Genomic DNA, 115,343 nt, shown 5'->3' on the forward strand with positions numbered 1-115,343 from the left:
TGGTTATCCCGCTGGGGCTGGTGCACATCTTCCTGGTCATCAGCCAGCCTGTCATAGTGGGCGCCTGGTGCACCCTCTGCATTTTGGCTGCGGCCATCATGATACCCATGATTCCGCTGGAGGTGGATGAGGTGATTGCGATGATACAGTTCGTGAAAAAGAAAATGAACCAGGGTAAAGGCTTCTGGAAAGTGTTCTGGAAGGGCGGCGGTGTTGAGAGCGACGCAAAGGACGAGGCGCCTGAGATGATGAAGTTCCCGCAAAAGCCGGGGCAGGTATACGGCGCCTCTATATGGGGGGTGAGTTTTCCGTGGACGCTGAGTGTGGCGACGCTGTTGGGTGTGGCGCTGGTGTTTGCTCCAGGATTTTTTGGCGTAGGCATACAGGAAACGGTGGCCGATGTTTTCCACCTGAGCGGCTCGCTCATCGTGGTGGTGTCCGTTATCAGCATGGGAGAGCCGCTGCGCATCTGCCGCTACTTTAACATCCTGCTCGGCCTGGCTGTGGCGGTGGCGCCGTGGTTTTTGGGCAACAGCCCGATCGGTTTAAGTATAACAGGCGTGGTCTTGGGACTGGCAGTGGCAGCACTGGCTTTGCCACTGGGCCCCAAGACGCAGCGCTATGCTGGATGGGATGAGTACATCAGGTAAAGAAGCGCGGCACAATGAGAAGCAGGTGCTCTCAGACGGGGAGATAAAAGCGCAGGCACGGGAGGTGCTTTACAAGAACATGGTCAGCGGCCGGAACGCAGGCTTTGACTATCATTTTACGAAGCCCTCCCCGGGCACTTACCCTTTCCAGTACTTCTGGGACACCTGCTTCCACATTTTCACGCTCACGGCCCTTGGGGAGGTGGATATGGCAAAAAAGCACGTGCACAGCCTCTTTCAGATGCAGCGCCCGGACGGGTTCGTGGGCCACATGAACTACTGGAAGCGCCTGTGGCCAGCCCGCATCACGGACCTTCTGCAGCTCAGGCCTCGCGACGTGCCGCGGCTCTACAAGCCGCACATGTCTGCGCTGGTGCAGCCCCCTATTGCCGCGCAGGCCGTGCTCCGGATTTACCAGCACAGCCAGGATCTTTGTTTTGTGAAAAAGCTGTTGCCGAAACTGAAGAGGTATTATCGGTGGCTGGCGGAAAACCGTGACTTCGAGGGAGAGGGGCTGCTCTCCATCATCACACCATTCGAGTCCGGCATGGACTGGAAAGCAAGTTATGACCCGGTGCTGAAGTACGACAAGGGCCAGGCCGGGCCGCTGCTGTTCTGGAAGGTGCTGCAGGTAGACGCGCACAATTTCCTGAAGGGCTACGACCTTCAGGCCATTTACAAAAGCAACAGGTTTATTGTCAAGGACGCGGCCTTCAACACCGTCTATGCGCAGAACTTGGAGGCGCTCGCAGAACTATGTAGTGTGGCAGGAGATGAAGACGGGCAGCGTTTTCTGGACCTGGCCGAAATGACCGAAAAGAGCATCTTCCGGTACATGTATGACGAAGCGGATGCCGCTTTCTACGACCTCCACGGGCACCGGTTCAAAAAACTGAGAGTGCGCACCGGCACCATCTTCTTCCCTGTGGTGCTCAAAAGCGTTCCGGATGAGGTGTGCAGAAACGTGTTGGAGAGACACCTGCTGCACAAGGACGGTTTTCATGTGCCCTATCCTGTTCCCTCGCTGGCCGTGGACGAGCCTGCTTTCAACCCGGAAGAATCCCTCTACATCTGGCGCGGCCCCACCTGGGTGGTGTTCAACTGGTTTCTTCAGCAGTTCCTGCTGAAGAAAGAGCACAAGCAGGAGGCCAGCGACCTCGTGCTAAGTGTGAAACAGCTCATCACCCGGAGCGGCTTCAGGGAGTACTACAACCCTTTCACAGGCGAAGGACACGGAGCGGAGGATTTTACCTGGTCCGGTCTGGTGGTGGACATGATCAACAGCCAAAAAGAGGAGGATTCCTAACGGAGGAGACAACCTGGTTGTGCAGCGGCGTACGAGTAACAAACACAATCCTAAACTTGTGTCACACCTGCACTATAAGAGGGGCCTGTGATAATCACAGGCCCCTCTTATATTGCTTACCTTTTTCCGGTAGGGAGCATGCTGCAGATTGGTACAGGAGTTGGTTATGCGTTTACTCCCTGGTACTTTCTGCAGGCCTCCTCACACGCACGGCAGATTTTGGCGCAGTGCATCGTCTCCTGCTCTTCCTCTTTGTGATTCTCACAGATATCGGCGCACTTCTTGCAAACATCGGCGCATAGCTCGGTCATGCGCTTGGCGAAGTCAGAGCCGGAGGCCACAAAGCTTGCGGTTACGCGGCAGATTTTAGCACAGTCCCTGCACGCTCTCAGCGCCTGCACCAGCTGGTCTGTTCTGTTATCTTCCAGGCACATGTCAAAGCAGTGGTCGCACTCATCGGCGCACTGGGCCAGGATGTGCAGCAGGTCTTTGTGGGGACTGTTGTTGTGTTCGTGGTTGTGGTTCATAGCTTAAGTGGTTATGGGTTAATAATGGCTTTAGCCCAAGTAAGTGGCTTCTGTAAAGGAACGCTGGTGCTCAGCTTTTGTTCCGAAGGAACCGCGTCGCTCTGGCAGACCCAAAACTCAACAGAACCCACAAATGTCAATTTGGTTTTGCTGTCAATTCTGCCCTTAGAAATGGACCGCTACTGGCGAGGCACCATGATGGTGGGGAATACGCGCAAGTAAACCTGAGCACTTACGGGAAGCTCACCATAATAGGGATGTAGGTTACTGCTGCCCCTGAACACGCTTGCCTGCGCCCCCAGGTGCAGGTTTACTGTGCCCAGCTGCGCCAACTGCCTGTTTACCCCAACCGTCAGTGCCTGTATGCCAAAGAGGGCATCGTGCCCGAACGTGCCTTCCTCAAACCCCAGTTCCGCCGCCGACTTCTGCAGCCACTCATAACGCCCGTAAACGGCGAACCTGTCGTGCTGTAGGTTTGACTCCAGCAGCACCGAGTGCTCTTTATGGTGGGCATCAACATAATTGTAGCCCCAGTTCAGGGTTGCGGTCAGAAAGCGGTTGCTGCCCCCCAGCTGCTTTCCATAAAGCACGGAGGCAGTAGAGCGATACACATCCTCTTCCGGCTCTGCCACCTCCGGGCTTTTCACATAGGCAGTTGACGCCTGCAGGCTCCAGCTTGGACCCGGGTTGTACGTCAAACGTACTGCACGGGAGTCGAAGCGGGGCTTATCAAAGTCATAGCGCTCCTCATCCGGCTCACGTCCTGTAAAGGAGGAGCCTTCCAGTTTGAAATTGCGGTAACGGACGCCCAGTGTGGCCACCCCGAAGGTGATGTGGGTGGCATCCTGCCAGTGGTGGCCCAGCGGTGAGTCCGGGTTGTTCAGCGCCGACGGGCGGTGCATAAACGCCACGTTACTCAGGGCTGGCTCACCAGGGTACCCCAGATAGACAAACACATCAGCCTCCTCCGAAAGCATGTGCGTGTACCCTACAGATAACTCGCTGAAGAGGTCGTGCGGGTGCTGGCGGTCTATCAAGGGAGAGCCCTCGAAGGTTTCGCCGGTCTGGAAGAGCAGCGGGTAACCGTTGCCGCCTACCGTTAGCGGGTCCAGGGATATCATACCACTGACGCGGAAAAGCCCCCTGTCGCCAACAAACCGCTGCCCCATCAGCATGAGCCAATTGGGAGCATCGAACTGGCTGTCGCCCCGGTTGCCGGCCTCAAACACATCCTGGTTGTTGTAGCGCAGAAACAGGTTGTAGTGCAACATAAACATCCAGTCACCGCGGTGGTACATGTTACCGTACATCGGCGACTCGTCCGGGAGCCAGCCTGTGCCGGAGGCGTTGCGGTTCATGGGCAGATTACGGGAGAAGGCATGCGACATCGGCATCTGCATGTCTCCGTGTTGCATGCCCATGTGCTGCGAATGGTCCTGGTGCCCCATCTGATGAGTGGTATCCTGCGCCTGTTGCTGGTGCCCCTCGTGCTGTGCTGTAGCCGGAAGAGACAAAGCGGCTGTAGCCAGGCAGCATAGTAGATTTTTTAGTGTTTTCATAGCTTAGGTTAATACGATAACTGCACGTCTTCGTCTGTGGAGTTCCCGAGAGTGGCAGAAAAATTATCTCCTGTTCGTATTCATATGTTGCATCATCTGCTGCATGCATGCCTGGTCCACCATTCCGTTCTCCTGCATACGCTGCATCATGTTTTGCATCATGCCGCTGTGGCGCACCATCATCCGCGACATCATGTTACAGGCAGCCGTGTCTGTTTCGCATCGGGCCATCATCTGCTGCATCATCTCTTCCATTGCCTCCGGGCTCTGGTTCATCATCACGCCGTCAGAGCTCATCATTCCATCCATATGCCTCCTGTTCCCCATCATGCCACCCGCAGGGGCATCACGCATCATGGCCATCATTTCTGTACGGTATGTATCATTATTCAGGATGGTGGAGTACAGCTCCCTGCGTTGCGACTCATCTTCCGGCACCTCCTGTACACCCGCAGAGGGCTGGCAGCCTGTGAGCCAGACGGCTACGGCCAGAAGCACTGTTAACATCGTTCCTTTCATAGTTTCTGGTTTTTTCAAGGTTTACAATTAATAATGTATCATTCGAAAGCACGTGCCCAACAGTTACCTTATTTCAGCTGCCTTCTGAGCAGTTGCGCATTGATGGCCACTATCACGGTGCTTAGGCTCATCAGGGCGGCTCCAACGGCGGGCGATATCTTGATTCCCTGCTGGTAGAGCACCCCGGCAGCAAGCGGCAGGGCTATAATGTTATAGCCTGTGGCCCAGATAAGGTTCTGAATCATTTTACGGTAAGTAGCCTTCCCGAAGAGAATGAGAGAAGCGATGTCCTGCGGATTGCTGTTCACCAGGATAATGCCGAGCCAGTCCCGGCTCACGTGCCAGCTCACCCAGTTGGGCGTGCCCCGGTCCCGGCTGTAAGAGAGCGCGAACTGGGGCTTTGTCATCAGGTAGTTGTTGAAGTTGCTTTCGTCTGCGGTGGCTCCGCTGGGGTTGCCCAGCAAGCTTTGCTCCTCTTCCAGCATGAGCGTCTGCTGCGGTGCTACGTCAGTTTCCTGACAGCCCGAGAGGAAAAGAAAAACAAGCAGGATATATCTGAAGGTGTTTTTAAGCATCATCTTCAGGTTAAACAAGGTTCCCTGCCGTTGCCATTTGCAGTGGCATTTACTGCGAGAGCTGCAAGTTAGAGGGTTAAATGTTCTTAGAGTTGCATCTGTGCTAATGAAGTACGGGGAAGCTTCGGGATTGGCTTCACATTACAAGAGCGCAGGTTGATTTCTATAGGATTCGTCTTTCATCACCAGGTCCGGCACCTCTGCTACTCCTACCCTTCTTTCTTCCCTTCTGTAAGCAACGAGTAATCTTCTGGAATGGAAGGCAGATGATCTAAGAGTCACTTTCTGATGAGAAGCCAAGGACTACCTTGAATAGCAAGCATAGCGATGGAGCGGGCCAGTTGCAGCTGCTGGTCAGTCCCCACCCGCTAAGGAACGCCTCCCCGACAAGCTTTGCCCCCACCGGGAAGCTCTCCGCCAAATGCTGCTCATTCGCCGGAGAGCTTCCCGGTCGCTGGCCACCGTTCCGCCAGCCTCCTCATTTCGCTGCGCTCCATTCTTCCGCTACCGGAACAGTGGCTTTCCCTCCCTGAGCAAAGCAAGCGCCGCCCCTGGAGCTGAAACTCTATTATCTGCTACACTCTAGTCTGGGTAAAATCATAGTTTAAATACAAAAGGGGAAAGGAAATCATGAGGTTAATTAATCTCATTACCCTAATTAGCCTAATCAGAAGATGGATTATCAACGCCTTATGTTATGGCCTTATATGCAGCATAGTCCTCTGGCCCCATCAGCTCGCGCACCTAAGCCTGGCGGTAGATACGCTTTCAAAAGTTATCACGCTATAGCAGGACCTGGAGAGCACCACCACCCTTGAAGGCATTTTGCTTCCCTCTGTTTCTTTCCCTTTAACTCGTCTCGTATTTCAAAATCTATTTTTGATTTGTGAGACGGCAAACTGAGATTGATTAGAGGCTGTAGGGGCAGGTACCGCTGGAGGTTCCACGATCTTATTATTCCCACGTTTTCTGATAATAAAATTGAGCAGCAATCTGCAGCATTAGCCTGCTTCCGCAACCACAGCCTATATGCTAAAGCTAGTGCACTGAGCACACAGGTACTGTGCCCCCTGCAAGGCATATTGTTTCGACCCCGATGCAGAGAGCTAACACTTGGCATAGTGTGCAGCAGGAGCCTTTAGCAGAAATCATATTCCCCCTTTAGAACTTTTGGGTCACCGTTGCCTAAAACATTGTGTGGGAAGCGGGTATTATCGCAAAGTTTCTTTTATTGAATAAGAAAGATATGTGGAAGAAAACAAGTGTAATAGCCACTAAAACAACAAGTTTTGCCAAAGGAATAGAGCAGATGACTTCGGTACATAGTGCAGATAGGAGGAGTCGTACTCCTCCTATATAGTAGTACAATTAAAAAATAATCCTGTGAAAAATATAATGTTAATTCTTGTAGTCCTGACCCTGATTTCCTGTAAAAGTAAAGAAGGTGGATACGTATGTACACCCTGTGATTTACCCTGTGATGGAATAGCATTTTCAGAAGCAGGTATTTGTCCGCATTGTAATATGGCTCTGATCAAACAAAGTGATTTACAGAAAGAGAAAGAACTAAAAGTTAACAAAATAGATATTCAAGAAGGTTCAGGCGTATTTCTTATAGAGGGTGGAAACGGGAAAAAAGGCAACAGCATAAAAGTCTATTATCATAGGCCTAAAAATTTCAAATCAGATTCTAAAGTTTTACTTGTAATACCTGGAGCAGGCAGAAATGGGAATAGCTACAGAGATGCCTGGATAAAAGAATCTGAGGAATACGGAGTATTGATCCTTTCACCTATGTATGCCGAGGAGGATTACGCATTTGAAGACTATCACCTATGCGGCTTAATGTATGATCTGAACTTAAAAAACAGCATTGATAGAATTGAAGGGACCAATATTGTAAAACTAGATGAAACCAAATTAACTTATAAAGTGAATGAAAATCGAAAACAATGGATTTTTGAAGATTTTGACAGGATTTTTGACTTAACGGTAAAAGCCATTAATTCTGAACAAACCAAGTACGATATATTTGGGCATTCAGCCGGTGGTCAAATTTTACACCGTTTTGCATTATTCCAGCCTGACTCAAAAGCGGATAGAATTTTAGCCTCAAATTCTGGATTTTATACTTTACCAGATTTTAATACTGACCTTCCCTTTGGAATAAAAAATACGCCCTTAAATCAGCAGGATTTGAAGTCTTCTCTGAGTAAGAAACTTATTCTTTTTATTGGTGAACTTGACAATGCAAATGAAACGGGAGGAACTCTGTTACGTTCCGTCACTGCTGATAAACAAGGATTGCATCGGTTTGAAAGAGCTCTATATTTTTATAACCAAACAAAAGCTATTGCTGAAGAAAAGGAGTTTAACTTTAATTGGGATTTGAAAATCATTCCCAATGTAGGTCACAATCATATAAAAATGGGGGATGCCGCAGCAGAATATTTATATGCAAATAGAAACGAATAAAAGTGCTTAAAACTGTAAATGAAATCATAGCACACTTCGGGATGCTACGCTTAATTTCATCTTAAAATTCCCACGTTTTCTGGGATTGTGCTTCAAACGGAAAGCTACTTTACGATAGCTATTTTACAGCTTTTGGAATTAAAGAGTGTATTCGTTTGGTAGGTTCAGGCAGTGTGTCTTTGCAGGCATGTGAGCCTTGCTGCTAGGGCGGTGCAACGAACACGCCATTTGCTACAAATCACTATCAACAGTTGTTCAAGCGTGACGAATAACAATCGGCTCTAGTTTTAGTATAGACAAAAGTAATATTGATCAACAATGGTTCGGGGCTGGAGGTATGATGAATTCCGCCACAGCAGCAAGCCCTGAACATTGTGTATTCCTGGGAGATGCCGGGAGCACTCTTTTTTACTGCGCACTGGGGAGCAGGGCTTTCCCGCTAACAGCATACAACGAAACAATGAAAGGATTTGCATTTACAAAGGGCGATGTTTTCGGGGGACTTACAGCCGGTATTGTTGCACTACCGCTTGCACTTGCGTTTGGACTGCAGTCAGGTTTGGGCGCCGCTGCAGGTCTTTACGGCGCCATTATCCTGGGGTTTATATCGGCAATTCTTGGTGGAACCTATACACAGGTCAGCGGCCCTACCGGGCCGATGACTGTTGTAGCAACAGCCGCCGTTGCAGGGTTTGTTCAAATGGGCGGAAGCATCGAAGCGGTAGCTGGGGCTATTGTCGCCACTTTCCTGCTTACCGGTATTTTTCAGGCGCTCATGGGCGTTGTACGGCTTGGCGCACTGATCCGCTTTATTCCCTACCCGGTTATATCGGGCTTCATGAGTGGCATTGGCGTGATCATCATCCTTCTTCAGCTTTTTCCTGCTATAGGCCAGCCATCACCACCAACAACAATTGATGTGGTACGACAGATCGGGCCTGCATTTTCAAACATCAATGTATGGGCGCTGCTATATGCAGCCCTGACGGTAGTGATTGTTTACCTGTTTCCCCGTATTTCGAAAACCGTCCCTGGTACGCTTGTGGCACTCATTGGCGTGACAATTTTGTCCGTTGTGCTTCAAAAAGATGTAGAAGTGATCGGTTCCATTCCTACCGGGCTTCCCGAGATGCAGGTCGCCAGCCTTTTTACAATTGACTCGGCGCTATACGGGCAAATCATACGCGTGGCCATTACACTTGCTGCACTTGGTGCCATCGATTCCCTTCTTACTTCAGTAGTGGCAGACAACGTAACCAAAACGCGCCACGACAGCAACAGAGAGCTAATCGGGCAGGGCATAGGCAATTCAGTTGCCGGAATTTTTGGCGGGCTGCCTGGTGCAGGCGCAACCATGCGCACGCTCATCAATGTCAGGTCAGGGGGAACATCAAGATGGTCTGGCATTATCCATTCTGTCACGCTTGCAGTTATTCTTCTGGCTATAGGCTCTTATGCAGCTTTGATCCCAAAGGCAGTGCTGGCAGGCTTGCTGATAACAGTAGGTATTGGTATCCTCGATTTTCGTGGAATCAGGCACATCAGAGTAATTCCACGTGGCGATGCAGCCATTATGATTGTGGTGTTGCTGGTAACTGTTTTTCTCGATCTGCTCACGGCAGTAGGTGTAGGAATGGTGATGGCGGCACTCTTCTTTATGAAAAAAATGAGTGATGCTATTGGACACCGTACCCGGATAGAACCACTGTCTACCTATGAGGATGGGCAGCATTGGCAGGGCAGGGATCTGCCAGCTGAGTTGGAAGGAAATGTTTTGGTCAAGCATATTGAGGGGCCTTTGTTTTTTGGTTTTGCGTCCGGATTACAAAAGATGTCGGAAGGGGTTGTTGACGTAAGCCATGCCATTTACCGTATGGAGGAAGTTCCTTTTATTGACCAGACGGGGTTATACTCCCTGCAGGAAACACTACTGACCATGGAAGAAAGGGGAATAAAAGTTTTTCTGACGGGCCTTCTAAAACAGCCGGAGCACATGCTGCGGAAGGGAGGGATAATCCCGCAGTTGATTCCCGACAAGAATGTCTGCCCTACGTTTTCAGCGGCTGTCGACTGCGTTGTAGACGAACTCAAGAAAAAGGAACCGTCTTCAACTTCTGAGAACATGCACGGCCATTGATAAGATACTTCTCCTTCGCCACATGTGTAGAGGCAGCGAACACTGCGTTGCGTCTTGTTGCGGTTAGCATGCAGGCCGACGAAACAGGGGTGGACTTGACCAAGCAAGCTAACCTCAGACTTCCAGCTCAAAAATTCCACGTTTTCCGGGACATCATTTTACCTGACCTGTCTAAAAGATGTTGATAGAGGCAGATGATCAGCATAGTGGCTGCCAATTTCAGGACGGGACAGTGCCTCACAGCTGCGTCTGTCAGTGGAGCCTGTTCAGCAGCTTCCGGAGGCCAGCATATTCCGGCTCTTCCAGTACGTTCAATTCGCCACCGGTGGCAGGCTGTATCTGCTGATTGTAATAGTTGAATAGGTTATGAGCTGTTGACCTGTCGTTTCTAAGTCCGCTGATTACTGGGAACTTCTTTAGAAAGCTGCGAAGCCATTTTCCTTCAAAACACAAGCCAAGGAGTGGAAGGCTGCACTTAAGCACAGTAGACCTGCAGCTCGTCTTTTAGAACCGCACGTTTCATGCCCTCCTGGAGCTGGGCGTATCTTGGATGGAAGGGGTTGGCTAAATCCTTTTCAATGTCACCTATGGTGGCCAGCGTGTCGCCTTTGAAGAAGCGGAACCAAATGCCCTTACCAATAAACCCACCGGCTCTCTGTTGAGCAAGGGCCTCTATTTTCTTTAGCTCGCTTACCAGGGTCTCGGCATCGGCACCTTCATAGAGGTAATTGTAAAACAGCTCCATTATCTGGAGGCGGCGATGATTTGTGCTTTCCATTCTCATACCCAAAGATGTTACGTAAACCTTAAGGGTTATAGGCAGCAACAGCGCAGGGGGCCTTGTGCAACTGCCAGGCACTTGGTCTGGTGCACTTTCAACCTGAGCCGGCTAACCGCCACATCCTGAGAACAGCGGTTAGTAGGCTTCTTTCAGATGGTGAGATGTTTTGTCTGAATCCCAATGCACCTCATAATATACCCACTTATCCTCATCGGCAGCTGTATCTTCTCTCCCTGCCTCTTGCTCTTGGAGAACGATGAATTGATTTTCATTAAAGCTCCTCTTTATAAACCTGGGCTTCTCAACAGCATGGAAATAACTGTCTGCCCTGATAAAAACATACCCTGTCTGTGGTGCATGCTTCAGGTATTCTTCTTTGATTGCCTTTCTGTGCTTGCTCAGGAATCTGAGCTTAAGCAGCCTGTTAGGATTCTTAAACTCCATTGTAGACGGATATAGCTGCAACTCCTTTACTGCCGGCAAAGCGAGGCAGTAAAAGAATGCGCCTTACAAAAAACAGCCACACTACTGTATCGCATGCGACACAGTGGCTTTAACAGAATAAGCTTCTGTGCTGCTCCATCGAGGGTGCTGCACAGGAAGCAATGAGTAATTGGATGGGCTATGTACAGAAGATAGGAGTCAGCCCTACACAGGCAGAAGGCCCCTTGAACTCAAGGTGGAGTAGGATTGCTGTTTTTAAAAGAGAGTCTCATGTTCCAAGAGCTAATCTACAGAAATATTTATAGAAACAGAAATCTCTGTATAAACAGAAACAACACCAGGAAGGCGCTATCCTCCTGCTGTTGTATGCAGGTCATTTAGTCCTGATTTCACAGTAACGCATCTGGCAACCTATGGCCGGGATATGGCTTCTGCAGTAACCACTCCTTTGCCTGCTCCAAAACATTTTAACTCCTAAAAAAGTACAACTCCTATAGTCAAAAACAAATATATGAAGAGAAGCAAAGCGGATACTCCGTCCCTCTACAAAACAATCAGAAACAGGCTGTGCCTCTTTTTGATGCTAATCACAAGCCTGTCTGCCTGCGGAGGTGAAACCGAGACAGAAACGGTGGCGGATAAGCCGGTTGCAGTGGAAGCAGAATCTGAAACAGCGGGGGCAGCAGAGTGGGATTATGAAAATACCAACTGGGAGGAAATCTCAGGCGTCGAGTGTAGGGCCAATGTCCAGTCCCCTGTTAACATCAATACACAGGAGGCGATTGAGGCGGAGCTCGCAGACATCCGGTACGAGTACGAGCCCTTCCCCATGAAGATTGTAGACAACGGGCACACGGTGCAGGTGTACGGCACGGAGACCAGCTTTATCACAGTAGAGGGTAAGCGGTACCAGTTCAAGCAGTTCCACTACCATTATCCTTCCGAGCACACCATCGACGGGGAGCAGTACCCGCTGGAGATGCACCTGGTGCACCAGGAGGAGGGAACAAGCAACCTGGTTGTGCTGGCCGTTTTCATAGAAGAAGGAACTACTGTCAATCCTTTCCTGGAGAAAGTGTTCACACAGATACCGGCTCAAAAGGAAGAGGAAGTGCAGACAGAAGTGCAGTTAACGCTGTCTGACTACATCCCGCCAACCCAGACCCACTATACCTACATTGGCTCCCTGACCACGCCTCCCTGTACAGTGGGTGTGGACTGGATAGTCTTCAGGGAACCACTACAGGCATCAGAGGAGCAGATAGCTAAGTTCTCTGCCTTGTATGCCAATAACGCACGGCCTGTGCAGCCCCTTAACAACAGAAGGGTGTTGAAGACGGAAGAGTAATCTGACACAAGGGACAGGCTTTTATTTCATAAGAAATACAACTGTCCTTTGTTCATGCGGCTAACGATCAGCGGGATACCCCTGTCTCTCATGCGCATAAGGGAAAAGGTGACCGGCGGCAACACCGAAAGCACGAAACCTGACAAGGAGGAGCCAAACTCATGCCCGCCGCTGTGGAGCTCTGTAAAGATGCCACACAGACACCTGCGAGTAAAACCAAGGCCGTGGAAATAAGCATGGCATCAGGCCCTGCCGATGAGCGCCACTTCCTAAGAACGACTTGGTTTGTGCGCACGAGAACTACTGGATTAAGGTAAATGCCTGAGTGGCGTAGCAAAGCCGGTAAGGGCACAGTAGTAGCGCACTCCGTTCAGCGTAAAGGTAAATCAAGATAGATACTATTGGTTTAGCAGGGCGCCACATCGTGTAAATCTCGGGTGGTGAGCCTTCATTTGCTGCATTCCAACAAAGTCTCCTGACTTCAGGTATAGCAGGAATACCGGAAAGCCTTTGTGCTGTGAGCTAAAGCCTGCAGCGGGCGCTGTGTTTCATTCACCCAGTCTCAGACAGCATGACCTCAGAGAAAATTCAGAAAAAAAGATTCCGCATACTCTACAAGCTCGAGGCCTGGCTGGAGGGGCCCATGTTCTTGCTCTCTATCGTATGGCTGTACCTTTTTATCGTGGAACTGGCAAAAGGCCTGTCCCCCTTTCAGGAAAAGCTGGTGATTCTGATATGGCTTCTTTTTGTGCTGGAGCTTACGACAAAACTGGTGCTCTCCGCCGACAAAGTCAGCTACATGAAAAAAAACTGGCTGACAATACTGGCTCTTTTCATTCCTGCTTTCAGGGCATTCCGCCTGCTCAGGGCCATCAGGGTGTTGCAGTTGAGCCGGGTTGCCACGACGACTACCTTCGTCAGAGGGCTTACCTCCTCTAAGCGCTTTCTGAATGAGCTTAGGGATGCACAAGGGAAAACGCCACCTGCAGAAATGCATGTGGGGGTTCTGCTTGCCTACAGCCCTGCAGTCACGCCGGAGGTCATGCAGCCTTTTCTGAAGCAGCTGATGCTTGATGTGCAGCCGGAAATGAGTTTTGCCACGGAAATACCATGGTTATTCCACCTGGTGGAGCCGGTAGCCCTGACAACTGACAAAACAAGGGAACCCTCTGATTTCCTGGACGCGGCCACCATGCGGATGGCAGAGGGCCCTTACGACATTGTCTTGGTGGTGACCGATGTAACCCTGATCTCCCGTAAGGACCGGATAGAAGCAGGGCTGGCCTCCCCTGTTACCTATACTGCTGTTATCTCCACCCAGCGGCTGACCACAACCTCCAGGGGGAAACCGGTACGAACCCTGGACGATGCGGCAGTACGGGTGAATGCCGCAGCCCTCTTGCTGCACTTGCTGGGGCATATCAGCGGACTTCACCATACGGCAGGAGGAAAAGGAGGCGAAATGGCTCCCTTCGCCTTTCGGGAGAAAAGAAAGGCTCTGCCCCGGTTTAATGATTCCGAGCGCGTTCTGCTTAAAAAGAAAGTGAAGCATCTTCCGGAAAGGGAGCTTCACGGCGGCACCGGCCTGGAGGGTTTCATATTTCACCTGATCATGGCCGCCAAACATCCGAAGGAGGTTCTGAACCCACTGCTGCGCAATTGGGCAATCCTGCTCCCCTTGTCGCTGCCGGGGCTGGCCACAGCGGCGGTGGCCCCCAGCCTGCTGCTTATCTTTACGGCAGAGATTTGGGATGTGGGGCTCAACATGGGAAACAGGACCACGGCTTTCTTTGCGGTTGCCAGTATTTTAGGGGCTTCTTTTTACCTGATCAAAATCCAATCCCTGTTTCTGCCCAGAAAGGAGAAAAACGTGCTCACAGAGCATCAGGCAATAGCCAATGTGGTCATCTTCCTGAGCATCCTCTTGGCTTGCTTCGGGCTTTTCCTGATGGTAGGCGGGCTGATGATGGTCATAGAACTCTACGTTTTCCCGGAAGACCTGATTAGCACCTGGCCCACGCTGGATAAACCTAAGGTGGGGCTTTCTGACAAGTTGCGCCTGGCAGCCTTCATCAGCACGGTGGGCGTCACTACAGGCGCGTTGGCTGGAGGCCTGGAGAAGAAAACCGTCATCCAGCACCTGGCTTTGTTCCTTGACAAACCTTAGGACATGATTTTACTGTAGCTTGTAAAGGCAACAATAGCTTCTCTTGCATTTACTTGAATATCGCTTTACTTAGTTTGTCTTTTTTCTGTGCCGGTGCCGGAGCTATTCAACCGTTTGATGGACAGAAAGGAGCACATCGCGCTGGTGGTGGATAAGTTCGGCGGCACGGCTAGTCTCGTGACCATGGAGGACATCACCAAGACGCTGCTGGGCCTGGAGATCGCCGATGAGTTAGATGCGGTGGAGGACCTGCAGAAGTGGGCCCGCGAAAGATGGGAAGCGTGCGCAAAAGGACGCCGAATACAGGATAGTATACTACCTGAAACACCGTACTTACCAGACCGAAAATGAATCTCATCTAGCTGATAACCACTTTTATGTTACGTGTTGCTTCACTCCTTTCCTGTTGGAGCACTTCAACAAATGCGATTGTTGCCTCTGATGCAGGCGCAAGAATTCATAGTTCGCCCAACTGCACCCACCCTGCCTGAGCGGCAGATGAAACCTGCTGCCCTTGAAGCAGGTACCCTTCTACAGTTGCCGCTCTTGCCGCATGAAGGCCAGGGCGGGATAACCTGTGTTGCCTTTGGAGAATGAAGAAAAGCCGGAACATGATATGGAAGACTGTTGAGCTGCTGTTAATTTATGTTGCCGTACCGCTCTTCACCGCATACCAGCTGCACGGGATGTACAACCTGGTGCCTCTCCTGGGAATGGGCCTGCTCCTGCTTATCCTCCTGCTCAGGAGTAAGCGTTTCCACAACAGGCGATTCTTAAGACTGGTGCCCGTCAACTGGAAGTTTCTGGTCGGCAGGTTCGTGCTCGTCTCCGCCCTGGTCTACGGGTTTGTGCGCTTCTTTCACCCAGACCTGCTCTACTACCTGCCGCAGGAGAACTTCGACCGCTACCTACTGGCAGTGGCCCTGTACCCTTTCTGGTCTGTCATCCCGCAGGAGATAGTCTACAGGGCCTGGTACTACCACCGCTACAGCGACCTTTTCCCAAACAAAAAGATGTCCGTCCTTTTGAACAGCGTCTTTTTTGGCTTCTCCCACATCGTCTTCGGCAACTGGGTTGCCGTCATCGGCGCCTTCCTCATCAGCTTTGTCTTTAGCCACACCTACAGGAAGTACAACTCCCTGCTGATTGTGGTGATAGAGCACTTCTTTTACGGGGCGATGATATTCTCGCTGGGGATGGCCAGGTTCTTTAAGTAGGCAGGGCAACAGGTATAGACTATGGCTTTTATCTGCTGCTGTACCGGAACCGGGCCTCTATGAAAACAAAAAGGCTGTAACAGATCAGCCCGAGCGCCACTGCCCCCAGCAGGTAAGCCCCGTGGGCAGCGCTTTCCAGAAAGTGAAAGGCACTTTCGGCACCGCCTGACTTGGCGTTGAGGGTGGCTCGCAGGAGCAGATAGCTGAAGATACCCCACACCGTGCCCCGGGACACGTAGCCTATTTTCCCGGTCTTTATCATCGTCTCTTCCGCTTTGTGGCCTAACCCGGCCTCTTTTATCTTTTTCCTGTACCTCTCAGAGATACCTTCGTAAATGAAGTATACCCCGCCAAGGCCAATGAGCGCCGCACCAAAGAGGACAAGCCACTGGCCTAAGGGCTTTTGCAGTACCTCTGCGATGAACGACTGCCTGATGCCTTCGCTGTCACTGCCGCTGCTCACCGCCAGCTTGGCCGCCACAAACGTCAGGATCCCGTAGAAGGCGCCGCTGGCTCCGTAACGTGCCCTGTAGATAAGTCCTTTGATGTCGGCCCCTTTTCCCTCCGTGTCTGTAAGAGCCTGCAGCAGCCTCCAGACACAGTAGCACGCCAGGCCGACGGCGACGATTAGCAAGAGGGCTCTTCCCAGGAACAGCTCCTCAATAAAAAGGAAGACTTCCTTTCTGCTTATCTCCCGTGTGTCTCTGCCCAGCTCAAGAGCCGTCACCAGTGCCAATATGCCGAGCAGGCAGTAAACAATGCCTTTTGCAGTCAGCCCCACCTGGGCGACGTGCTTTACCCATTTGTGCGGAACAGAAGGGATATATTCAGCAGGATCTGGGAACTTCATCTTTATAGTACCGAAAGGTCAGGGCAGCGGCCGGAGCCGAATATATAGTCTGTACGGGCCTGAGAAAACCTCGTTATCTTGTCGACAGGCAGGCTGCTGAAACACGAAAGGCTTCCACAGAACGAAGTCAGGCAGGCCCCGTAGAATTCAGCGAGCGCCAACCCACTTTAACTACCCGATATATCTAAAGGAAATTCAAACCATGAAAGAGAGAAGAAGCCTGAAAGCGATAAGAAACGGACTCTGCTTTTTCCTTTTGGCCGCCATCACAGCATGCACCTATGGCGAAACAGAGGTAGCGGAGGATGATGTGGAGACCGATGATGTGGCTGTAACTGACACCCTGATTGAGGAGGAGATTGACACGACGCTAATGACATCTTACTATAAGGCCTGGGATGTGGACGGTGACGGGTTCCTGAGTGAGGAGGAGTTCACCTCAGGTTTCTATCAAATCTGGGACCTGAACAAAGACGGAAGAGTCTCAACAGGCGAGTGGACCACAGTGACATCGAACTACACCTATAATATAGACGCAAGAGACTGGCAACCATGGGACACCGACGGGGACGGTTTCATAGAGCGGGTGGAGTTTGACGCAGTCTTTCCCAGAACGGGCCTGTACGGCACCTGGGACACAGACGGTGACGGGCTGATAGAAGAGCGGGAATACATCTCCGGTTCCTTTAACTTATGGGACACCGACGGGGATGAAGTACTGGATAAAGCTGAGTATGTACAATAAAGCACCATGACCTCTCAAAACTACCTTCTTCGGACTCCGATAATATCAAAGCTCTAATAGCTGATTATGAACAAACAGGCAAAATTTACCTTCTTTATGATAATATTTTTAAATATCTGCCTCACTCGTTGAAAGCCTTAGGTGATAATCCATTCCAGTTGCTTTACAAGCACACTTCAGAGGGATTACATACTATGTCTGATGAAGAATGCATGGAAAAAGCCGAGGTTGTCAATCAAGTTCTGGAATTTGTGATAAAGAAGATTCATGAAGAAAAGTCTGAAATCTTATTAGTCAGAGACCGGATAAAGAAATTGAAAGCTAAGGAAGACACAGCTTCTTAGAGAGTTCTTTATCGAAACCGCTAACCTGTTATGATGATGAATTTTGCAGGAAGGCGTTTAAGCCTATGAAGAGATTGAAGTGCTACTATTAAAATTTCTTTTGCTGTTTTTTTATTTTCCAACATGGATTCGTTGTAACCATGATACCCTAATCCACTGAAGGAATCTGGTTGTAAAAATTCTTCAAGTTCAATCTCTTTTACCTTATTTAATTCTTTTGCATATGCGACTTTTTTTGAAGAGTATAGGTCGTTGTTAAAAGAATTGAAGTCGGGATAACTGTAGAGACGATATCTTGAGTTGAGGTAAATATAAATTTGATCTTTGAGCTTGTGATTGAGAAATTTATAAGTAAAAGGCTTGTAGTCAGGATTTGATCTTCTCTCATAATTTACAAAGATGTATTTCTTACCTTGCTTGCGGTACTCCCTTAATCTTTCTGCTCTTGCTGTGGGATCACTTTTCTTGATGAAGACAGATTTACTAAAGTCTTTGTATTCCTTGAGCTTTTCCTCTGTTCTTCTTATAGATTCCTTTTTGTTAATGTAGTCATATACACACCTATAGTAATAACTTATATAATTATAATACTTGTGAGAATGATCAGGGTCAAATATTAGTTTTTTTTCTAAGGCAAGGAGCTGTATCTTATCTTGCTCCAAAGAGGAATACAAAAATTTTATAAACTCCTTTCTACTTTCAAGAGGTAACTCAATTTTTGAATCTGACATAGTATTATTTTCTTTCAGTGCTAATAGATATGAGCAATTATCGGTTTATTGGAGGTAATGTATGCAAACAAAAAAGCACTTACCAGATTTATCTACATAAGTGCTTTATTTTCAAGTGGTCGCGAAGGGAGCCAATCCCTAACCCTCTGATTCGTAGTTAGAATAGCAAAAGGCCTATTTCAATAGCTACTCTTAACTTATCCCACAACGAGAATTTTCTTCACAGCAGCAACAATCTCCATTTTACTTCCGGATGCTAACTCTTTTCCATCAAAAGGCCCTGTACGGTTGCTCCGGTTGTAGAGGTAGAAAGGTTTGATAACTGAGAAGAAAGTGCCTGAAAAGTCGCCCCAGCCCTCTATCATTAGATTATGCTCCCTATTTATCCATAGCCAGCCCCTTCCCCGCTCTTCGAAGCCAAGTTCCCCAAAATGGTCTCTCTGTAACTCCCTTATTTCTTCATCCAATTGTCTTTGAGCCTCTTCATCCAGCTTACCGTGATAAAATTCGAGTTTTTCTGCTGTTGTCTTCATTGCCTCAAATTAGCCACTACATTCAGAAATTACAACCGAATAAAAAGCTACAGAGTGAATGCTTAATATAGGTTAGTTGTAGTCGATGCAGAAGGAATTGGTGAAGTTTATGGCACCTTATACCTGCTCCTAAAACAATGAAATACCCATCAATGTACTATATTTTTTTATAAAAATTTGAAGAATTTGACTGTGCAGCGCGTGTGCAGTAAAATACCTTATAGAAGACATCGTGTGCAGTAATTACTGCACACGGCATAAAAAAACCCTCTATACATACTGTAAAGAGGGTTTTTTGTTTACTTCCTGTGATCCCGTTTGGATTCGAACCAAAGACCTACTGCTTAGAAGGCAGTTGCTCTATCCAGCTGAGCTACGAGACCATCGTTCCTGAAAGGGTTTCCCCTTTCCCTTAAACGAAAAATTTCGGAATTGCTTCCGAAATTTTTTAGTCGGGGTGGCAGGATTCGAACCTACGACCTCCACATCCCAAATGTGGCGCGATACCGGGCTACGCTACACCCCGAACTGTTTTCACTTTTAATTTTAGCAGCGTTTGTGTCGCCGTTTCAACTAATTGTGGTGCAAATGTAAGTGAAGTTTTTAAAGTGTCAAAAACTTTTTCAACTTTTTTTATTCATCACTTGCGGAGAGGGGGGGATTCGAACCCCCGGTACCCTTACGAGTACGGCAGTTTAGCAAACTGCTGGTTTCAGCCACTCACCCACCTCTCCGGGCTCATTCTGCTAATGAGAATGCAAACATACTACATTACCTTTTACTCTGCAATAGCCGCTCTGAAAATTTAAGTTAACACCCCGCAATTTATCCCAACATCCCAGGCTAACTGATTGATTCCTTTCCGCTTGCTGTGGACATCTTTTTTTGAAAATATTTTGATTCCTCCACACCCAGAGCATAAAACAGGAATCTGTACGTTCTGATATGGCGCCTGACCTCAAAAAATTAAGCTTCTGCGGCCCTGCCGTGGAGGCTTATTGAGTATATTTGTAATGGCAGCCTCACTAAAAGGTGGGGCATACGGTTAAACTGCCGCTTTTTTAGAGATGACCTGGTACCAAACCATCACCCTGCTCGAGATACTATTCGGCGTCCTCTTCTTAGGGCTCTACATCGGCTATTTGCTGCGCGTACGCCGGGTGGCGCTTTTCTTTCGGCAGCGGCCGCACATTGTCTGGTTTAAGTTTGTGCTGCGCCACCTGTATGTGTTGCTCATTATCATCGCCATACTCGGCCCTTCTTTCGGAGCCATGAAGAAAGAGATACGGACCATTGGCAAAGACCTGTATATTGCCGTTGACCTTTCGCAGTCGATGAACGCCACCGATGTGCAGCCCTCGCGGCTGGAGAAAGCCAAGCATGAAACGCAGCGCCTGATTACCCGCTTTAACTCCGATCGTATCGGCCTGATGGTTTTTTCGGATGAGGCCTTTGTGCAGAGCCCGCTCACCTACGACCAGAAGGCACTGCAGCTCTACACCCAAACGCTCCGCACCAGCCTCCTGCCCCACTCCGGTACCGACTATGCACCCTTGTTGCAGCTAACCCTGGAAAAGCTGAAGCAGGACAAAAATCCTGAGGCAGAAGAGCAAAAAGCACGGGTACTGGTGCTGATCAGTGACGGGGAGGATTTCGGTGGAGAAGTAGAGCAACTGGCAGCGCAACTGCGCGAGCAGAACATCCGGGTATACACACTGGGCATCGGCACCACAGACGGCAGCCGCATTCCGGTTGGCCGGGGTTACCTGCAGGACAGTGAGAACCGCACTGTGACCACCTTCCTGAACCCTGAACCCCTTGTGCAACTGGCAGACTTAACAGGTGGGCAGTATTACGAGGTAAGCGACCGGGTAAGTGAAGTAAGCAGGCTTATCAGCGCCATCAACAACATTGAAGGGGAGCTTCGGGAAAGTAAAACCATTGATGTGACGGCCAACAAGTATATTTACCCGCTGGCGCTGGCGCTGGCGCTGATAGTGCTGGATGTCCTTATCACCATCAAACTGATTCGCATATGAAGCCGGTGATGTTCGTCTTCTTCCTGGTTTCCTTGCTGAGCGGTGGGTTTAACACCATCTCCCGCCTGAATGAGTATGCCAAAACTGCCGCCACGGCCTATGCTCAACAGGACTATGTAGAAGCCATCGCTGCTTACGAGTACCTGCTCCACGACCTGGAGGTGAAGGACGACCAGTTACAACTGAACCTAGCCCACGCTTACTACAAGGCAAACCTGCTGCCACAGGCAGCAGCAGAATACCGCCTGCTGGCAGACCACCCGTCCCTGCACCTGAAAGCCGTAGCGCACCTGCAGCTTGGCAACATCGCCACACAACAGAAAAAGTACCGCCAGGCGCTTGCGCTATATAAGAATGCGCTGATAGCAGAGCCTTTGAACGATGCCGCCCGCTACAATTATGAGCTGCTAAAAAAGTACCTCGCGCTGCACCCTGAAACACCAGAGGAAACCCCGGAAGATAACCTGCCAGCACCCGGAAAAAGCAACACCAACCCGGACAGCCTTGCCTCTCCTCCGCCTGCAGAAGAGGCTCTTGAGCCGCAGCCAAAGCAGAACCCAGATGCCAACGGAGATGCAGAAGAAGAGACCGAACAACCACAGCCTGATAATACAGGCCAGCAGCAGTCTCAAAACACCGGAGATGGTAGCCCGAGTAACAGGCAGGATAAACAGTCAGGAGACAGGGAAAGAGAGCAAAAGAGCGGCAGTGCACTCGGCGATACAGAGGGGCTGAACCCGAATGGGCAGGATGATAGGGAGCAGTTGCCCCGGAATAGCAGCCCCGAAGGTGTTTCAGCAGATGACCAAAGGGCACAGATGCGGCGTGCGCGGCTACAGCAAATGAACATGAGCCCCGAAAAGGCGCGCTTGCTGCTTGATGCGATGCGGAATGCGGAGTTACAGTATATTCAGCAGCTGCCTAAAAAGTCCACCAGAACCCCGGACGGCTCAAAGCCGAACTGGTAGTAAGGACGCTTTATGACTGCTGTTCCGGACATCTTTTTTCAAACCAAACTGCTAGTTCTGCTCTCCCGGTTCCAACCACCCCTACCCTTCCTAGAGATGCAGCCCCACCGTTAAAGTCTAAGGAGGGAAGCCGGCTGCATCAATTAGCCGAAGGCTGGTTTCATTGTGATGAGAGTTCATTCCTGCTTTTTTCAAAATCCAATTCCACTGTGCCGCCTCCTGATTCCGCTACAGAATGCGTATACTTGCCGGAAAACCAGGAGACATATTCAAACATGGAAGCAGCAGCACATTACCGCCGGCTGGAGCGGCTCTACCACAGGGCAAACGTACAGGAACTTTTCAATGGGAGCAGCATTCGTATAAGCCACTCTAAATCAGAACTGACACTGCCTGTTGCCTCAAAATACTTCCACGGGGCAAATGCCATACATGGCGCTGTTTACTTCAAGCTGCTCGACGATGCGGCCTATTTTGCAGTGGCCTCTGTTGTGCAGGATGTCTTTATCGTTACCTCATCTTTTCAGCTAAACCTGCTTCGGCCTGTTGCCGGGGGTACACTCAAAGCAGTGGGCACCCTCCGTTCAATCAGCAAGAGCCTCTTTGTTGCTGAGGCCACGCTCTATAATGAAAGAGGCAAAGAAGTGGCTTTCGGGACCGGGCAGTTTATGCGCACCACACAGCCGCTGGAAAGCCTGGAGGGGTATGCAGACTGATGAAAACGGAGCGGACAACAGGTGATGCCGAAGTAAAATTACCAAAGCAGCGATTAAACCTGCGATGACAGTTTAAAAGTGAACCAAGGGGAAGCTTCCTGCCTTGCCTAACGATCGTTTGGTTTTACGCCCGAAACATGGTAACTTCACATGACAAAAAAGCGAATATAAAACTATGCAAACGAAAGAAGTATATATTATTTCGGCTGTCAGGACCCCGATAGGAAGCTTCGGGGGCGCTTTGGCCAGCCTTACGGCAACCCAACTGGGTGCCGCCGCTATAAAAGGTGCTTTAGAAAAAGCCGGTGTAGACAAGAGTCTCGTACAGGAGGTAATCATGGGCAACGTGATATCTGCCAACGTAGGCCAGGCCCCTGCCCGTCAGGCTGCTGTCTTTGCCGGACTGGGACACGAGGTAGAGTGTACCACGGTAAACAAAGTATGCGCCTCTGGTGCGAAGGCCATTATGTTTGCTTCGCAGGCTATTATGCTGGGGCATAAAGACGTGATAGTGGCAGGTGGTATGGAGAGCATGTCGAATGTGCCTTATTACCTGGAGAAAGCCCGTTTCGGCGCTAAACTCGGACACGGCCAGATGACTGATGGTTTGTTGAAAGACGGTCTGTGGGATGTGTACAACGACTTCCATATGGGAAATGCTGCCGAAAACACCGCCCGTGAAATGAAGATTACACGTGAGATGCAGGATGAGTACGCCATCAACTCCTATAAAAAAGTAGCCGAGGCGAATGAGGCTGGCTTATTGAAGGATGAGATTGTGCCTGTGGAAATTCCGCAGCGTGGCAAAGACCCGATTGTGGTGTCAGAGGACGAAGAGTTCAGAAAAGTAAACTACGATAAAATACCAGGGCTGCGCCCGGTGTTCGATAAAGCAGGTTCTGTAACTGCTGCCAACGCCTCTACCCTGAACGATGGTGCCGCTGCCGTGGTGCTGATGAGCAAGGAGAAAGCAGAAGAGCTAGGCCTCAAGCCGATCGCTAAAATTCTGGGCTTTGCAGATGCGGAGCAGGACCCTATCTGGTTTACTACTACACCAGCGCTGGCAATACCAAAAGCTTTGAAGCACGCAGGTGTGGATGCCTCTGAAGTAGACTACTACGAAATTAACGAAGCGTTCTCTGTGGTATCCCTTGCCAACAACCAGAAACTAGGCCTGGAGGGCGGCAACGTAAACGTGTTTGGCGGTGCCGTATCGCTGGGTCACCCGCTTGGTGCCTCTGGTGCCCGCATCCTGGTTACTCTGTGCAATGTGATGGATAAGAAAGGTGGTAAAATCGGCGTGACAGGCATCTGCAACGGCGGTGGCGGTGCCTCTTCTATTGTCATTGAAAAGATGTAATACTTGCCTTCAGGTTAATATTTTTCAGGAAGCCCTACGTTTATCGCGTAGGGCTTCTTCTTTTTTACTCCTAAGCAGAGCGCTAACAAACCTTGCTTGTGAAAAGAATCTGCCCATTTTAAAATCTCCCAAAACTGTGGTACATAGGGGATGTTAACATTTTAATATAGTAGCAGCGAAAGCACGCATAACCATCACGATAATAATGGACCATCTTGAAAACACCAAACAACAACAGGAGGACAGCCATTTATGGCCTCATATTCCATTTATAAGCCAGTACCAGATAGTCAGCGTCAGAAAGGAAATGGGGATGCCAAAGCCGATCATCATGTTAGCCAGGCGGGGCTTCAGGCCGTAGGAGGCCGCTACAATGCTTGCGGTAATCATTGGGGCCATGGCGGCTTCCATGATGGAAATCTGCGCCAGTTCCCCCCTTACACCCAGCACCTGCACGTAGAGCAGGTAAATCAGCAGCGGCGCCAGAATAAGCTGAAAGAAAAGTCCCAGGGCCAGAAAGCGCCAGTGCTTGCTGCGCCGCTCGATGTGCAACTGCATGCCCACCGACACCAGCGCCAAAGGTGTAACCGTGCTGCCCAGGCGCTGAAATACATCCTTCAATTCTTCTGAAAGGCTGATGTGCAGCACATTGAGCAGCAAAGCCAGGAAAAACATGATGAACGGGGGAAATAAAAGTATCTTTTTCGAGATGGCTTTTATATCGGGTTGGCCTTTTGAAAAAACAGCGGCCAGTGCAATGCCCAGCGTGGAAAGCACCACAAACGTTCCCGGCTGATCGATAAGAATGGCCGTCTTCAACCCTTCTGAACCATATAGCGCCTCAATAACCGGAAACCCGATGAAGGAAGTATTGCCCAAGCCAGCAGTCAGGATGAGGCAACCAATCAGTTTGCGCGACCAGCCAAATATTTTGCCCAAGCTCCAGAAGAACAGCGCCGAAGCGGCAAAGCAAATCCATGCCACCCCTACCGGTAGCAGCACAGTGCTGTCCAGCTTCACGTCCGGAATGTAGTATAGGGCCAGCGCCGGCAATGAGATATAAATAATGAACTGATTGAGTACCAGCGGTGAATTGATCGGGAAATCACGTACTCTCTGCAACAGAATACCCAGCCCCAGGCTGCCGAATAACAATATCAAACTACTCATACATTTCTCAAGAACTGCTGCAACACCTCAGCTGCTTTCAAAGGTAAGCCTGCCTTACGAGAATTATTCTGCCACAGGCATAAAGCTTAGTGAATCTTTGTAAAGAAAAGGCTGACATACTGCCTGTGAAGCTACCTTACAGGTGGAGATACCTTGAATGACCGTAGCAACAGTCCCAGCGGGACGTCCTGTTGATAGCCTAAGGTTCCAAAAGCAGATTAGCTCCGCAGGAGCGGCCTGTACATTTATCCCAAACAGGCCGCTCCTACGGAGCTAATTATCGACAGATTTTTATTTCTATCAACAGGTCGTCCCGCTGGGACTTGAAGTTAAATCAATGGATGGTACGTTACATCCGTTACCTAAGCCTAAAACGGCCCAGCAACCGCACCAAAGCCGTCCGCTGATACCAGTCGTTGTAAACCAGTTCAAGCTCACGTACCTCAGTACTTCCAAAATCATACTCCCTGTATTCCTGCACTTTATCCAGAAATACTGAAGCATTTTGCAAAGGAGCCTTAAACCTTACAACAGTACTATGTGCGGTTTGTAAAACGTAGCGGGTATCAATCGTTTGCTGAAGCGTAGCGCTTCTAAAGTTTTTCCTTAGCTTATTCCTCAAGTGGTTGAGTTGATCCGCCACAGGGAAGCCTTGGATCAGGAGGCAGGAAGGAGAGGCTGTTATGCCCCGAAAGTGTAGCTGAAAGCTTCGGAAGTTCTGAATGGTTTTCTGAACCAGTTGAATATACTCTTCCACCCTGATAGTATCTAATGAGAAGCCAGCGTGACAGGAAATAACAGACATCACCGTTACATGTATATCTGGCTCCGGGTAATAATACTGCTCCGGCTCAATTTGCTGCAACTCCAGAAGGAACTGCTCTATCCTCTTCCGAACCTCCTGCCCGGGCCGAAACAACAGCGTGACGCCGAACCTGGAGTCATTCTCAGATGCAATTAACGGATCCAGTTCAAAAGCCCCTGCCGTAAGTTCCCTCAAGGTATCTTTCCACAGTTGGTTATAATGCTTCTCTAAGTCAAATATAGGAGCAGTTTCGTCAGCCATAGGCTCATAATACTTTACTCACTTTCATCTAACAGAATAACAGCATTAGCTAAACAGGGCATTGGTAAATTTAACCTTGACGTTCGTCTGGAAGTTGGAGATGGTTTTAAATATCTCCTTCAGGGTTACCTGCTCAATCTTTGTCAGGCTTCTGATATCGATGTAATTTTCCGGTTCTGATTTATCGTTGATAATTTGGACAGCCTGCTTCTTTAACCGCATACTCATCAGGTAGTAGTACGACTGCATCAGTTCCTGGTACTCCCTTTCCTTGAACACACCTATCTCCATGAGTGCCTCCAGGCGCTCCCCGGTGTTTGTCTTGAAGATCCTGTTCTGCAGCGCGTACACCCGTACCATGTCCACGATAGGCGTCATGGCTTTCTTGATGTTGAATACCTCCTGGCTTCCGACGGTAAAGGTTTTGATGTTTTTGAAGTACGTCAGCGGCGGCTCGTACTGCATCGCGTTGTTGGCCATGTGAAACAGGAAGCGGCCCAAAGGCTTTTGCAGTTCCTCATCCAGAAACACCTTCAGTTCATCCACAATGGAGGCCTCGCCATAGATGTAGCGGCAGTCGAAGAAAGCAGAGAACTTCATCACCTTATCAGGGTCCGGCTCCTTCATCCAACTCACGTAATTGCGCTTCCAGTGCGACAGCGAGTGGGTCCATTTTGTGTTTTTTGCCATGTAGCCACCGGTACAAAAGCTGAAGCCGATTTTATCAAGCCGCTCCGACACCTGGTCTGCAAAAGCCAGGAAATACTCCCTCACCAGCTCGCGCTGCTCATTGGCTTTGTCTTCGTATATGATGGCGTTGTCCTGGTCGGTTTTGAGGGTCTGCTCTTTGCGGCCCTCGCTGCCCAGTACAATAAAAGCAAACTTGGCTGGCGGTGTGCCCATCTCGTCAATCACACCCTCAATCACTTTCAGGGCAATAGTATCCGACACCGTGGTAATTACCTGGTTCACGATCTCCGGCTTTACTCCACGGCTCAGCAATTGGTACACAATTTCCGGCACCTTCTCCCATCTCCGCCGCAGTTCCACCACAGAGCGGGCCAGCCTTACCGACTGAATGAACATGAACGGCGACTGCGCCTGCTCACTCAATAGCTTATTCCGGCTGATAAAACCAAGGTAAGCCCCGTTTTCCTCTACCAGTAAATAGCGCGTCTGAGTGCGGAACATGAGCAGGATAGCCTCATACACATAAGCTTCTGTAGGAATAGACACAATGGGGTTGTCCATGATACTGCTGACAGGCTCATGCACCTGCACCTGCCGGGCCACCACGTTATCTCGCAGCGTGATGTCGGTCACGTAGCCGATGATGTTTTCCTGCGTGTCCTTTACAAAAAGGCAGCTGACTTTTTGCTCAGCCATCCATTTTGCTGCTTCATAGATGGGTGTATCCTGGGGGCAGGATACCATATCCCGGTACTCGATGCTTTCAATTCTCCGGGAGTACAGCTGGTCCGAAGCGATGTAGTTTTGCTCAAAGGTGGTCGGCTTCTTCACGAAGTGCGCGTACTCATCGTTTATCATCCGCTTGCCAAACTCACCGGTAAAGAACTGGAAGAACGCTTCGTTTGTCTGGCAAAGTGCCCTGAAGTCTCTGCGGTGAAGAAAGTATACCACCGTTCCTTTCTTAGCAATCACCGAACGCAGCGACCTTTTCCGATTGAGCAGCACGGAAACACCTCCATAGCAATAGCCCATGTGGTGGTGCTCTATCACTCTTTTGTTGTGCTCGCTGTCATAAAAGAAAGCCTCATACTCGCCTTCTGCTATGATGTCTACTCCTCGCATTTTGGTCACCTCCTGGTGATAGATAGGCGTATCCTTCGTATATTTTACTTCCTGTAGCAGCTCCGCCACACCATGCAACACATCTTCTGAGAGCACATTAAAGGGTCGCACTGTTTTTAGAAATTCTAACTGATTGTTCATATCCAGTAACTAAGCAACAGGGAAATTACAAACATAAATAAAACACTACCGCCACAACCGGTCTTCTTATCTGCAACAGGCGCCACGACAGAATCAGCTTGTTGCCTTGCTATCATCCCCTCGTCAATGTCTCCGCGTTTCACCAACTCAAAAAAGCATTTTGCCGTGGCCCTGGCATCTACTATGGCATTATGCTGATGCTCGAGGGGCACATTGAAGAGCCGCTCATACATCTGGCCCAATCGCAGGAAGCGCTGGTGCGGGTGGAGAACAAAATTGGAAGATGCCTGCATGGTACAGAAAAGCGGTAAATCCGGTAAAGGGTTATGCATGCCGGCCCTGTGAAAACAGACTCCAACCATGTGATAGTCCAGCTGCATAAAATGGGCGATCACCAGTGGCTGGTATTGGTTCAGGTCTGCAGAAAGTTGGGTTAGCACCTCTTCCCGCTGCACGCCTTGTTCCTGCAGAAATGCACTCGTTATGCCATGTATTTTGATTGATTCCGGAGAGATTTCAAAATCATCATCCCGCACATAAAAGTTTTCTGATTTTACCTCCTGTCCGTCTTTGGTATAGATGGCCCAGGCCACCTGCACAGAAAGTGGCCAGCTATCGTTGTCAGTATAAGGGGCGTTCCAGTCTTTGGGTATACCGGTCGTTTCGGTGTCAATAAACAGCAAATAATCTCTCACGGCCTCAAAGTAGGAATAAAATCAGCAAGTATAAAGTTGGCCGGGAATTATATGTAGGTACGCTCTTTTTGATGTGTGTCCATTAGGAACATAAATATGCTATGCCCTACCTACCTGCATGGTGTAGCAAGTAAGTAAGGGCATAGCAGGATGTAAAGCGGTAAAAGATACTTAAACACCTATTACCTGCGAAGCCAACAATTTAACAATCCAACAATTTAACAATTAAACAGCCTTCGCTTTCTCCTTCAGCCAGCTTAGCTCCTCCTCAGATAAATGCGGACCCAGCTGCTCCACTACCCGCTGGTTATATTCATTCAGCCACTTTACCTGGTGTGCCTCCAGCAGTTCTTTTTTAACCGGTGTGGTGTCAATTAAAGCCAGGGTGAGGTGTTCGAAGGTATAAAACTCGCCAAACTCGTTTTTCTCGTCCTGTACCGTGAGCACCAGGTTCTCGATGCGGATGCCGTGCTTGCCGGTTCGGTAAATACCGGGCTCCACCGAGGAAATCATCCCCAAAGAGATGGCAACAGGCGTTGGAGATGCATTCAGCACATGCGGCCCCTCATGCACATTCAGGAAGAACCCAACGCCGTGGCCCGTGCCGTGGCCGTAGTTGCGGGCATGGTCCCAGAGCGGTTTGCGCGTGATGGCATCTATCTGGTAACCGGGAGTGCCTTTCGGGAAGCGGGCAGTGGACCCGTCAATCATACCTTTTAGTACCAGTGTATAATCAGTGCTTTCCTCCTCTGTCAGGTTGCCCAGCGATACCACACGGGTGATGTCGGTGGTGCCGGTGGTGTACTGCCCGCCGGAATCCAGCAGGAACAGGCCGTCCGCCTGCAGTTCGGCATCGCTCTCTTCCGTCACCCTGTAATGCGGCAGGGCACCGTGTGCTTTGTAACCGGCAATGGTATCGAAGCTTTCGCCCACAAAGCCCTCCTGCTCTGCCCGGAACTCGCGCACTTTAGCAGCCACAGAGAGCTCCGTCACTTTGGTCTTACCTACATTCTCCTCCAGCCACTTAAAGAAGCGCGTCAGGGCCACGCCATCTTTTATCATGGTTTCGCGGGTGTTCTCTATTTCCACCTCGTTTTTCTGCGCTTTAAAGAAGGTCGTAGGGTTTGTGTCCTGTACCACGCGCACGGAGGCTGGCAACTGCTTGTACAGGGCATGGCAATTTCGTTTCGGGTCGATGAGGATGCTGGCGCCATTCGGCAGAAAAGCGATAGCCTTCTCAATCAGGTCATAAGACTCCAGCTCAACTCCCGCTGCGAGTAGTTTCTCCTGGTCCTCCTGGCTTAGTTTGGTGGTATTGATAAAAAGTATGGCGGCCTCTTGGCTGATGAGCGCAAAGCTCAGCACCACCGGGTTACATTTCACATCGGCGCCGCGAAGGTTAAAAAGCCAGGCCATGTCATCCAATGAAGAAATTACATGGTAGTCGGCTCTATGCTTCTTCAGGGCCGCACGCAGCCGCTCCAACTTGCTTTGCAGCGACTCCCCTACCGTTTCCTCTCCTACCAGAAAAGCCGGGGCCGTAGGCAATGCCGGTCTGTTTTGCCAGATGGGTTCCAGGTAGTCGCGGTCGCTGTTCAGGTTGATGCCGAGTGGCGACAGCTGCGACTCCAGCATCTGGGCCAGCCCTACAGAGATAAGCTTCGCATCGTAAGCTACTGTGGCCCCTGCTGGCAGGCGCTCATCCAGCCACTGGATATATTCCGGGGTGTTCTGTGCCTTTAGTGACACCAGTTCAAAGCCGGTATCGGCTAGCTGCTCTTTTGCCTGCACAAAGTAGCGGGCGTCGGTCCAGAGGCCCGCGAAATCTTCCGTTATCACCAAGGTGCCGGCCGAGCCGGTAAAGCCGGAGGCAAATTCAATGCACTTGTATCTGTCTGGTAAATATTCGCTGATGTGCGGGTCTGCCGAAGGAATGATGTAAGCGCTTACACCTTCGCCTTTCATCTGACTGCGAATGGCGGCTAATCTTTCTTTATATTTCATAGTTTTATCTATCGGTTTAAGGCAAATTAAGAAAAGATGAGCGGAAATGCTTGCCGTTCCGTACCCGTATGCTTCGAAGACTGGTTATCAGGAGTAAAACCTATAGAATTAATTTCAGCAGGAAAAGCCTCTTCATACTATAATTAACTATATTTAATCTTATGCCGTGAATTTCGATTCCCGGTTATGGATTTAACTATTCATCAACGCACAGCATACTTAAAAGGCCTGATTGCCTGAACCGGCGCAAACGGACCAGAACATTCTAACATCATCTATAAATACACCCGATTTTATGCGACAAAAACATTTATACGCCAAAGCACTCCTGATTGCCAGCGTATGCCTGGGCTCTGCCTGTAGCAGCAGTGAGAGAGCGCAGGTAAATGACCTGAATCCTACGCAAGAGGTGCTTACGCTTGCTGATTCAGCTTTCCAGGATGCCGCAGCGCAGTACAAGGTGCTGATGGCCCGGCTTCCGGAGGATAAATTGCCGAAAACATTTCATGAAGAAAGGGATTACCTGGAAACCAGCGACACAGAGTGGTGGACCAGCGGATTTTACCCGGGCACGCTGTTATACCTGTTTGAAGAAACCGGTGACCAGGTGCTTTATGAGGAGGCGATGCGCGTGCTGACCTTACTGGAAAAAGAACAGTACAATACCTCCACGCACGACCTGGGCTTCATGATGTACGACAGCTATGGCAATGCCAACCGCATTAACCCGTCCCCGGAGTACAAGCAGGTGCTGCTAAACAGTGCCCGTTCGCTGGCCACCCGTTTTAACCCGGCCGTAGGCGCTATCCGTTCCTGGGATTCTAAACCGGAAGATTTCATCGTGATCATCGACAATATGATGAACCTCGATCTGCTCTTCTGGGCAACAAAAGAAACCGGCGACTCCACCTATTATGACATTGCCGTGACGCATGCCAATACCACCATGCAAAACCACTTCCGGCCTGACAACAGCACCTACCACGTCATCAACTACAACCCCACCACCGGCGAAGTACAGGAAAAGAAAACCGCACAGGGAGCAGCTGATGAATCGGCCTGGGCAAGAGGGCAGGCATGGGGGCTTTACGGCTTTATTGACACCTACCGCGAAACAAAAGACGAAAAATACCTGCAACAGGCGCAGCGCATCGCCGAGTTTATGCTGAACCATGAGAACATGCCGGAAGATAAAATCCCATACTGGGATTTCCATGCCCCCGGCATCCCGGACGCGCTACGCGACGCCTCTGCCGCAGCCATCACCGCCTCTGCTCTTTTGGAGTTGAGCCAGTATGTGGATCAGGCAAAGGGACAGGAATACTTTAATACAGCAGAGACTATAATCAAGAACCTGTCTTCAGACGAATACAAAGCAGCGCCTGGCACCAATGGTGGTTTCATATTAAAACGCGGCGTTGGCCACATGCCGGCAGGTACCGAGGTAGATGTACCGCTTACGTATGGCGACTACTATTACATTGAGGCTTTGAAACGCTATAAAGAGCTAGCTGGGTAGATTTATCCCAAACAGTACTAAGCACCAGCGCCGGCTCTCTATCAGGAAAGCCGGCGCTGGTGCTTTATAGTGGCTGATATGTTCATAAATGTCCATCCTCCCAATCCTCCCAATCCTGAAAATCCTGCTTCTGACAGATTATACCACTTCAACTGAACTATGCGCCATAGCTTCTCAAGGAGTTTCTAAGCCAAGGGCCTCCGAGAATGATTGATGCTGTCTAAGCTACCGTTGCAACGGTTCATCCAGCGGCATCAGACCTAATGTCTCATTTCTAATGCTCTGTGCTCTCTAGGCCGAGAGGCCTCGTCTTCGGGCATCGCGCTGTGTATATTTCCTGCCTATCGGCTGCCACTGGCGTGGCACCGGAAATTTACAAGGCGCTCAACCCAAAGACTGGAAACAGATTCACTTCGTGCTGACTATTAGAAAACGCTGTTGCATAATGGAGGGAGCTTAACGTTTTTGGTATCATTTGTAACGATTAAACAGGTTATAGAAGTCCCTCCAAGGTATTACAGCCTCATTCTGTTTAGTTTCATCAACCCTATTTGCTTTTCCACCATCCTCTCCTCCCAAAACCGAACAAACTGTTCAATATTGAACACTTTTCAAAGAGCAAAAGACGCCTATCCAAACCACAAACAACTGATTTACAACATCTTGTATTACTGGCATATGAATTGGCTATATAGTTCAGAATCAGATTAGAAAACAAGATGGACCGTGAACTATCCGCCGCTACAAAACAAGCTCACAAGCGCAAGCGCTTCTGGCAAATCGGTGTCGCTATTGCGTTGGTGGCAGCAGCCATTTTTGGTTTCAGGACCCTTATTACACCAAGCATCGGGCGAAGCGAAATCAGAACGGCCACAGTGGAACATGGACCGGTGGTAGCCACCTTAACCGCTTCCGGCGTGGTGGTACCGGAGCATGAGCAGGCCATTACCAGTCCCATACAGGCCCGCATTGAGCAGGTGGTGCGCACATCCGGTGAAGAAGTTGAACCCGGTGACCAGGTGCTGCTGCTGGACAGGTCTTTCTCGCAACTGACTTACGACAAGCTCAAAGACGAGCAGGAAATGAACCAGCACAAGCGGGTGCAGCTCCGGCTACAGCTACAGAAAAAGCTGAATGCGCTGGAGTCGCAGCTGGCGATAAAGCGCATGAGTGTGAAAAGCCTGCAGGCCCGCCTCGAAGACGAGCAGTACCTGCTGAAGATTGGAGGCGGCACCCAGGAACAGGTAAAGCAGGCCGAACTCAATCTGAGAATTTCACAGCAGGAACTGGCTCAACTGGAGCGCGATATCGCCAGCGAGCGGGAGCTGCTGAAAGCAGACGAGCAGGAACTAGGCTTTACACTGGCCATGCAGGGACGAACTATTGAAGAGCTGGAGCGCAAAATGCAGCAGGCCGAAGTGCGGGCAACGCACCGCGGGGTGGTTACCTGGGTGAAGAACGAGATCGGCAGCAACGTGAATGCGGGGGATGTAATTGTTCGGCTCGCTGACCTGAGCAGCTTTAAAATAAAAGCGGCTGTATCAGATGCTTTTGCGGAGCAGCTACAGACAGGTGGTGAAGCTACGATACGTGTCAACGACACCGACCTGAATGGCACCATTGCCGCTATAGAGCCGACAGTCACAAACGGGACGGTCACCTTTTTTGTGGCGCTGCATGAAAATGCCCACAAGGTGCTGCGCCCTAACCTGCGCGTGGATGTGTACGTGACCACCGCCACAAAGCCCAATACCCTTCGGGTGAAGAACGGACCTTACTTCAACAGTGCCCACAACAACGACAGGCTATTTGTGGTGCGTGGCGATGAACTTGTACAAATACCAGCCAGCACCGGGGCAAGCAACACAGACTTTGTAGAAGTAGAAGGCAGCGTGCAGCCGGGAGATGAAGTAGTGATTTCTTCACTGGAAGACTACGAACACCTGAAGAAAATCAAACTAGATTAAGTTTTCCGAATCATGTAGCACGAATCAAGTATCACGATTTATTTTATCCGCCCCGCTTTTCTGAGCTATGAAAAAATACTTCATCAATCTCTTTACAATATTATAAACATTCTCTTTTGTCATGATACTTTATTCGTGCACCGTGCTACCCAAAACTAAAACTATAAAAAGCCATTTAATCTTCTGTTTGTGGTTTGTGTGCCTCCTGCTGCTATCTGACCTAACTTTCGCCCAACCTGCTACGCGCCAGCTGCGCCTGCAGGAGGTGATTGAGATGGCGCAGGAGCAGTCGGCGGTGGCACGACAGGTGGAAACGACGCGGGAAACCAGCTACTGGCAGTGGCGCAGCTTTAAGGCAGGCTATAAGCCCCAGCTAAGTATAGAAGGCATACTGCCCGACTTCCGCCGCACCATTAATCCGGTAACGCAACCAGACGGCACCCTGGAGTTTAAGCCCGTGTCCAATAACTACTCCGAGGTGGGCCTGACGCTGGAGCAGGTAATCAGCCCAACGGGCGGCAGCATTTTCGTGACGTCGCTGATGCAGCGCTTCGATGACTTTGAAAGAACCCAGACCCGCTACAATGGCAACCCGGCTATCATCGGCTTCGAACAGCCCCTGTTTGCTTATAACAGGCTGCGCTGGGAAAGGCGCATTGAGCCGCTACGGTATGAAGAATCGCAGAGGCAGTACTTAGAAGACCGGGAGAAAATCGCCGTAACAGCGACCACCCTTTATTTCGACCTGCTGCTGGCACAGGTAAACCAGGATATAGCGGCCAAAAACCTGGCGAACAACGACACACTGTACCAGGTGGCGCAGGAGAAGTATAAACTGGGTCGCCTCTCTAAAAACGACTTGCTCCAGCTGCGCCTTGCCGTGCTGAATGCAGGATTGGCGCAGGCACAGGCAACACTGGATGCACAAACTGCCCTGCTTGCCCTGCAAACCTATGTAGGCCTGCGCGACAGCCTGCAACTTCAGCTACAGGTGCCGGAAGATATCCCCTCAGCCGATGTGCAGGCCGCAATAGCTTTGTCAGAAGCCTACAAAAACAGGAAAGAAAACCTGAACTTCCAGCGCCGCTTGCTGGAGGCAGAAAGTGGCGTGGCCAAAGCAAAAGGTGACAACGGTTTCAATGCCAGCGTTTACGCAACCTTCGGCCTCACCAACCGCGGCGAGAACTGGAGAGACATTTACCAGCAGCCCGAGAACCAGCAGGGGGTGCAGATTGGGTTCAACATGCCGCTACTGGACTGGGGCCGCCAGCGCGCCAACTACAAAGTAGCGGCCCTGGACCGGAAACTGGTGCAGCACACGGTAGCGCAGGAAGAGGCAAGCTTTGAGCAGGCTGTTATCACGCAGGTAAACCAGTACAACATGCTCAAAAACCGCATAAAAGCCACCGCCGAAGCCGATGCCATTGCCCAGGAACGCTACGACATCGCCAAAAGCATTTACCTGATTGGCCGCATCAGCATCACAGATCTGGGCATTGCCCTGACAGAGAAAGACCAGGCGCGCCGGGCATACATTGCCTCGCTCAGTGAGTTCTGGGAAGCTTATTATAATCTCCGCCAGCTAACGCTCTTTGATTTTGAGAAGCAGGAAGTACTGACCATGAAAGAAGCAGAATAGATTTTAAAGCAATATATTAGAACTAAGAAATAAGACGATGATAACGCTAAAAAATATCGAGAAAGTCTACCAGACAAAGTCCATCGAAACGGTAGCCTTGCAAAACGTGAACCTGACGGTTCCACAGGGGGAGTTCCTCTCCATCATGGGCCCATCGGGTTGCGGCAAAAGTACGCTCCTCAACATCATGGGGCTGCTGGATGTGCCCAGCAGCGGCACCGTGGAAATTGGGGGGAAGCTTATTACCTCTTACAAAGACAAAGAACTGGCGCACCTCCGCAACGAGAAAATAGGCTTCGTTTTCCAGAGCTACCACCTGATCCAGGATTTGAGCGTGCTGGACAATGTGGAACTGCCCCTCCTCTACCGCCCCCATGTGTCAGCCGCTGATCGCCGGAAGCGGGCGCAGGTAGCGCTGGAGAAAGTGGGCCTCAGCTCCCGCACGGGCCACTACCCAAGCCAGCTATCGGGCGGGCAGCGCCAGCGGGTGGCCATTGCCCGCGCCCTTATTGGCATGCCGGAAATCATCCTGGCCGATGAGCCGACCGGTAACCTGGACTCCGTCATGGGCGAGGAAATCATGCAGATCCTCCTGGACCTGAACCGCCAGGAGTTTACCACCATCGTGATGGTGACACACGATGAGCAGATGGCCCAGAAAACAGAGCGCCTGGTGCGGTTCTTCGACGGGCAGCAGGTATCTGACGCTAAACTGTACGACTTCCAAAAAGCCTAAAGTCATGTTGAAGAACTATATAAAAATAGCCTGGAAGGTGCTCTTGCGGCGCAAGTTCTTTACTTTCATCAGCCTCTTCGGTATCAGCTTTACCCTGATGGTACTCATGGTGGTGACCGCCCTCTTCGACCATACCTTCGGACCGCAGATGCCGGAGCAGAAAACAGACGAACTGCTTTTCGTGAACATCATGCGCGAACAGCGGGATGGCGGCTTTATGAGCAGTGGCCCACCCAGTTACTACTTCCTCAACCGCTACGTGCACACTTTAGAGACTCCTGAGAACGTATCTATCAATTCCGTATTTGTTACTGTTAACAGTTATGTGAACAATAAAAAGCTGGCACTCGACATTAAATTTACGGATGCGCAGTTCTGGCAAATCCTGGATTTCAACTTCCTGGAAGGCAAGCCATTCGGGAAGCAGGAAGTAGCGTATGCCAGCCGCGTAGCCGTGATCAACGAAAACACACGACGGCAATACTTCGGCACAGGCGAGGCCATAGGGCAAGAGATTGAAGTAGACCAGGTGAATTACAAAGTAGTGGGAGTGGTAGAAGATGTACCCGTACTACGGTTGCATTCTTACGCTGACATATGGGTGCCGATTACCCTTCGTAGCCAGGAATTTAAGAACACCGGTCTGAGAGGCACTTATTTCGCCACGATAAAAGCACGGCAGGCAGCAGACATTCCGGGCATAAAGAACGAATATGCACATATGATGCAAGAGGTAGAGCGACAGAACCCGGAAAAAGGAACAGCACTTCACTCTTTCCCTGACTCTATTCTCGAAAGCTTTGCCCGTACCCTATTGGGAAAAGGCCGGGAAGGCAAGCTTGGGTTGCTCTACGTTATACTGACTGGCATCACGCTGCTTTTCATGCTGCTGCCCACCATCAACCTTATCAACATAAACATCAGCCGCATCATGGAACGGTCCTCTGAAATTGGGGTCCGGAAAGCTTTTGGTGCCTCGTCCAACACCATCATTGGGCAGTTTGTCGTCGAAAATGTCTTCCTGACGCTGATAGGCGGTTTGTTCGGCTTTGCGCTGTCAGCCCTGGTCCTTGAAATGATAAACGACAGCCGCCTCATCGCTTATGCAGACCTGAGCCTTAACCTGCGGGTATTTGCGTGGGGATTGCTGCTCTGCCTGATTTTTGGTCTTATCTCCGGGGTTTACCCGGCCTTTAAAATGTCACGTTTACACGCCGTAGAGGCACTGAAAGGAGGATCCAAATGATACGCCATCTGCTTAAACTAATGTGGAACCGGAAGAAGAGCAACTTCCTGCTGATAACTGAAATTTTCTTTTCCTTTCTGGTACTGTTCGGGGTGATGAGCCTGGTCATATACAATTACCTCAACTACACAAAGCCACTAGGCTACGATTATGAAAATGTGTGGCATATTTCGCTACGCCCTAATTCTGACTCTACCGCCCAGAACCGCCTGGTTCAGGAGCAACTGCTTCAGCGGATTCGTGGCTTCCAACAGGTAGAAGCTGCTTCCTACTCTAACAGTAATGTTCCCTTTGCCTTCAGCCAGATGGGAATGAGCCTTTCGTATGGCAACGCCAAAGATGTGCAGACGAATGCATTTGATGCGCAGGACGATTTAAAGGATGTGCTGCGGCTCCAGGTGCGGGAAGGCAGATGGTTCGGCCCTCAGGATGACGCCTCCACACACAAACCGGTTGTGATAAACGGGATGTTGAAACAGAAGCTGTTTGGGGAGGAGGACGCCTTAGGGAAGCTCATTCCCGTTGATGACTCTACCCATTACAAGGTTGTTGGGGTGATGGATTATTACCGGGCTTACAGTGAATACGATGCCGATGCGCCTGCCTACTTTTCCCGCATCAACCTCCAGGAAAACAACAACCATTTATGGGGCAGCCTTTTACTACGGGTAAAGCCGGGCACGGGCGTGGCCTTTGAGGAGAAGATGATGAAGGAGCTCTCCGGTATCGCCAAAGACTGGACCATGGAAGTAGCCACGCTGGAGACGATGCGCCAGAGCAAAGTCAGGCTCACGCTGGTTCCGATGATCGCGCTGGGACTGGTTTGCGGCTTTCTGATTTTCAATGTTGCCCTCGGCCTGTTTGGGGTGCTGTGGTACAACATCAACAAACGCACTTCTGAGATTGGTTTACGGCGTGCCATGGGTGCCACGGCTGGGCAGATCTATAAACAGTTTCTGGGAGAAATACTCGTCGTGACTACGTTTGGTCTTCTACTGGGTTGTTTCTTTGCCGGACAGTTCCCACTGTTGGGGGTATTTGAGCTGTCCCCGGAGGTATATGTGACCGCTATACTCATTGCCGTGGCACTTATCTACATCCTGGTTATCAGCTGCGCCCTCTATCCCAGCAGGCAGGCGGCAGCCATACACCCGGCTACCGCCTTGCACGAAGAGTAAAAAAAATTAAACCTGGGTGGCTTCAAAAGCCATCCAGGTTTACTCCTTTCTACAAAACACCTATATTTATATACTGTACCCTGACACCTCATGATCCTCATAATAGACGACGATATTGCCGTACGCGCCTCTCTAAACCTTTTGCTCAAGCAGAAAGGCTTTAAAACCAAAGAGGCAGCCTCACCGAAAGAGGCGTTGGAACTGGCGCAGCTCCACCAGTTCCAGCTCGTGATCATGGACATGAACTTCTCTATTGAAACCACCGGCCAAGATGGACTGCAGCTACTGGAACAGTTTAAGAAGCTGATGCCGGCGGTGCCGGTTATCCTCATCACGGGCTGGGGCTCCATCAACCTGGCAGTCGAAGGTATGCGTGCCGGTGCCGCCGATTTCATCACCAAACCCTGGAGCAACGATTACCTGCTGCAGTCGGTGCGCACAGCGCTCAGCCTGTCGGAGGAGGCTGCTGATGCAGATGATGCCCTGACACGCAAAAAGCTGGACCAGCAGTATGATTTAAGCTTTATTGTAGGCCAGGACCAGGAGTTGCTGAAGATACTGAAGAAGGTTGGCCAGATTGGCCCTACTGATGCTTCTGTCCTGATTGAAGGCGAAAGTGGCACCGGAAAAGAACTGATTGCAGAGGCCGTGCACCGCAACAGCCTCCGCAAAAGTCAGCCCTTTGTAAAAGTGAACCTAGGCGGCATATCCTCTTCCCTCTTCGAAAGTGAGATGTTCGGCCACAGGCGCGGTGCTTTCACCGATGCCAAGGCCGACCGTGTGGGCCGTTTTGAGATGGCCAACAAAGGCACCATTTTCCTGGATGAGATAGGGGAACTGGACCTGAGCAGCCAAGTAAAGCTGCTGCGTGTGCTGCAGGACCGGACCTATGAAGTACTGGGCGACAGCAAATCCCGGAAACTCGACATCCGGGTGGTGTGCGCCACCAACCGCAACCTGGAGCAACTGGTGGAAGAGGGCAAGTTCCGGGAAGACCTGTTCTACCGCATCAACCTGATAAAAGTACGGCTTCCCGCCTTGCGGGAGCGCTCTGATGACATACCGCTGCTGGTACAGTACTTTGTGGGCAACCTGAAAAAAGTATACCATCGCCCGGAGCTACAGGTGAGCACCCGTGCCCTGCAATGGCTGAAAGAACTGGCGCTGCCGGGAAATATCAGGGAGTTGAAGAACCTGGTGGAGCGCACGGTGCTGGTGGCTGAAAGTGATATGCTGGAGGCAGAGGATTTCCAGGCGCAGGCGCAACAGAGCCCTGCCAAACCGGGTGATAAAACGCTTCCTGCCGTGGGCACCATGACGCTGGAGCAGATGGAGGCTTCGATGATTAAGAAGTCGATGGACTTTTACCACAACAACATCAGCAAAGTAGCCAGGGCACTGGGCTTAAGCCGTGCCGCCCTGTACCGCCGCCTCGACAAATTCAAAATCCCCTATGACCCTGCGGACTAAATTTCTGCTGTTTGCCGCATTCGTGCACACCCTGCTGGGGATAATGGCCTGGTACCTCTTGCAGGAAAACAAATTCCTCTTCCTGGGGATGGAGCTGGTTATACTAATCTCGGTGCTGGTGACGGTGCAGTTATACTATGCATTCTTTAAGCCGCTAAAACTTATAAGAGCAGGGATAGAAGCTATCCGGGACAAGGACTTCTCTACAAAATTCATGGCAGTGGGCCAGCAGGACATGGACGAACTGGTAGTTGTGTACAACCGCATGATAGACCAGTTGCGAAAGGAACGTGTGGGGCAGGCAGAAAAACATTTCTTACTGGAGAAGCTGATACAGGCCTCCCCTGCCGGCATTATTCTGTTGGGCTTCGATAACCAGGTAGAAAGCGTGAACCCGGCGGCAGAGCGTTTTCTGCAGCACAAAGCACAGGTTCTGCTGGGGAAACACGTAAGCCAGTTGCCGCAGAACTGGGCAAAGGAGTTAGTGCACCTTTCTTCCGGCCAGTCCACCACCTTCCGCCTGCATGGCACCTGGACCTATCGCTGCCACCGCGCCCACTTCCTGGACCGTGGTTTTCAGCATTACTTTATCCTGATAGAGGAACTAACGGAGGCCATTCTCCAAAATGAGCGACAGGCTTACGAGAAGGTTATCCGGGTGATGTCGCATGAAGTAAACAACACCACCGGGGCCATCAACTCCATATTAGACTCTTTGCAGTACTATACGCCCCAGCTGGAGCCGGAGCACCAGCCTGATTTTGAGCATGTGCTGCAGGTAGCCATCGACCGTAACGCCAACCTGAGCCGTTTTATGGCCAACTTTGCGGAAGTTGTGCGCCTGCCTCAGCCAAAAAAGGCTCCCAAAGATTTACATACTCTCCTGCAGAGGCTGCAGCGCCTGCTGCAACCGCAACTGGAGAAGCGCCACATCAGCTGCACCTGGCAGCTAGCGTCACAGCCCCTTGTCATTCCGATAGATGAGCAGCAGATGGAGCAGGTAGTGCTTAATATTCTGAAGAACGCCATGGAGGCTATAGGAGAGGAAGGGGAAATCAGCATCCGGACGCAGCTCAACCCGCCACAGCTATCCATCACAGACAACGGCGAGGGAATCCCCCATGAGGTGCAGCAGCATCTTTTTACACCCTTTTACACAACCAAAAACAATGGCCAGGGCATTGGCCTTACAATGGTGCGCGATATCCTCGTTAACCACGGCTTTACCTTCTCCTTAAGCTCTGAGGCAGGCCTCACCAGCTTCACCGTTAAACTGCAGCCTTTAGCCTGAAGCGGGCTTTTTTCATCGAATCATTAACTATGACAATTTAGTGAAAAAGCACCATTTTTGTGCACTTTTCCGCTTCACACATAACAACCATTTATTTAACAACTCCACTTTTTTTTTATCATATACCTTCAAACCCTTTTAAACTATTGGCAAAAGTATAAATATTCAGACCAATACATGAAAATTTGCAAGTTTGTAAACTTTTTGTAAATTTTTCCGTAGCACGACCATACAAGTTATATTTTTATTCCTTACATTAGACCTATAGTTAGCACCCAAGGTCATGGAATATAACATCATAATCGCCCCGACATTAGAAATATTAGCATCAGAAGTAGCAGGTTTTATCCCGCAAGGCTGGAAATTAAAAGGAGCTATTCTGGAGCATATGAACGGTTACGCGCAACAAATTGTGCGTCACCCGAAAGACAGTATCCGCCTGTTGCAGCAACAGCACCAGCAGCAGACTGCTGTCAAACAGCGCCGCACCAGATGGATTGAATAGATAGCTGCTTCTCTTAGTTTTAAAACGTTTCATTTTATCCTTAAGAAAGGCCACCTTCATATACATGCACAAGTATATGAAGGTGGCCTTTCTTATGGATGAATAGGGTGAAGGGCTGTTCCTACTTCACATTCTCTTCTTATAGAGTATGAAGAAGGAACACGTATCTCTTTTATCTCAGAGTATTTTTAAGTATTGAACTCTATTCCTGCCTGATAAATCTGTAAATATACACCCCTTTCGCAGATGTTTCTTCTCCGGAACCATCATCGTAGCTGGCCCACTGGATCTCATTCATCCAAACCATCGAGTCTGCCGACATATGGAGGATATCATAGCCAACAGATGTTTTCCCGGTTTGCGAAAGGTATATGTAGTTTTCATTATCCTGTTTAGGAAACGTATATACCCATGTATCAACGCCTTCCACACCAGGATGGCTTATATCAACATTGTTTCCCTTAAAATTAAATCGTACATCTACATCGGCTGAATCGGCATACACCACATTGCCGTCTAAATCATAATATTCCTCTGAGGTAAAGTTGTTAGACCACTGTCCTTTAACTAACTGAGCTATGGCAGGCTCAGGAGTGGGCACAGCAGGATCGTCATCATCGTTACAGCCTGTTAAAAACAGAGCCATGAGACAGGGTACTAATAAGAGTTTTTTCATTGGTTAAAAAATGTGTTGAGTGAAAAATAATCTTTAAGACAGACAAAATCCCTAATTCGATTGGTGTGTACGAAGACTATTACATTAAAGATTCTACATCTTTGATATTTAATATTAAACCCTTCTTATATAGTTATAGTCATTCATTTTACACCACTCCTTTCAATCAGAATGTTTATTTTAATAAACACGTGCTTTCTTAAGCAGACCAGCCAGGTCCTGGAAGTAAAAGTGAAAGCCTCAAAAGAACTGGGAAGCCTATCTAAATTTTACATTAACACGTAAGAAGCTATCTCTTTCTCCTTAATACATTGACAGGTGATTATTATTTGATGGCATAACGAAGAGCATACACACAAAATGGCTTCATGGTTTCAATGTTTATAAGCATCAGACATCCCTTCAAAAGAAATGTCTTCTTTGTTACATTAACATCAGGAGCATATTTTTTCAGCCATCACACAAAGAATCATTACACATTAATTATCAGCCACATATACCAAAATAAACAAATTCAAACAGCAGAAGAACCGGCTTATCAAAATAACCTATTGCCGTCCGGAAGCAATGCATAAACAGTTCTATTGATAATAAAATCAGCGCCGCAGCCAAAACAAATAACTTTTTTGGTTACAAAGTATCTTTTTTGGCTATAATAAGTATATATGAATTAAGCAATTTATAACACTAAGCACATTGGTTTTTATTAGTGAAGTAAGAACCTTACTAAGAGCATGTTTAATTTTTTTGAAAGCGAAAATAAGTGATTACAGGTTCTGGCAAGGCTCATTTTGAGTGTAATAGCAGCAGTCAGGTTCTGTAAGCGCACATTTGTAGTCCGAAAGATAAATTTTAAACATGCTCTGAAGATGAAAAAATCTTCAGAGTCACGTAAGTCACCCTTAATAAATAAACATGAGAAATTACCTTTGCTTTCTCCTCCTTCTGGCGTTAGCTACATCTTGCATGACTAAAAGAGAGTTAGTTTACATGCAGAGTCAACAATTTAAAGAAAATTCCCCAACGTTAGTACCAACAGTACACAAACTGTACAAGCTGCAGTCCAATGATGTGTTATCTATCAAAGTCCTCAGCCTGCAGCCTGAGATGTCGGAGCTTTTCAACATCACCAATCCAACCAATGCCTTTGGAGTGGCGGACCAGGGTAGTATGTACCTTAGTGGATATTCTGTTGATGAAGAGGGCAATATTGAACTGCCTACCCTTGGCAAACTAAAAGTTTCAGGCCTAACCACTTCTGAAACTCAGGAACTCATTCAGCGTAACCTGAACAAATACATTACAAATTCAACTGTAGTAGTAAAGCTTATCAGCTTTAAAATAAGTGTACTGGGGGAAGTACGTAACCCTGGTTATTTTTATGTATACAATGAGCAGGCTAACCTTTTCGAGGGACTAAGCCTGGCAGGTGACTTGACACAGGGGGCGAACCGTCATAATGTAAAGCTGATCCGTCAGACCCCAGGTGGTTCCGAGGTGGTTCTATTGGACCTTACCGCTGCAGATGTCGTGCAGTCGCCATACTACTACTTAATGCCTAATGATGTAATTTACGTAGAACCAAGACAGACTCAGCTACGGCGCGACAACTTAATAGTACTTAATGCTGTATTTGGTGCGGTTTCTACCGCTGCTTTACTTTTAAACTTCCTGAGATAATCATCAGATGAAAAAAAACAATAAAGATCATGTCATAGATATCAGGAGCTGGCTCTTTAAGTTTCAAACAAGATGGTACGTTTTTGCAGCCTGTGTTCTGGTTTTTCTGGCTATAGCCTATGTCTTCGTACAAAAAACCCAACGTGTCTATAGCTTTAAGTCAACGCTTCTGTTAGGTGATCAGCAAACCGGCTCCAAAAAGGCCCAGGAGCTGCTGGCAATTCTGGATTCACAGAACAAGGGCATTAAGGTAGAAGACGAGATAGGTATTATTCAGTCTGCAGAGATGATAAGGCAGGCTCTAAAGAACCTTGATTATACTGTTTCCTATTATAAGGTAACCGATCACTGGCTTAACAGCATAACCGACCTTGTGGTAGAAGAGCAATACCAGGATGCCCCTTATGAAGTTGATCTTGACACATCAGCTTACCAACTGGTAGATATCCCTATAGTTGTAGAAGTATTACCGGACAACAAGTTTGAAATAACTGCTGAAGCTAAGGATGTAGCGCAGTATGATTTCAGCAACCATACAGTGGTAGATTTCATCCCTAAGGTTGACATTAAACAAGTGCTGGAGTTTGACCAGCCTTACAAGGACAAGTACATGAGCTTTAAGCTGTCAAGGATAATATACATGGATCCCCAGCCTGGAGAAAAGTACTACTTTGTAATCAACAGTATGGACAAACTGGTAGGCCAACAGCAGAAAAACCTTAAAATCAGACCAATTGAGCGGGAATCAAGGGTGCTGGAGCTAACTAGTGAAGGAAGTATTCCGGAAAAAGAAATCCGCTTCCTGAATGCACTGATGCAGGAGTATGTATTCAGGGACCTGGAAGATAAAAACATAACCGGCCGTAAAACACTCGACTTTATTGATAGCCAATTGGCTGTTCTGACAGATTCCCTCAGAAGAAGCAAGCAGGCTGTTTCCAGTTTCCGGTCTACTAATCGCCTGGCTAACATCAACGTGCAGTCTAACCAGAATTATGAAAAGCTGACAAGGCTGGAAAGTGACCGGGCTAAATTAGTCACGGATAAAATATACTTCCAGAATATTCTGGAACAGGTTCAGAATGGAGATGGTATAACGGAGTCTGTTTCTCCTGCTTCTGCCAGCTTACAAAACCCTAACCTGAACAACCTGTTTGCGGACCTGTCAGAGCTTTATAAACAAAAGGCGGGTTACAGGGTGAACTCCACAGAAGACAACCCTCTGCTAAAGGTGCTTGAAGGCAAGATAAACAACACACGTAGTGCTATCATTGCCAATTTAAAAAACATGGTACGGTCTGCTGATGTGTCTATCAATGATGTGAACCAACGTATTACAGGCATTGAATCCACGCTGGCGGCCTTACCCGAGAATGAGCGAAAGTTAATGGACCTGCAAAGCGAGGCCGAATTCGTAGATAAAAAGTATAGCTTTCTGCTCGAAAAACGGGCAGAGGCTGCCATAGCCTTAGCTACTAATGCTACAGACAAGAAAATAGTAGATAAAGCCTCCCTGGCAGGCAATGGCCCTGTAAATGTAAAGCCCAAGCTGATTTACATGCTGGCCTTGCTGATGGGCCTGGCAATACCCGCCGTAGTGATTGCGCTGATGGATAATGTGGACAACACAATACAAGGCAAGAATGACCTTTCTGCTATCACAAGAATCCCCTTTCTCGGCGTAATCGCGCATGGCACAGTAGACGACAAACTGGCCGTAAAAAACAACCCAAGGTCTGCTATAGCAGAATCCTTCAGGTCGATGCGGGTTAACCTGCAGTACCTGCTGGCAGGTGACAATTTAAAAGTGATAGGCGTAACATCGTCTGTATCGGGTGAAGGTAAAACGTTCTGTTCTGTTAACCTTGCTTCAGAACTTGCTTTATCAGGCAAAAAGGTAGTGCTGATAGAGTCGGATATGCGGAAGCCTACTTTCGAAAAATATTTCAATACGAAAAACGACAGTGGACTTTCCTCCTACCTGACAAACGGACTGCCGCTGGAAGGGGTTATTCAGCAAACTGAGGTAGAAAACCTGGATATCATACCATGTGGCCTGATTCCGGATAACGCCATACACCTGCTTGAGCTTCCGAGGATGCAGGAGCTTATAGACTCGCTGAAAGATATGTACGACTATGTCGTGATTGACACACCACCGATAGGCTTTGTTTCTGAGTTCTTTATCCTGATGCGGCACCTTGACACCAGCCTGTATGTAGTAAAGCACAAGTACACCAACAAAGACATGCTGGACCAGGTTAACGAACTGTATGCTGCAAAGAAGCTGAAGAACATATACATGGTCATTAATGACCTGGACTACAACAAAACCTACGAGTACGGCTACAAGCGCAAAGGGCACTATTATTACGCCTAAGCTTGTAAACTGCTAACATACACCGAACAGGGAGCGGCCTTTGGCATAAATGCTGCGCCCTGTTCGCTACCTTTATGAACTTGTAACACATGAGTAATAATTTAGCCTCCAAGGCTGTCAACGGTTTAAAGTGGGGATCAGCATCAACCATTGCCAATGCCGTGATGCAGATCGGCTATACTTCGGCAATGGCCAGATTATTGGCTCCCGAAGCTTTTGGCTTGGTGGCGATTTCCAGTGTGATCCTTCGCTTCGGTAGCTACTTTGCCAACATGGGCCTTACCAAGGCCCTGATCCAGAAGGAGGAACTGGAGCCACAGCATATCAGAGCGGCCTTTACAGCCTCTTTTCTACTGGGCCTGCTTTTTACGGCTGTTACCTGGCTGGCTGCCCCCCTTGCCGCTGATTTTTTCAAAAACCCTGATGTGGCCCCTATTGTGCGGGTGATGGCGCTGTCTTTTTTGGTAAATGGTATGTCTGTTACCTCTCTCAGCCTGCTGGAGCGCGAAATGCGCTTCAAGATTATCAGTGTTATAGAGATAATCTCTTACGTAATCTCCTACCTTGGCGCGGGTATCATACTGGCGTATCTCGGCTTTGGGGTCTGGAGTTTGATTTACGCTACTCTGCTGCAGGCAACGCTGACGGCCATCGGAACCTATGCCACGGTCCGTCATAGTGTGGCGCTTGAGTTTGGCTGGGCACATTACAAGCCGCTGTTCAGTTATGGCAGCCGCATGTCGTTAATCAGCTTTCTGGAGTTCCTGAGCCAGGAGTTTGGCACCATCCTGATTGGCCGTGTGCTTGGCTCCTATAAATTGGGTCTCTATAACCGCGCCTACATGCTCGTGAACCTGCCCATGTATATGCTCACGCGCACTTTCTCAAAGGTTGTCTTCCCCAGCTTCAGCAAAATCCAGAACGACATTCAGAAGCTGGGCAGAATCTACCTCTCCAGTATTACCCTCCTGGCAGCCATTGTTATTCCGGCCTGCCTGGGCATATCGGTGGCGGCGCCGGAGCTGGTGCGCATCCTCTTAGGTGAACAATGGGGAGAGTCGGTGCCGGTGCTGCAGGTGCTGAGCCTGGCCATAGCGCTTAGCTTTATCACCATGTTTGCCGGTATCGTTTGTGATGCCAAGGCCGTACTCAACGTGAAGATCGTGCTCAATATAGTCTTTGTACTCGTAATTGGAGGTTTGTTCTTCCTGCTCCGATCATATGGGCTGGTGGGCTTTGCCTTTGCTGTATTGATAGGTGAACTGGTGCGTGTAGCCTTGTACCAGCGCGTGATGCACCAGGTATTGCAGCTCTCTTACCTGCAGCAGATATCCATTTACCTACCCGGTGTGATAAATGGCGTGCTGGTGGCCCTGGGAATTTACCTGGTAAGCTCGCTGCTGCGAAGTGCCGGTGCGCCGGTAGTGGTCACCTTTACCGCTCAGCTGATAACAGGGGCTGTGCTGTTGCTGGTGCTCACGCTGCTCTTCCCGCATAGGCTGTTGCGCACGGAGCTGCAAATGATGCTCACTAAAATGGGGTTTGGCGGAGACGGCAACAGCCCGTACAGCCGCATCATCCACAAGTATAAATCACAAAATTTAAAGGAGGCTTAGCCACAGTGCCTGGCTTCCCGTTAGAAACAGAAACACATTATAAATGATGACAATAGGAGTTTGTGGGCCCGTGGACCTGAAAATGCTAAACTGGGACCACTCAGAAGCCGATATACCACACGGACATGCTGTTCCGCTAACAACTTATTTTGTTAATGGTTTACTGAAGCGTGGCTATAAGGTAATAGTTTATACTAACTCAACCGAGATAGAGGAGCCTCTTGTGCTGAAAACAGAACAAGTTACCGTTTGTGTGGGCCGTCAGAAGCCACAGCCCGGGCGCAGGTTCTTTCAGTATGAGGTAAAAGAGCTACAGCAGCTTATAAAAGAAAACCCCTGCGACTTTATCAGTGCCTTCTGGTCTTATGAATATGCCTGGGCGGCTTTGCGGAGCGGCATTCCTACAGTGGTCAGCCTGCACGATGTGGCCTTACAGATATTACTGCAACACAAAGACATGTTCCGGCTGGTACGCTGGGCCATCAACTACATCGTGGTAACAAAGGCTAAACACCTGATTGCTAACTCCAGCTACACTTATAACATGCTGGATAGGGGCACCCGCAAGAAAACCCGTATCATCAACAACTTCTTTACCTCGGAGATGGAGGAAATACTACCTCCACCTTCCCGCAAAGGGAACTATATCACCTCGGTGGCCATGGGCTTCTCTCACCGTAAGAATATTGAGACGGCACTGCAGGCCTTCGCTATCGTTCGGAAGCAGCACCCTGAACTGGAGTACCATCTGCTAGGAGCAGACATGGAACCCGGCGGGCTGGCTCAGCAATACGCTCGGCAGCACAACCTGGAAAAAGGCGTTAAGTTTATTGGCTTGCAGCCGTATAACACTGTATTGGAAACAATCGCTAACGCTAAACTACTGTTACATACTGCCCGGGAAGAGTCTTTTGGAATGGTGCTGTTAGAGGCAATGGTAGCAAAAACGCCTGTTATAGGTGGCAACAGCAGCGGATATATTCCTACGCTGCTGGATAACGGCAATGCTGGCCTGCTCTGTAACATCAATTCACCTCAAGCCGTGGCACAGTGTGTACTAAAGCTGGTAGAGGACGAACAACTGGGCCAGCAACTTGTAGAAACAGCATATTCGTTTGCCCATAATAATTACTCGGAGGATGTGGTAATACAGCAGCACTTAGCTTGTTACGCAGACATTCTGGGCAAACCGATTCACGCTATAACGCCTCCTGCAGCCGCAACCAAGCCTCATCCGGTGAAACTGTAAGTTTTAACAAGTTTGTACATGAAGCTGAACTATACCTTTCTGTTTGCTATACCGCTGGCCCTGATCCTGCTCATGGACGATATGTTTATGCAGATAGCTGTACCTAACGATGAAATAGGACAGGGTGCGCTGCTTAACATGCTCATGAAAGGAATGGCAGGGATATCTTTCATGTACTGTGTGCTGTACTTCAAAAGAATGTCGAAGTACATGAAGTTAGCTTTCTTCCTGCTGGTATTGTATGTAGCGGCGCTGGTGTTCGAGTCTAAGTATGTGTATGGTTCTTTTATGATCTATCCGCACGTGTTTGTGAAGGTCCTTATCTTCGCCTACAGCTTCTTCATCTATACGTACTACAAAGGCAACTATCACCTCAAAATGAAGCACGTTGTCTGGTTTATCCTTGGCGGCTTCTGGTTAAATGTACTGCTCATTAACCCCCACACCCTCAGCGTGTCTGCTTTTACAAGCCACGAGCGCGGCGTGTACTCTAATTCCGTATACATGCTGGTGGTGCCCTTTCTGTACTTTCTGAGCAACTACTTTTACAAGGGAAAATTCACAAGCCTTTTCTGGGCATTTTTTGTACTGTTTGCGATCTTCTTCTTCCAGCATCGCACCGTCTGGATTTCTACGGCCTTTGTACTGGTGGTCTACTACTTCCTCGTCCGGTTCAAAACCGATAAGCCCATCAACTTTATAGCCAAACTGCTGCCGGTTGGTACACTGGTTGGCATAATGAGTATAATCGCAAGCGGGTTTATACTTTCAGCGCATCCTGAGATTGTTGATAAGGTGCAGGAAAGTTTTTCAGATATAGAGAACTTCGAGAGCCAGGGCACAGGCGGCTGGCGTTACCAGCAGTGGATGTCGTACCTGCCCTTAATCCAGGAGAACTTCCTGCTGGGCATGCGCTTCGACGGCTTTGAACTTCCGATCCAGTTCTGGCGCGACGATATTGACGCGCCTGTGTTTGAGGATGGCAACGGGCACCACTTCCACAGCTTTTATGTAGAGATCTTCTTCTATACCGGCTTGGTTGGCTTTGCGTTGTACCTGCTCATAGCACTTTACCCGATTCTAAAGGCAATGAGGAAAAAGTCTCTTACCTCTAACCAGATCATACTGGTGTCGTTTGTGAGCAGCGGCTTCATATTCGGGATTTCTTATGTATTACCCGTTTTCTTCTATGGCATGCTGGGCTGGGCCATTGCCGCCATTGAGGAAGAAGACATCTCTCATCAGAGCTACATAAGAGCGTCGGGGCAGCGTATGAAAGCCCGCCGTATAGCGCGGCAACCCGTGCTGCAAACTACTTGAATAACACAACCTCTTCTCTTAAATAGAAGTACAAGTATATATACAAACCCTTATTATTAGTATGAGTGCTCCTATACCCCAAGAACCTTTGCACACCCCGGTGTTGTTCATTATATTCAACCGGGCACGAACGGCCCAAAAGGTCTTTGAACGCATCCGGCAGGTAAAGCCTAAAAAGCTTTATGTAGCTGCCGATGGCCCGCGCCAGCACGTCACAACAGATGCTGAACGCTGTGCCGAAACCCGCCGCATTGTAGAACAAGTGGACTGGGACTGTGAAGTAAAAACACTGTTCCAGGACCAGAACCTTGGCTGCGGCATAGCCCCCTCCCGTTCCATCTCCTGGCTTTTTGAACACGAAGAGACCGGCATCATATTAGAGGATGACTGTATACCCTCTATGAGCTTTTTCTGGTTTTGCCAGGAAATGCTGGAAAGGCATAAGCATGACACCCGCATCATGCACATCAGTGGCAACAACAACCTGGGTGGCTGGCGCCGCGACAATGACTATTCTTACTACTTCTCTGACAAGGTGAATGCCTGGGGCTGGGCCACCTGGCGCCGTGCGTGGCAGCTCTTTGATTTTAATTTAGGTACTTATCCGGAAGTAAAGCAGAAAGGCTACCTGAACGGGATTTTTCTGAACAAGTTTGAGGAAAAGTACCGCCTGGGCCAGTTGGAGAAAACTTTTTCTAACATCCAGAAAGGAGACGTATGGGACTATCAGTGGGAATTTGCAGTATATAGCAACGCAGGCCTTTGCATCGTGCCCGAGGTAAACCTTGTGCGTAATATTGGCTTCGATGAGGATGCCACGCATACCTTTCAGCTACATCATAAGAAAGAGGAGATTCCGGAGAAAGAGATGACGTTTCCGCTACGACACCCCCGCTTTGTGATTCGGGACATTGAGTCGGACAAGCGAAATTTTAATAACCTGATACGAAACAAGATGAGTGCAAAGCTTAAAAGCCTCTTCAGTTTCAGTCTATAACCTAAGTTGAAAAGTGAATATGGAGCCGATACACATTGTGATTCCTGTCTTTAACAGGAAAGAACATACAAAAGCATGTTTAGAGTCGCTTAGGGCACAGACCAACACCAACTATAAAGTAACGATAGTGGATGATGGATCAACGGACGGCACTGGGGAGATGCTTCAGTCGGATTACAAAGAAGTAGAAGTACTGAGGGCAGATGGGTCGTTGTTCTGGACAGCCGGGGTGAACCTGGGATTGCGGCATGCCATGAAAGCTGGCGCTAGCCTGCTCATGACCATGAACAATGACGTGATTGCCGATGAGCACCTGATAGAAAACATGTTCCGCTGGCATCAGAAGTACCCTGCAGCTATGCTGGGAGCATTGGAGATGGATGTACACACCAGGAAACCTATTTTTGGAGGAGAACGGCTAAACTGGTTGCTTAACAGGATAGACCATGTGCTGGATATTCTTCCGGAAGAAGAACAGCACGGGCTACACCCTGTTACTCACTTACCTGGCCGCGGCTTACTGATACCGAAAGCCATCTTCGAAAGAATAGGGCTTCTTGATCAGGACAGGCTCCCGCATTACCTTGCAGATTATGACTTCACTCACTCTGCAAGGCGTGCGGGCTTTCAGCTTTTCGTAAATTACGACGCCAGGTTATATACCTACCCCGATGAAAGCGGAGAGCGGGAGATCAGAAGGGAGAAAAGTCTAAAGAATTACTACAAGCACCTATTCGATATTAAAGGAGGCGGCAACTTACGGGACTTCACCCGATTTACACTTAAAAACTGCCCAACACCTTACGTCCCCTTTCACCTTGCCAATGGATATGTCCGTAGAATATTCGGATACATAATAAAGTAAATGCACTGCTACACGCACTTACATACCACCCCTTACTCTAAATCGCGAAGTAAGGGGTGGTTTTTTCTTTTTCTGCTGGCCGTGGCCCTTGCAGTGGCAGGTTACGCTATTTTGCATGAGCCCACTTACTCCTCGAGGTTAGCCTCTTCAAGCTACGACGGTCCACTGGTTATTACCAGAGGCGGCACCTATAGCGGCAACTGGGAATCGCGGGATTCAGATGTTCCTGCCGTGGATATTCGTACCGCTGAGCCCGTCGTAATCATCAACTCCAGCATACGCGGGGCCGGTGTCCTGATTCAGAGCCTGCTGTATGGCGCAGACATTACGGTGCTTCATACAGAGGGTTATGGGCTCCCTCCCACCCCCTATACCGATTATGAAAAGCCACGCCGCTTCCTGGCGGTAGATGAGTTTAAGAATGTGGTGGTGGAGCATTGCTATATGGAGGAGACAGCCGGCATTTACCTGGGCGTGCAGTACACCGGAAACAGTAGCCCGGAGCAAACCGTGAAAATACAGTACAACAAGGTCCGCGATATCAATGGCCAGATCCACGATGGAAAGTATAGGGTGCAGTTTGTGCAGTTCAACTACAGGGGTGAGCTTCCTTATGCAGAAATAGCGTGGAACGAGGTAATTAACAGGCCGGGGCTGTCTGCTGTAGAAGACAACATTAACATCTACAATTCCCGCGGAACGCCCTCCTCCCCCATCCGCATTCACAACAACTACATACAAGGGGCTTTCCCTTATCCCCTACACCTAAAGACGTATTCCGGAGGAGGCATTATAAGCGACTCCCCCGCTGCCGATTCACTTACAGCCACCGCATATCTGAAGGTATATGAAAACCACCTGGTAGGCCTGGGCAACTACTGCCTGGCCATAGCAGGCGGCAACAATATAGAGATGCATCATAATCGGGCCATAGTAGCCGCTACTTTTGATGATGGGGAGCCATATCATTTCTGGACGAGTGGCATATGGGCCAAGGATTACTATAAGATGCACACCACCTATAACAACAGCATCCATCATAACACGCTGGCTGTGCTTGGCGAAACCCGCACCTGGCGGAACGAGATAGCTGACAGCACGTTTGTTGCCGCCGCAGAGTATGACAACTTTGTGTTACCAGACAGTGTAACCAAGCAGCTGGAGCAACAGGAATACAGGCTATGGCAGGAAAAACTCCGCCGAAACCACATCAAAATTGGTCCGCAACGGGATCGATAAACCAGTACCTCTCCACACTTTGTAGAACCTCTCCCCTCCTTTTTAGCTCATAAAAGCTGCTTTTTTTAGCTATTCCACAATGTGTGGAAATACTCCCCACTTCACAAAGTACAAATACACGTTTTTGAAGTTATTGTTATATCTAAATAACAGGCTATAACAATATTGTTGTACTTTATCGTGTTACAATATTTCACCTCAAATATATTAATCTATTTACATACTGCACACTTACCACAAAATTCATCTAAATTTTGGCAATATTTGCAATATAAATTTTCGAATAATCCACAACAAAGTTAAATCAAATAAATAATCTATTAACAGCATCAATAGCATTATATATGATATTTTTATATTTCTAAAAATTTAACTTTAACAACAATATGCAATTTTATACAGAGATTAAGATTTAATATTAGGAAATGTAAAATTTTCCTTTCTATATTTGTAACGATTAATATATGACTTATTTAACAAGATTTTATCATCTTAAAAATAAGGTTAAAACAATAAAATAGTTCTGAAAAAGGTGCTTCAGTTAAAGGCTTCATCAGGATTTTTAAAATTGCAAAACAAGGAAAAATATAATTTTCAACTTCTAGCCCAAGTAATGCACACAACCATCTCTTCTCTCACCAAAGAAGCATGCCCGAGGGTGTTGATTCTTCTTTTAACTTATGCTCTCTTTGCCTTCCTCCCATCTAATGTTATAGCACAAAGCTATAGTGGCCCTATCGTAATAAAGAAGGGCGGTACCTACAAAGGCAACTGGGAGTCTAAAAATTCGGAAGTTGCAGCCGTGGAAATCCAAACCAGCGAGCCTGTAATTATTGAAAACTCAAACATCAAAGGTGCTGGTTACCTGATCAAGGCCTGGGGTTACTCTGTGAACCTGACCGTTCGCCACACAAACGGTTATGGCCTGACTCCAACACCTTACAAAGACTATAAGAAGCCTCGCCGATTCGTGACAGTGAATAATTTCAAGAACCTGGTAGTGGAGAACTGCTACATGGAAAGTACAGCCGGTATTTATGTGGGTGTACGCTATGAGGGGAATGGTTCTTCATCAGAAACTATAAGAATCCGTTATAACATAGCAAAAAATATTGACGGACGTGTATACGGCGGCGCTCGTGAGCACTCTCAGTTCACACAGTTCAACTTCAGAGGCAGCATAAGTAATGCTGAGATAGCCTGGAACCAGGTAGTCAATGAGCCTGATAAATCCTTAGTTGAAGATAATATCAACCTGTCAAACGCCCGTGGTACCTCAGGCTCTCCTATCAAAATCCATAATAACTATATACAAGGGGCACATCCTTACCCTGCCACTTCAAGCACATTCTCCGGTGGCGGCATCATTGCTGATTCCTGGTACCAGGACGGCATGGGCGATCCGAACGCTATAGCTACTGCATATGTAAAGATTTATAACAACCAGACAGTAAACCTGAGCAACTATAACTATGCTATTGCAGGCGGTAATAACATTGAAATCTATAATAACAGAGCAATAACTTCTGCTCTTTTAAGCGATGGAACGCCTGTAAACACCCATAACATCGGATTTTACGGCTACGACTACTATAAAAAGAAGGTAACTCACAATAACGCTGTACACGATAACTTGATCGGTGTTATGGCAACTGGTGCTCAGAACCTGTACAACCAGAACTACTTTCCGGATGGAACAGTAGGAAACTACAACAACACCTTCATGTCTGGCAAAGTAACTAAACAGCATGAGAAGGATGAGTACACAATGTGGCAGAACAAGCTTAGCAAAAATGGGATAGTACTTGGCCCTAATGGCGCTGCCAGTACTTCTCCAGCTAACCAGGCTCCATCAGTAGCTATTGCTTCACCATCTGCTGACTCTGGATTTGAAGAGGGTAGCGCAATAACGATACAGGCGAATGCAAATGATAATGATGGGTCTATCGCTAAAGTAGAGTTCTATGAGGGATCTACAAAAATTGGAGAGGACACCAGCGCACCATATAGCTTTAACTGGCAAAATGCTGCCCAAGGAGCCTACAGCCTGACTGCTAAGGCGCACGATAACGATGGTGCAACAAACGTATCTGCTGCTGTTCGTGTTTCTGTAGCAGGTAAATCCCAAGAGCCAACTACAACTACTCCAACTCTTACCGAAACCGGGACTACGAGCGGCACAGGCAAAATTACCCGCGAGTACTGGAATAATGTTCACGGAGATAATATAACCGTGATACCAGTGGCAAACACTCCGAAGAGTGTAACAGAACTTACTTCTTTCGAGGCTCCTGCTAACATAGGTGACAATTATGGTCAGCGAATCCGAGGCTACGTAACAGCCCCGGTAAGTGGTCAGTATACCTTCTGGATAGCAGCAGACGATATAGCTGAACTTTACCTGAGCACCGATGAGAGCTCTTCCAGAAAGAAGAAGATTGCCTATGTAAGCAACTGGACCAACTCTCGTGAATGGAACAAGCACAGCGGGCAGCAGTCAGCTAAAATCACCCTGGAGGCTGGAAAACGCTACTATATTGAGGCATTGCACCTGGAGGGTGGCGGCGGCGACAACCTTGCAGTAGGCTGGCAGCTACCGAGCGGCGCCAAGGAGATGCCAATCGCAGGCAACAGGCTCTCAACACCAGGAAGTACTGCTCCAACTACAATCATCACAACTCCGACTGCTGGCGCTACCAGCACAGGTAAGATTACCCGCGAATACTGGTCAAGCGTTGAAGGGAGCGATATAAGCAACGTGCCCGTGACAGACACACCCAATCGGATCACGGAACTGACTTCTTTCGAGGCCCCTGCCAATGAAGGTACCAATTCCGCCCAAAGGATACGAGGCTATGTTACGGCCCCATCAAGCGGACAGTATACTTTCTGGATTGCTGGCGACGACGATGCCGAACTGTGGCTGAGCACGGACGAGAACCCGGACAACAAGAAAAAGATTGCTTCTGTGAACGGCTGGACCAGTTCGCGTCAGTGGGATAAATTCTCATCTCAGAAATCAGCATCCGTTCGACTGGAAGCTGGCAAGCGTTACTACATCGAAGCGCTGCACAAGCAAGGCTGGGGCGGCAGCAATCTGGCAGTGGCATGGCAGCTATCTGGTGGAAAGATGGAGGCTCCAATCGCAGGAAAACATCTATCGCCGATAACTGAGAAACTGGCTTCTACTTCAACAAATGCTATAACCAAAGCAGCAACGTCAGAACCATTTTTCGAAAAAGCTACTGCTTACCCTAACCCGTTCCAGGATATCATCACCCTGAACCTGGGTGGCCAGGAAGTGGCGCTGCAGGAAGTCGTGCTGCTGAACCAGACAGGTAAAGTAGTTTACAGAGCAGAGCGCCTCGAGCTGACAAACAACAGCCTTGAGATAAACCTTTCGGGGGTAAGCTTACCAATTGGCTTATACATCCTGAAGTACACTGATACAGCGGGAAGCAGCAAGAGCATTAAAATAATCAAAAAATAAAGAGTTTAGCATCAAGAAAAAAGGGCCTGCAAATTTGCAGGCCCTTTTTTCTTGATGCTTTTTTGGAAGTAACACAGCTGCCAGCAGCATCCTGAGGCAGACAATGATTTCTGCTACGCAGGCAAAGCTGCAGACTTACCGCACCACCACCAGTTTGCGGCTAATCGTTTGCTTTTTAGTGATCATAGAGAGTTGGTATATACCGGACCTTATATTATCAGGCATTGGCAACACCATCTGAACAACTCCCACGGCATCAGTGGTAACATCCTCCTGAAGGAGCTTCTTACCTGAGAAGTCACTCATCATAAATATCACATTCTCCCCCTTAGGCAAGTTTGTAACCTTTATATTGACATCTCCGCCTGACAAGGGGTTCGGGTATACGAAAAAAGAGGAGGCATTAAATCCCGCTTTTTCTACAATAACAGTAGGTGAATACGTGAACAAGCCATTCTTCTTCATTATCTTCAGCCTATAATGATTCAGGCCATCCATGGGAAATTCATCTACGAAGCGATAGGCCGACTGCTGGTTTGTAGTACCCGTTGCTGTTACTCTCCCTATCTCAATGAAGTCGTCCTCGCCTGTCCCTCGTTCAACAACAAAGTAATCGTTGTTAAACTCTGCCGCTGTTTCCCAATCCAGATTCACCTCATTCACGACAAAGCGGCCTTCGAATGAGATAAGCTCTGTTATGGCATCAGATACCTTTGCGTAGCGCTCCTGAATTTCAGAAGCTGACAGTGCTCTGCCAAACAGCTTTACCTCGTCAAGGTCTCCTTTATAGTAGTAGCCATGGGAGCGGTTAAGGTAGCCAATATTTACTGGCGCCAATGTAGCAAACCCGTTCCGGTAGGTAAAACTTTTCTCTGCCACTTTCTTGCCGTCCACATACAGGCTGTTCAGGCTGCTATTACTGTTTCGAACAGCAACCACCTGGTGCCATGCGCCATCATTTAACTTAGGACCACTACTTCCTATATACCCCCCATCGTAATCACTATTCCGAAGCTGAAACCCTGCATACCCTTTATCGTCGGATCCCAGCCACCAATGCCCGTAAGTGTCTTTGGCATCTCTACCTATAAACACTTTATTATCAGGTGTAGTACCGGTGGTAGACCTCACCCAAAGCTCTATAGTAAAGTTATCAGTAGCATCCCAGTCGAAGTTCATACTTTGACTCACATCTACTTCGTCATCCACTCCATCAAAACTCTGCCCGCTGCCAATTACGCCAAACACAGGGCTTGGCCTGGTGGCCTGCTCACTGTGGGCATCGTAGGGGGTATAAAAGTCTTTATAGGTTAAACCTTGAGATTCGTTCAGCATCCAGTGATGCAGGATGCCGTTTTGCTCGTCCATCCCCTTTTTTACCGTGATCTCGTACTGCTGCTCGTCCTGCCCTGTGCTGTTTTCAGCCTTCACCACTACACTAAATTTGCCTGGCGTGGCTGGCACCCAATCCACAGCACCGGTGGAGGCGTTCACGGCCATGCCGGCGGGGCCAGATACCAGCCTGTAAGCAGGTGCAGGACTCCCGGTGGCTTTTATAGTGTAAGTATATGTCTGCCCTTCAACACCAAAGGTTTTCGGATCTGAGACAATCTGAGGGGCTATTTCTTTAGGACCACAGTAACTGCCGGCTCCGCTGTTGTACTGCTCGTTTATTTCGGTGTATTCGAGGGCCCGGTTATACACCATCAGCTCATCCAGGAGGCCGGTATAGTGATAGCCCTTGTCCAGGTTCAGGTATCCGATATTTACAGGAGCGGCGCTTTCGAACCCTTTTTTGTAGAAATACTCAAAGCCCTCTACCGCAAAACCATCTACGTAGAGTATGTTGAACTTCATATTATTGTCCCGCACCACGGCTATATGGTGCCATTCACCATCATTTACCTTTTTGCCCTCGTGCCTCATGGAAAACCCGTTTCTTTCTTTGTCCCAGAGCTCAAAAACAGCATACCCTTCCGTATCTACCCCAGCCCACCACATCATGCTGGATTCCGTGGCATTCCGCCCAATTACCACCATATTCTGAGACGGCCTAGCTGTGGTCTGTATCCAGAACTCAATGGTAAAGCTACCTTCCAGACCCCAGTTAAAATTATCTATATCGGTGAAGTTGATCTTATTCCCGTTGCCGAAAAGCTGGGCTCCCCCAAAAAGGCTGGCCGCAGTGGAAGGACAGCTTGGACAAAGTGCTTTGTTACCGCTCACGCCATCCACATAACCCCCATCCTGCTGCTCATCGAAACCAAAGTGATGCTGTAGCCCAGGAGGGCAAGTTTCAAAATCGGCCGTTCCGGCAGCTGTTGCCTTTCCGCACATAAGTAAGGCAAAAAAAAGAAAGAAAAGCGGCTTTAAAACGCAGGAACGATCCGAACCGAAAAGAGTGGCCGGATATGGTGTAGATAAAATGGTATGAACGGGGGGGTAAACATTTTTCATGCGCTGCTTCTACTAAAGTTTATATGGGTGACAGACAGCTGAGAAAACACATCCAAGGCATTTATCTGAATGGTATTTCGGGTAGTCCCTGCCTTTCCGACAACAACTTTACCCGCTGAAGAAAGGTGAAGCGAAATATCTATGTAGACTACGATTTTAAACCTTTCTGGTTCAGGGCAAATTGCTAAACCCAATTTCATTTGGCAATATTTCTCTCTTTCTACAGTACCAGCCAGGTAACAGTAAAGGCAAGCAGGCAAACTGAGTGCTCTGTTCCACCCTCCACTTTACCAAACAGAAAGTTGGTTGTTGCGCCTCCCCTTCTGCGGCATTAAGCTGTAACTAAGTGTAATTTCATTTGTTCCTTTGTCTATGCCGCGGGCGCTCTGAACAGGCGACTCGTATGCATAGCCCACATGAAACTGGTTAAAGCGCACACCTGCAGTTAGGTTATAGGCGAGATCATTCCGATAGCCACCGCCTACCCAGAACATATTCTGATAGACCGCCTTTACCTGGCCTTCTACCACAGATCCCCTCGTATTATCAAGAGAGTAAATACTGTTAACAGTGAAGCCCAGGTGATTGCTTATGTTCCTCCGGTAGCCAGCCTGTACTATGTGCCTGAGGGTGTAGGCATCCTCCATAAAATTGTCTCCGGAGGCTAGCATCCTGCCCTGTGTTATATCCTGCAAGGCATATCCCAGGTAATAATTCGGGCTCACCAACGACAGGCCAAGGTTTATGTCCCCTTTACTGCTGCGGTTTTGCCTGCCCAATACATTGTTGTACCGAGGATCATCTTTCTGATCTACCGTCAGGCTGTTGCCGTCCAGGCGCTGCGCCGCGTAAGTCAGCGCTACTCCCCATCTCAGACTCAAAGCCTCTGACAGCCTTACCCCTGAGCCGTAGCTTAAAGCAAACTGCGTTTCTTTCAGTGGCCCGAACTGATCGCTTAGCACTGTAAGCCCTAAAGCATGCTTCGCACTTATACTCTCTAAAGAACCGCCCCTGTCCTCTCTTCGGAAATGATTCCGCCGGTTGTCACGGCCAAACATACTTGTGCCAATCTCGGCTGACACCAGCCCGGTGTTGGGAGCGCCCTCAAAGCCTGTCCATTGGTTGCGGTATATACTTTTTATAACAGACCCATCAGACCCGGTAAGTGACGGGTTGAAGTAATGCTTGTACTGAGAAAAATTTGCGAACTGCTTCCCGCTTTGGGCCTGTAAATCCCACACGAGTGAGACAAGGCAGGTCAAAAGTAAAAGTTTCTTCATTGCTACTATTTTAGAATCGTTACCACTCCTTTTTGCACCAGGTTTATGTCCTTCACCTGTATAATATAGAAGTAGGAGCCTGCCGATATGCTGCCGTTTTCACCTCTTCCGTCCCAGCCTTCTTCCGGGTTACTGGAGTGGAAAAGCCGTACCCCCGCTCTGTTAAACACCTCAACTTCCACCTGATTATAATAATGAAGTTCAGGCACTATCCAGAAGTCGTTGATGCCATCTCCATCAGGAGAGAAGGCATTAACCAGTTTGATCTTGTCCTCGGGCTGGTATAGCGCCTTGGTAAGCGTGAAAGTCTGTTCTATGGCATTACCATAAGGATCTTCGCTTTTGATACGAATAGTGAAAGAGTCCATGCCCGACAGGCCCTGGTTGGTTTTCAGGTGCAGCTGGTGATTGTTATCAAGTTTAAAGAACTGGTTATGTGCATCTCCCTGTCCTGACACCAGGGTATAGGTAAACTCCTCGTCATCGGGGTCTTCGGTAGAGAAATAACCGATTGCCTCTCCCGGGTTAATGTCCGGCTCGAATGTGTGGTTACTTAAGTTGATTGCAGTAGGAACTTGATTGGCTTCTACCTCCACTGTGATCCGGGCCATCAAGTTATTCGTGTTCGACATCTTTTCCTTAAGTTGCAGTTGCCCGGTTAGCACATAGATAGCAGCTACTGTTTCATTATAGCTGCCTTCGTCCCACTTAACTTTGAGGTCTTCTTTATCTCCGTTCGTAAAAGTCACTTCAACTTTGTCAGGCAGGGGCACTTTGTTAAACTTTGTTTTAAAAGGCACTCTGATACCTGGCAAATCACTTACAGCGGCTATATTCTTGGTGAGTTTCTCCACCTGGCTTGTCACGCTTTCTCCTTTGTTCCCCTGTGCATCTATAAGGTGTAGGCGCACGGTTAACAGGCCATCTGCCAGACCAGATAAGTCCAGGTCAGGAATAGTAAAGGAGGAGGAGGACACAATTGCTGTTCCGGTTACTTCGCCACCTCCGTTATCGCTGTTTATACGGTAGGTATAGTTTGCTCCTACCTCAGCACCTGTTACCTCTAAGGATACATGTGTCTGGTTGCTTACGTTTACCTCACTCACAGTAAACCGGATTACGTAACCTCCAGGGGCTGTGGCATCATACAGACGCTCCAGCCTGTTAGAGGCTGTGTTTCCGTTCGAGGCGGCGTCCTGCACCTTGTTTTCAGGCACAGCTGTTACCACCATCCCATCCTGGGCAGGCCTGATGACCGCCGTATACTGCTGATCAGAAATCCGCGTCAGGTTCTCGGCTACTGCGTTTGTGAGTGCGATATCAGACAGCTCAAAGCCACTTACAGCCTCACTAAAATGGAAAACAACCGTAAAAGCTTCGTTTGTCTTTTCTGGTGCAGTTGTGCTTATGCTTACAGCAGGCAAACCTGCATCGTATACCAGCGTGAGTTCATTTGATGCCTCGTTACCGTTTGCTGCTAAGTCCTGTACCGCATTGGCTGCCACACGTGCCGCCACCGCTCCACCCTCGCCGGGCGTGATCAACACAGTATACGTCAGATCATCTACTTTATTCAGCTGAGAGGCAACACCATTTGTTACGCTTAGGTTGTCTTTCCCAAAACCCCTCACCTCTTCGCTAAACCTGATCCTAATAGTAAAGGCAGCGTTTGTTGGATCCGGAGCATCTGAATGCAGCACGACCGCTGGCCGCTGCACATCATATTTTCTGGTGAGAGTAGCAGATGTTTCATTTCCATTCTCCGCCCCGTCGAAGGCCTTGTCTGCTGGCACACGTACACTTACTTCTCCATCTGCTGATGGGGTTATGCTCACTTTATAAAGAGAGGCGTTTACCTTTGTAAAATCACTGGCAGTGCCATTGTCCAGGGTGATGTCTTCCAATTGTAAGCCTGTTACAGCTTCGCTAAAGGTAAAGCTTACAATAAACGGGGCATTTACTGTGGCCGGGGCATCAGAAGCTAATACTACTTTTGGCTGAGTAACATCATACTCAACCTCCAACACATCAGATGCTTCGTTTGTATTACCTGCTATATCCATTACTTTACCAGCTGCAAGGCTCACTCGCACAGCACCATCATTGGTCGGTGTGACTGTAGCAGTATAGGTTGATTTGTCTGATGAGGCCAGGTTACTCAGGGTACCATTCGTCACACTAAAACCATCCGCTGAAATACCATACACCTCTTCGCTGAACATGATGCTTATACTGAATGCTTCTTTTACAGTAGAATTACTGGTGGTTGAAAGACGCACAGTTGGGGCTGTAAGGTCTACCTGCACCACAAAGTCAGCGCTTACGGTTCCTGTGTTTCCGGCAGCATCGGTGGCAGCGGCAGTAAAGCGATAAGCACCTTGTGCAAGAGCCTCATTTGTATAGTTAAACTCCCAGCTACCTGTGCCGGTAACCTTCACTTTACCCACTATGATGCCTTTCTCGAAAAGGGTAAGGTCTGCATTGGCCTCCGCTTCACCAAATAGCTTTAGGGTGTTATCAGACGTTATATAATCATGCGCAAAAGGCCCTCTATCCTCGGTTATTCCGGTGATGGACGGTGCGGCAGGCGCCTGTGTATCAATAGTCCAGCTGTAGGTTGCGGGCGTTGCATCTGTGTTTCCGGCGGCATCTATGGCACGTACAGCTAATATTTGCGGGCCATCTGCAAGCCCCTGTAATGTATAGTGGCTAGCGGCCTCTGTAAAAGCAGCACCGTTCAGGCTTACAAGGAACTTAACCCCGGCTTCATTGCTCTTAAAGTTAAAGGTGGCCTCTCCGCTGCCTGAAGTTGCTGCAGGGCCGGAAGCGATTTCAGTTTCAGGAGCCTGTGTATCTATGGTAAAGGAGGTGGTGGTGCTGTTCGGGCTGCTGTTACCTGCGGCATCCGTGGCTTTGGCAGTAACCCGGTGTCTGCCTTCTGCAAGCGCTGCTGTCGGAATAAGCGACCAGGCTCCGTTGGAGGCAGCAGTAACTGTTCCGATGGCAGTACCGTTTACAGTGATGCTCACCTCGCTTCCAGCTTCGGCTGTACCGGAGATAACAGGTTTGGCAATATTTAAAAAAGCACCGGAAGCTGGACCTGCCACTACCGGGGCATCCGGTGCCTGCGTATCGATTGTCCAGGTAAAGGCAGCTGGCGTGGAATCAGTGTTTCCAGCCTCGTCTTTTGCCCTTACCTGCAAGGTATGGATCCCATCAGCAAGTTCAATGCTATACGGTGTAGAAGCAGCCGAAAACGCCGCACCATCTATACTAACCTCATACCCCGCCCCGCCCTCGTTACTTGAAAAACCAAAGGAGGCCACACTGTTGTTTGAAATTTCGAGTGGCTTGGCTGCAATGGATGTCTCAGGAGCCTGCGTGTCAGGAGCTGTTTCTGCCTGCATCTCCAACAGCTGCTGTAATACGCCAAACCACACCGGGGCCATTTTATCATAGCCTTCCTGCGCCGGGTGCAGGTAGTCTGCCATATCACCTCCATGGAACGTATACCTGTAATCGATACCGGCACCATCCTGCATGTCCACTAGTTCAAGCCTGTCGCCTGCGGCAATGCGCTCTTTCACATAGCCATCTAACATGCTGTTGTATTTCAGGGTGTTTTCTGTTTCTGTTGGGGTATTGCACTGTCTGTTCCCATCTGCATCGGTATAGCAGACGCGCCTGATTATCTTTGCCACAATAACGGTCACTTCTTTCCCTGCACGCGCTTCATACAAATCTACCTGGTCCAGTAAATTCTTCACATCGTTCATGGCGCTTTCACTGCCATCTACCCAGTTCGTGCCAATGTGCAGCAGGATAATATCCGGGCTATACTTGTCTAAATAAGGACCTCCGCCAGGCCCCCGCATAACACCAGTATTGTAAAAGTCAAACTCACCATCAGCCAAAAGCCGGACGATATCTTCATCTCTGGCCCCGCCAAAACCAGCATGGTCTATGTCCAGCTCAAAGCCGTTATTTAATCGGAATGCTTCAGCGTGAGCACCGCCCATGCGCTGGCTACCGACAAAATCAACGGCATAGCCTTCTGACCTCCCATCTAATACCAGTTGCCTGTACAGTTCCTTTCTGTACCCTATCCTTTCCACCTCAGGCAGTGCGCCACCGTCACCCTCTGTGTTGGAGTCGCCCAGGGGCATTATTATATAGGTGTAGCCCTGCTCGTGCGTGGTGGCACTCACCACCTGGCTATAAGCTGATTCCTCACCGTCAGCGACGGCTTTCATTCTGTAGTATACTTTTTGGCTATAGTACAGGCCAGTGTTCCGGAAGCTGTGGTCTGAAGCAGAAAAGGATTCCAGTTCTTTAAAACTTCCTGCCTCCCCTGTATTCGACTTCTCGAGAACATACCCCGTCGCATTCGCTACAGGCGACCAACTGATGGTAATGGCGCCAGCCAAAGACTGTTTGGCCTGTACCTGTGGAGCTGCCAAAGCATATGGATTGGATGCAAATATAGCCTTAGGAATAAGGGGAGCAGCTGCTGCATTTGTCATCAAAGCAAGGAAGAAAACAAAAAACAACCTGCTCGTTCGGATCTTCGGGGACATAGGGCAAAGTATATCTTATCTTTTAATATACCAATATATAACGATTAACCTATATATAGGTTACAAAAACTTACATAATTTTCACAATTACTTAAACATAACAAACACATCAGAATAGTTTTTTATGCTCTGCCTCCAACATCTGCGTTATAACACCGTAAAAGACATGACCCTGAAACTGCTCTGAATGAGCCCTTATGAAGATTTTTCAAGTATTAAAAAAAATATATACTTAAACAGGCAACTTTTTAGAGCAACTTCAATATATATACCCATATAAGCCACCTGAAGCACCATACAAAGTGTAGTAGCATATTCTACTCGAATGCTATTACATTACTAGTTACACCCTAAATAGCTCCCTTTATGCTTTTTAACTCTACTGAATTCTTTATATTCTTCCCGGTAGTAGTTACCCTGTACTTTCTAATGCCCTTTAACAGGCGCTGGATAGTACTGCTGCTGGCGAGCTATTACTTCTATATGTCGTGGAAGCCAGCCTATGCACTTATCCTGGTGGCTTCTACTCTTATAGATTATACCTGCGGCCTGATGATGGGGCGCTATGCCGATGAGGAAAAAGATAAACGGCGCCCATGGCTGTACCTGAGTCTGCTGGCCAACCTTGGCACTCTGCTGCTGTTCAAATACTACAACTTCTTTAACGAGAGTGCTCGTGATATTGCGCTCACCCTGAACGTGCCTTACGCAATGCCTGCCTTCGAGCTGCTGTTGCCCATGGGTATTTCCTTCTATACTTTTCAGACCATGAGCTATAGTATAGATGTTTATAACGGCCGGGTTAAGCCGGAGAAGCACCTGGGAATATTTGCACTGTTCGTCTCATTTTTCCCACAGCTGGTGGCTGGCCCTATTGAGCGTGCCGGCAACTTACTGGGGCAACTGCATGTAAGGCATGAATTCAAGTACGAGCGTGTGGTAGCAGGCCTGCGCCGCATGGCCTGGGGCTTTTTTAAGAAACTGGTGATTGCCGACAACCTGGCGCTTATGGTGAATGCGGTGTATAACAACCCGGCAGATTATGACGGCATCTCCCACATCATCGCCACCATTTTCTTTGCCTTCCAGATTTACTGCGATTTTTCAGGTTACTCTGATATTGCCATTGGCGCCGCACAGGTCATGGGTTTTTACCTGATGGAAAACTTCCGCAGCCCTTACTTTGCCAAAACAATCCCGGAGTTCTGGGGCCGCTGGCACATCTCCCTCTCCACATGGTTCCGCGATTACCTGTATATACCACTGGGGGGTAACCGTGTTGTGAAATGGCGCTGGTACTATAACCTGTTCATCGTATTCCTGGTGAGTGGCCTGTGGCACGGCGCCAGCTGGACCTTCGTAATCTGGGGGGCGCTGCATGGCATATACCAGATATTCGGCATGGCGACCCGGCCACAACGAAACGCTCTCGCTCAAAAAGCAGGGCTTACGCAGCATCCGCAGCTCTACAAGTGGGTACAGGTGTTCACAGTATTCGCTCTTGTGTGCTTCTCCTGGATCTTCTTCAGAGCCAACAGTATCAGCGATGCCTTTTACGTTGTGGGGCAATGCTTTTCAGTGCTCACCAATCCGGGCCAGGTTTTTGCTCTGAACTGGAGTCACGATGTGTTTATGGAGCAGGGAGTTAAAATTTTCCTGACTTCTGTGATAGCCATCGCCATTATGGAAACCGTACATTTAATACAACGCAATGGCAGTGTCTCTCAGCTCATTATGCGGCGTCCGGCCTTTGTTCGCTGGGGAGTTTACTACTTAGCCATTATCGCGGTATTGCTGTTCGGGCAGTTTGGGAATCAGGAGTTCATTTATTTTCAATTTTGATTGATAATGACGACAGTAAAAAAAGATAAAGAAGTAAAGCGGCTGTTGAAGAAGCTTACACTGTTGGCGCTCCCATTCATACTTTGGCCACTGATAGAAGTGTTCCTGCTGCCGATAAACTTTTTCACCTTCCGCATCTGGGAAACTATCTCAGTTAACAGCATGCAGGTTATGTCGGGGCCTTTTTACCCGAACATCCACATGAAAATGATGGAGGAGGGAGAATTAGCCCCCCGCACTCCTTATGCCCGGAAACGCCTGGTAGAATGGTACACCGATGTCTACGGGTACCGCAACCGCGATGTGAAGCATGATGTGTTGCTGATAGGGGACTCTAATATTACCGGCGCCAAGCTTACACAGGACGAAACACTGGCTGAAGTACTGGAAGAGCACCTGAACCGGCCCGTGTATTCTTTTGCCCCTGCCACCGTTAATCGCTTTCTGGCAACAGATCGGTTTGAGCAAGATCCGCCACACCTGGTCATCGTATCCAGTATTGAGCGGCGCGTGCCCGACTTGCCTGCCATTGGTGCAAACGGCTTCAATTCAGAGTTGCGTGATAAGACAGGAAACTTCATAGGCTCCTCTTCCATTCTCACTTCCCTGGCAGTTACCGCCGACCGTATTTCCAAGTTAGGGCTTTACCGCCGCACCCTGGCTGAAATGGAACGCAGCTTAGGCAGGAAAGAATACATCAGCTATAACAATGAGTTTTTTATAGAAGGTGAAATTGCCAACCGTGAGTTCAGCGAAGAAGAGGTTGACAGAGTTGCCGATGTGCTGGAAGGATACCAGCATGTGCTGCAGGAGCGTGGGATACAGTTCCTGTTCTTACCGATTCCGAACAAGGAGAACGTTTATTACCAGTTGTTGCCTTCACAGAAGCAAGCTACTTTCCTGCCGCGACTGTTTGCCAAACTACAAGAGCGTGGAGTGCCGTATGTAGATTTGCAGCCGAGCTTTAACAAATTATATCAGCAGGAGCAGGTACCACTCTACCCTGCCGATGATGCCCATTGGAACGAGGTTGCCGTAAAAGTAGCTGCCAGGCTTTTAACCAAGCATGCTACGGTGGCACAGTTAAAGATAGAACCTGAAGATAAAAACAAGCAGAGCTTGCTTGTGAATTTTAAATAAAAAACCAACTAAAACAGCCTTGGGCTGTTTATCGAATACAATAGTTAAACCTATATACCTATTTAGATGAAGGCTTATTATGACAAGGGAACGAGAAGGTTAAAAAGGATCTTAGGGAAGATTGTGCCTTACAATACACATTACAGGCCCAGTAACATTTGCAGGATAAATCTGGAGGACTTTTCTGCAAGTAACCCTCGTGAACTTTGCATACACCCGATATATCCTGCCTTAACCACCAGCTTAGACATTTCTGAAGACCTGTATGAGGCATGCTCCGAATACTGGAAGCCAAAGAAGGAGGTCCAGACGGACTATATGGTAGTAGAAGTACCTAACGGCCGCATTTATACCGACAATATAAGTAGTGTCGCAGTTGTTTCGCAGTACAACCACCTGGTTGAGAACGTATCGCTGAGCCTGATGAGCGGTAAAGTTTCAGTGCCAAACCTGAACAACATATTCGAGCAGCGCTATTTTAACCCACCTGTTAAATTACAGGGCACCGTATTCTCGCTGCTGACAGGTGGCGCGGGCATCAACAACATCAGCCATTGGTTTGTAGATGTGTTGCCACGACTGCACCTGCTGCGCGAAAGCGGCCTCTACGACAAAGTAGATTGGTTTTACGTGCCCAGCACCCGCTATAGCTACCAGACCGAAACGCTGGAGCTGTTAGGCATACCTGCCGATAAGATCATCTCAGGCGAAACGCACCCGCACATTGCCGCAGACTGCGTTATTGCTTCTACTGCCCCGCGAGGCAACCATACCCTGGTACCGCAGTGGCTGTGCGATTTTATACAGAGTTCATTTATGCCCTATGCTGAAAAAGAAAGCGACATGCTTGTACCGGAATCGCCTTACCTCTACATTAGCCGATCCGATTCCAAAATGCGCAACGTGCTGAACGAAAAAGAGCTGCTTCAAGTATTGGAGCCTTATGGCTTTAGATGCGTGGTTGCAAGCCAGCTGAGCATAAAAGAGAAAATAAAGCTGTTCTCAAAAGCAAAAGTTATCATGGGCGCTACTGGCGCAGGCCTGATCAGCATGTTCTTTTGCAAGCCCGGCACAAAAATGGTTGAGCTTTTTAACGAGGGTTTTGTAATAGAGCCTTTCTATGACATCGCCTCTAAAATAGGCCTTGACTACGAGTACATCATTTGCAAAGGAAGCAAACGTGTTCGCAATGCCAGCCAGGGCCAGCGTGAAAACCTGCAGGTGGAAATAGAGAAGGTGGTGGAGATACTGGAGATGATGAGGGCCAAGCAGGAAAAAAAGTATGAAGTAGCATAAGCTACTTCACATATTACTCTACAGCCTGCCTTTGAACTACTGTTTCAGGGGCAGGCTTTTGTTTTAGCCCGATAGCCTGCCGGTATATGCCCTGTAACTTAAGGTAATTTACCTCGGGCGTATAGTTATGCACATAACTGTTTCGGGCATTTTTACCTAAGCTGGAGGCGTATTCAGGGTTTTGCTCCAGGGCCTTTACCTTGCGGATCAAATCCGCTGCATTGCCTGGCTGATAGTGCAGGCCGTTGTGCCCGTCCTGTACCAAATGCTCGCCTCCCCCTATTTTTGCTGCTATTACGGGTGTACCTGTAGAAAAAGCCTCAATAATGGACATTCCGAACATCTCCGGCCACTCCGAGGGGAAGATCAGTCCCCTGGCAACCTTCAGTTCCTCTATCACCCTGTCCTGCTTCTGATAGCCCCTGTAGTCCAGGTTAGGATACTTTGCGGCGTGTGCTTCCACTGTTTCTCGAAGCGGGCCATCACCGATAACTTTCAGCTTAAAGCCGTGCTGTGCCTGCGCCCGCAGTAAGGTGTCTACTCCTTTTTCCGGGGATAGCCTGCCCACATACAGGAAGTAATCTTCTCTTTTTTCGGCACCTAAGCCCAGATCGGCCGTAAAGTTAGGCTTCACAACCAGCTGCTCGGGATGTGGCTTAAGAGAAGAATTCTGGAAAAGCGCTGCGGCACCCGGTGTAAGCGTGATAAACAGGTCAATTTTGTTTCGGAAGGTGCCTAACAACTTATGCACACCGGTTGTCAGCACCACAGAGGCAGTCTGAAAACGGGAATCCCGGTAGGCTTTGTCTTTGATTGCGGCGTATGGAAAAAGCTTGTGCACATTCTCCAGGTGCACCTTGCCGTGGTAATGCAGGTAAGAGCTCGGGCAAATCAACCTGTAGTTGTGCAGCGTCATCACCACCGGCACTTTAAGCTTTTTACAAACATAGAAGACAGCCGGCGATACCAGAGGAAAGAAATTGTGTACGTGCACAACATCCGGCTTAAACTGCTGTATCTTCTCCTCCACTGCACGTGCGCCCTTTGTATTATAGACTACTCCGAAGGCCGCCTGCAACTTTTCTGCTATACTGTTCACGTCGTTGTTCGTGAAGGTCAGCTTCTCTACTGTATGACCATGCGCCTCCAGCAAGGATGACTCCGCGAAGAAAACAGTGTCTTCGCCGCCGGTCTGTTTGTAGTGGTTATGAACGAGCAGTATACGCATGGATTAAGTGTTTCAGAAATTAGATTCTTATTTAGAAGCAGGTTTTCAGATAGTACTCAGCAACTTATACAGCTCCAGAGCAGGAACTACTGTATGATTGTGTGCGGCTTCATTATGGTGAGAGGTTAACAGCGACACAGGCCACGGATTATTAAAAGGAAAGCTGCCGGTTATACCAGCAGCTTTCCTTTTGACTCCGCCTGCTCATCCACAAAACCGGGATGCGCCTGGTCTTTTTCTGAGATAACTACCGGCTCAAGAGGCCATTGGATATTGAATGCAAGATCGTTCCAGCAGATGCCCTTTTCGGCACCGGGCGTATAAAACTCCGAAACCTGGTACGTGGCCTCGGTTTCATCTTCTAAGGTCATGTACCCATGCGCAAAGCCCTCCGGCACAAACAACATCTTGTAGTTGTCAGCTGACAGCTCCACTCCCAGCCACTGTTTGTAAGTTTCAGAATCAGGGCGTAAGTCTATGATCACATCGAAGATGGCTCCTCTGGTGCAGCGTACCAGTTTGCTCTCCTCATGCGGCTTTACCTGGTAGTGCATGCCACGGAGCGTGCCCTTCTTTGGGTTGAAAGAAACGTTTGTCTGCGATACTTTTGCCGTCAGTCCATGCGCCTCCATTTCGTGCTGGCACCAGGACCTTGCAAAGAAGCCGCGTTCGTCTTCTATCTTTTTAAGCTCCAGCACATACGCGCCCTTCAGTTTTGTTTCTGTGAATATCATATGTCAGTCGTGCTATAAGAAAACCACCTGAAGCAGTCTTAGAATTTTCTACGGTTATATATTCAATCGGTCCGGAAACGAAAGTTAGGCTATCGTCCTGTTGGTTCTAAAACCAGCAAGACGATAGCCTATCCCTGAGTCATGATTTAGTTCCTATTGCTAAACAGCCGCATCCCCCACCACAGCGGCAGGCAGTTCGGCCAGGGCATACCTGAAGTCGAACAGGCGTTTGCTTTGCAGCAGTTCTTTGTTCTGTTTAAACTCCGGCCATGCAGTCAGCAGCACCAGGTCATCAGCCTGATCAACCAGTTCTTGCAGGGTAGCGGTATACCTGATCGGAAAGTTGTACATCTTGTCAAACACCTCGTTGGCCATCGGGTCATAGGCTACAATATTCGTATACCCTTTTGCCAAAAGCTTTTCGATGATGTACTTGCTCGGTGTGAGTCGCACATCATCAGAGCCGCTTTTAAAAGCCAGCCCCAGTATACCGATGTTGCGTTCTTTGGGTACAGCGGCGGCAATTTTGTCTGCTACGAAATCCTTTATCTCATCATTTATTTTCAGGTTGCCATCCAGCACTTTGGGTTCAAAGCCATGCTCCTTCGCTATGCTGCTGAGGGCTGCCGTATCTTTTGGCAAACAATACCCGCCATAGCCACAGCCCGGGTACACATAGCTTGCCATGGCCGCAGGCTTACCATACCAGCGCTTGTCCTGGTGCAGGATCTTGAAAGCGGTTGGCACATCAATGTCCCCGATATGCTCTGCAATCATAGCCATCTCGTTTGAGAAGCTGATGAGCGTAGACAGGAGCGTATTTGACAGGTATTTGATGAACTCGGCCGAGTTAAAGCTCACATAATGCACCGGCGCATTGAAGGGGATGTAAATCTGGTTCAGAATCTCTTTGGAGCGTTCATCCTCCACCCCGATTACTACTCTGTCCGGGTTCATGAAGTCGTCCCAGGCATAGCCCTCACGGAGAAACTCAGGGTTGGAAGCCAGACCAATAGACTTATTGTAGGCCTTGTTCTTTTCCTCTACAAATGGTTTTACCTTTTTAGAAATGGTAGAAGGCGGAACGGTAGATTTGGTCACAATGACCTTGAAATCGCCTTCACTCGCTTCAAAAACGCCCTCCACGGCACTCAGCAAATAGGTAAGGTCTGCACTGCCATCTTCTTTACCGGGCGTTCCCACACATATAATCACCACCTTACTGTTGTTCACCGCTTCTTTAAGGGAGGCATCTACGATAAAGTTATTCCCTAACTCATCCCGCAGGGCATCGTCGAGGTGCGGCTCGTAGAAAGGCGTCTTATAGTTTTTTATACTTTCAACCTTTTGCTTGTCGAGGTCTATGCCGTACACCTTGAAGCCTTTCTTGCTGAAGCCCAGCGCAGTTGTCAGCCCGACAAAGCCTAGTCCGAGTACTGTTATCATAGTAGTTTCCCTTCGTTTATTTTCAAGAATTCCAAAAAGCGGCCGATACCTTTTTCTACACTTACAGTAGGGTTATAGCCCAATACCTCGCGCGCTTTGCTTATATCCGGACACCGTCTGTTCGGGTTGTCGGTCAGGTACTCTTTGTCTTCCGGCTCCTGGAATTTGATCTGCCCCTGATAGTCAAAGATCTCGCGACCGTGCTGGTTAAACAACTCAGCATACTCCCGCACCGATAGCTCCGGCTTGTCCATGCCAATGTTGAACACATCAAAACTGCCATGCAACATCACTTTCAAATACCCTGTGATAGCATCTGAAATGTAGCAGAAAGTACGGGTCGGGGTGCCGTCTGAGAAAATCTCCAGGTCACGGCCTTCCACTACCGCTTTGGCAAAGTCCGCTGGCAGGCGCTTGTCGTTGATGTTCATGCCCGGGCCATAGTTGTTGAATGGCCTGGCTACACCGATTGGCATATTGTGCTTTTGTGCGAACAGGTAACAAAGGGTCTCCCCGAAACGCTTCGCCTCGTCGTAGCAGGCACGCGGGCCGATGGTGGCGACATTGCCCCTGTAGTCTTCTTTTGTAGGAATAAACTCCGGGAAAGGATCGCCATATATCTCGCTGCTCGAGAAGAACAGGAAGGCTTTCACTGATTTCCCGGCATAAAAGTCGAGCAGACGACGAAGGCCTGTTATATTGGCATCCACTGTTTCTATTGGGTAAATACGATAGAACGTAGGGGACGCGATGGAAGCCAGGTGCATGATAACATCCGCGTCAGCAGCCTCCGGTATAGCCGCCACGTCGTCGGTGATCACGTTGAACTCATGCAGCGAGAAAACGTCAGGCTTGCTGTCGATTAGCTCTGCCAGCCAGTCTTTTGTACCAGTCAGGAAGTTTTCCAGCGCAATCACTTTCTTCAGTTGCAGCTCTTCAGCGAATGTCGCAAAGAAGTGCATGAAGTAGTAGCCTAAGAAGCCTCCACAACCTGTTATTAAGATAGTTGAGTTTCTGAGCTTGTCTTTTTCGGCAGCTGTGAGGTTCTGGAAGATATTCTGCATGTCTTCCTGCAGCACCCTGTTTGTCTTTTTAGCCACCGCTGTATTTTCCATCATTATGTTTGCTGAATCAGGTTAATTTGAAATGAGATAAGCTATGCCAGTTCGTTTTCCTTTATTTGCTCAGGGAAAAACATTTGCAACTGTTCTTTGTACAGGCGCTGCACCAGATTTTCGGCAGGCAGTTCCACATCATCAAACGTGATAACATGGTCACGCGGAAGGTCTTTCTTTAAGATGGCACCTTCGGCCAGACCTACCGGCAACAGGTTCTCCTGACGTGCCGTTTGCGCGTTTTCGCACTGCCCGTAATACGTATACCCCCCAAGGCCGTCGAGCTTCTGTCCGGCTTTGAGTTCTGTTTTCGCCATCGTGATTACCTCTACCACCGGCCCTGCAATGGGCGCCATGATGATATCGTTGAACAAAACCATGCGTGCAATAGAATGAGGAATCTCGAAGTAGATCAGGTGGTAAGGTGTATAGAAACTGTAAAGCGGACCCTCTCCCAGTTTGCCATAGTTGAGGTAATGCTTTGTCTTCGGATCATCGGTGGTGGCATACACAAACACGCCCGGGCCAGGCTTAGGCCCTACCACGTAATCTACTATACCGCCAAGCTTTTCCAGTTCATCCACATCGTACATCGTCACCATGTCATCGATGTGTCCGTTATGGTGGTAGCCCAGCATACCGCGTTTTGCCACGCCCATTCCGGTAGCATTTGCCACACAGGCCTGCTCGATAGATATTTTTGTACCGTCTGCAAACAAGGTCACCATTTCAGGTGTCAGGTGCCACTGTGCCGCAAAGCCTGCCTGTGTGGTGGGGTTGCGGTAGTAATCCTGCAGTCCTTTAATGTTGCCGCAGAGCAGCGGCTTTAAGCCGATACTTTTCACAAACCGGTAAAGGTTCATGATCACACCCGGTTGGTCGCCGTCGGAGCCGCTCAGCATCACGCCGGCTTTGTCGGCGTACACTTTCAGGATTGGGCCGAGGGTGGCATCCACTTCCGGGTTAAACATCAGCACATGCTTCCTGTTTTCGATCGCTTTCATGATCAGGTTTGCGGCGTACTCAATGGTACCTGTTGCCTCTACCAGTATATCAAGCCCGTTTACTTCGCAGAGCAGTTCAGCATTTGTAGTCACGGCATAGCCGCCCTTGTCCATGCAGCGCTGCAGCGACTCGAGGTCATCACATACTTCCGCCGTGGTTTCTGTGTATTCGTAAGCTTCCTGGGCTTTGCTTAGGGTCCGGTTGGCGATAACGGCTATCTCCATACCAGGAGTATAGCGCATTACCTGGTTCACCAGGCCCTTTGCCATTTCGCCGGCCCCAAACAGACCTACCCGAATAGGATTTCCCTCCTGCTCACGGACCTTCAAAAAATTATCAACAATGATCATAATCAGATTTAGTTTACAGACTTCGACAGCATTTTATGCCACACATTCCAGGGCGCTTTTCCGCTTTGCCACAGGTCATCGAGTACAGTCTTGTCGCGCAGGGTGTCCATCGGTTGCCAGAATCCGGCATGGCGGAAAGCAGAAAGCTCTCCTTCTTTGGCAAGCTTCTCCAGAGGGTCCCGCTCCCAGGTGGTGCTGTCATCGTCGATATAATCGATTACGCCCGGCTCGAGCACAAAAAAGCCCCCGTTTATCCAGGGCATGTCACCACCGTTTGGCTTTTCCTGAAACTGATTGACTTGTGAAACCCCGCCTGCCAGATTAAAGGCGCCGAAACGGCCTGGCTGCTGCACAGCAGTGAGGGTTGCCAGCCTGCCCTGTTCTTTGTGGAAGTTTATGAGCGATGTTATATCTACATCGCTTACACCGTCACCATAGGTCATACAGAAAGTCTCATCTCCTATATAATCTTTCACGCGCTTCAGGCGACCGCCCGTCATAGTTCCCTCCCCGGTGTCCACAAGCGTCACTCTCCAGGACTCTGTGTTATTCTGGTGCACTTTCATGCTGTTGTTACGCATATCGAATGTTACATCAGAATTATATAGGCAGTAATTTGAGAAGTACTCTTTGATTACATGGCCTTTATATCCACAGCAAATGATAAAATCATCAATACCATGATGGGAGTAGATTTTCATGATGTGCCATAAAATGGGCTTACCGCCTACCTCTACCATCGGTTTGGGGCGAATGCCGCTTTCTTCACTTATTCTTGTTCCATAGCCACCGGCAAGTATAACTGCTTTCATTTTTTAATAAGGGCTTATAATGCTCAAAACATCAGGACTAAATTTAGCAACACTTGCTAATGACCATCTATACGACAATCGCTATATTTTGATGTTTGGAAATAAAAAATATTTCATTCATTTGCTGTTTTAACACAGATTCTCGCTAATAACCAAGTGTTTAACATTTTAGACCGCTGGATATTTTTATATGAAAACATCAGTTATGCTGTAAAATGGCTCTAGATGAGAATTATACTGCCAGATAGTAGCGGGAGGAGGAAGGTGTTATTTGGCGTAATGCGATGTAAGTCTACTTCACCTGTCTTCCCTTCTTTCTACAGCTTTACATGTAATTATTTATGCCCGGTTTCCTTTCGCTGCTTTCTGCAGCATTGTTTTCAGGACAAGGAACATAAAAACACTATTTGTCAGGAGGTAGCGCTTCCACAGGCGTCGCGGCTCCAGCCATAACCTGTAGGTCCATTCAAGGGAGAAATCCCTTGCCCACTTAGGCAGTCTTTTCTCCAGGCCAGCAAAGGTCATGTATGCCTGCCCTACTCCTAACATGCAGGCGTTTACCTTTCCCTGATGCGCTGCCATCCAGCGTTCCTGCTTTGGGCAGCCCAACGCTACAAACAAGAGGTCAGGCTCCGTTTCATTTATCATGTTCACGATATCCGTATCCTCTTCTTCAGACAATTGAAGGAAAGGGGGCGAAAAATAACCGGCTATTTTTAATTCCGGATACTGATCTTTTGCCTTCGACACCACGGCGCTCAGCACTTCGTCTGTGGAGCCATAGAAGTAAACCGACTTGCCCCTGCGGGCTGCCTCCTGAAGCAGGCGGGGCAACAGGTCCATACCGGCCACCCTGTCCTGTGGTTGCTTATACAGGATCCGCATGAGCTTTGAGAGCGGTCCGCCATCTGGTGTCGCCAGGTCTGCCCGGTTTAATACCTGGTTAAAATCCGGGTCACGGTAGGCCTCTACCAGCATATGCACGTTGGCAAAGCACACATAAGAGGAAGGGCGGTTTTCAGTAAGCCAGAAAACGTGCTCCACAAATTCGTTAAACCTTCCCTTTGAGATGAAGGAGTTTAAAAGCTTACGTTTCTCTTGTAAGGGTGGTGCACTCGTAAACGGCTGTCTTGCTGCAATGGTATCAGTATGCATTCTTTTCACCTTTGATCATGTTCCAGATCGTCAAGAAAATAATTTTCATATCCATCATAAAGCTCCAGTTTTCCATGTAACGCACATCATACTCTATACGCTTTTCCATCAGCTTTAGCTCTTTGGTCTCTCCACGGAAACCACTTACCTGTGCATAACCTGTTATACCCGGTGTTACGAAGTGGCGCATTTTGTACTTTGAGATCACTTTGGAGTACTGGTCCAACTGAGACACAAGGTTCGGACGCGGCCCCACAACAGACATATCGCCTAACAGCACATTGAAGAACTGTGGCAGTTCATCCAGGTTTGTTTTCCTGAGAAACCTTCCTACTCTGGTTACACGAGGGTCATGTTTAGTGGCCTGCTGCTCCGTCTGGTTGTTCACGTGCATGGTCCGGAATTTGTAACACAGGAACAATCTGTTTTTCTTTCCCGGGCGAAGCTGCTTGAAAAAGACAGGTCCCTTTGATTCTAATTTAATAGCCAGCGCGATGATGGGCAGCACAATAGGGAACAGGAACAGGATAACTGTTAAGGAGAACGCGAAGTCAAAAGCACGCTTGATGATGCGGTTTGTCACATGCTCCAGCGGTTCTCTACGAATACTGATAATGGGTATGTTGTGATAGAAATACATGTTCACCTCCTTCTGCACGATACCGCTGAAATCCGGCACAATTCTGAAGTACATGAAATTATCATCTGCAAACTCAGTCAGGTCTTCGATCTGCTCTCTGTTATTTAGCGGCAGTGTATAGTACACTTCATCAATTCTATGCTGTAGGCAGTACTCTTTCAAGTCAGCCAGTGTGCCGCGCACCTGGCTGTTGTGCGGGTTAACTGCATCTGTATTATCATCGAAAAAGCCCATGAACTTTGTTCCCGGATGCTCCTCAGAACTAAAAGTATCCCGAAGAGACATAGCCGCCGGACCTGTGCCTATGATCACATAGCGCGAATAAGCCATGTCTGACTTGGAAAAATAGCGGTTGACCAGGAGTAGTATTATGCGGCTAATACCTATCAGCAGTGCTGTTAACAGGTACGTGTAAAGCAGCAACAAACGGGATAGGTCTTCCAGGTTAAAAACCACAATGCAGGTTGACAGCAGAAAGGCATGCAAGATAAACACGTTGATTAGTTCTGCTGTTTTCTTCTCAAAGGGTATGAACCCTTCTATCCGGAAAAAAAAGTATTTGAACCCTGACACAATCCACCAGAACAAAGCGAACAGCACGAAAAATATGCTGTACTGATGCTGCAGTGCTGTATCCCCATACCTGAACATGTGGGATAATTTAAAAGAGATAGCGATAAGGGCAATGTCTAACATCAACAGTCCGGCTCTGTTCATGCTATAGTGGTGGCGATTCTTATTCATGGTAAAATTATAGTAACATTTTAATCATACTATAGAGGTTTATTTTTCTCGTCCCGCAATGATTTGATAATATTTACATATATAATATCATATATTATATATGTAACTCGAAAGCAGGTATCAGCAAAACAGAGGTTGCTGACAATTGAATTACGGCCATACACAAATAATGTTTAGTATTTTCTATATATATTAAAACAATATATAGAATTACGTATCAATCCACCGCATTCAGAGAAAGCTCTAAAAAAATGCTTCCATTTTATTTTCCGGCACAAACAAACCGTAACAAACTGGCTCTGTTATACATCATATAAACTGAATATATAGAAATATTAATATAAAACAGGGTCAGTTTTGCAGGTGTATTAGCTCTTATGGTTTAGACGTTATTACCCAAATATTGGTTGTATGTATCTCTTTAATAGTTTCACTATATTTGTATTTACAGACAGAAAAGGAACATCTATAACAGCAAAGGGTAAATTCCACAATATGAGGTATTCCTAACCCTTTTGGCAAAGAAACCCTGCCTTCACATAAAAGGCATACCTATACCCCCATGGCTGGGTTAAGTTAAATAGCCATGTTAGGTTTCGATTTTTGCCTCAGAGTTGATTCAGTGTCTGTGTGGCAGGTTCAGGAGAAAAGAGGCTGCAGCTATTGCCCTCACATTTATTCACTTTGATTATGGAGCTGCATTAAAAATTCATTAATTTTCATCTTCTCTGTATGTTGGTTTATCTTTTCCACTCTGGAGCATGTTTGAAATTCATCCTTTGCGCTGCCAACCGCCCATAAAGGGTTCTGGTCAATTTTCGCTTACAAAAACGAAATGCAAACATGCTCTTAAGAAAAAAACACTGAAATGATCACATTCAAACGGACCCTGGGAGTAGTGTTAGGCCTCTGCTTCGTTGGTTTTGCAGTAGTGCAGTACAACGACCCGGACCCTGCGCTATGGATAACCATCTATGGCATAGCGGCTGCTCTGAGCATTGCAGCCGGATTTGGCAAAGTAAACAACACTGTACTGGCTGTTGCATGTGTTATATATGCAGTCGGTGTTATCTTTTGGTGGCCAGAGCAATTTGAGGGAGTGGGTGACAGCATGCGGGATGCCTCAACAGGTCTTCTTTTAAAGAATGTGGAAGAAGGACGTGAGTCGTTGGGGCTAGCCCTTTGCAGCATAGCCATGTTAAGCTTTATCCTTGTAAACAAGTTGAGCAATAGCAGCAAAACAGCCAATACAGCACCATAACAAAGGAGGGGCTAGCTGTATCATCGGCTAGCCCCTCCTTTGTTATGGTGCTTATTCTTCTAGATTTGCTCGGCTTTGAAACCTGCTTTTTCTACTGTGCTTTTTATCTGCTGCGCATCCAGGGAGTCTGACTTTACTTCCAATACTTTATCGGGGTTATCAGTATCTACTTTCCACTCCTCTACCCCCTCCAGCTTATTCAGGTGCGGGGTTACAGCCTTTACACAGCTGCCACAGTTTATAGTTGTTTTAAATTTGTACGTTTCCATATTTATCTTAATTAATTCGACTAACAATAATTTTCGATTACAATCTCTTGCCTCTTAAGCGAAGGCTGTTCCCCACCACCGAAACTGAGCTCAGCGCCATGGCTGCACCGGCCACCATCGGGCTCAGCAGGAAGCCTGTAAAAGGGTAAAGTAAACCTGCTGCCACCGGAATACAGATTACATTGTAGAAGAAGGCCCAGAACAGGTTTTGATGAATCGTCTGTACAGTAGCTCTTGAAAGCTTTACGGCACCGGCTACCTGCATCAGGTCAGAGCGCATGAGCGTGATATTCGCTACATCCATGGCAATGTCCGTACCCTGCCCCATGGCGATGCTGACATCGGCAGTGGCCAGGGCCTGCGCATCGTTTATACCATCTCCTACCATAGCCACGACTTTGCCTTCGGCCTGCAGCTTCTTCACAAAATCTGCTTTATCGTTTGGCAACAGCTCCGCCTTGTAATGCGCCACACCTACCTGCCGTGCCACAGCGGCGGCTGTCTGTTGGTTGTCGCCTGTGAGCATGTATACCTCCAGCCCTGCCTCCTGCATTGCTTTTATACCTTCCGCCGAAGCTGGTTTGATAGGGTCGCTCACGGCGAATACCGCCAGCGCCTGCGTCGCATCTGCAAAGAAGATAACAGTCCTGGCGTCTTCCTGCAGCTGCCTGGCAGCCTGCAGCAGGTGCTCCGGCACCTGAATGTGCTGTTGTTTAAGCAGCTTTTCGTTTCCGGAATAATAACGCGTGCCCTCAAAAACGGCCTCCACGCCTAAACCTGTCAGGCTATTGAAACTGGCTGGCTGCAGCGCCTGCAGGCCTTTTTCTCTATAGAATGTATAGATAGCCTGCGCGATGGGATGCTCTGACTGCGCCTCCATAGAGAAGAACAACTGCTCGAGACGCTCCTGCGCTACTGTTTCATCGGCCCACACCACATCAGTTACGGAAGGTTTCCCCAACGTAATGGTTCCTGTTTTATCCAGTATCACTACGTCCGCTTTATGCGCGCGCTCCAGGCTCACGGCGTCTTTTATCAGGATACCGTTCTCAGCGCCTCTTCCCACCCCCACCATAATGGCTGTCGGGGTGGCCAGCCCCAGCGCACAGGGGCAGGCAATCACCAGTACGGATATGGTGGAGAGCAGCGCCTCGGAAAGGTATGCCTCCCCGCCTACTATAAGCCATGCCACGAAAGTCAGCACTGCAATCACCAGCACAATCGGCACAAAGATGCCGGCAATTTTATCTACCAGCTTCTGCACGGGAGCTTTGCTGCCCTGCGCCTCCTGCACCAGTTTGATAATGTGCGCCAGCATGGTTTCACCACCTGTCTTGCGGGCCACCAATTGCAGGCTCCCCTTCTGGTTAATGGTTCCGGCAAAAAGCATGTCGCCGGCCTGCTTCTGCACCGGCAGCGGCTCGCCGCTCAGCATGCTTTCGTCTACGTACGTAGTGCCTGCTACCACCTCGCCATCCACAGGAACCCGTTCGCCGGGCAGCAGCAGCACCTTGTCCCCTACCTGCACCTCTTCTATCTTGATCTCCAGTTCACTCCCGTTCCGTATTACCCGCACCGTTTTCGGTTGCAGCCCCATCAGCTTTTTAATTGCGGAGGAGCTTCGGTCTTTGGCGTTTTCCTCGAGGTACTTACCCAAAAGGATAAAAGCGATAATCACCGCCACCGCCTCATAGTACACATGCGGCATCAGTCCACGGCTCAGGAAGAACTCGGGGTATACGGTATTAAAAAGGCTGAAAAGGAAGGCGATGCCGGTGCTAAGGGCCACCAGCGTATCCATGTTGGCGCGAAAGTGCTTTGCCTGCGCCCAGGCTCCCACAAAAAAGCGCTGCCCCGCCCACAGCAGGATGGGTGCGGTCAGGAGTAAACTCACCCAGTTGCCCCATGCAAAGGTATCATGGAAGAACATACCCAGGACAAACACCGGTAGCGCCAGCACGCCTGCCACAATCGTCTTACGCTTCAGTTTTGTGAGGGCAGCGGCTTGCCGCTCTTCCAGTTCCTCCTGTGTTTTCTTTTCAACCAGTATATCAAAACCAATCTCCTGCACCGTTTCACGCAACTGCTCGGGGCTGACTTTTTCCGGCTCGTAAGCGACCTGCAGTGTTTTGCCGGCAAAATTCACATTCGCCTCCTGCACGCCCTCCTGTGATCGCAGCATACTCTCGATACTACCGGCACAGGAAGCGCAGCTCATTCCTTCTACCGGAAAGGTGGTTTTGGTTAGTTTACTTTCTGTTGTAGTTGCCATTTCTTTCTCTGCTTTCATTCTTTTACAAAGGTAGGGCAGCGCCTTTGTCCTTCTGTTACACAATTCTGCCTTCGTGTTACAGATTTTTATACTCCGACTGAATTGAAAAGATACTCCGGCCGGATACAGACTATTGGCAGCTTCTTTGATCAAACTTTTCTAAGATCAAAAAAGCAAGGTCTTTACAAGCTCATAACTCTACTATTAACTGTGCATTCCTATAAACAATGCTGAGTAATACAAAACAAATCAGTATATAAACATTTAGTGTATAAACATACAATGTGGAGATTTTCAATTATAAAAAGCACTTTATATATTAGTATAGTTCAATAATTAGTTCCTGTTTTCTCTATTTATAAAACACTGGCTATACTTTTTGTCATTCTCATTCCTATATAGTACTTTTCACTTTCCAAAACTGCATCAGCAGTAACATGCCTAATTTTTCAGGTTTTTTATCTTGTATGCACCCCAAAGAATTTAACCAAAATAGCACCAGCACCTATGGCCGGACAATTCGTTTTATTGGGTTTGCTTTTGCCGGTTTGGCATTTGTGCTCGTGGCGGTTTGTACTATTTCCTTTATAGCAGCCAGGCAGGTGCAACAGAACTATACGTTAGTTGTTCTGAGCGCATTACATAAACTGCAACTGGTAAATGAACTCCATAACAATGATGATGAAGTACAGAATCTACTGGCCACATACATTAGTTTAGAGGATGCAAGTTTGAAAGAAGAAATCAGAAGAAGGATTAGGGTAGCGCATAACGAAAACACCGCTGCTATCCGCCAGCTTGACAGACTGCTACAGGATCAGGAAAGACAGGAGCTGCTTCATAACATTATCAGGGAGCGTAGAACGTATTATATTGTATCCGATAGTCTGCTGAACCTGAGCAACGAAAGTCCGGAGGAGGCACGGGCTTATGCCAAGGCCAAGCTTCAGCCTATTCACCAACGCCATCAACAATACCTGCAGGCCCTCAGCAAGCAGATCAAGGAGAATGCAGATATACGGGCCGACGAGGCTGTTGCCTCCATCAATTCCTCTGTAAACAAATACACCCTGCTGTTACTCCTTGCCCTGGCTTCCGCCGCCGGTGCCGGCTATATCATGCGATATGTGTTCAAGAAGCTGAAACAGGAAAACGAATACCTGAACACAGAGATTGAGGAGCGCAAAAAGCTGGAGTACGCGCTCGATGAGCAGCAGCGGGAGTATAAAATGCTGTTCAACCGCAACCCGATCCCGATGTGGATTTATGATCAGAAAACATTCATCATTCTGGAGGTAAACCGGGCAGCTGAGCAGGAATACGGGTACTCTGAAGCGGAATTCCTGAATATGACAGTGCTGGACCTTCGCCCTGAGGAGGATGTTGCTAAATTTAGAGATAGCCTTAGAGAAGCAGGTAAAACGAATGATGCCTTGTCTGCTAAGTCTGTACATAAGCGCAAGGACGGTTCAGTGTTTCAGGTAGAGGTACGTTCTCATTCCCTGCCTCTTAGGGCAGAGCTACAACCAAGGCTGGTAGTGGCGGTAAACATACAGGAACGGGAACAGGCGCTGGAACAGTTGAAGCAGAATGAGGAGCAACTTCGTGAAGTCAGTTCCAGTGTGCCAGGTGCTGTGTTTCAGTACCAGATGGAGCAGGATGGCAGCTTCAGCTTTCCGTACATCAGCGACGGAATCTATGATATCTGCGGTGTTAGGCCCGAAGAAGTTTACCGGGAACCAATGCTGCTTTACAAAAACCTGCATCCTGACGATATGGCCGGAGTAGAGCGCACAACTGCAGCCTCTTACAACAACCTGACCCCCTGGGAGCATGAGCTGCGGGTATGGCAGCCCGAAAGTAAAAAGTATATGTGGGTGCGGGGCCATAGTTTACCTTCCTGCAGAGGGAAAGGCACCGTTGTCTGGAATGGCACCTTTATCGACATCACCAATCAAAAAGAGACTCAGGAACAGTTAAAGCGGAACGAAGCAAACCTGCGGGCCCTGCTGGACAGCTCTTCGCAGGCTATATACCTGCTGGATGATGCGTTGAAAGTAATCTCCTTCAATAAAGAAGCGGCGGCCGACGTATGGAAGTATCTTCTAAAAAAGTTGGAGCCCGGGCAAAGTATGCTGGAGTATATCTCCAGCACAAAAGTGAACAGCACCAAAAAGTGCCACGCCAGGGCCATGCAGGGCGAGACAATCGTTTTTGAGGCCGGCCACGGGGAGTTCTGGCACGAGATAACCTACCAGCCTGTAACCAGCGAAGAAAACCATATACTGGCCGTTGCCCTTACTATCCGTAATATCTCGGAGCAGAAGATATCCATGGAGACAATCAGGCGAAACGAGCTACAGCTAGCACGGGCACAGCAGCTGGCGAAACTGGGAAGCTGGGAGTACCATGTAAGGCAGGGGATGCTGACATGGTCTGAGGGGACTTTTGCCGTTTACAGAAAAAAGAAAGATAGCTTTGCCCCTTCGCTTCACAACATGTTAGCCCTTATTCACCCCGAAGACAGGAATAAGGTGAAGGCAAACTACTTAAAGGCTATCGAAACGAAAAGCATGCTGAACTTTGAGCATCGCATTATTTTACCAGGCGGGAAAGAGGCGAATGTGATGGAGGTGGCTGAAGTAACCTGTGACGAGGACGGAGAAGTGATTAAACTATCTGGTACGGTGCAGGACATTACAGAACGAAAAAAGGCGGAGCAAGAGGTTACTGGAGCGAAGAACCTGCTGCAGACAACCATTGAAAACATACCGGAAATCATCTTTACTTTGAATCCTGCACTGAGCATTATTTATATAAGCCCCCAATGCAAGCAGATAACAGGCTACACGGAGGAGGCTTTTTTAGGGAAACCGGAAACGTGGCTCAAGGTAATACACCCCGAAGACCAGAAGCCTTTGATGCAGGAGGTGCTGCCCCTGATTCTCTCAGGACAACCGAAGGAGTATGAAATGCGCCTGGTAGACAGTTCCGGAAAGCTGCGCTGGCTTTTGCTCCGTATGTCGCCGGGCCTGGACCAGGAGGGCAAAGTGATACAAGTGTATGGCTCCGCCTCTGACATGACGGAATACAAGGAGGCGGAGGCAAAGCAGCAGGAGCTTTCCGAGCAGCTGATAAAGCAAAACCAGAACCTGCAGCAGTTCGCTTACATCGTATCACATAACCTGCGGGCGCCTATTGCCAACATGCTGGGCCTCACCTCTATTTACGACAGGAACAGGTTCGATGCCCCTATCAACCAGAAGGTGATAGACAACCTGATGAAGTCTGCACAGCTTCTGGATGCAACGATCCATGACCTGAACGACATCCTGACAATCCGCAGCCAGATTAGCAGCATCAAGGAAACCATCGCTTTCGATTGCCTGCTTCAAAATGTTTTAGAAATACTGGATGCCGAAATAACTGCATGTGAAGCCTCTGTAAGCGCTGACTTCAGTGATGCACCGGAGGTTAGCAGCATCAGAAGCTATGCACAGAGCATTCTGCTAAACCTGGTTTCCAATGCTATCAAATACAGGTTTCCGGGCAGAAAACTTAATATTAGCATTAGCACATTCAGGCTAAACAACTATATTTGCCTGCGTGTGCAAGACAATGGCTCTGGTATAGACCTGGAAAAGCAACAGGATAAAATCTTTGGGCTCTACAAACGATTTCACCAAGGTGTTGAGGGTAAAGGAATCGGATTACATCTGGTAAAGACCCAGGTAGAATTACTTGGAGGCAAAGTAGAGGTACATAGCACGCTGCATGAAGGCTCCACCTTCAGTGTCTACTTCAAAAGTTAGATTTTTTTACAATGAGTACTTTAAAGAAAGTAGTATTAGTAGATGATGACCAGGTAAACAACTTTGTTTGCGAGAGTATAATCCGCAACGAGAACTTTGCTGACGAAATTATCAGCTTCGATTGGGCGGAGGATGCTTTGAAATACTTACAGGAAGAATCGAATAAAGGAGTAGGCAGCTTCCCTGACCTTATTTTCCTGGATATTAATATGCCCGGCATGGATGGCTGGTCGTTTATACATGAATACAAAAAGCTCCCGGAGCAAGCTACTGCGCACTGCAGCCTGTTTATGCTCTCGTCTGCTGTAGACAGAAAGGACATTCTAACAGCAAAAAGTAACGAAGAAGTGAAGGAATTCTTCTCTAAGCCACTGTCGCCTGAAATTCTAAACATAATCCGGGAAGACTATATTCAGAACCGTTAGGCAAAATCTTGCTCTGCAGCCTGCAGCCGGATTCGGCACTTTAGAACGGGCTTAACTCCCGGCCCTGTTCTACCCTCTCCTCTTCCCTGAAGTACCTTCGTTATTGCAGAGGCATCAGCTCCTCTGCAAGCAAGGCAGGCAAAATCCCGCATTTCCATCCATCATCTGGTAAGTCAAAAGCACTATCAAAACATAGGATAAACTATATATTAAAGGCTTGTCTATTTCCAGCGTATAGGCAGCTAATCCTATCACAAAACCTTTGTTTTGTGCGTTTATCCCTGATTTGTCAGAAGCTCTGAATCAATAGAAGCATCTACTAATCCAGACTGCTATTATTTAGATTTGAATTACTTTATATATAGAAAATATAATATTAATTTATCTTACCATAAAAATAACTTAAATAATATATAAGAATACAACTATAATTTTCAGGGTTCGTATCACGTAGCATTCACTATATAAACATGTTAATATATAGTGGAATTAATCATACAAACAACCAAACCCCTATACACCCATGAAAAGGATTTTATCTTTCGTCGTATTCGCTTTACTTCTGACTGCTCCTGCATTCGCACAGGTTGGTATACTAGATGTATCCCCGGAGCTAGAGAAAAAATGCACCAGCATTACGCAAGCTATGACGCAAAAGCTTCAACTAAATGAACCTGTCTACATTCAGTTGAAGGCTTTAAACAGGAAGCGGATGGCTAAAACAGCGGAATTACTGCGCAGCTATACGAACAACGACAGCTTACTGCATGAGAAACTGCAAGAAGTTGAACTTGATTATGAGCAGCAGCTCATAAACTTTCTGTCACCGAAGCAGCTGGAAGCTTATGCTACTTACAGAAAAGATGCTTCCGAAACTATGTTTGCAGCAGCGAAAGAGAAAATGTAGACACCCCAAAAAAGACCACTATGCTGTAGCCTCATGAAAAGAGGCTACAGCATAAAAAGCAAGAGGGAGAGCTAAATGGCTCTCCCTCTTGCTTTTTATGCTGCCTTGCTAATTAGCGTCGGCTGTGATCTTCATCGTTTGGTGTTTCTTTATCTTCACCCAAAAGCTGATCTCCACTTCTGATACCGTTCACGCTATCGTCCATGGCGGTATCGCTGCCTTCAAACTCAAAACCTGGCCCTTGGGCACTCGACTCTACGTTTTCATCCGTGTTGGCTCCATAACCAGTCCTCTCGTTGCCACCAATGTGCAGGTTCTCCAGCTTGTCTTTCTGTCCCGGTCGTTCTGTAGTTCCGTCAGGTCCCATGTTACGCTTGGCAGAAGGGTCCGGATGGTTGCCCATACCTACACGTTGCTCGTAATCGTTATTTATATTGTCTTGTTCATTATGTGGATCTTCTTCTTTCTTGCTCATAACTAAGTTTGTTTTAATACCCTTGTGTATACGCTGCCTTATGCCACATGTTTGGGAAACAGCTCCATAGCAAACACAATAAAGCATTCATATAGCTTTACCTGTCGCTGCTATCATTTAGGTCCCAGTTGTATGTATAGTAGGCCAGCCGGTACCCTGGCGGCAAATTATTCTGGCGGTAACGGTTTATATAAGCCGCTATAGAAGGTGCTTCCTGCATAAAGTCCTGCTCATACCACTTGAATATCTCCGAAACCAGTACCTTCTTACTGCTATCCTGCACTTTTATGAACGTTGAGCTTTGCAGTGTCCGCTTTGCCTGGTCTTCCAGCTGTGCCTCCACCTGTGCAGGGGTGTAAGCCTTGTTCAGAAGCGGCGGACAAGACCTGGCGGCACATACTAAAGCGAAGTGAACGCGGGCGTCCCTATAAGGTGCCAGCAGCTTTTGCTTTTCCAACTCATTCAGGGTAAGGCGCTCTCCTGCCACGTTAAACTGCTGCTTATCAAAAAAACCGGGAACATCCATCACGGATTTCAGGGGGTAATGCGACAATACCTGCTGTAACACCAGCACATTATAGGCATTCATGTAAAAGGCTTTGCGTTCTGCAGCAGAGGCGCCTTTTACATTATAGCGGGCTATTTGCTGCACCAATCGCTGCAATTCGCCTTTGTCTTTTTGCAGGCTCCTATAATTTACCTGCCCCTCCACCACATGCTTCTGCAGGAGCTGTGACAAAGCTGTGTAAAAAGCATCATCAGGCACAGTGGCGCTGGTTTTAATCATTGCAGCCTGAGCTGCTGGTGTGTTGGTTATCAAAAGGCAGCACAGGAGAATCGAAATGCTGTACAGGAGGTTCTTCTTCATTAATAAAAAGGTGCACTACAGGCGTTGTTTTGCAAGACTATAACAACTACTGCGCCGTTCTGTTATCTTTGATGCGAAAAATAGCAGGTTATGGCACCACTGTTGCTAAATAATCGTTAGGCAGAAAACAGGAATAGAACAGCAGCTTATGAAGTTTACAAAAATATACGACCCTCGCGAGATGAACTCTTACCAGTTTGTGGCGGCAACCGGCTTAGTCATGACCCTGGTGGCGAATATTATCATGCTGCTCATCGGCAAAAGCATGCCTAACTTTGAGGCGCTTTACCTGTGCTGGGCGGTGTTTTTTGGACTGGGCACCATCGTAAACTTCAATAGCAATCCTGACGATCACGATCATCACCACCACCATTAACGTACTGCTGCTACTTCAGAAATGATAGCAGCGCCTCATGAAAACGCTGTGTGGCGGCTATATGCGGGATATGCCCCACTCCCTGCAACGCTACCAGTTTAGCTTTCGGAATAGCCTGGGCTGTTCTCTTTCCCAGCTCCGGATACTGCCCATGCTCCTGTAGCTTCTGCTTATCTTTTATATACCCTTTCCCCACAATGGTTCTGTCCTCCTGCCCTATTACCAGGAGTGTAGTCACCTGCAGCTGATCAAACTCATACACAACCGGCTGCTGATAAATCATGGCATACGTCAGGGCTGAGGCTTCGGCTACTTTCGGATAATCCGGGTGCCCAATCTGCGCCGCCGGCACCTTCACCCATTCGTCATAGGCAGGATTCCAGGATGTATAGTAGGATTGGTGGTAGTCGCGGATACTTTCCTCTGTGCGCTTCAACTCCGCCTGGTACAGCTCCTCCAGGTTCTTGTACGGCACAAACAGCCTGTAATCCTCCAGCCCTATCGGGTTTTCCAGCACCAGTTTCGACGTCATCTCCGGATACAGCAGCGCAAAGCGTGTAGCCAGCATGCCTCCCATTGAGTGCCCGACTACCGCCACCTGCTGCACACTTAAATGCTGTAAAAGCGCTTTTGTATTCTCCGCTAGCTGGTGAAAGTTATAGTATACCTCCGGCTTCTCCGACTTACCAAAACCTATCTGATCCGTCACGATAACGCGGTAGCCGTTGTCGGCCAGGAATTTTATGGTCTGTCCCCAGTAAGCCCCGAAAAAGTTCTTGCCGTGCAGCAGCATAACTGCCTGTGGGTTTTGCACCTGCCTAGCAGGAGGCACATCCATATAAGCCATTTCATACTGCTCGCCCTCCACGCTAACAGGCAGGTGTTTCACCTCATAGGGATAGTCATAGCCATCCATTGTCGCGTTAAGCGTGGCAGGCACCTGTGCCATTAGCGGCAGGCATAGCAGCCAGCACACACAAAGGGCACTTATACTTCTGATGGTCTTGTTCATTTTTTCCATTGTCTCGGGTTGTACAGCTATACTTTACTACTGAAACTTCAGATAGGTTTAAAACAAAAAAACCTGCTACCTGGGGTAGCAAGCTTTTCAGAACAAACAATTTTCACTAACCGATTTTACTGTACAAGTATTTTCTTTGTATGGTATTTTTTGCCCTGCGCAATCTGCAGGTAATAAATACCGCGCCCGAAGGGCGTCAGGTCTATCTGCCGGTTATACTCCCCCGACAGTTTCTCCACGGTATCTACAAACACCTCTTCTCCGTTTCTGTCCATCACGCTTACCCTTGTGGTGCCTATGTCTTCTAGGCTAAAGTTCAGGTTAAAGCGCCCATTGTTCGGGTTGGGGTAGAAGTTTATTTCTTCTACTGCCAAAACCTCTTTCTTTTTAGTTTCCACGGCAGCGCCGGCCTCTTTCAGCGTCTCCTTATCATCAGCGTTGATATCCTCCACGCTGGCTTTCATATGAATCACTACTCTTGAAATTCCATGCCCCAGTTTCAGGTATTCTGCCTTCACCTCTTCTTCTTTCCCATTTTCATCTATTCTATAAACTTTCTTTTCACCTGTCTTCTCGTCTTTTATTACTCTAAGCTGAATCTTGGTTTCTCCCGGAGAAAGTAAGGAATCAATACTGATGGCGTTGCTGCTTTTATGCACGACAATGCTTCTGATTTCACTGGGATCCAGGCCTAAAAGTGTTTCGCTGCCAGGACGCAGCCGGAATACGTTGCCTGCTGAATCTCTTACTGATTCAAATATAGCATTGGGATGCACGATCCTGAATTTTACCACATTCCCATCCTTTACAGACTCAAATCGGTGGAATTGCGTGGCGCTGTCTCCCCTGTGGTACAAGATCCTGCTTCCCTTTATCGAGCGGGCGAAGATGGTATCCATCTTATGGCTTCTGATACGTTCAAGCAGTGCTCTCCGATCTGCGCTGCCTACTTCACTATCCAACTTGTAGATTTTAAATTTGTCACCATTCAAGACATGAAATGCAGCGGTGGTGTCCATCCTCAGGCCCTCCGCATTAATGAATGCTTTTCTGAAGTCGGTGATGGCAACTGTTGTATCGAACTTAAATGTAGCAGAAAGTCCGGACTGTAACCGCCTGAGTGAAGCTGTATCAACCGTAATGCCTTTTATGGACTGAAGCAGCTGCGCATGATCTGCTGCCTGCACTGTAGTGTCCGTCAACTGCATTTTCCCGTTTACCTCTTTCTGTATCCTGATGCGCAGGGTCTTTGTTTTCTCCGCTTCTGCATCCTGTGCAGCTAGCTGGTGGAGAGGGAAAAAGGCCAGTAAAAAAACGATGGCCATCTTTACCACATGCAATAGAAGCGTAGTTACAGTATTCATCTTTTTGTCCTTTTAAGTTCTTGTTCAAACTTACGCTGTTTCGCTCCTCCTTTTAGTTAAGGCAAGGTTAAAGTCTGTTAAAGAAATGTTAAATAAGATGTAAGCTGGCTAGTGCTGTAAACATGTTGCGGTGGTTGACAATACCATCCGAAGTTCATACCTTATACTCAGCATTACCTATTTATTTATCAACTACTTAAGATTTTACTCATGCAAAGTTAAAGCACCGCTAAAAAGGTTAAAGAAAAGTTAAAGTCGAGCGCAGGGAGTTTCAAAAACGTACATTTGTTTTGTGAGCAAGCATACTATCATAGGCGTTATCGTGCTGATGAGCATCTCCCTGCTGGGTGTAGTAGGGCTGCAACTGTATTGGATTAACGATGCCATTAAAGTAAAGCAGGAGCAGTTTGACCGCAGCGTAAATACTGCGCTCACGAAAGTGGTGGAGAAACTCGAAACACATGAAGCCGTTTCGGTGGTGGCGCACCAGATGGCATCCCTTAATAAAGAGACACCAACTCCTTTGCCGGACACAGCGCATGCCTCAGCATTAGCATCAGCAGAGAGCCATGCTCATACACCTCCAAAACCTGCTAAAAAGGTCGCTAAGCCTGCTAATCAAGATCCAAAACCTCAGCCTGAAAAGCCAAAGACTACCGTCCTCTCAGTTCCTTCTAAAAAAGAAGCGGTAACAGCGCACAGGGTAACCTATGATGATATTCTGCAAAAGAGTGCACCGGCAGATTTCATCATTATATCTCCGGAGGGAAACATAAAATTTGACAATGGCAGAGTTACTCATCCGCCCGGGCGAAAGAACCTGAGAGATAATAAAGCAGCGGCATCCGCTCAGGCTATTGCCGCTTCTCCAGCTTTCGACTCCTACCTCAACCTGGCAGAAGGCTTGCCGGATACCATACATTTCAGGAATCCGGTTCATGGAAGAGCCTATTCTATAGACTCGGAATTTCAGTGGGAAAAGGTGCAGGAATACAGAAGACTAGCTGATTCAGCAGCTAGTCTGTTCCGGTCTCATCATACCGCACCCCTCCATATCTCTGTTGATACGCTGCGGTTTCTCGCAGCAGAAATGGGCAACCTGAAACATCAGAAAAGGATACCTATAACATTTGAGCCTGCTGCTATATCCTCCATAAATGTGCGCTACGATAGCATCTTTATTTACCATACAGACACGGCGAGGCAGGCATACTTTCGCCGTGGCACTACAACCCGATCAGGAAATGCGGCCCGCACCACCATATCGAGAGAAGCTACACAGCTAAAGGTGGCAACACCATTGAAGGGCACTGCAAAACTGCAGGAGACGAAGGTGGCCACACCAACAAGAGTGACGACCAAAGGTCAGGCCGCCGCTGTGAAACCCATCAGATTGCCACATGCCAGAACAGACGCCTCCAGTATTGAAAAAATAGAGATAAAGAAGGACAAGCTAAACGATGTGGTGCAGAAAATGGTGGTGGAGTATGCAGTAAAGGACGAGCCTTTGCAGGAGCGCCTGAACCTGCACGGCCTGCACCACTTGCTGAAGGCGGAGTTGCAGCAGCAGGGTATTCTGCTTGACTTTGGCTTTTGGGTTGTAGCGGGGCAAACTGACACAGTGGCCGCGCAGAACATTACCGCCATCAGGCACCAGGCCTTACCTAGTTATAAAGCTACCCTCTTCCCGAATGATATATTTGATAAGCCGGATTACCTGGGGCTTTACTTCCCCGACAGTAAAGCCTATGCCCTTAAATCGCTGTGGGGGATGCTGTCGCTTTCGGCCCTGTTCACGCTGGTAATCATCGCCACCTTCGGCACCACCATTCATATCATCTACAAGCAGAAGAAGCTTTCGGAGATGAAGAACGACTTCATCAACAACATGACGCATGAGTTTAAAACACCCATCGCTACCATTTCGCTGGCCACTGATTCCATTGCAAACCCGAAAGTATACGAGAACCCGGACAAGATACAGTATTATACCCGCATCATCAGGGAGGAGAACAAGCGGATGAATGCACAGGTGGAGAACGTGCTGCAGATAGCGTTGCTGGAGAAAAATGAGTTTAAAATGAACCTGCAGCCGATTGATGTACATGCACTTATCCATAAAGCCATTGAAGGAATACGCCTGCAGGTGGAGCAGCGCCTGGGGCAGGTAAACGTGCAACTGAATGCCCTGCAGCATGAGTTACTGTCTGATGAGGTGCACCTTTATAATGTGATCTGCAACCTCCTCGACAACGCAAACAAATATTCTCCTGCAACACCTGACATACAGCTTGTAACCAAAAACGTGAACGGAGGCATTCTGATCGCCGTGGAAGACAAAGGCATTGGCATGAGCAAGGATACGCAGCAGCGGGTGTTCGAGAAGTTTTACAGGGTACCAACAGGTAACCTGCACAATGTTAAAGGCTTTGGCCTTGGCCTGAGTTATGTAAAGGCCATTGTACAGGCGCACCACGGAGATATCAGCTTAAAAAGTGAATTAGGGAAAGGCAGCCGATTTGAGATTTTCCTGCCGATAGCTTGAATTTTGAATAACTGAATTTTGAATATTAGGGAACAGTTGGCAAGTGTTGTAGCTTCTATTCAGTTATTTTAAACTCAGATATTCAGAATTCTCCATTGCTTATTCAATTATGCAAAATTCTTTATTCAAAATTAAAAGCTATGGCAGAAACAGTGATAAAAATACTTTTGGCTGAAGATGACCCCAACTTCGGCATTGTGCTGCGCGACTACCTCGAACTGCACGATTACGAAGTTACCCTCTGCGTCGACGGTTGCAAAGGCCTCACTGCTTTCCGGAAAGGCACTTACGACCTTTGCATACTCGATGTGATGATGCCGGAGAAGGATGGCTTCACTCTTGCCCGGGATATAAAGAAACTCAACCCAAACGTGCCGCTTATCTTTTTAACCGCCAAAACCTTGAAAGAAGATATGCTGGAGGGTTTCAAGATAGGTGCCGATGATTACATCACCAAGCCGTTCGATTCTGAAGTATTGCTCTGCAAGATAAGAGCCATTCTTAACCGAAAAGCCGGAGCAGGAACGGCAAAACAAGAGCAGTCAGAGTTTGTGGTAGGGCAGTACGTTTTCCAGCCAAAGCTGCGCCTGCTTATCCGGAAAGGTCAGGAACAAAAGCTTTCTCCTAAAGAAGCTGACCTGCTGCGCATGCTGTGCCAGCACCTGAACGATGTACTACCCCGCGAAGAAGCCCTGCATCAAATCTGGCACGAAGACAGCTACTTTACCGCTAGAAGCATGGATGTTTACATTGCCAAGCTCCGAAAATTCCTGAAAGAGGATTCTACTGTTGAAATTATCAACATTCATGGGCAGGGTTACAGGTTGTGCGTTCACAACGGTGCCCTTCTCTAGTTTTGCTGCAGCTATAACATACGCTGCAGCCTAAGTCTCTTGTGTTGTCAGTTCCTTTCAATACACTTCAGGCAGTCGCTTTCTAACGCCCTGATGCGTAACTCATTTAAGAAATTCCCTTATAAGAACCAGAAATCTTAGTAAGGTCTTCAGATAGCAGGTAAAACAACAGCCCCTGCCTTTTGAAAAAGGCAGGGGCTGTTGTTTTAAAATGAGTTTGGGCTACCGCAAAGCAGTAGCCCAATACTAAACTAAAACACTAAACTCATTATTAAAATGTAAATCCGACAGAGGTTTTCACAACGCGGTTAAAGGTATCAAAGCTGCCGTTGTTATCTAGGCTATTGAGGCCGTAATCGTAGCCGGCGCTTAGGTTAAAGCCATTGGCAAATCTATAGCCAAGGCCACCTGTTATAGCCACATCGAATTCACGAAAGCTGCTTTTCACATCAAACTCCTGGTTCAGCGCTTTGATTCCTAAGGCACCTGCCTCTGCTTTTACCTTATTAGAGATGAGGTAAGAAACCTGCGGACCGGCAAAGATATGAAAGCCCTCTCCTACATAAACCTTAGCCAGCACGGGTAAATCCAGGTACTCACCCCTGTTTGTGATAGTAACGTTTGTATTCAGGAAGTCTAGCTGCTCTACTGGTACTTTGCCTGTCAGCACAGTACCTTTCTGCGAATACTGCAGCCCCGGCTCAATCTCAAAGCCCGGTAATATTGGAATGGCTACATAGCCACCTGCATGAAATCCTGTGCGCATTTGCTGCGAAAAAGAACCACCCGAGATATCAGCTAAATCCTGCACGCTCTGCATGGTTTCACCTTCCCAATCTGCCAGGTTTAAACCTGCTCTAATTCCGAAACGCACCGTTGATTGCTGCTTCTGCGTGTTGTACGGTTGTGATGGGTTTATATAACCCGGTCTTTTTTGTGCACTCGCATCGCTTACTGCAAAGCCTAACGCAACTGCCATCAGTAGAAATATCTTTTTCATGATTGTAGTCTTTTTAACATACCCTATAAATTTCTAAGCTGCGCTGCTTGATTGTGAAGAATGGAATAACCGTGCCAGAAAGGTTCCCTTGATACCTGCACCTTTTAATATAATTCGCAATTAGTTCATTATCAGGTTAATATTTTTGAATAAAAATATTAACCTGATAATGAACGGAGGTGTTAACGGTAACATTGGGGCCTCTTTAAGGCGGAGAAAGCAGACGAATGATAGAATTTCCAAAGAGCAGGTTCTAAAGCTGAATAGAAATTTGAGGTAAACTATACAAGTAACTCAAGTTGCGGTTTATTTTCGCATCTTAAATGAACCCACCCCTGCCCCTCCCAAGAGGGGAATCTTTCTTACAGGTCAAAATTCCCCTCTTGGGAGGGGCAGGGGTGGGTCTTCAACGGTAGTGAAACAGTGAAATGCTCATACCGCAACTTGAATTAGTATGAACATGTAATTAAATAACTGTTTAAGTTCTTGCCATCCAGAAAGGGAGTAGTTTAGCTTCAAAGTACTTCAGGAGAAGGAAAAGTCATTAAAAAACCGGGAATAGAGAGCGCAGCCAATGGCTTCAGTTGGTGAAGTGGTGGGAAAAAAGCTGCATCTGTTGCCATGTGCCTCAGAGAGGCCAGCCGCATATGGCCGGACGCAATAGGGCGCGTCAGCAGCAACTGGCCCTGATGCTGCTGCACGATGCGCGTACAGGGAATGAGCTTATTGGAAAAAGGAATGGCTGGGCTCCAGGGCTTCACATGCGCTTCACAGATGAGTTGCCCGTTCACCTCTACTTCATACACCCGCTCTCCATTGGGGCGCTTTACAGATGTAAAATCTGCCATTTCCTTCGGTATGCCCCAGTTCTCTCTCCCGTTCCAGACGCTGTCGTAGGTGGAGACAAATATCCTGGAAATAGAGAAGGTCAGTTTACCACCTATACAAAATATCCCCGGTATATATAGCAGCTCAAAATACGGACCCACATCTGCCGTTTTATACTCCACCAGCAGCACAGCCCCTAATCCGGCCTTGTACCCCTCGCGCTGATAGCTTTCCATAAAACCATATTGCTGGTTAAACTCCTTCGGAAAATGATACAGCAGCACAATGCCTTCTCCGGTTAACTTCCATGGCGGTGGCGCAATGATGTTTGGTTTCATAGGTTTGTGGTTTTGTTGTGTCTGTGAGCCTGCTACATGCATTGGGTTATAGAGTTTTGTCAGCAGTTGCGAAAAAAAATACCCATCCCTGCCCCTCCGATGAGGGGATTAAATCACAACTGTTTAAATTCCCCTCCTCGGAGGGGTAGGGGCAGGCTCATGTATTTTGAATTTGACTCGACTCAATGATTTTTACTTCAACAGAGAAGAACAGTTGCTCTGGCCGTGCAATTTTTCGTTCATCCAGGATTAAAATAGTAGCTTTGCAGCCGCAATAGAAGGACATAAGAGATGAACGAAAAAACGCAGGTACGCCTGAAGCAAGTAGCCGTGCACCGGGTAGGCAACAAAGCAAAAGACGAAGGTGTAGTGGCCTCAAAGGAAGTGGTGGATCTACGCGATAAGCAGCTGTCGGACCTGCTGCTGAACTACTTTCTGTCCCCTTTCAAGCAGGAGGAATTCTTCCGCTTTACACACACCTCCGACATCGCCCTGAATGAGATGTTCGCCTATTCCGCCCTGATATTCAATGAACCCGCCAAATTCTTTGAGTATTCTGTGCACATCCTGAACCACCTGTACGAGCAGTCGGACCACCCGAAGGTAAAAAGCGGCGAGCTATACGTGGTGCATTTTGCAGGTTGTTTGATGGAAGACGATTTTGTGGAGGCCGTTGGTATTTTTAAATCAGAGAACAAAGACACTTTCCTGACCTTTCAGGACAACAACGATGACCTGAATGTGGATTATCACTCCGGCGTTAACCTAAAAGGTGTAGACAAAGGCTGTATGATCTATAACATGGAGGCCGAGGATGGCTTCAGGGTGAAATTAGTAGATGCCAACAGTACCGATGCAGTATTCTGGAAGGAGGATTTCCTGAACGTGACGGAGCTAAAGGACACGAACTTTAATACAAAGGCTGCTCTGAACCTGTGCAAGGATTTTTCGGAAGAGGTATTCGCTAAAACTGAAAGCAAAAAAGCACAGGTTGATTTTATCAGCCGCTCAGTCGACTACTTTTCAAAAAGTGAAACATTTGACCTAGAGGAGTTCACCAGCAGCGTGATTGACGAACCGGAAACAAAAGAGCGCTTTAAAGATTATAGCCAGGCTTTTGCCGAAGAGCGCGACATAGAAGGCTTTGCTGACTTTGCCATCAACAAGAATACAGTGCGCAACATGAAGCGCAAGTTCCGCAACTTTATAAAGCTGGATACGCAGATAGAGATTAAGTTCAGCGGATATAACCCAGAGCAGAGTGAGCAGTATGTGGAACGCGGCTTTGACCAAGAACGCGGCATGCACTTTTATAAAGTATACTTCCACAGCGAAAGTTAACGTTAGCTGTAGAACTATCGCCAGAGCGGCTTTGTTAAAAAACCTTCAGTGACGTATAAAACGGAACGAAAATTGTTCTGCAACACCGGAAGATAAAAACCGAAAATATGAAGAGAATAGCCTTTGCTATATTTTTTGCACTTGCCACTACGGCCACTTTTGCACAAGGCCCGGCTGTTTCACAGCAGCAGGCTACAGCCGCACAGGCTGGTTCCAAATCACTTGAGCAGCGTGCGGATGAAATTACAGCAGGTATGGCCAAACACCTGCGCCTTACCCCGGATCAAACTCAGAAGATAAAAGCCATAAACCTCAAAAGCATGCAAGATGCGGAGGAGGCCAAAATTAAATTTCAGAAAGACCCCCGAAAGATTGTAAAGCAGATGGATGTTATCAGCCAATCAAGGCTTTCTCTTATAAAAGACGTGCTTACACCACTGCAGTTTCAGCAGTACCAGCAGCGCCGCGAAGAAAAAATGGGTGTGCCGCGTGAAGCGCAAACCAACCCTTCGTCGCGGCAGGAGAGCACATTAAACCAGGAAAGTTACTAAAAGAGAAAAAGCATGGCAACTGCCATGCTTTTTCTCTTTTAGATGCATTATTTTCAGGCGGCACCTGCCGTGTCTGCTGGCTGGAAAATTACTTTCTCTTTCTCCTTTTCGGCTGCTACCTCCTGCTCTGGCGGCGGCACCAGGCTCAATTGCTGATGGGCTGTTACAATTGTTCCGGGAGGGCTGAACAGCATGCGGAACACCTCCTTAACTGATTTGGTATGCTTCAGATCCTTCACCAGATCCACCCACTCATGAAATACCAGGTACACGGGGTTGAATGATGTTACGGGTTTGGTCAGGCCATAGACAGGCTTCTTCTCCTCCGGTACAAAGGTGCCAAACATCCTGTCCCATATAATAAAGGTGGAACCGTAGTTCTTGTCTATGTATTCCGGGTTAGTGCCATGGTGTGCGCGGTGGTGGGAAGGTGTCACGAAGATATACTCGATGGGCGCAGGCATTTTCTTTACCAGCTCAGTATGTACAAAGAACTGATACAATACCGCCACCTGGTGGCATATAAAGAACGTGAAAGGGTCTATACCGAGTAAGGGCACCGGTATAAAAAATATAAACTTGATATGCTGCGTCCAGCTGGTGCGGAACGACACAGAGAAATTCATTCTTTCGGAAGAGTGATGCGTGACATGGGTTGCCCACCAGAAGCGCTGCTCATGTGCGATACGGTGCGCCCAGTAACGGCAAAAGTCCACGGCTACAAAGCAGATGACAAATCCCCACCATTCTCTTGGCATGGCCCAGGGCACCATGTTGTAAACAACCAGGGCTACACTAAACAGCCAGATTTTAAGCACCCCACTGAGAATTGTGTTTACAGCCCCAATGGTTAAGGCCGAGACAAATTCTGTTTTATGATAGTAATTACGTTTTTTGTAAACGCCCACAATCCACTCCACCACCACCGACAGCACAATAACCGGCACGGCATAGTGCATAATGGTAAGGTCATCGAGTTGCTGTAGCTCATCAAACGTAAATATCTGTTTCTCCATAGCCTGTTTCTTTCTGTTTGTACCATCATTAGAACGTCCAAAAGGGTAAAGGGTTAAGCAGAAAGCGCTACATGTGGAGCTAACGGGAAGGCCGGATGAAGGGAAAGCACAAAGTCATTAATTAAACGACGGCAACAAAAGCCTTGCTTCTATTCCCACAAAATCCTGGACTTCGTACATTTGCAAAAAAACCTTACCATGCGCATCAGAAAGAAAGTAAAGGCTCCGGTACCCGCACAAGGCTCCCGCTTCACAGCGTTGGATACCTTTGTAAAAGCCGCTGAGAAGGAAAGCTGGACCGAACAGGAGATCCAGTTTGTGATAAACGAGGTAGTAGAAGCCCAAAGTGACAAAGAGGGGCTGGAGATACTGCAGGACTATATGATGTAACCTGTGAAGATTTAAATCTTTTACACCCCCAGCTTTCGCAGAGCCAGCAGGCAGAGGGCCACAGAACCGGAAACCTTTATTTTACCTTCCGATATCATATCGACTACCTCGTGAAGCGGCACTTTCAGTACTTCAATCGCCTCTGACTCATCCAGGTCCTGCGCTGCTACTCTTTTAACGTTGCGGGCCAGGTAGTAGTACATCCTGTTCGTGTCTTTGGTGGGGTTATCAGTTACCTCGAGCAGCAGTTCCACCTCATCAGATGTGAAGCCTGTCTCCTCCAGCATCTCCCGTTTGGCGGCTTCAGTGGGTTCTGTTTCGATTTCATCCACCACACCACCGGGTAATTCGATAAAGATGTCACCGGCCGCATGCTTATACTGCCGCACAAAGATGACGTGGTTGTCTTCGGTCAGCGGGAAAACGAGCACTACATTTGGCCGCACACTCACATAATAGTCATCCATCTCAAGGCCGTTCGGGAGCATGACGTGGTCACGGCGCAGCTTGTACCATTTCTCCTCTACTACCATTTCCGACTTTAGCACTTTCCAGGGTGCCAGGGTATTTACTTTGTTTTCCATTTCAAATAAAGCTTGCCGCAAGTTAAACCTTATCCCTTTTAAAACAGCAAAGCCCGCTGTAATAGCGGGCTTTGCTTATAATTTAATACAATTTTCCGGTTTACCTTTTGATAAGAGTTGTACTTGCTGGAATCATTTCCTGCCGTTCTGCCCCACCATATACTCATTTTTTCCCGCCACCTTCTGCTGTACCGCCTCCTGCCAGTCCTGGCCTGTAGCCGAAAGAAGTTCTGACTGGTTCCACTGCTGGGCTTTCCGGAGCGCCTCGTCCACCTCCAGGATGTAAATTTCGTGCCCGGGCTGTTCGGTTACCCGCAAGCCGCAGGAGCGCAGCATAGCTTTAATGGCAGCATGATTGGGTGCCCACCAGTTGGTAATATCTCCGGCCATTTTCTTTTCTATGAAAGCCATCTTTGGCCAGCTTTCCTCCAGCATGCGCTGGCGATCGTTTATTTCAAAATCATCTGGTGTTTCTGTGTCTCCCCCGCCTGGCATGGTTAATGTCTGGAACACCATCATGCGGCGGGTTTTCTGAGAAAGGATATCCAGCGAGAGCAGTGGGTAGCGCAGGTGGTACAATACACCCATATACCACACCAGGTCGAACTGCCGGTCCAGGCGGGCGACATCATACACCTGCATTTGCTTCAGTTCGATTTTATCTTCAAGGCCAAACTGTTTGGCGGCCCACTCGGCCTGCCGCAGGTAATGCGGGTCTACATCAATCCCCAACACATTCGCTCCACGTTTAGCTAGCTCTATAGAATAGAACCCGGCGTTGCAACCAATGTCCAGCACTTCCCAACCCGACAGATCAGTTGGAATATACGGCTCCAGCTCCTGCCACTTGAAAGCGGGGAAATCACCTAAAAAATGATCAGGCGCTGTATGCTCTCCGTTTGGCAAGTGCAAATTGTGAAACCATGGTCCTAACTGTTCTATTTCCTGCATATTAAACTATAAATGTATTAAACTATATAACTACGCCATAATCGTAGGCATCATGATCGCCATCCAGCGTCATCAGTTCTTCCGCATAGCTGACAAGCTCTTTTGCACGGTGGGCCGCCGTGTGATGCGACAGCACTTTCTTACGGGCACGCTCGCCTATCATTTTTCGCTCAGACTTACAGATTTCGCGCAGGTACCGGAGCGTGTCTGTGGCAGAGTAAGACACCAGGATTTCAGAATCGATTTTGAAGAAAGTATCCAGCCCGTCCCAGTAATCCGATATAATCGGGGTGCCGCAGGCCGCTGCCTCAAACAGGCGCACACTTGGAGCATATCCTGCCTGTATCATGTCGGCCCGGGTAATGTTCTGTGTAAAGCGCTGGCTGTTGTAAAACTTGCGGTGCTTCGCGGGCGGCAGGTGGGTAATATGCTGCGTGTTGGCAGGCCATTGCACGCTTTCCGGGTACTGCGGCCCGGCCACCACAAACCGGCCTCCCGGCCAGGCGCGTGCCGCATCCAGCATCAGCTTCTCTAAAGGAGGCTGGCGATCATCGGAGTAAGTGCCGAGGTAACCGAGATCCCAGATTGCTTCCTGAAATTCCGGGTAATACAATGTAGGGTCAACAGAGCAGTAGAGGGCACGCGCCATGGGGGAGCCATACTTTCCCTCCAGAAGGTCCAGGGTTGGGCCACCCGTAAACGACAGGTATAAATCGTACTTCGGTATCAGGTCTGGGTGCAGGTACTCGTAGTCTTTGCGCTCTAGTTTGGCCAGTGTTACAGGCGTATCAATGTCGTAGAAGGACTTAATGCCCTGCGCCGTCTTCACGACCCACTCTCCTACCTGCACACCGTCCGGCACATAAGAACCCACCATCACCAGATCAGCCTCGCGTACCTGTTCGGTAAAGCGCTGCTTTAAATCCTTTAGAGAGGTGTAGAGTTCTGTCTGGCAGTACTCCGGTTCAGGCAGGTCGCGGTGGCCTGCATACCAGGGCACATCTCGCTCCAGGAAAAGCACATTATGGTTCTGATTGTTTAGCTCACGCACCAATCCACGGAAAGTAGTGGCGTGGCCATTGCCCCAGCTAGAGGTGATAGATAGACCAAGGATAACTATGTTCATGCCCATGCTGCATTAGATTGTTTCACTTTTGTATACAGCAGCTTTTCCAGTTCCGCTGCCCTGTGGCTGTAGGTGTGTGCCGACAGTACTTTTCTATACGCAGCTTCTCCTATTTCCTTTGCATTTTCTTCTGATAAATTTGAAATAATTTCGTTTACTTCTGCGCCGCTTCTGGCTACTAAAATTTCTTTGCCTGGTTCAAAGAAGAAGTCAATGCCCTCCCAGTAGTCGGTAATGATGCAGGCACCGGCGCCGGCAGCCTCAAAAACACGCGTAGCAGGCGAAAACCCGTAGCGGGCCATGCTTTCGCGGCTGATGTTGAGCACCGCCTTTGGTGTGCAGTTAAAGGCATTGTGGTCTTTTGTATACACGTGGCCTATGTACGTAACATTATCGGCCATGGGTTTATCGCCCCAGCCGCTGCCTCCAATCATGAATCGTTTATCTGGTGTTGCCGCCGCAGGATTCAGGAAGAACTCCTCCACGCGTGCCTCCCTGTCGGGCAGCCGGTTGCCCAGAAAGGCAAGGTCGCAGGCAAACTTAGGATCTGGTGCTACCGGGTAATGTGTAGCGGTATCCAGGGCATTGTAAATCGGCACGCACTTTCTGGCACCTAAGGCCTCATAAGCATTCACCACAGGGTCACCGCCGCCATAGGTCAGGATCATGTCGTACTGCGGTATCAGCTGGTGGAACTGATCGTCAGGGTTGTTGTGCACACGGTCCAGTGTGGCAGGCGCATCTACATCCCAGAACACCACCAGGCGCTCTTCTGTCTGCAGTTGCAGCACCTCGCGCTCCAGCAGTTCATCAAACACACCTACGCCACTGGCTTTTACCACCATGTCGGCGCTGGCTGCCTCCTGCAGGCATTTCGCCACAGCTTCTTCTGTCGCCTCATACACTACCACCTTTGCCCAGTCCGGGTCATCCATATCGCGGTTTTTCTGACGGTCGTAGGCATCGGGCTCGTAAAAAGTGATTTCATGACCCCGCTCGCTCAGCGCCCGCACGATGCCTCTGTAATAGGTGGCGGCACCATTCCAATACGCCGATACCAGGCTTGAGCCGAAAAAGGCTATTTTCAGTTTCTTATTTTTCATGCAGGGCTTGTTCGGTTTGGGTGAGATATATTTTAGGTTTTCCGATACCCAACTCCTCACACACCTTCTCTAGTTCGTCTACACGGTGGGCACAGGTATGGCGGCTAAGTATCGTCTGCAGGCCGTGATCGGCCACTTCTTTTGCTTTGCCAGGCTGGTTGAGAATGGTTTGGAGCTGCTGCTTCATTTCCTCGCCGGTGCGGGCCACTAAAAAGTCTTTCCCCGGCGTAAAGAGGTTTTCGGCATCCTCCCATGGGGAGGATATCAAGGGTATACCACATGCCATGGCCTCAAAAGGCCGGATAGTCGGAATACCCGGCAGTGCCTCTACATACGGCCTGCGCGGCACGTGTACCGTTACCTTATACTTGGCGAACTCCTCTGCGGCTTTATAGTTAGGCAGCCAGCCTCCATATTCGATGCCAGCCTCTGCCAGCGCCAGGCGGGCATGCCCGGGATAGCGCACACCGTAAATCTTTGCCTTCAGCCCCAGTTCCTTCACCGGGTTTATCAGGAACTCGTGCAACTCAGCGGTGCGTTCTTCATCGCCCCAGTTACCAATCCAGATTAAGTCTCCCTCCTTCTCCTCTGTTTCGTGTGGATAGAAGACGGAGGTATCTGCCGCTTCGTGCCAGGTCCAGGCTTTGCTTGTCCAGCCTTCCTGCAGGTATAGGTCCCGGATCACCTGCCCGAATGCCAGCACCCCGTCATAATGCGTCAGGTCGTATTTACTCATGGCTTCACGCTCTGTTACGGCGCGATGGTGGGTATCGTGGAAAATCAGTTTATAATGATCTGTTCCGGCGCGGTGTTCGCTAATGCGTTTCACCAGGTCGTGCTCATTCCACTCATGCACCAGCACGAGATCGGTTTCACGTAATACATCATCCAGGTCCAGCGTTTCGAGGGTATAAAAATTTGTGCTGATACCGGGATAATACTGCTGCAGCTCTTCCAGCTTCTCTTCGCCATAGCCTTCCACAAGGTTCTGCAGACTCCAGCCATTTTCAGGTTCGTACACTTGCACCTGATGGCCCCGCTCCTCCAACTCCCGCACGATGCCGCGCAGGAAATGGGCGTTGCCGTGGTTCCAGTCAGAAAGTATAGAATGATAAAAAAGGGTTATCTTCATGTTGTTAATTTTGAATGACTGAATAACTGAATTTTGAATGCTCATTTATTCAGTTATTCTAAGTTTAAATTTTTACCGATGATCTCAGGAGTTGCCGGTATATGTGGTCATAATCCTGGCCCATCGGGTCTGCGGTGTAGCCGTGCGAGCGTTTTACCGCACGGCAGCCCATGATGTTGCGGCCAAATTCGTCCTCGATCAGATTGTTAAGGGTATCCCGCAGTTCATCGGCGTTTTGAGGGTCTACATACCTGGCGGCATTGCCCCATATTTCCATCAGGCTTTCTGTTTTACCAATCACAAGGGCGCAACCAGACATGGCGGCTTCCAGTATGGTCAGTCCAAATGGCTCGTACCTGGCTGGCAGCGCATAGATAGAAGCCCGTGAAAGCCAATCAACCACTTCTTTCTCTGACAGCTGCCCCAGGAAATGCACATTATCCAGTTCTACTGAATTGCCTGTGGCAGGGTGCTTTTCGTCTCCGGCTATGTACACGGGCCACTGCAAATCGGAGGCAATGTGCGCCAGCATCGAAATGTTCTTCGCTTCGTCCCATACACGGCCCATGCTGAAAATAAAAGGTTCTTTTTTCCCAAACTGGTACGTATTCTGGGCCCGTCCATTGTAGATGACAGTGCGGGCCTGAAACGGGCCGTAAAGTGCCTCTGCCTGGTTCATCATGGCTTGTGTCGGGGCTATTACCATGTTGGTCGCCTGTAAGCCACGTGTCACCATTTCTTTGTATTTGTCCCAATCTTTCGGCGCCTCCTCGTCCTTCACGGCTCTCCACCACGACATCACACAGGAATGCACCACCACCACCACCGGTACGCCCCATTCCAAAGCACCGTGCACCATGGCATTCAGGTGCACAATGTCCGGCTGCACTTCGTCCTTCAGCTGCAACAGCCATTCGCCTGCCTTTTCTACGTCCTCCCAGGGATCGTCCATCCACTCCAGCTTGTAGTCGCTCTCATGTAAGGTCAGGTTATTGAGTTCCTCCACCTGCCTTCGCTGATCGGCACTTAGAGGTCCACCCATCGTGGCCAATGCTACCTGCGTTCCGAATGGTGCCAGTGCGCCCACCAACTCTATTGTGTAATTCCAAACTCCTCCTACCGTATCTGTAGTCATCAGGATTTTTGAAGGATGACGTGCTTCCATCTTCTTATCTGCCGTAAATTTTATCTAATACTTCTGCTACCTTCACAAATTCTTCTGCCGCTTCATCAAAGCCTTCGCCATTGGCCAGCCGCTCTGCCCAGGCCACACCTGCCCTGCCCGACCACTCATCCGGCGGGGTGCATAGGGTTTCGGTTTTGGTGCCGTAGTAGCGCTCGGCCACGAAATCGTAGAAAGAACCGTTCACGTTTTTCATGGCTACACCACCCTCTGTACCGTAAAAGGTAGCACTGATAATGGCCTCCTGCCCAGCCGGGAGGTTCCAGGAACAGCTCAGCTGCATGTGGGTGTTTCCCGCTAATTCCATACTGGCGGAGGCATAGTCCTCTACCTTACCTTCTGCCATGCCTATTGGTTTGCCTTTTGAGAATAGCTGGCTCTGCACCTGCTTCACCTTCGGGAAATTCAGCGACCACAGGGCCAGGTCCACCAGGTGCACGCCCAGGTCAATGACGCAGCCGCCACCGGAAAGCTTGGGTTCATAGAACCAGGCTTTGTCGGGGCCATAGGCATTGTGGAACACCAGCTCAACAGCATAAATGTGTCCTAACTCACCGCTCTGCACCACCTTATACACCTCCTGCATGGCAGCGGTATGGCGGTACGACAAGTCCACGCCCAGTAGTTTGTTATTTTTCCGGGCAACCTCCACTACCCGTTTTGTTTCCTCTACGTTGCGGCCCAATGGCTTCTGGCAGAAAACAGACTTGCCAGCCTCCAAAGCCAGTTCACTTTGCTCAGCATGGAAAGCACTTGGGGTGGCGATGACTACGCCTTCTACCTCCGGCTCATGCAGCATAGCCTCCAGCGAAGGCACCTGCTTTGCTTTCGGTGCGCTCTTTAGCGCCTCCTCTGCATTGTGTGGCGCTGTATCAGAGATGTAGGCCACTTCACCGGCCTGGTGTTTGGCTATCATTTCCATGCGGTTTCGGCCAATCCATCCTACACCCAAAAAGCCAAGCTTAGGCTTAGCGTGGGTAGATGAAGAAGATGCTGAAATTCCCTGTTGTTTATCCTGTATCGTGTCTTGCATGGTTTAGTACGTTATAAGGGCTTTTACAAATCCGTCGGGGCGGGTTTTCAGGTTATCGAATGCTTTGCCGATGTTAGCTAAGGTATAGGTGTGTGTGTACAGCTTATCCGGGTTCAGGGTTCCGTCTGCCACCGCTTTTACCGCTGCTCTCATTCCTTTGATGTATTCCTGCGGGTCGCGCTCATGGGCATTGATGACGTCGATGCCGCGCCAGTTCCAGAGCTGGATGTTTACCTGTCGCATACCGTCCTGGTGAAACCCGGCAATGATAAGTTTTCCGCGCTCTGCCGTCAGTTCACCCGCCAGGTTCAGCGGCCACTCTTTTCCTGTGCACTCTATCACGCGCTCACAGAATTTCTCCCCGGTCAGTTCCTTTACCTTTTCGATGATTTTATAATGGTCATCCATCTGGATGGTTTCATCGGCTCCGCACTCCCTGGCTATCTCCAGTGAGAACTCCCGCTGCGAAATCGCAATTACCCTGGCACCAGCATTCTTTGCCAGCTGCACCAAAAGTGCACCTAAGAAACCAACACCTAGTATGGTCACTGTCTGTCCTGCTGAAATGTCGCTTCGCTTAAAGATATTCATGGCGCAGCCCAGCGGCTCGCCGGGGAAGGGTTTGCCAGCCAACGCTTCCGGCAGCTTCACCACCTTGTCGGCATCCGCGATATCATACTGGGCATAGGAGTTGTAGGAAAGAGCCGCCACACGGTCTCCTGGCTTTACGTTTTCCACACCTGCTCCAAGGGCATCCACAACACCCCAGCCTTCGTGCCCCGGGTTCCCGGCGGCAACAGGATAAGTAAACCACTCGCGGCCTTCCCAAACAGGAATATTAGAGGCGCAAAGGCCACAGCCTTCTAAACGCAAACGCACCTGACCCTCCTGTGGCTCCGGCAGGCTTGCCTCCTGTACTTCTACTTGTTCTGGTGCTGTAATCACAGCAGTTTTCATGCTTGTAGCGGGGGTGCTGGCTACAGCTTTGTCTTCTGTTGTCAGTGTTTCTTGCATTTTAAGCTACTGCTACTTTTTTGGCGGGTTCTTCTTTTGTTTTATTAGATGATAAAGTGAGTGGCACTTCTATTCCCCTGTTCTCGCAGAGCCACTGGTACAGCTTGGCTACCCCTTCCTGCACATTGTGCTTGGAGTACCAGCCGGTGGCTTCCTGAAACTTGCGTGTATCCGACACATAATAATGCTGGTCGCCTGGCCGCCAGTCGCCAAACTTAAGCTGTACCTCTTTGCCCCGGTACCTGCCGATGGTTTTCAGCAACTCCAGCAGGCTTACTGTATTCTCTGTGCCGCCTCCTATATTAAAGGCTTGCCCGGAGATACGATCGATGTGCTTGTTGGCCAGCAGGAAGGCGTCCACCAGGTCCTCTACAAAAAGGATATCACGCACCTGCTTTCCATCGCCGTATATGTTTATCGGCTGGCCTTCGATGGCCCGGATGGCAAAATGCGCTACCCAGCCCTGGTCTTCGTTACCATACTGATGTGGCCCGTAGATGCAGCTCATCCGGAACACCGCCATCGGCAGGTTATAGGTGCGGGCATAGTCTACCACATACTGGTCAGCGGCGCCTTTCGAGCAGCCGTAGGGACTGTGAAAGTCCAGCGGGCGCTTTTCGCTGATGCCGTTTTCTTTTATTTCTTTATCTGAAGGATAGTAGCGGGACCCGTTGGAGATAAACTCCACGTCTTCGAGGCCGCCATATACTTTGTTCGTGGAGGTAAACACCAGCGGTGGCGGATTATCCTGCTCCCGTATGGCCTCCAGTACATTCATGACACCGCGCGCATTAATCTCAAAGTCATTCATGGGCATGTCCAGCGAAGTAGTCACGGCCACCTGGGCGGCGAAGTGGTACACCGCCTCGGCGCGCTGCATGACATAGCGCACCGTCTGCAGGTTACGGATGTCTCCGACGTATATCTCCAGGTTTTCCGGGTAATTCTCGTGCAGCCACTGCAGGTTCTGCTCCACCCCATCGCGGGAAAGGCTGTCGAAAACCATCACGCGTTTTCCTTCAGAAAGCAGCCGCTTGGCCAGGTTGGTACCCACAAAGCCGGCGCCACCTGTTATGAGGGTATAAGGCGCGGTGTCTTCATGCAGTGTGCGCGTGATGTGGGATAGGTTCCCCAGTTGCTCCAGACCATGTTTGGCCCACAAACGGAACAGCAGTTTAGAGCTTCCGTCGGAGCGCTTGAGGCCAAAATGATACTCCCTGTCATCTAAATGAAAGCCTCCCACAGTGGGGTGTTTGGCATGCAGGTCGTATGCGCCGTACCAGTATACCCTTGTTGCGTCAGCCTTTAGCACCTCATTAAACTCCTGCACCTGCTTCAGTTCATCGTGCTGCCAGGTGGAAAAGCCAGCCTCCGTTATCCAGAGTTCGGCTTTGCTGTTGTTCTGGTCCATCACCTCACGCACTGCTCTGATATTTTCATCCCATCCGTCCCACATCTGGTCGAACACAAACGGGAAACCATGTATACCCACCGCATCGATATGCTCCATCACACCGCGCTCGAACATCATTTGCAGCCAGTTCGGATCTATAGGACTCATGCCGCCCAGCAGAGTCTTTTTTCCCAGTTGCCTGCACCAGTAGGCAGCGGCGCCCACCATCTCTGCGAACTTGTTCCAGCCGTAGTCCAGCGTAAAGTCATATTCGATCTGGTTGTTGGGCTCATTCCAAAGTTCCACCCACTCAAAATGCTCCCCCATGTCCGTAATAAACACATCCAGGAAATCAGCATAGGCCTTCTTGTCTCTTGGCGGGGAAGAGGTGCGTGGTTTCTCGCCCAGGGATGGCGGTGTATAAAGGAAGCATGGCAGCACGTTTACTTCTTTCGCGAGAGTAGGTATAAGCCAGTCGTACCACCCTTTGCCATCCGGTGTATAGTAATCAGCCCACGACACGCCTGTTCTGAGCTCTGTTACGCCCAGTTCCTTCAAGTCGGCGAGCACCTGCTTTACGCGCTCATGCTCTCCTACCCGGAACCATTCCACAATTCCGACTTTGGGGAGTGACTTTTCGTTTTTAGCGTTCTTTATTTTCATAGTGATGAGAATACTTTTTAATAAATCAGAAAATGGGGTCTACAGTTTTAGCTTAGACAGTTAATCCACGTGCTGCCAGTTCGGCACTTGCCTCATTCACCCTGTCATACGCAATCTGCCCTTCGAGCCAGTTGGCCAGCTCTTCCAGCCCATTGTTGAACTCTACCTGCGGATAAAAGCCAAGCACCGCGTTTGCCAGGGAGATGTCGGCATAGCAGTGGCGGATATCGCCTACCCTGTATTTGCCCGTTACCTCCGGCTTCAGGTGCGTCTTGTCCATAACCGTTGCCAGCCGCTCCGCTATCTCCTGAATAGTATAGTTGTTTCCGCTGCCCACGTTAAAGACTTTACCCGTGGCTTCTTCCTTCTCCATGGCCAAACGGCACGCCAGCGCCACATCGCGCACATGCACAAAGTCACGCTGTTGATATCCGTCTTCGAAAATCATGGGAGAATTGTTATTTAAAAGCCGGGAGGCGAAGATGGCAAGCACCCCGGTGTAGGGGTTAGAGAGTGCCTGGCGGGTACCATATACGTTAAAGAAACGCATGGCCACGGTTGGGATGTTGTAGGCCCTGCCCACCATCAGGCAAAGGCGCTCCTGGTCATATTTAGAAAGGGCGTATACCGAAGATAGTGAGGGGATTTTAGATTCCGGTGTAGGAATCGGCTGCAAAGGCTGGCCTTTGTCATACAACTCCCAATCGGCGGCTTTCAACTGCTCGAGCGGGCGCTCCTGCGCGGTTACCAGTTCTCCGTTCGGGCTTTTACAAAGGCCTTCGCCGTAAATGCTCATACTGCTGGCTACCACCAGCTTCTTCACAGGGTGCTTAATGAGCGCCTCCAGGAGCACGGCTGTGCCCATGTTATTTACATCGGTGTACTCTCTTATCTCATACATACTCTGGCCAACACCAACCATCGCGGCAAAGTGGAATACATAATCCACCCCTTCCAGCGCTTTGTCCACGTCCTCGCGGTTGCGCACATCACCTATCACCAACTCCACGTCCTCGTGCAGGTATTCGGGCCTTTTGCAGTCTTTGCCGTGCACCTGCTCGCTTAGGTTATCCAGCGCTCTTACCTCATACCCCTGGCCCAGCAACTCATCTGCCAGGTGTGATCCAATAAAACCAGCACCTCCTGTTATCAATACTTTGCTTTTCATAGTCTGTTGTTCTTTCATGGTATTTAATGAGACCAGGGCATCAGGACTGAAGACACCAGATCTAGTCGTTAGACATTTTGCTTATATAACCGCTGTATACTTATTTTTTACTTTCCGATGCCCAACACAAACAGCGTTAAAACATCATATATTTTTTAGCGCATTACCCCTCAAAATCAAAAGGGCTGAGCCGTTGGCCTTATTGTTATCTTATTTATTGAGACACCCGGAGGTTTGCTAAGGGCAAAAAGCACCGCATCTGCCACTTCATCTGCAGCAATAGACCCGTATCCGATATCTTCTGCCGTATGAAACCCGGAAACAGTATTTTCGAAGAAGGCGGTATCGGTCACTCCTGGCGCCACTACTGTTACCCTTACGGTCGGCAGCACCTCCTGTCGCAACGTTTCAGCCACCACCTCCAAAGCAGACTTGGTTGCGGCATATACACCACCATAAGGATAAGCCTGTCCCGCCGAAACCGACGACACCAGCACCACATCGCCATGCCCCGCCTCCAGCATACCCGGCACGAAGGCCCGGATCAGCCGAAGGGCTCCCATCAGGTTGGTATCTATGATTTGCCGCCATTTCTCCGGGTCACCTTCCGTCAGCTTCTCATGGATGCCGCGCCCTGCGCTGCAAATCAGGATATCGGGTGTGCCTAGCTTTTCCTGCACGCCGGCAAAGAGTGCATCCACAGCGTGTGCCGCTGTTACGTCGCAGGTAAAAGGGTAAACGTTTGATGACAGGTCAGCAGGCGGTTGCAGGTCAGCGACGGCAGTTACGATGTTAGCTAAAGACAGCCTTTCCACTATAGCCCGGCCTATGCCTGAACCACCTCCGCTTACTACTGCTTTTTTGCCTTTTAACTGCTGCACTCTGTTTATATGATTCTGCTCCCTATATAGAAATAATTGTATCCTTCGTTAGCTAGCTAAAACGTAGTTGAGGCAACTAGGGTTGTAGATGCTGCTTAAGGCATATATAAAAACACTCGTATTTTTTGCTAACTATCCAATTTTTAAGGTTTTGCTGCCTCCATAAAAATGTATCCTTTGGGCCTGTTTCTATAGCCGGATTCTTAAAAGTGGCGCACTTATACTACCTTGCTGTCTCCAACAATTATATATTACCACGATGAACTTTGAACAGGTACCCCTTCTGGAGGATGCACGCGTGCTGCTCCGCCCTTTTCAGCCCTCAGACAAAGCCGATCTGCGCATGATTGCCTTAGACGAAGAAATCTGGCGCTATATGATTACGCGCATCAGCAATGGGACGGAGCTGGAAGCCTGGATACACACTGCCACCAGTGGCTACCAACTGGGTACGCGCTATACCTTTATGATAGAAGACAAAGCCACCGGTAAGCTGGCAGGCAGCACCAGCTATGGCAGTATATCGGTGCCGGACAAGCGCCTGGAGATTGGCTGGACCTGGCTAAGCAGGGAATTCAGAGGTAGCGGCCTGAACAGGCACTGTAAGTTCCTGCTCCTACAGTATGCTTTTGAGGTATTACAGATGGAGCGGGTAGAGCTAAAAGGAGATGCGCTAAATATGCGTTCCCGTAAAGCCATGCTTAAAATAGGGGCTACCGAAGAAGGCATCCTGCGCAGCCACACCCTGATGCACGACGGCCGCCGCCGCGACACCATCTACTATAGCATTCTGCGGCCCGAGTGGGAGCAAATCAAAAGCACTATCTTCAAAGACCTGGCGGCACCCCTGCAGGCATAAGTAAGCAACACAAAGTCCATTGCTGTAAGCCTATACGTTACTATTGCGTATACCTATATAGTATAATGAACCGCAAACAGCCAGGCCTTTGGAAACGCAAACACATAGACCTCATTTACCCAAACGGATATTCCTGATACGGCATGCGCGGCCGGAGGTGTCTGCAAAAGGCTTCTTCAGCGCAGCAGCAGCCAGCCAGTATATTTCCGACTACGATGCCGCCCAGGTAGAGGAATTCGTGCTGCAGCATGAGTCAATTCCTTATAAAGAAATCAAGTCTGTATACTGCAGCACTCTCATCCGCTCCCAACTTACAGCCAAAGCTATTTTCGGAGAGCAGGTGCTTCTGAAGGTGAACCACGAGTTTCGGGAGTTTGAACGGAAAATATTCTCCCTGCCATTCCTGCGCCTGCCCATAAAGCTGTGGTTGGTTTCTGCCCGCATCCTCTGGTTCATGGGATTCAACAGCAAAGGCATTGAGACGTTTAAAGCAGCAAAGTGGCGGGCCCGGGATTGTGCGGAGATACTGGCCGAAGATGCCCATGAGAATGCCACCACCGTATTGGTAGCACACGGC

Annotated in this window: 92 protein-coding genes, 3 tRNA genes and 1 pseudogene (1 of these 96 running past the window's edge); 47 read left to right on the forward strand and 49 right to left on the reverse strand. The window is 48.7% G+C overall.

Annotated features, from left to right (window positions below):
• Together DXT99_RS17875 and DXT99_RS17880 are read left to right on the forward strand one after the other, a co-directional pair.
• Nucleotides 1-650: SPW repeat domain-containing protein (locus DXT99_RS17875; protein ID WP_181885165.1), on the forward strand; the 650-nt coding region annotated here is incomplete at its 5' end.
• Nucleotides 634-1,956, forward strand: coding sequence for an amylo-alpha-1,6-glucosidase (locus tag DXT99_RS17880; RefSeq protein WP_115566959.1), 1,323 nt, complete (start codon nt 634-636; stop codon nt 1,954-1,956). The genes DXT99_RS17875 and DXT99_RS17880, both read left to right, overlap by 17 nt.
• A gap of 164 nt (nt 1,957-2,120) precedes the next feature.
• Here the strand turns inward: DXT99_RS17880 and DXT99_RS17885 are convergent, their stop codons facing one another.
• From DXT99_RS17885 to DXT99_RS17900, 4 genes and pseudogenes are all read right to left on the reverse strand, one after another.
• The gene (locus DXT99_RS17885) at nt 2,121-2,483 is read right to left on the reverse strand and encodes a four-helix bundle copper-binding protein (RefSeq protein ID WP_115566960.1); all 363 of its coding nucleotides are present in this window, start codon (nt 2,481-2,483) and stop codon (nt 2,121-2,123) included.
• Nucleotides 2,484-2,662: 179 nt separating this feature from the next.
• The gene (locus tag DXT99_RS17890; RefSeq protein WP_115566961.1) at nt 2,663-4,042 is read right to left on the reverse strand and encodes a TonB-dependent receptor; all 1,380 of its coding nucleotides are present in this window, start codon (nt 4,040-4,042) and stop codon (nt 2,663-2,665) included.
• Between the two features lie 63 nt (nt 4,043-4,105).
• Nucleotides 4,106-4,561, reverse strand: a complete 456-nt coding sequence (locus tag DXT99_RS17895; RefSeq protein WP_115566962.1) for a hypothetical protein — start codon at nt 4,559-4,561, stop codon at nt 4,106-4,108.
• A 68-nt stretch (nt 4,562-4,629) separates the two neighbouring features.
• Nucleotides 4,630-4,881: pseudogene (locus tag DXT99_RS17900) on the reverse strand (heavy metal translocating P-type ATPase); the annotation flags it as partial.
• A gap of 563 nt (nt 4,882-5,444) precedes the next feature.
• Between DXT99_RS17900 and DXT99_RS26855 the strand changes: the two are divergent.
• The 3 genes from DXT99_RS26855 (at nt 5,445) to DXT99_RS17910 (ending at nt 9,748) form a co-directional block, all read left to right on the forward strand.
• Nucleotides 5,445-5,669, forward strand: a complete 225-nt coding sequence (locus DXT99_RS26855) for a hypothetical protein (protein ID WP_147294249.1) — start codon at nt 5,445-5,447, stop codon at nt 5,667-5,669.
• Between the two features lie 850 nt (nt 5,670-6,519).
• Nucleotides 6,520-7,611: a heavy metal-binding domain-containing protein gene (locus tag DXT99_RS17905; RefSeq protein ID WP_220273406.1), complete on the forward strand. Its 1,092-nt coding sequence runs from the start codon at nt 6,520-6,522 to the stop codon at nt 7,609-7,611.
• Between the two features lie 460 nt (nt 7,612-8,071).
• Complete coding sequence (locus DXT99_RS17910; RefSeq protein WP_115567067.1) at nt 8,072-9,748, forward strand: SulP family inorganic anion transporter; 1,677 nt, start codon at nt 8,072-8,074, stop codon at nt 9,746-9,748.
• 475 nt (nt 9,749-10,223) lie between these two features.
• Here the strand turns inward: DXT99_RS17910 and DXT99_RS17925 are convergent, their stop codons facing one another.
• Together DXT99_RS17925 and DXT99_RS17930 are read right to left on the reverse strand one after the other, a co-directional pair.
• The gene (locus DXT99_RS17925; RefSeq protein WP_115566966.1) at nt 10,224-10,526 is read right to left on the reverse strand and encodes a hypothetical protein; all 303 of its coding nucleotides are present in this window, start codon (nt 10,524-10,526) and stop codon (nt 10,224-10,226) included.
• Between the two features lie 138 nt (nt 10,527-10,664).
• Nucleotides 10,665-10,973 carry a hypothetical protein gene (locus DXT99_RS17930; RefSeq protein ID WP_115566967.1) on the reverse strand — a complete coding sequence of 103 codons (309 nt, stop codon included), beginning with the start codon at nt 10,971-10,973 and terminating at the stop codon, nt 10,665-10,667.
• A gap of 511 nt (nt 10,974-11,484) precedes the next feature.
• Here DXT99_RS17930 and DXT99_RS17935 point away from each other — a divergent pair.
• The 4 genes from DXT99_RS17935 to DXT99_RS17950 all read left to right on the forward strand — a co-directional run bounded on the left by DXT99_RS17935 (nt 11,485) and on the right by DXT99_RS17950 (nt 15,705).
• Complete coding sequence (locus DXT99_RS17935; RefSeq protein ID WP_115566968.1) at nt 11,485-12,321, forward strand: carbonic anhydrase; 837 nt, start codon at nt 11,485-11,487, stop codon at nt 12,319-12,321.
• Nucleotides 12,322-12,892: 571 nt separating this feature from the next.
• Nucleotides 12,893-14,488, forward strand: coding sequence for a hypothetical protein (locus DXT99_RS17940; protein ID WP_115566969.1), 1,596 nt, complete (start codon nt 12,893-12,895; stop codon nt 14,486-14,488).
• Between the two features lie 114 nt (nt 14,489-14,602).
• Nucleotides 14,603-14,839: a hypothetical protein gene (locus tag DXT99_RS17945; RefSeq protein WP_181885166.1), complete on the forward strand. Its 237-nt coding sequence runs from the start codon at nt 14,603-14,605 to the stop codon at nt 14,837-14,839.
• A gap of 260 nt (nt 14,840-15,099) precedes the next feature.
• The gene (locus DXT99_RS17950) at nt 15,100-15,705 is read left to right on the forward strand and encodes a CPBP family glutamic-type intramembrane protease (RefSeq protein WP_181885167.1); all 606 of its coding nucleotides are present in this window, start codon (nt 15,100-15,102) and stop codon (nt 15,703-15,705) included.
• 28 nt (nt 15,706-15,733) lie between these two features.
• Here the strand turns inward: DXT99_RS17950 and DXT99_RS17955 are convergent, their stop codons facing one another.
• Complete coding sequence (locus DXT99_RS17955) at nt 15,734-16,555, reverse strand: DUF1206 domain-containing protein (protein WP_115566971.1); 822 nt, start codon at nt 16,553-16,555, stop codon at nt 15,734-15,736.
• A gap of 202 nt (nt 16,556-16,757) precedes the next feature.
• Between DXT99_RS17955 and DXT99_RS17960 the strand changes: the two genes are divergently transcribed.
• A complete protein-coding gene (locus DXT99_RS17960) occupies nt 16,758-17,300 on the forward strand; it encodes an EF-hand domain-containing protein (protein ID WP_115566972.1) in 543 nt (180 codons plus the stop codon).
• A gap of 364 nt (nt 17,301-17,664) precedes the next feature.
• On the opposite strand, the gene DXT99_RS17965 is transcribed toward DXT99_RS17960, so the two are convergent.
• The 5 genes from DXT99_RS17965 to DXT99_RS17985 all read right to left on the reverse strand — a co-directional run bounded on the left by DXT99_RS17965 (nt 17,665) and on the right by DXT99_RS17985 (nt 19,642).
• Entirely contained in the window at nt 17,665-18,375 is a 711-nt protein-coding gene (locus tag DXT99_RS17965) for a hypothetical protein (protein WP_115566973.1), read from the reverse strand.
• A gap of 197 nt (nt 18,376-18,572) precedes the next feature.
• Nucleotides 18,573-18,908 carry a hypothetical protein gene (locus DXT99_RS17970; protein ID WP_115566974.1) on the reverse strand — a complete coding sequence of 112 codons (336 nt, stop codon included), beginning with the start codon at nt 18,906-18,908 and terminating at the stop codon, nt 18,573-18,575.
• A 309-nt stretch (nt 18,909-19,217) separates the two neighbouring features.
• Nucleotides 19,218-19,291 (reverse strand) — tRNA-Arg (locus DXT99_RS17975).
• A 69-nt stretch (nt 19,292-19,360) separates the two neighbouring features.
• Nucleotides 19,361-19,434, reverse strand: a tRNA-Pro gene (locus DXT99_RS17980).
• Nucleotides 19,435-19,555: 121 nt separating this feature from the next.
• Nucleotides 19,556-19,642 (reverse strand) — tRNA-Ser (locus DXT99_RS17985).
• Nucleotides 19,643-19,975: 333 nt separating this feature from the next.
• On the opposite strand from DXT99_RS17985, the gene DXT99_RS17990 reads away from it, so the two are divergent.
• The 4 genes from DXT99_RS17990 (at nt 19,976) to DXT99_RS18005 (ending at nt 23,991) form a co-directional block, all read left to right on the forward strand.
• Nucleotides 19,976-20,947 (forward strand): VWA domain-containing protein, encoded by a 972-nt coding sequence (locus tag DXT99_RS17990; protein ID WP_115566975.1) that lies wholly within the window; start codon nt 19,976-19,978, stop codon nt 20,945-20,947.
• The gene (locus DXT99_RS17995) at nt 20,944-21,915 is read left to right on the forward strand and encodes an aerotolerance protein (RefSeq protein WP_115566976.1); all 972 of its coding nucleotides are present in this window, start codon (nt 20,944-20,946) and stop codon (nt 21,913-21,915) included. The genes DXT99_RS17990 and DXT99_RS17995 overlap by 4 nt, the downstream gene beginning before the upstream one ends.
• A gap of 275 nt (nt 21,916-22,190) precedes the next feature.
• Nucleotides 22,191-22,631 (forward strand): PaaI family thioesterase, encoded by a 441-nt coding sequence (locus DXT99_RS18000; protein WP_115567068.1) that lies wholly within the window; start codon nt 22,191-22,193, stop codon nt 22,629-22,631.
• Between the two features lie 175 nt (nt 22,632-22,806).
• Nucleotides 22,807-23,991: an acetyl-CoA C-acyltransferase gene (locus DXT99_RS18005; protein ID WP_115566977.1), complete on the forward strand. Its 1,185-nt coding sequence runs from the start codon at nt 22,807-22,809 to the stop codon at nt 23,989-23,991.
• A 258-nt stretch (nt 23,992-24,249) separates the two neighbouring features.
• Here DXT99_RS18005 and DXT99_RS18010 read toward each other — a convergent pair whose 3' ends face one another.
• The 5 genes from DXT99_RS18010 to DXT99_RS18030 all read right to left on the reverse strand — a co-directional run bounded on the left by DXT99_RS18010 (nt 24,250) and on the right by DXT99_RS18030 (nt 30,879).
• A complete protein-coding gene (locus DXT99_RS18010) occupies nt 24,250-25,161 on the reverse strand; it encodes an AEC family transporter (protein WP_115566978.1) in 912 nt (303 codons plus the stop codon).
• 358 nt (nt 25,162-25,519) lie between these two features.
• Entirely contained in the window at nt 25,520-26,227 is a 708-nt protein-coding gene (locus tag DXT99_RS18015) for a 2'-5' RNA ligase family protein (protein ID WP_115566979.1), read from the reverse strand.
• Nucleotides 26,228-26,272: 45 nt separating this feature from the next.
• Entirely contained in the window at nt 26,273-28,180 is a 1,908-nt protein-coding gene (locus DXT99_RS18020; protein WP_115566980.1) for a DUF294 nucleotidyltransferase-like domain-containing protein, read from the reverse strand.
• A complete protein-coding gene (locus DXT99_RS18025; protein ID WP_115566981.1) occupies nt 28,177-28,875 on the reverse strand; it encodes a 3'-5' exonuclease in 699 nt (232 codons plus the stop codon). Before DXT99_RS18025 ends, DXT99_RS18020 begins: the two co-directional genes overlap by 4 nt.
• A gap of 225 nt (nt 28,876-29,100) precedes the next feature.
• Nucleotides 29,101-30,879 (reverse strand): aminopeptidase P family protein, encoded by a 1,779-nt coding sequence (locus DXT99_RS18030; protein ID WP_115566982.1) that lies wholly within the window; start codon nt 30,877-30,879, stop codon nt 29,101-29,103.
• A gap of 295 nt (nt 30,880-31,174) precedes the next feature.
• Between DXT99_RS18030 and DXT99_RS18035 the strand changes: the two genes are divergently transcribed.
• From DXT99_RS18035 to DXT99_RS18075, 9 genes are all read left to right on the forward strand, one after another.
• Complete coding sequence (locus DXT99_RS18035; protein ID WP_115566983.1) at nt 31,175-32,398, forward strand: glycoside hydrolase family 88 protein; 1,224 nt, start codon at nt 31,175-31,177, stop codon at nt 32,396-32,398.
• Nucleotides 32,399-33,117: 719 nt separating this feature from the next.
• Nucleotides 33,118-34,365 (forward strand): efflux RND transporter periplasmic adaptor subunit, encoded by a 1,248-nt coding sequence (locus DXT99_RS18040; RefSeq protein WP_115566984.1) that lies wholly within the window; start codon nt 33,118-33,120, stop codon nt 34,363-34,365.
• Nucleotides 34,366-34,561: 196 nt separating this feature from the next.
• On the forward strand, nt 34,562-36,004 hold the full coding sequence (locus DXT99_RS18045; RefSeq protein WP_246000838.1) for a TolC family protein: 1,443 nt from the start codon (nt 34,562-34,564) through the stop codon (nt 36,002-36,004).
• A gap of 37 nt (nt 36,005-36,041) precedes the next feature.
• Complete coding sequence (locus tag DXT99_RS18050; RefSeq protein WP_115566986.1) at nt 36,042-36,740, forward strand: ABC transporter ATP-binding protein; 699 nt, start codon at nt 36,042-36,044, stop codon at nt 36,738-36,740.
• Between the two features lie 4 nt (nt 36,741-36,744).
• On the forward strand, nt 36,745-37,986 hold the full coding sequence (locus DXT99_RS18055) for an ABC transporter permease (RefSeq protein ID WP_115566987.1): 1,242 nt from the start codon (nt 36,745-36,747) through the stop codon (nt 37,984-37,986).
• Between the two features lie 20 nt (nt 37,987-38,006).
• Complete coding sequence (locus DXT99_RS18060; protein WP_246000817.1) at nt 38,007-39,164, forward strand: ABC transporter permease; 1,158 nt, start codon at nt 38,007-38,009, stop codon at nt 39,162-39,164.
• Between the two features lie 90 nt (nt 39,165-39,254).
• Entirely contained in the window at nt 39,255-40,634 is a 1,380-nt protein-coding gene (locus DXT99_RS18065; protein WP_115566989.1) for a sigma-54-dependent transcriptional regulator, read from the forward strand.
• Complete coding sequence (locus DXT99_RS18070) at nt 40,618-41,925, forward strand: sensor histidine kinase (protein WP_115566990.1); 1,308 nt, start codon at nt 40,618-40,620, stop codon at nt 41,923-41,925. The genes DXT99_RS18065 and DXT99_RS18070 overlap by 17 nt, the downstream gene beginning before the upstream one ends.
• Before the next feature lie 283 nt (nt 41,926-42,208).
• On the forward strand, nt 42,209-42,430 hold the full coding sequence (locus tag DXT99_RS18075; RefSeq protein ID WP_115566991.1) for a hypothetical protein: 222 nt from the start codon (nt 42,209-42,211) through the stop codon (nt 42,428-42,430).
• A gap of 202 nt (nt 42,431-42,632) precedes the next feature.
• Here DXT99_RS18075 and DXT99_RS18080 read toward each other — a convergent pair whose 3' ends face one another.
• A complete protein-coding gene (locus DXT99_RS18080) occupies nt 42,633-43,076 on the reverse strand; it encodes a hypothetical protein (RefSeq protein WP_115566992.1) in 444 nt (147 codons plus the stop codon).
• Nucleotides 43,077-44,096: 1,020 nt separating this feature from the next.
• Between DXT99_RS18080 and DXT99_RS18085 the strand changes: the two genes are divergently transcribed.
• From DXT99_RS18085 to DXT99_RS18125, 9 genes are all read left to right on the forward strand, one after another.
• Nucleotides 44,097-44,786: a polysaccharide biosynthesis/export family protein gene (locus DXT99_RS18085; RefSeq protein ID WP_246000818.1), complete on the forward strand. Its 690-nt coding sequence runs from the start codon at nt 44,097-44,099 to the stop codon at nt 44,784-44,786.
• 7 nt (nt 44,787-44,793) lie between these two features.
• On the forward strand, nt 44,794-47,166 hold the full coding sequence (locus DXT99_RS18090) for a GumC family protein (protein ID WP_115566994.1): 2,373 nt from the start codon (nt 44,794-44,796) through the stop codon (nt 47,164-47,166).
• Nucleotides 47,167-47,255: 89 nt separating this feature from the next.
• Nucleotides 47,256-48,782 (forward strand): lipopolysaccharide biosynthesis protein, encoded by a 1,527-nt coding sequence (locus tag DXT99_RS18095; protein ID WP_115566995.1) that lies wholly within the window; start codon nt 47,256-47,258, stop codon nt 48,780-48,782.
• A gap of 43 nt (nt 48,783-48,825) precedes the next feature.
• Nucleotides 48,826-50,031, forward strand: coding sequence for a glycosyltransferase family 4 protein (locus tag DXT99_RS18100; protein WP_246000819.1), 1,206 nt, complete (start codon nt 48,826-48,828; stop codon nt 50,029-50,031).
• A gap of 18 nt (nt 50,032-50,049) precedes the next feature.
• Entirely contained in the window at nt 50,050-51,351 is a 1,302-nt protein-coding gene (locus DXT99_RS18105; RefSeq protein WP_115566997.1) for an O-antigen ligase family protein, read from the forward strand.
• Between the two features lie 61 nt (nt 51,352-51,412).
• Nucleotides 51,413-52,348 carry a nucleotide-diphospho-sugar transferase gene (locus DXT99_RS18110; RefSeq protein ID WP_115566998.1) on the forward strand — a complete coding sequence of 312 codons (936 nt, stop codon included), beginning with the start codon at nt 51,413-51,415 and terminating at the stop codon, nt 52,346-52,348.
• A gap of 19 nt (nt 52,349-52,367) precedes the next feature.
• Nucleotides 52,368-53,213, forward strand: coding sequence for a glycosyltransferase family 2 protein (locus DXT99_RS18115; RefSeq protein ID WP_115566999.1), 846 nt, complete (start codon nt 52,368-52,370; stop codon nt 53,211-53,213).
• Nucleotides 53,214-54,452 carry a glycosyl hydrolase gene (locus tag DXT99_RS18120; protein ID WP_246000820.1) on the forward strand — a complete coding sequence of 413 codons (1,239 nt, stop codon included), beginning with the start codon at nt 53,214-53,216 and terminating at the stop codon, nt 54,450-54,452.
• Nucleotides 54,453-55,065: 613 nt separating this feature from the next.
• Nucleotides 55,066-57,942: a PA14 domain-containing protein gene (locus DXT99_RS18125; protein WP_115567000.1), complete on the forward strand. Its 2,877-nt coding sequence runs from the start codon at nt 55,066-55,068 to the stop codon at nt 57,940-57,942.
• A 135-nt stretch (nt 57,943-58,077) separates the two neighbouring features.
• Here the strand turns inward: DXT99_RS18125 and DXT99_RS18130 are convergent, their stop codons facing one another.
• The 3 genes from DXT99_RS18130 to DXT99_RS18140 form a co-directional block, all read right to left on the reverse strand.
• Nucleotides 58,078-60,399 carry a LamG-like jellyroll fold domain-containing protein gene (locus DXT99_RS18130; protein WP_115567001.1) on the reverse strand — a complete coding sequence of 774 codons (2,322 nt, stop codon included), beginning with the start codon at nt 60,397-60,399 and terminating at the stop codon, nt 58,078-58,080.
• A gap of 287 nt (nt 60,400-60,686) precedes the next feature.
• Nucleotides 60,687-61,679 carry a PorP/SprF family type IX secretion system membrane protein gene (locus tag DXT99_RS18135; protein ID WP_115567002.1) on the reverse strand — a complete coding sequence of 331 codons (993 nt, stop codon included), beginning with the start codon at nt 61,677-61,679 and terminating at the stop codon, nt 60,687-60,689.
• A gap of 5 nt (nt 61,680-61,684) precedes the next feature.
• The gene (locus tag DXT99_RS18140) at nt 61,685-66,139 is read right to left on the reverse strand and encodes an Ig-like domain-containing protein (RefSeq protein WP_181885168.1); all 4,455 of its coding nucleotides are present in this window, start codon (nt 66,137-66,139) and stop codon (nt 61,685-61,687) included.
• Nucleotides 66,140-66,622: 483 nt separating this feature from the next.
• Between DXT99_RS18140 and DXT99_RS18145 the strand changes: the two genes are divergently transcribed.
• The 3 genes from DXT99_RS18145 to DXT99_RS18155 all read left to right on the forward strand — a co-directional run bounded on the left by DXT99_RS18145 (nt 66,623) and on the right by DXT99_RS18155 (nt 70,534).
• Nucleotides 66,623-68,098, forward strand: coding sequence for an MBOAT family O-acyltransferase (locus DXT99_RS18145; protein WP_115567004.1), 1,476 nt, complete (start codon nt 66,623-66,625; stop codon nt 68,096-68,098).
• Nucleotides 68,099-68,104: 6 nt separating this feature from the next.
• A complete protein-coding gene (locus DXT99_RS18150; protein WP_115567005.1) occupies nt 68,105-69,238 on the forward strand; it encodes an alginate O-acetyltransferase AlgX-related protein in 1,134 nt (377 codons plus the stop codon).
• Between the two features lie 66 nt (nt 69,239-69,304).
• The gene (locus tag DXT99_RS18155) at nt 69,305-70,534 is read left to right on the forward strand and encodes a glycosyltransferase family 61 protein (protein ID WP_115567006.1); all 1,230 of its coding nucleotides are present in this window, start codon (nt 69,305-69,307) and stop codon (nt 70,532-70,534) included.
• 13 nt (nt 70,535-70,547) lie between these two features.
• On the opposite strand, the gene DXT99_RS18160 is transcribed toward DXT99_RS18155, so the two are convergent.
• The 8 genes from DXT99_RS18160 to DXT99_RS18195 form a co-directional block, all read right to left on the reverse strand.
• Nucleotides 70,548-71,762, reverse strand: a complete 1,215-nt coding sequence (locus DXT99_RS18160) for a glycosyltransferase family 4 protein (RefSeq protein WP_115567007.1) — start codon at nt 71,760-71,762, stop codon at nt 70,548-70,550.
• Between the two features lie 170 nt (nt 71,763-71,932).
• Nucleotides 71,933-72,496 carry a dTDP-4-dehydrorhamnose 3,5-epimerase gene (gene rfbC, locus DXT99_RS18165; RefSeq protein ID WP_115567008.1) on the reverse strand — a complete coding sequence of 188 codons (564 nt, stop codon included), beginning with the start codon at nt 72,494-72,496 and terminating at the stop codon, nt 71,933-71,935.
• Between the two features lie 159 nt (nt 72,497-72,655).
• A complete protein-coding gene (locus tag DXT99_RS18170; RefSeq protein ID WP_115567009.1) occupies nt 72,656-73,942 on the reverse strand; it encodes a UDP-glucose dehydrogenase family protein in 1,287 nt (428 codons plus the stop codon).
• Entirely contained in the window at nt 73,939-75,060 is a 1,122-nt protein-coding gene (locus DXT99_RS18175; protein ID WP_246000822.1) for an NAD-dependent epimerase/dehydratase family protein, read from the reverse strand. Before DXT99_RS18175 ends, DXT99_RS18170 begins: the two co-directional genes overlap by 4 nt.
• A gap of 38 nt (nt 75,061-75,098) precedes the next feature.
• Nucleotides 75,099-76,412 carry an NAD(P)H-dependent oxidoreductase gene (locus DXT99_RS18180; RefSeq protein WP_115567010.1) on the reverse strand — a complete coding sequence of 438 codons (1,314 nt, stop codon included), beginning with the start codon at nt 76,410-76,412 and terminating at the stop codon, nt 75,099-75,101.
• An 8-nt stretch (nt 76,413-76,420) separates the two neighbouring features.
• A complete protein-coding gene (gene rfbF, locus DXT99_RS18185; RefSeq protein ID WP_115567011.1) occupies nt 76,421-77,224 on the reverse strand; it encodes a glucose-1-phosphate cytidylyltransferase in 804 nt (267 codons plus the stop codon).
• Nucleotides 77,225-77,563: 339 nt separating this feature from the next.
• The gene (locus DXT99_RS18190) at nt 77,564-78,379 is read right to left on the reverse strand and encodes a WecB/TagA/CpsF family glycosyltransferase (protein WP_115567012.1); all 816 of its coding nucleotides are present in this window, start codon (nt 78,377-78,379) and stop codon (nt 77,564-77,566) included.
• Entirely contained in the window at nt 78,369-79,763 is a 1,395-nt protein-coding gene (locus DXT99_RS18195) for an undecaprenyl-phosphate glucose phosphotransferase (RefSeq protein ID WP_246000823.1), read from the reverse strand. Before DXT99_RS18195 ends, DXT99_RS18190 begins: the two co-directional genes overlap by 11 nt.
• An 868-nt stretch (nt 79,764-80,631) precedes the next feature.
• Between DXT99_RS18195 and DXT99_RS18200 the strand changes: the two genes are divergently transcribed.
• Entirely contained in the window at nt 80,632-81,024 is a 393-nt protein-coding gene (locus DXT99_RS18200; RefSeq protein WP_246000824.1) for a transmembrane 220 family protein, read from the forward strand.
• Between the two features lie 59 nt (nt 81,025-81,083).
• On the opposite strand, the gene DXT99_RS18205 is transcribed toward DXT99_RS18200, so the two are convergent.
• Both DXT99_RS18205 and DXT99_RS18210 read right to left on the reverse strand, forming a co-directional pair.
• Nucleotides 81,084-81,293, reverse strand: coding sequence for a heavy-metal-associated domain-containing protein (locus DXT99_RS18205; RefSeq protein WP_115567013.1), 210 nt, complete (start codon nt 81,291-81,293; stop codon nt 81,084-81,086).
• A gap of 37 nt (nt 81,294-81,330) precedes the next feature.
• Nucleotides 81,331-83,583: a heavy metal translocating P-type ATPase gene (locus DXT99_RS18210; protein WP_246000826.1), complete on the reverse strand. Its 2,253-nt coding sequence runs from the start codon at nt 83,581-83,583 to the stop codon at nt 81,331-81,333.
• 419 nt (nt 83,584-84,002) lie between these two features.
• Between DXT99_RS18210 and DXT99_RS18215 the strand changes: the two genes are divergently transcribed.
• The 3 genes from DXT99_RS18215 (at nt 84,003) to DXT99_RS18225 (ending at nt 88,709) form a co-directional block, all read left to right on the forward strand.
• Nucleotides 84,003-87,377, forward strand: coding sequence for a PAS domain-containing protein (locus DXT99_RS18215; protein ID WP_115567014.1), 3,375 nt, complete (start codon nt 84,003-84,005; stop codon nt 87,375-87,377).
• 11 nt (nt 87,378-87,388) lie between these two features.
• The gene (locus DXT99_RS18220; RefSeq protein WP_115567015.1) at nt 87,389-87,802 is read left to right on the forward strand and encodes a response regulator; all 414 of its coding nucleotides are present in this window, start codon (nt 87,389-87,391) and stop codon (nt 87,800-87,802) included.
• Between the two features lie 523 nt (nt 87,803-88,325).
• On the forward strand, nt 88,326-88,709 hold the full coding sequence (locus DXT99_RS18225; protein ID WP_115567016.1) for a hypothetical protein: 384 nt from the start codon (nt 88,326-88,328) through the stop codon (nt 88,707-88,709).
• A gap of 112 nt (nt 88,710-88,821) precedes the next feature.
• Here the strand turns inward: DXT99_RS18225 and DXT99_RS18230 are convergent, their stop codons facing one another.
• Together DXT99_RS18230 and DXT99_RS18235 are read right to left on the reverse strand one after the other, a co-directional pair.
• A complete protein-coding gene (locus DXT99_RS18230; RefSeq protein WP_115567017.1) occupies nt 88,822-89,184 on the reverse strand; it encodes a hypothetical protein in 363 nt (120 codons plus the stop codon).
• Between the two features lie 97 nt (nt 89,185-89,281).
• Nucleotides 89,282-90,052 carry a DUF547 domain-containing protein gene (locus tag DXT99_RS18235; protein WP_115567018.1) on the reverse strand — a complete coding sequence of 257 codons (771 nt, stop codon included), beginning with the start codon at nt 90,050-90,052 and terminating at the stop codon, nt 89,282-89,284.
• A 148-nt stretch (nt 90,053-90,200) separates the two neighbouring features.
• Here DXT99_RS18235 and DXT99_RS18240 point away from each other — a divergent pair, with 148 nt between their 5' ends.
• Complete coding sequence (locus DXT99_RS18240; protein WP_115567019.1) at nt 90,201-90,428, forward strand: hypothetical protein; 228 nt, start codon at nt 90,201-90,203, stop codon at nt 90,426-90,428.
• 10 nt (nt 90,429-90,438) lie between these two features.
• Here the strand turns inward: DXT99_RS18240 and DXT99_RS18245 are convergent, their stop codons facing one another.
• Together DXT99_RS18245 and DXT99_RS18250 are read right to left on the reverse strand one after the other, a co-directional pair.
• Complete coding sequence (locus DXT99_RS18245) at nt 90,439-91,449, reverse strand: alpha/beta fold hydrolase (protein ID WP_246000827.1); 1,011 nt, start codon at nt 91,447-91,449, stop codon at nt 90,439-90,441.
• A 116-nt stretch (nt 91,450-91,565) separates the two neighbouring features.
• Nucleotides 91,566-92,813 (reverse strand): T9SS type A sorting domain-containing protein, encoded by a 1,248-nt coding sequence (locus tag DXT99_RS18250; RefSeq protein WP_115567020.1) that lies wholly within the window; start codon nt 92,811-92,813, stop codon nt 91,566-91,568.
• Between the two features lie 292 nt (nt 92,814-93,105).
• Here DXT99_RS18250 and DXT99_RS18255 point away from each other — a divergent pair, with 292 nt between their 5' ends.
• Both DXT99_RS18255 and DXT99_RS18260 read left to right on the forward strand, forming a co-directional pair.
• On the forward strand, nt 93,106-95,358 hold the full coding sequence (locus tag DXT99_RS18255) for a sensor histidine kinase (RefSeq protein WP_115567021.1): 2,253 nt from the start codon (nt 93,106-93,108) through the stop codon (nt 95,356-95,358).
• A gap of 140 nt (nt 95,359-95,498) precedes the next feature.
• Nucleotides 95,499-96,212 carry a response regulator transcription factor gene (locus tag DXT99_RS18260; protein ID WP_115567022.1) on the forward strand — a complete coding sequence of 238 codons (714 nt, stop codon included), beginning with the start codon at nt 95,499-95,501 and terminating at the stop codon, nt 96,210-96,212.
• Between the two features lie 271 nt (nt 96,213-96,483).
• On the opposite strand, the gene DXT99_RS18265 is transcribed toward DXT99_RS18260, so the two are convergent.
• Nucleotides 96,484-97,212, reverse strand: coding sequence for a porin family protein (locus DXT99_RS18265; protein ID WP_246000828.1), 729 nt, complete (start codon nt 97,210-97,212; stop codon nt 96,484-96,486).
• Nucleotides 97,213-97,727: 515 nt separating this feature from the next.
• A complete protein-coding gene (locus DXT99_RS18270; protein ID WP_181885169.1) occupies nt 97,728-98,378 on the reverse strand; it encodes an acetoacetate decarboxylase family protein in 651 nt (216 codons plus the stop codon).
• A 291-nt stretch (nt 98,379-98,669) separates the two neighbouring features.
• Here DXT99_RS18270 and DXT99_RS18275 point away from each other — a divergent pair, with 291 nt between their 5' ends.
• Together DXT99_RS18275 and DXT99_RS18280 are read left to right on the forward strand one after the other, a co-directional pair.
• Nucleotides 98,670-99,719, forward strand: a complete 1,050-nt coding sequence (locus tag DXT99_RS18275) for a nucleoid-associated protein (RefSeq protein ID WP_115567024.1) — start codon at nt 98,670-98,672, stop codon at nt 99,717-99,719.
• 107 nt (nt 99,720-99,826) lie between these two features.
• Nucleotides 99,827-100,270, forward strand: a complete 444-nt coding sequence (locus DXT99_RS18280; protein ID WP_115567025.1) for a hypothetical protein — start codon at nt 99,827-99,829, stop codon at nt 100,268-100,270.
• A 53-nt stretch (nt 100,271-100,323) separates the two neighbouring features.
• Here the strand turns inward: DXT99_RS18280 and DXT99_RS18285 are convergent, their stop codons facing one another.
• A complete protein-coding gene (locus tag DXT99_RS18285) occupies nt 100,324-101,286 on the reverse strand; it encodes a sterol desaturase family protein (protein ID WP_115567026.1) in 963 nt (320 codons plus the stop codon).
• A 198-nt stretch (nt 101,287-101,484) separates the two neighbouring features.
• Here DXT99_RS18285 and DXT99_RS18290 point away from each other — a divergent pair, with 198 nt between their 5' ends.
• Nucleotides 101,485-101,676: a hypothetical protein gene (locus tag DXT99_RS18290; protein ID WP_115567027.1), complete on the forward strand. Its 192-nt coding sequence runs from the start codon at nt 101,485-101,487 to the stop codon at nt 101,674-101,676.
• A 20-nt stretch (nt 101,677-101,696) separates the two neighbouring features.
• Here DXT99_RS18290 and DXT99_RS18295 read toward each other — a convergent pair whose 3' ends face one another.
• The 11 genes from DXT99_RS18295 to DXT99_RS18345 form a co-directional block, all read right to left on the reverse strand.
• Nucleotides 101,697-102,260, reverse strand: a complete 564-nt coding sequence (locus tag DXT99_RS18295; RefSeq protein ID WP_115567076.1) for an NUDIX hydrolase — start codon at nt 102,258-102,260, stop codon at nt 101,697-101,699.
• Between the two features lie 132 nt (nt 102,261-102,392).
• Nucleotides 102,393-103,211, reverse strand: a complete 819-nt coding sequence (locus DXT99_RS18300; RefSeq protein WP_115567028.1) for a TIGR04290 family methyltransferase — start codon at nt 103,209-103,211, stop codon at nt 102,393-102,395.
• A 22-nt stretch (nt 103,212-103,233) separates the two neighbouring features.
• On the reverse strand, nt 103,234-104,337 hold the full coding sequence (locus DXT99_RS18305; RefSeq protein WP_115567078.1) for a CgeB family protein: 1,104 nt from the start codon (nt 104,335-104,337) through the stop codon (nt 103,234-103,236).
• Nucleotides 104,334-105,440: a CgeB family protein gene (locus DXT99_RS18310; protein ID WP_115567029.1), complete on the reverse strand. Its 1,107-nt coding sequence runs from the start codon at nt 105,438-105,440 to the stop codon at nt 104,334-104,336. The genes DXT99_RS18305 and DXT99_RS18310 overlap by 4 nt, the downstream gene beginning before the upstream one ends.
• Entirely contained in the window at nt 105,430-106,572 is a 1,143-nt protein-coding gene (locus DXT99_RS18315) for a CgeB family protein (RefSeq protein WP_115567077.1), read from the reverse strand. The genes DXT99_RS18310 and DXT99_RS18315 overlap by 11 nt, the downstream gene beginning before the upstream one ends.
• A gap of 64 nt (nt 106,573-106,636) precedes the next feature.
• Nucleotides 106,637-107,737, reverse strand: a complete 1,101-nt coding sequence (locus tag DXT99_RS18320; RefSeq protein WP_246000831.1) for a glycosyltransferase family 4 protein — start codon at nt 107,735-107,737, stop codon at nt 106,637-106,639.
• A 4-nt stretch (nt 107,738-107,741) separates the two neighbouring features.
• Nucleotides 107,742-108,788 (reverse strand): Gfo/Idh/MocA family protein, encoded by a 1,047-nt coding sequence (locus tag DXT99_RS18325; protein WP_115567031.1) that lies wholly within the window; start codon nt 108,786-108,788, stop codon nt 107,742-107,744.
• Between the two features lie 3 nt (nt 108,789-108,791).
• Nucleotides 108,792-109,802 (reverse strand): MDR/zinc-dependent alcohol dehydrogenase-like family protein, encoded by a 1,011-nt coding sequence (locus tag DXT99_RS18330; RefSeq protein WP_220273407.1) that lies wholly within the window; start codon nt 109,800-109,802, stop codon nt 108,792-108,794.
• Between the two features lies 1 nt (nt 109,803).
• The gene (locus DXT99_RS18335) at nt 109,804-111,858 is read right to left on the reverse strand and encodes a GDP-mannose 4,6-dehydratase (RefSeq protein ID WP_115567032.1); all 2,055 of its coding nucleotides are present in this window, start codon (nt 111,856-111,858) and stop codon (nt 109,804-109,806) included.
• A gap of 52 nt (nt 111,859-111,910) precedes the next feature.
• Complete coding sequence (locus tag DXT99_RS18340) at nt 111,911-113,026, reverse strand: NAD-dependent epimerase/dehydratase family protein (protein WP_115567033.1); 1,116 nt, start codon at nt 113,024-113,026, stop codon at nt 111,911-111,913.
• Nucleotides 113,027-113,202: 176 nt separating this feature from the next.
• Complete coding sequence (locus tag DXT99_RS18345; protein ID WP_181885170.1) at nt 113,203-113,907, reverse strand: SDR family oxidoreductase; 705 nt, start codon at nt 113,905-113,907, stop codon at nt 113,203-113,205.
• 259 nt (nt 113,908-114,166) lie between these two features.
• Between DXT99_RS18345 and DXT99_RS18350 the strand changes: the two genes are divergently transcribed.
• Entirely contained in the window at nt 114,167-114,766 is a 600-nt protein-coding gene (locus DXT99_RS18350) for a GNAT family N-acetyltransferase (protein WP_115567035.1), read from the forward strand.
• An 88-nt stretch (nt 114,767-114,854) separates the two neighbouring features.
• On the forward strand, nt 114,855-115,343 hold the 5' portion of the coding sequence (locus tag DXT99_RS18355) for a histidine phosphatase family protein (RefSeq protein WP_115567036.1). It continues 105 nt past the right edge of the window; the window shows 489 of its 594 coding nt (coding positions 1-489); it begins with the start codon at nt 114,855-114,857; its stop codon lies off the right edge, out of view.

The sequence above is a fragment of the Pontibacter diazotrophicus genome (genome assembly GCF_003367245.1).
Classification (GTDB): domain Bacteria; phylum Bacteroidota; class Bacteroidia; order Cytophagales; family Hymenobacteraceae; genus Pontibacter; species Pontibacter diazotrophicus.

What these genes read in the sequence shown, in the direction of transcription:
- DXT99_RS17960 (WP_115566972.1), top strand. Translation starts at nt 16,758, where the DNA reads ATGAAAGAGAGAAGAAGCCTGAAAGCGATAAGAAACGGACTCTGCTTT.
- DXT99_RS18275 (WP_115567024.1), top strand. Translation starts at nt 98,670, where the DNA reads ATGAACGAAAAAACGCAGGTACGCCTGAAGCAAGTAGCCGTGCACCGG.
- DXT99_RS18130 (WP_115567001.1), bottom strand. Translation starts at nt 60,399, where the DNA reads ATGAAAAATGTTTACCCCCCCGTTCATACCATTTTATCTACACCATAT.
- DXT99_RS18305 (WP_115567078.1), bottom strand. Translation starts at nt 104,337, where the DNA reads ATGAACATAGTTATCCTTGGTCTATCTATCACCTCTAGCTGGGGCAAT.
- DXT99_RS18270 (WP_181885169.1), bottom strand. Translation starts at nt 98,378, where the DNA reads ATGAAACCAAACATCATTGCGCCACCGCCATGGAAGTTAACCGGAGAA.
- DXT99_RS18150 (WP_115567005.1), top strand. Translation starts at nt 68,105, where the DNA reads ATGACGACAGTAAAAAAAGATAAAGAAGTAAAGCGGCTGTTGAAGAAG.
- DXT99_RS18310 (WP_115567029.1), bottom strand. Translation starts at nt 105,440, where the DNA reads ATGAAAAATAAGAAACTGAAAATAGCCTTTTTCGGCTCAAGCCTGGTA.
- DXT99_RS18105 (WP_115566997.1), top strand. Translation starts at nt 50,050, where the DNA reads ATGAAGCTGAACTATACCTTTCTGTTTGCTATACCGCTGGCCCTGATC.
- DXT99_RS18015 (WP_115566979.1), bottom strand. Translation starts at nt 26,227, where the DNA reads ATGGCTGACGAAACTGCTCCTATATTTGACTTAGAGAAGCATTATAAC.
- DXT99_RS18075 (WP_115566991.1), top strand. Translation starts at nt 42,209, where the DNA reads ATGGAATATAACATCATAATCGCCCCGACATTAGAAATATTAGCATCA.
- DXT99_RS18035 (WP_115566983.1), top strand. Translation starts at nt 31,175, where the DNA reads ATGCGACAAAAACATTTATACGCCAAAGCACTCCTGATTGCCAGCGTA.
- rfbC (WP_115567008.1), bottom strand. Translation starts at nt 72,496, where the DNA reads ATGATATTCACAGAAACAAAACTGAAGGGCGCGTATGTGCTGGAGCTT.
- DXT99_RS17910 (WP_115567067.1), top strand. Translation starts at nt 8,072, where the DNA reads ATGAAAGGATTTGCATTTACAAAGGGCGATGTTTTCGGGGGACTTACA.
- DXT99_RS17970 (WP_115566974.1), bottom strand. Translation starts at nt 18,908, where the DNA reads ATGAAGACAACAGCAGAAAAACTCGAATTTTATCACGGTAAGCTGGAT.
- DXT99_RS18215 (WP_115567014.1), top strand. Translation starts at nt 84,003, where the DNA reads ATGCCTAATTTTTCAGGTTTTTTATCTTGTATGCACCCCAAAGAATTT.
- DXT99_RS18210 (WP_246000826.1), bottom strand. Translation starts at nt 83,583, where the DNA reads ATGAAAGCAGAGAAAGAAATGGCAACTACAACAGAAAGTAAACTAACC.
- DXT99_RS18060 (WP_246000817.1), top strand. Translation starts at nt 38,007, where the DNA reads ATGTGGAACCGGAAGAAGAGCAACTTCCTGCTGATAACTGAAATTTTC.
- DXT99_RS18320 (WP_246000831.1), bottom strand. Translation starts at nt 107,737, where the DNA reads ATGGAAGCACGTCATCCTTCAAAAATCCTGATGACTACAGATACGGTA.
- DXT99_RS18285 (WP_115567026.1), bottom strand. Translation starts at nt 101,286, where the DNA reads ATGGAGAAACAGATATTTACGTTTGATGAGCTACAGCAACTCGATGAC.
- DXT99_RS18005 (WP_115566977.1), top strand. Translation starts at nt 22,807, where the DNA reads ATGCAAACGAAAGAAGTATATATTATTTCGGCTGTCAGGACCCCGATA.
- DXT99_RS18295 (WP_115567076.1), bottom strand. Translation starts at nt 102,260, where the DNA reads ATGGAAAACAAAGTAAATACCCTGGCACCCTGGAAAGTGCTAAAGTCG.
- DXT99_RS18020 (WP_115566980.1), bottom strand. Translation starts at nt 28,180, where the DNA reads ATGAACAATCAGTTAGAATTTCTAAAAACAGTGCGACCCTTTAATGTG.
- DXT99_RS18335 (WP_115567032.1), bottom strand. Translation starts at nt 111,858, where the DNA reads ATGAAAATAAAGAACGCTAAAAACGAAAAGTCACTCCCCAAAGTCGGA.
- DXT99_RS18100 (WP_246000819.1), top strand. Translation starts at nt 48,826, where the DNA reads ATGATGACAATAGGAGTTTGTGGGCCCGTGGACCTGAAAATGCTAAAC.
- DXT99_RS18000 (WP_115567068.1), top strand. Translation starts at nt 22,191, where the DNA reads ATGGAAGCAGCAGCACATTACCGCCGGCTGGAGCGGCTCTACCACAGG.
- DXT99_RS18235 (WP_115567018.1), bottom strand. Translation starts at nt 90,052, where the DNA reads ATGAAGAAGAACCTCCTGTACAGCATTTCGATTCTCCTGTGCTGCCTT.
- DXT99_RS18160 (WP_115567007.1), bottom strand. Translation starts at nt 71,762, where the DNA reads ATGCGTATACTGCTCGTTCATAACCACTACAAACAGACCGGCGGCGAA.
- DXT99_RS18240 (WP_115567019.1), top strand. Translation starts at nt 90,201, where the DNA reads ATGAAGTTTACAAAAATATACGACCCTCGCGAGATGAACTCTTACCAG.
- DXT99_RS17935 (WP_115566968.1), top strand. Translation starts at nt 11,485, where the DNA reads ATGAAGAGAAGCAAAGCGGATACTCCGTCCCTCTACAAAACAATCAGA.
- DXT99_RS17895 (WP_115566962.1), bottom strand. Translation starts at nt 4,561, where the DNA reads ATGAAAGGAACGATGTTAACAGTGCTTCTGGCCGTAGCCGTCTGGCTC.
- DXT99_RS18170 (WP_115567009.1), bottom strand. Translation starts at nt 73,942, where the DNA reads ATGATAACAGTACTCGGACTAGGCTTTGTCGGGCTGACAACTGCGCTG.
- DXT99_RS18110 (WP_115566998.1), top strand. Translation starts at nt 51,413, where the DNA reads ATGAGTGCTCCTATACCCCAAGAACCTTTGCACACCCCGGTGTTGTTC.
- DXT99_RS18230 (WP_115567017.1), bottom strand. Translation starts at nt 89,184, where the DNA reads ATGAGCAAGAAAGAAGAAGATCCACATAATGAACAAGACAATATAAAT.
- DXT99_RS18070 (WP_115566990.1), top strand. Translation starts at nt 40,618, where the DNA reads ATGACCCTGCGGACTAAATTTCTGCTGTTTGCCGCATTCGTGCACACC.
- DXT99_RS17930 (WP_115566967.1), bottom strand. Translation starts at nt 10,973, where the DNA reads ATGGAGTTTAAGAATCCTAACAGGCTGCTTAAGCTCAGATTCCTGAGC.
- DXT99_RS18325 (WP_115567031.1), bottom strand. Translation starts at nt 108,788, where the DNA reads ATGCAAGACACGATACAGGATAAACAACAGGGAATTTCAGCATCTTCT.
- DXT99_RS18200 (WP_246000824.1), top strand. Translation starts at nt 80,632, where the DNA reads ATGATCACATTCAAACGGACCCTGGGAGTAGTGTTAGGCCTCTGCTTC.
- DXT99_RS18080 (WP_115566992.1), bottom strand. Translation starts at nt 43,076, where the DNA reads ATGGCTCTGTTTTTAACAGGCTGTAACGATGATGACGATCCTGCTGTG.
- DXT99_RS18125 (WP_115567000.1), top strand. Translation starts at nt 55,066, where the DNA reads ATGCACACAACCATCTCTTCTCTCACCAAAGAAGCATGCCCGAGGGTG.
- DXT99_RS17990 (WP_115566975.1), top strand. Translation starts at nt 19,976, where the DNA reads ATGACCTGGTACCAAACCATCACCCTGCTCGAGATACTATTCGGCGTC.
- DXT99_RS18205 (WP_115567013.1), bottom strand. Translation starts at nt 81,293, where the DNA reads ATGGAAACGTACAAATTTAAAACAACTATAAACTGTGGCAGCTGTGTA.
- DXT99_RS18220 (WP_115567015.1), top strand. Translation starts at nt 87,389, where the DNA reads ATGAGTACTTTAAAGAAAGTAGTATTAGTAGATGATGACCAGGTAAAC.
- DXT99_RS17955 (WP_115566971.1), bottom strand. Translation starts at nt 16,555, where the DNA reads ATGAAGTTCCCAGATCCTGCTGAATATATCCCTTCTGTTCCGCACAAA.
- DXT99_RS18115 (WP_115566999.1), top strand. Translation starts at nt 52,368, where the DNA reads ATGGAGCCGATACACATTGTGATTCCTGTCTTTAACAGGAAAGAACAT.
- DXT99_RS18245 (WP_246000827.1), bottom strand. Translation starts at nt 91,449, where the DNA reads ATGGAAAAAATGAACAAGACCATCAGAAGTATAAGTGCCCTTTGTGTG.
- DXT99_RS18090 (WP_115566994.1), top strand. Translation starts at nt 44,794, where the DNA reads ATGAAAAAAAACAATAAAGATCATGTCATAGATATCAGGAGCTGGCTC.
- DXT99_RS17890 (WP_115566961.1), bottom strand. Translation starts at nt 4,042, where the DNA reads ATGAAAACACTAAAAAATCTACTATGCTGCCTGGCTACAGCCGCTTTG.
- DXT99_RS18145 (WP_115567004.1), top strand. Translation starts at nt 66,623, where the DNA reads ATGCTTTTTAACTCTACTGAATTCTTTATATTCTTCCCGGTAGTAGTT.
- DXT99_RS18190 (WP_115567012.1), bottom strand. Translation starts at nt 78,379, where the DNA reads ATGCATACTGATACCATTGCAGCAAGACAGCCGTTTACGAGTGCACCA.
- DXT99_RS17925 (WP_115566966.1), bottom strand. Translation starts at nt 10,526, where the DNA reads ATGGAAAGCACAAATCATCGCCGCCTCCAGATAATGGAGCTGTTTTAC.
- DXT99_RS18155 (WP_115567006.1), top strand. Translation starts at nt 69,305, where the DNA reads ATGAAGGCTTATTATGACAAGGGAACGAGAAGGTTAAAAAGGATCTTA.
- DXT99_RS17965 (WP_115566973.1), bottom strand. Translation starts at nt 18,375, where the DNA reads ATGTCAGATTCAAAAATTGAGTTACCTCTTGAAAGTAGAAAGGAGTTT.
- DXT99_RS18260 (WP_115567022.1), top strand. Translation starts at nt 95,499, where the DNA reads ATGGCAGAAACAGTGATAAAAATACTTTTGGCTGAAGATGACCCCAAC.
- DXT99_RS18315 (WP_115567077.1), bottom strand. Translation starts at nt 106,572, where the DNA reads ATGAAGATAACCCTTTTTTATCATTCTATACTTTCTGACTGGAACCAC.
- DXT99_RS18195 (WP_246000823.1), bottom strand. Translation starts at nt 79,763, where the DNA reads ATGAATAAGAATCGCCACCACTATAGCATGAACAGAGCCGGACTGTTG.
- DXT99_RS18065 (WP_115566989.1), top strand. Translation starts at nt 39,255, where the DNA reads ATGATCCTCATAATAGACGACGATATTGCCGTACGCGCCTCTCTAAAC.
- DXT99_RS18010 (WP_115566978.1), bottom strand. Translation starts at nt 25,161, where the DNA reads ATGAGTAGTTTGATATTGTTATTCGGCAGCCTGGGGCTGGGTATTCTG.
- DXT99_RS18050 (WP_115566986.1), top strand. Translation starts at nt 36,042, where the DNA reads ATGATAACGCTAAAAAATATCGAGAAAGTCTACCAGACAAAGTCCATC.
- DXT99_RS18350 (WP_115567035.1), top strand. Translation starts at nt 114,167, where the DNA reads ATGAACTTTGAACAGGTACCCCTTCTGGAGGATGCACGCGTGCTGCTC.
- DXT99_RS18055 (WP_115566987.1), top strand. Translation starts at nt 36,745, where the DNA reads ATGTTGAAGAACTATATAAAAATAGCCTGGAAGGTGCTCTTGCGGCGC.
- DXT99_RS18340 (WP_115567033.1), bottom strand. Translation starts at nt 113,026, where the DNA reads ATGAAAAGCAAAGTATTGATAACAGGAGGTGCTGGTTTTATTGGATCA.
- DXT99_RS18135 (WP_115567002.1), bottom strand. Translation starts at nt 61,679, where the DNA reads ATGAAGAAACTTTTACTTTTGACCTGCCTTGTCTCACTCGTGTGGGAT.
- DXT99_RS18085 (WP_246000818.1), top strand. Translation starts at nt 44,097, where the DNA reads ATGCAGAGTCAACAATTTAAAGAAAATTCCCCAACGTTAGTACCAACA.
- DXT99_RS17940 (WP_115566969.1), top strand. Translation starts at nt 12,893, where the DNA reads ATGACCTCAGAGAAAATTCAGAAAAAAAGATTCCGCATACTCTACAAG.
- DXT99_RS18040 (WP_115566984.1), top strand. Translation starts at nt 33,118, where the DNA reads ATGGACCGTGAACTATCCGCCGCTACAAAACAAGCTCACAAGCGCAAG.
- DXT99_RS17885 (WP_115566960.1), bottom strand. Translation starts at nt 2,483, where the DNA reads ATGAACCACAACCACGAACACAACAACAGTCCCCACAAAGACCTGCTG.
- DXT99_RS18330 (WP_220273407.1), bottom strand. Translation starts at nt 109,802, where the DNA reads ATGCAAGAAACACTGACAACAGAAGACAAAGCTGTAGCCAGCACCCCC.
- DXT99_RS17950 (WP_181885167.1), top strand. Translation starts at nt 15,100, where the DNA reads ATGATATGGAAGACTGTTGAGCTGCTGTTAATTTATGTTGCCGTACCG.
- DXT99_RS18300 (WP_115567028.1), bottom strand. Translation starts at nt 103,211, where the DNA reads ATGCAGGAAATAGAACAGTTAGGACCATGGTTTCACAATTTGCACTTG.
- DXT99_RS18225 (WP_115567016.1), top strand. Translation starts at nt 88,326, where the DNA reads ATGAAAAGGATTTTATCTTTCGTCGTATTCGCTTTACTTCTGACTGCT.
- DXT99_RS18095 (WP_115566995.1), top strand. Translation starts at nt 47,256, where the DNA reads ATGAGTAATAATTTAGCCTCCAAGGCTGTCAACGGTTTAAAGTGGGGA.
- DXT99_RS18120 (WP_246000820.1), top strand. Translation starts at nt 53,214, where the DNA reads ATGCACTGCTACACGCACTTACATACCACCCCTTACTCTAAATCGCGA.
- rfbF (WP_115567011.1), bottom strand. Translation starts at nt 77,224, where the DNA reads ATGAAAGCAGTTATACTTGCCGGTGGCTATGGAACAAGAATAAGTGAA.
- DXT99_RS17995 (WP_115566976.1), top strand. Translation starts at nt 20,944, where the DNA reads ATGAAGCCGGTGATGTTCGTCTTCTTCCTGGTTTCCTTGCTGAGCGGT.
- DXT99_RS18175 (WP_246000822.1), bottom strand. Translation starts at nt 75,060, where the DNA reads ATGATGGAAAATACAGCGGTGGCTAAAAAGACAAACAGGGTGCTGCAG.
- DXT99_RS18280 (WP_115567025.1), top strand. Translation starts at nt 99,827, where the DNA reads ATGAAGAGAATAGCCTTTGCTATATTTTTTGCACTTGCCACTACGGCC.
- DXT99_RS18290 (WP_115567027.1), top strand. Translation starts at nt 101,485, where the DNA reads ATGCGCATCAGAAAGAAAGTAAAGGCTCCGGTACCCGCACAAGGCTCC.
- DXT99_RS18265 (WP_246000828.1), bottom strand. Translation starts at nt 97,212, where the DNA reads ATGAAAAAGATATTTCTACTGATGGCAGTTGCGTTAGGCTTTGCAGTA.
- DXT99_RS17880 (WP_115566959.1), top strand. Translation starts at nt 634, where the DNA reads ATGAGTACATCAGGTAAAGAAGCGCGGCACAATGAGAAGCAGGTGCTC.
- DXT99_RS18180 (WP_115567010.1), bottom strand. Translation starts at nt 76,412, where the DNA reads ATGATCATTGTTGATAATTTTTTGAAGGTCCGTGAGCAGGAGGGAAAT.
- DXT99_RS18250 (WP_115567020.1), bottom strand. Translation starts at nt 92,813, where the DNA reads ATGAATACTGTAACTACGCTTCTATTGCATGTGGTAAAGATGGCCATC.
- DXT99_RS18030 (WP_115566982.1), bottom strand. Translation starts at nt 30,879, where the DNA reads ATGAAATATAAAGAAAGATTAGCCGCCATTCGCAGTCAGATGAAAGGC.